Here is a 115343-nt window from a genome sequence, read left to right as displayed (position 1 = left end):
CTGCGCATGATCGCCGGGCTGGAAGACATCTCCGGCGGTAGCCTCTCCATCGGCGGCAAGGTGGTCAACGCCCTGCCGGCGCGCGAGCGCAACGTCGCCATGGTGTTCCAGAATTACGCGCTCTACCCGCACATGACGGTGTACGACAACATCGCCTTCGGTCTGCGCCGGCTCAAGCGCCCCGCCCAGGAGATCGATCGCCGCGTGCGCGAGGTGGCCGCCATGCTCAATCTCGATACCCTGCTGGAACGCAAACCCCGCGCCATGTCCGGCGGGCAGCAGCAGCGCGCCGCCATCGCCCGCGCCATCATCAAGACGCCCTCGGTGTTCCTCTTCGATGAGCCGCTCTCCAACCTGGACGCCAAGCTGCGCGCGCAATTGCGCGGCGACATCAAGCGCCTGCACCAGCGCCTGCGCACCACCACCGTCTATGTCACCCACGACCAGCTCGAAGCCATGACCCTGGCCGACCGCGTGATCCTGATGCATGAAGGCCGCATCGTCCAGGCCGGCAGCCCGGCCGAGCTGTACCGCTATCCGCGCACGCTGTTTGCGGCCGGCTTCATCGGCACGCCGGCCATGAACTTCCTCTCGGGTGTAGTGGAGCGCCACGGCGAGGACACCCTCGTGCGGGCCGCCGGACAACGCTGGCGCCTCTCGGGAACACGGTTTTCGCGCCTGCAACAGGGAATGGCGGTAAAGTTGGCGGTGCGCCCGGACTACGTCCGCCTGCAGGACAGCCCGGGCAGCGCCGACAGCCTGGCCTGCCAGGCCAGCGTGGAACTGGTCGAGATCCTCGGCGCCGATGCGCTGTTGACCACCCGCTGCGGCGAAGAGACGCTGACCGCGCTGGTCCCCGCCAACCGCCTGCCGCCACCCGGCACGCTGCTCACCCTGGCCTTCGATCAGCAAGACCTGCATGTGTTCGATGTACAAAGCGGAGAAAACCTGTCGCTGCCCCCGGGCGCCCTCACCGGCCTGGAACATGACGACGGCCCGCACGGCAAGGAGACAAGACATGAGTCCGGATCTGGAGCTGGTCCATACCCGCCAGGACGAATCGTTCAGGGCCTGGGTGCATGACTACCCGCACACGGTCGCCAAATGGCACTTCCATCCCGAGTACGAGGTCCACGTCATCACCGCCTCGACCGGGAAGTTCTTCGTGGGCGACTTCATCGGCGATTTCGCGCCAGGCAATCTGGTGCTGACCGGACCCAACCTGCCGCACAACTGGGTCAGCAACCTGGGCGCCGGCCACAGCGTGACCTCGCGCGACCTGGTGCTGCCGTTCTCGCGCCCCTTCATCGATCGGCTGCTCGGCGCCATTGCCGAACTGGCGCCGCTGCAGGCACTGCTCGATGGCGCCGCGCGCGGCCTGCAGTTTCCCGATGCGCTGGGCCGGGCCATCACGCCGGCGATGCAGGAGCTGGCCGTCGCCCAGGGCGCCAGGCGGGTGGTGCTGATGCTGACCGTGCTGGAGCAACTGGCCGCCTGCGAGCAACGCCAGCTACTGGCCGGACCGGGCTACGACGTCAATGCGCAGCGCCACATGTCGTCCACCATCAACCAGGTGCTCTCCTACATCCGCCAGAATCTCGGCGGCAACCTGCGCGAGACCGACGTGGCCGAGCTAGCCGGCATGGGCGTGAGCAGCTTCACGCGCTTCTTCAAGCGCCATACCGGCTGCACCTTCATCCAGTACCAGAACGGACTGCGCCTCAACGAAGCCTGCGAGCTGCTCATGTGCACGGAGCTGAGCGTCACCGAGGTGTGCTACCGGGTCGGCTTCAACAATCTCTCCAACTTCAATCGCCAGTTCCTGGCCTGCAAGGGCATGCCGCCCTCGCGCTTTCGTTCGCTGCACCGGCTCAACGACGAGATCCGTGCAGTGGCCTGACCTCACACCGTAAAAAGGAAATGATTTGAGCTATCTGGGCATCGATCTCGGCACCTCCGAAGTCAAGGTCGTCCTGACCGACGACGACTCCACCGTCATCGCCAGCGCCGGCGCCAGGCTGCGCGTGGACAACCCGCATCCGCTGTGGTCCGAGCAGGCCCCGCAGGCGTGGTGGAACGCCACTCTGGACGCCATCGCCACCCTGCGCACCGAGGCCCCGCAGGCCTTCCAGGCGCTGCGCGGCATCGGCATCTCCGGCCAGATGCATGGCGCCACCCTGCTGGACCGCAACGGCAACGTGCTGCGCCCGGCCATCCTGTGGAACGACATGCGCGCCCACGCCGAATGCGTGGAGCTGGAAGCGCTGGTCCCGGACAGCAGCGACATCACCGGCAACCGCGCCATGCCCGGCTTCACGGCGCCCAAGTTGCTGTGGCTGTCGAAGTATGAACCGGCGGTCTACCGCGCCATCGACAAGGTGCTGCTGCCCAAGGATTACCTGGGCTGGAAGCTGACCGGTGAGTTCGTCTCCGACATGTCGGATGCGGCCGGCACGCTCTGGCTGGACGTGGCGCGGCGCGACTGGTCCGAGCGCATGCTGGCCGCCACCGGACTCTCGCGCAGCCACATGCCGCGCCTGGTCGAAGGCAGCGCCGCCGCCGGCCAGCTGCGCGACGACTTGCGGCGCGAATGGGGCGTCAGCGGCCCGGTGGTGGTCGCTGGCGGTGCCGGTGACAACGCCGCCAGCGCGGTGGGCATCGGCGTGATCCAGGCGGGTGACGCCTTCCTCTCCCTGGGCAGTTCCGGCGTACTCTTTGCGGCCACCGCACGCCATGCGCCCAATCCACAACAGGGCGTGCATGCCTTCTGCCACTGCCTGCCTGGGCAATGGCACCAGATGAGCGTGATCCTGTCGGCCGCCGCCAGCCTGCACTGGCTGGCCGGCCTGACACGGCGCGAGGTGGCCGAACTAGTGCAAGGGGCGCAGCAGCTGACCCCGGACGAGCAGGCCCGGGCGCCGCTGTTCCTGCCCTACCTCAATGGCGAGCGCACGCCACACAACAATGCAGCGGCCAAGGGCGTGTTCTTCGGCATGACGCCGACGCACGATGCGGCACACCTGGCCTATGGCGTCATGGAAGGCGTGGCCTTTGCGATGGCCGATGGCTATGCGGCCTTGCAGGCGGCGGGCACGATGCTGGAGAGTGCGGCGTTTGTAGGTGGCGGATCGCGCAGTGCGTTCTGGGGGGAGTTGTGTGCCACGGCCCTGGGCATACCGCTGCGCCGGCATGCGGGGGCGGAAGTGGGCGCGGCCTTGGGCGCGGCACGGCTGGGACGGCTGGCCGTGACCGGTGAGCCGGTGCAGGATGTCTGCGCGGCACCAGCGGTGCTGGAGACCTATGCACCCGATGCTGGGCGCCAGGCGCAGACGCAACGCAGGCTGGGGCAGTATCGGCGCCTGTATGCGGCGCTGGTGGGGGAGTTTTCGGTGTTTGCGGGGAATGGCTGAAAGCGCTCCCTGCCGTTGCATGCCCGAAAGCAAAGATACGCTTCAAATATCGACTGGTAAAAAAAGACGCAACCTCAGAAAAATGTCATTCACAAGGCCATAAAAACGGGGAAAGATGCAGGTTTGAAATTGCACTGGGACTAAGGACACTCCCAGTTGAAGTAAATCATTTCACCTTGCGGGAAAGACCGATGAAAATGAAGAAAGGCCATCACACCAACAAGCTAATGAACCAGGACAGGATCTTTCGTTCGCATGACGGAGATGGACTTGAACGTATCGAGGCATTTTTTCAGGGGCATGGATACGAGCCTCATCGCCACGATACATACGCGATTGGCATAACCCTCTCCGGGGTTCAGGCTTTCAACTATCGAAAGAGCATTCACTACAGCCTGCCCGGACAGACAATGGTGATTCATCCGGATGAACTACATGACGGAGAAGCTGGAACAGAGGATGGCTTTCTATACCGTATAGCGTATATCGAGCCCACATTGTTTCGGCGGCTGCTCGCAGATGGCTCCTTGCCATATGTCAACGTTGGACTTAGCAGCGATCCTCGTCTGTATCGGGCGACATGGCAGCTTCTCTTTGACATCTCGGTGCAGCATGATGCCTTGGAACGTGATGACCATCTGTGGGATCTGGCAGAAGCAATGCAATCTATGTCCAACCACAAACGCAAGCCGCATCGCGGTGATCTCAGGGCGGCCCAGATGGCACGCGAATACATTCACGACAATCTGGACAAAGTCGTCACCTTGGACGAGCTCGCCCATATCAGTGGCCGCGACCGTTGGAATTTGTCTCGGGACTTCAGAGGCTATTTCGCTACCAGCCCCTATCGCTATCTGACCATGAGGCGCCTGGATCTCGTCAGGCGCCTGGCGAGCGCAGGAGAATCTCTGGCAGAAAGTTCGGCAATTGCAGGCTTTGCAGATCAAAGTCATATGACACGCCAGTTTGTCAAAACGTATGGCATGTCGCCCGCCAGATGGTTGAGAACTCAGTCCCCAGCTGATCAGTCAGTGCTTCCCCGGTACCGGCATCAACTCTGCACAGTATGACGTGCAGCGATCGGGGTTATACATGGACTACAAGTTGCGTGACAGCATAGAGGACGGTCCCTATTGCTGTCACCAATATCAACCCGAGTCGAGTCGCCAGCGTAAGAACAGCGGTGGCTGCGATTGCCACTAACGCCGCAACTGGCTCAGTTTGCAATTCCGTCCAGACAATGTAGACAGAGAAGTTGATAAATACGGCCAGTGGCAATTCTCGCTCCAGGATTCCCCGCGCAGTTTTACCGAGGGGAGTTGGAACAAATACCGGAAGAACCCGCACCAATACGCTGGCAATTGACAACGCAATAATTGCAGCTTCATGAGAGCTAATGTTCACGCACCAGCCTCCTTCATCCGCCAAGTGCTGAATGCAATGCTCGGCAGCCAAAACCATACTTTTCCCAAAAATAGAAATAGAACTAGCGCCACCACAATACACATTGCGATCTCGAATATTCGACGCGACCAGGTGGAGCAAATACGAGGAACACGGATTTTGATCTGCCCGAGCGATAACGCAAGCAGCACCAGACTCGCCGGCAAGCCAAGATTGACTCCCGCATTGAACAGTTCAAGCGGTAGCGAGCTGAATAGGAGAGCACCAGCGACGTTGGAGAGAATCCAGACTACATAGATCGTCAATCGTATCGTGATGACGGCTGCGATGGAATCTCGTTCATTCTCCACCGCATAAGCTTCATCACCCAACATGTGCGCGCTAGATGCACGTAGCACTCCAGCCAACGGCAAGCGATTTGCAGTGGAAAACGCAACGGGAATGTATCTGCTATTGATAGATACTGCCATTAGCAGCATAGTCAGAACGCCAATCCCCTGTCCGGCCAATGGCAACAACGCAAGTTGACCACTGCCGGAAAATCCAAACGCGCTAAACAAGAACACATCCACAATTTCCCAGCCATGCTGCGCAGAAAGAACTCCACATAGCATGGCAACTGGGGCGATAGCCAGAGCGGTCGGCAGTGTACGAACGAAGGCATCCCGTACCGTATTTCGGTCCACGGCAACCAGAGAGGTATCATCCCTCACGCTGACACCACCTCCGGCAGCTTTGCCTGACTTGCACGCTGCTCATGAGCAGGACCATAGGCACGGTGATGCCAAGGATTGATCTCTACCACCCAAATATCTCGATACCCGACTTCGCCCTGTGCGGGTTCAATATCTGTCGCATAGTGGATATAGCGTTCATCATCGAGCAAGATCGCTTGATTTTCGCCCAATGTTTGACGATGGATAATCTCGTGCGAGACCGGATCGATCACCTGTTTCTCTCCCATTCAAGTACCTTTGCAAGCATGAATATTCCTTTCAAATAAAAAGTAAAAACTCCGATACAAACACCCGGCTCTGCTACTACCGTGCTTCTCGTCCGATTTCAATTCGAGATCGAATCAGGGACGGCCCATGGGTGGGTGCATTTCAGAGATCAGGATGGCTAGCGAAAGAATTCATGGATCGGACTCTCTGCGCCGACGCCTGGATAAACTGGACCGGCAAAGTACTACTCCCCCACGCCAACGCCACCGGAGTCTGCGGCTCACGAATAGATTTGTCTTGAACGGTTGTGCAGTGATGGAGCAGATGCGCTAGATGGATTCAGCCGGAATGGCGTGTCAGCGTCGCTGGATCGGCAGTGAGGAACGACGGCTGACGCGAGAATGGCAAGCCGCCGCAGACACATGCGACGGAAAAACTCGACTGAGAATGCCGAGATCAATATCAGCGGTGGTGTGATACCAGATCGCCTGGAAACCAGAACGGCGGTGGAGGAATAGTGAAAGCGTAAAGCGCGGAAATGCAAAAAGCCCGCACAAAGCGGGCTTTTCTGAATTCTGGTGGAAAGTGCAAGTTTCGAACTTGCGACCCCTGCAGTGTGAATGCAGTGCTCTACCACTGAGCTAACCTTCCATGTCTTGACTGGCTTTTTGCTGCAGCACCAATCGAGAAGCGAGATTATGACTAGATTTTTCGTCCTGTGCAAGTGCTTTATAAATAATTGCCAATATTTTTATAAAGCTCGCTGCCGGCGCGCCACATCCCGAGCCGAAACACTCAAGCCTGCGCTGCCGGCTCACTCTCCGGTGGCGGCGGTTCGAAGCGCCAGACGCAGCTGCCACGGGCTTCCTTGTCCAGCTGGTTGAGCACGTCTTCGTGCAGGCCCAGTTCTTCCTCGCTGGCGGCCATCACGATCACCTCGGCCAGCGGTGCAAGCTCCAGCTTGCCGTCACCTTCACTGACGTCTTCCTCGGCACCCAGGTCCATGGTCAGCGAATTCTGGCCTCGCGTCATGGAGAGGTAGACCTCGGCCAGCAGTTCCGCATCCAGCAGAGCGCCGTGCAGGACGCGGTGGGCATTGGAGATGCCGTAACGGTCGCACAGCGCATCGAGCGAATTGCGGCGGCCCGGGTGCAGCTCCTTGGCCATCTGCAGCGAGTCCACCACGTCGCTGACGTGTTCCTTGAAGGGCGGGAAACCCAGCAGCGCCAGTTCTGCATCCAGGAATCCAACGTCGAAGGGCGCGTTGTGGATGATGATCTGCGCGCCGCGCACGAAGTCCAGGAACTCGGCGGCAATCTGCTTGAAGACCGGCTTGTCGGCCAGGAACTCGGTAGTCAGCCCGTGCACCCCCAGCGCGCCTTCTTCGGAGTCGCGCTGCGGGTTGATGTAGAAGTGCAGGTTCTTGCCCGACAGCTGCCGGTTGAGGACTTCCACACAACCGATTTCCAGGATGCGGTTGCCATTGCGCGGCGACAGGCCCGTGGTTTCGGTATCGAGGATGATCTGACGCATTCTTGCTCCTGCTTGTTACTGTTGCTATTGCTGTTGCGCTTGCGCGCCTTGATTCACTGCCTTGTCGCGTTCGTGCCGCGTGGCGGCTTTACTTGACGCTGTCCACGCCGCGATTGGCCAGCTGGTCGGCGCGTTCGTTGCCGGCATGGCCGTTGTGCCCGCGCACCCAGCGCCATTCCACCTGGTGTTGCTGCTGGGCGGCGTCCAGCGCCTGCCACAGGTCGGCGTTCTTGACCGGCTCCTTGCTGGCGGTCTTCCAGCCGCGCGCCTTCCAGCCGTGGATCCACTCGCTGATGCCCTTCTGCACATACTGGCTGTCAGTGTGGACGACCACGTCGCAGGGGCGCTTCAGGGCGTTCAGGGCCTGGATCACGGCCAGCAGCTCCATGCGGTTGTTGGTGGTGTTGTGCTCGCCGCCGAAGATTTCCTTCTCCTGGCCACCGGCCACCAGCAAGGCGCCCCAGCCACCCAGGCCAGGATTGCCCTTGCAGGCACCATCCGAATAAATCTCTACTTTGTCCATGTTCTTCAATCTGTTTGCTCAGGTGGGCGGGCCGCGATCATACCTGATCCGGCACCCTGCCCCGGATTTGTTCAGTCCGACTTGTGGATGCGGTTGGTCACCGGCACGCCACGCGGGGCCTTGACCTTCTGCCGTTGCAGGGCCGGGCCGATCAGGCGCATGCCGGGCACACGCTTGATCGCCTGCACGATGTAGACCGCACCGAAATACGGCCACCAGCGGTCGCCAGCCTTTTCCATGAAGCCGAAACGGTCCAGCCATTGCGTCGTCTTGCAGGGTGGCGCGTAGCAGCCGAAGTGACCACGGTTGACTTCCATGTTCAGCAGCTTGAGCCAGTCCTTCAGGCGCGGAAGGCGGATGAATTCGCCATCCTGCGGCAGGAAGTGCGCGCCGGTCAATCGTCCTGCGGCCTGGCGCATGCCCCACAGGCTGCTGGGATTGAAACCGCAGATGATGACTTGGCCTTCCGGAATCAAGACCCGCTCCACCTCGCGCAAGACCTGGTGCGGCTCGGCCGAGAATTCCAGCACATGCGGCAATACCACCAGGTCCAGGCTTTGCGAGGCGAAGGGCAATTCACAGAAATCGTGGGTGACCACCTGCGGGATTTCCAGCTCGGACTGCCCGTCGGCCGGCGCCTCGTTGTCGGTCAGCCAGCGGTAGGGCATGCGGTTGGCCTGCAGGGCGTGGATCTGGGGCGAGCCGATCTGCACCGCGTTGAAACCGAAGATGTCGGCCGTCAACGTATTGAGGTGACGCTGCTCCCACTCGCGCAGGTAACTGCCGGTCGGTGTCTGCAACCAGGCGGCGAGGTCTATAATTTCGGGGATTTTCGAATTGTCCGCAGTTTCAGCCATCTATTCTTTCGCGCCTCATGACCGAGCAGCCAGCCATGCCAGCCAACACCGCTCAGAAAACTTCATTGGACGTCCTGGCCGTTCCGGCTTTCGACGACAACTATCTCTGGGTCATCCATGACGGACGCCATGCCGCCGTGGTCGATCCCGGCGACGCCGTCCCCGTACTGGCCGCATTGCAGGCCGAGGGACTCACTCTGGCCGCTATTCTACTGACTCATCACCACGCTGACCATGTTGGCGGTGTGGTCGAACTGGCAAGACAGGCGGTCAGCGACGAATTCCCGACCGTTCCCGTCTACGGTCCGGCGCGTGAACAATCCCGCATCAAGGGAATGACCACCCCGCTGCAGGGCGATGACCGCATCCGGATCCCGGCGCTGGACCTGGACCTGCAGGTCATCGACATCCCCGGCCATACGCTGGGCCATATCGCCTACTACGCCGCCGGCCACGGCCTGCTGTTCTGCGGCGATACCCTCTTCGCCGGCGGCTGCGGACGGGTCTTCGAAGGCACACCGCAGCAAATGGTGAGCTCATTGGGCAAGCTGGCCAGCCTGCCGGCCGAGACCGAGGTCTATTGCGCCCACGAATATACCTTGTCCAACCTGAAATTCGCGGCCGAGGTCGAGCCCGGCAATCCCAGGCTGCAAGAACGCATCGTCAACGAGCGCGCCCGGCGCGAACGCGGCGAGCCGACCGTCCCCACCTCGATCGCGCTGGAACGCCAGACCAATCCTTTCTTGCGGGCTACCGAAAAAGAAATCCTTGGTTCACTACAGAACGCCGGCCGTTTGACGGAGTTGGACGAAGTTAGTAGCTTCGCAGCGCTGCGCGAATGGAAAAATACCTACAGATAGGCCCAAATTGAGGGAGAAATAGCCCCAAATTCCTGACAAATCAAGGACTTGGCTTTGTAACAGGGGCATTTTTTACTTGACTGGAGAAAAGGGTCTTCCGTACACTCCCTCAATTCCCCAAATCGGGCGCCAGCGGTTTTACGCATTTTTACGACGCGGCGTCCCAGACGCACCACAGCGGGGAAACCCGCCGCTTCCGACCTTGCATTATCGTCAATACTGCGCCGTCCCTATCCACGCGATCCGGAACGAGCCTGCAGGAGATGTCGAGCTTAGAGACAGCTCTGCAACGGAAGCGCCGCAAGCCCACTTTTGCCTCTGGCACAGGATATCGCCCACATGCAGCGTACTTTGAAGAAACTCGCCATTGCCGCCCTGTTCTGCGCTGGTACCCCGCTGTTCTGCTTCGCCAACGACATCTCGATCTACCCCGCCCCCTTCAACGCGATCAATCCCGAACTGGCCGGCAATGCCCTGCCGGGGATGAACGACATCGACATCTGGACGCGTATCCGCAAGGGTTTCGGGATTCCCGACCTGGACAACGCCCTGGTGGAGAACCAGACCCAGTGGTACAGCTCGCGCCCGGACTATATCCAGCGCACCACGGTGCGCGCGTCGCGCTACCTGTTCCATGTGGTCCAGGAGTTGGAGAAGCGCGGCATGCCCACCGAGCTGGCGCTGCTGCCCTTCATCGAGTCGGCCTTCAATCCGGAGGCCCTGTCCACCGCCAAGGCGGCCGGCATGTGGCAGTTCATTCCCTCCACCGGGCGTGACTACAACCTCAAGCAGAACATGTTCACCGACGAGCGCCGCGATGTGCTGGCCTCGACCGATGCGGCGCTGACCTACCTGCAGAAGCTCTACGGCATGTTCGGTGACTGGCAGCTGGCGCTGGCGGCCTACAACTGGGGCGAAGGCTCGGTGCAGCGCGCCGTCAACCGCAACCTCGCAGCCGGCCTGCCGATCGACTTCAATACCCTGTCGGCGCAGATGCCCAACGAGACCCGCAACTACGTCCCCAAGCTACAGGCGGTCAAGAACATCATCGCCAACCCGGCCGCCTTCGACATCGCCCTGCCCAAGGTGGACAACCAGCCCTACTTCGTCACCATCGGCAAGACCCGCAACATCGACGTGAAGGTCGCCGCCCAGCTGGCCGAGCTGTCGCTGGATGAATTCAAGGCCCTGAACCCGCAGTTCAACCGCCCGGTCATCATCGGCGGCGAAGATACCAAGATCCTGCTTCCGGAAAGCAATGCCGAGAAGTTCAAGACCAACATGTCCAAGTGGACCCAGGCCTTCTCGACCTGGACCGCCCACACCGTCTCCAGCGCCCGCGAGCGCATCGAGACCATCGCCAGCAAGTTCGGCACCACCCCTGAAGTGATCCGCAGCGTGAACCAGATCCCGCCGCGCATGGTCCTGAAGGCCGGCTCCACCATCCTGGTGCCCAAGACCGAGGAAACCGCCTCGCTCGACACCGACCTCACCCCTGAAATCGCCGACAACGCCCGCCTGGCCATTGCCCCGGACGCGCCGGAAACCCGCCGCATCTATGTCAAGGCCGGCAAGCGCGATACGCTGGCAGGCATCGCCGGCCGCTATCACGTGAGCGTGGCGCAGATCAAGGAATGGAACAGCCTCAAGCGTGACACCCTGGCCGCTGGCCAGAGCCTGCAACTGCAAGTCCCCAATGTCGTCCACGCCGCGCCGACCCGCGTGGCCGCTGTGCGCCATGCCGCGCCGGCACGTCGCCAGGTGGCCGCCGCCAAGGCACCGGTACGCAAGGCCGCGCCGGCGCGCAAGGTCGCGGCAGCCAAACCGATCACACTGGCCTCCGGCAACGGCGCCCGCAAGCAATAATCCGGAGGAAGCCGGAGGAGACCCAGGCGGCATGACCGCCCACGACAATAACGCGCAGCAGTGCCTCAACCGCAGCAAGCACGAGAGAACAACAAGAATCGCAGCAGGACTGAACCCGAAGCACCGGCAGCAAGCCGGTCTTCGGGTTTTTCTTTTGGGGGAACCGGAACGATCAGTGCGCCGCTTCGGCGTAGGTGGCGGCGGCGACCAGGCGACGGGTGTATTCTTCCCGGGGCTGCTGCAGGACCTGTGCGACAGGACCGCTCTCGACCACCCGCCCATCCTTCATCACGATCACCTCATGCGCCATCGCCTGCACCACCGCCAGGTCGTGGGTGATGAAGAGATAGGCCAGGCCATGGCGTCGCTGCAAGTCTGCCAGCAGTTGCAGCACCTGCTGCTGCACGGTCACGTCCAGTGCCGAGGTCGGCTCATCCAGCAACAGCAGTTCGGGCTGCAGCACCAGGGCACGCGCGATGGCGATGCGCTGGCGCTGGCCACCCGAGAATTCGTGTGGGTAGCGCGCCAGCACCGAGGCCGGCAGGCCCACCTCGTCGAGCGCGGCAACAATGGCTGCGCGTTGCTGCTCGATACTCAACTCGGGATGATGCAGGGCCAGCCCTTCGCCGACGATCTGCTCCACGGTACGGCGCGGCGACAGCGAGGCAAACGGATCCTGGAACACCACCTGCATGCGCGCACGCAGGGGCCGCAGCTCGCGGCTGCTGCGCTCGGAGATGGCGACGTCATCGAAGACGATGCGCCCGCTCACATTGGCCCCTGACAGGCGCAGCAGGGCCATGCCCAGCGTCGACTTGCCCGACCCCGACTCGCCCACGATGCCCAGGGTCTGGCCGCGCCGCAGTTGTACGTCCACGCCATCGACCGCATGGAACTGACGCTTGGAGAACCAGCCCTGCTTGATCTGGTAGCTGCAACGCAAGGCCCCGGCCTGCAATACCACCGGTGCTTGCGCCTCCGCCTCGGCGGCATTGCGCTGGGGCCGACTCTGCAGCAGCTTGCGCGTATAGGGCTGCTGCGGGTTGGCGAACAGCTCGGCCACGCTGGCGGTCTCGACCAGCTTGCCCTTTTCCATCACGCCGACCCGGTCGGCGAAGTGGCGCACCAGGTTCAGGTCGTGCGAGATGATGAGCACGGCCATGTTCTCTTCGCGCTGCAACTGGTTCAGCAAGGCCAGGATCTGCACCTGGATGGTCACGTCCAGGGCGGTCGTGGGTTCGTCGGCGATCAGCAGCTTGGGCTTGCAGGCCAGGGCCATGGCGATCATGGCACGCTGGCGCTGGCCACCCGAGAGTTCGTGCGGATAGGCCAGCGCGCGGCGCGCGGGCTCGGGGATGCCGGTCTTCTCCAGCAGCGCGACGGCGCGGCGGGCGGCTTCGCGGGCGTTGATGCCTTCGTGGTGCATCAGCACCTCGGCGATCTGGTTGCCGATGGTGAAGAGCGGGTTCAGGGCCGTCATCGGCTCCTGGAAGATCATCGCCACATCGTTGCCGCGTACCTGCTGCATCTGGCGCTCGCTCTTCTGCAGCACGTCCTGGCCATCGAGCAGGATGCTGCCCTGGTAACGGGCATCCTGGTTCAGCTGCAGCACCGACAGCGCACTGACCGTCTTGCCGGAACCGGATTCCCCCACCAGGGCGAATTTTTCGCCGGGCGCGATACTGAAGCTGACGCCTTCCACCACCAGGGTGTCGCCGAAGCGCACCGTCAGGTCCTTGACTTCCAACAGGGGTGCGCTCATGCCTTCTTCCTCACATCCAGGGCATTGCGCAGGGCATCGCCGATATTGGTCAACAGCAGCAGCATCACGGTCAGGACCAGGAAGGTCGACAGCGCGATCCACCAGGCATCCAGGTTGTTCTTGCCCTGCGACAGCAGCTCACCCAGGCTGGGCGTGGATGGCGGCACACCCAGACCGAGGAAGTCCAGGCTGGTCAGGGCCAGGATGGAGGCACTCATGCGGAAGGGCAGGAAGGTCACCACCGTCGTCATGCTGTTGGGCAGCACGTGGCGCCAGATGATCTGGCGATTGGACAGCCCCAGCGCACGCGCGGCCTGCACGTATTCAAGATTGCGGTTACGCAGGAAATCGGCGCGCACGTAGTCGGCCAGGCCCATCCAGCCGAAGGCTGCCAGCAGGATCAATAGCACCAGCAGGCTGGGCTGGAAGATGGAAAAGAAGATGATCAGCAGGTACAGCTCCGGCATCGAGCCCCAGATCTCCAGCAGGCGCTGGATCAGCAGGTCGGTACGGCCGGCGAAATAGCCCTGCACCGCCCCGGCCAGCACGCCCAGCACCACGCCGATGATGGTCAGCGCGATGCCGAACAGCACCGACAGGCGGAAACCGTACAACAGGCGCGCGAACACATCACGGCCGCGATCGTCGGTGCCCAGCCAGTTGTCGGCCGAGGGCGGCGCCGGATTGGGCGACTTGGCGAAGTAGTTCAGCGTCTCGTGGTTATAGCGGTTCAGCGGATAGAGGGCCCAGTTGCCGTCCTTGCTGAACTGGGACTGGATGAAGGGATCGAGGTAGTCGGCGGGGGTATCGAAGTCGCCACCGAAGCTCTTGTCGGAATAGTCGCTGAACATCGGGAAGATGAGCTGGCCCTGGTAACGGGCCACCAGCGGCTTGTCATTGGAGATCAGCTCGGCGCCCAGGCTGATGACGAACAGCACGGAAAAGATCAGCAGGCTCCAGTAACCGGTACGGCTGGCGCGAAAACGCAGCCAGATGCGGCGTCCCGGAGAGATCGACGTGGTCGCCGAGGGCGTGGCGGAAGTCGTCATGGCATTCATTTGGCAAGGCTTTCGAATTGCACGCGCGGATCGACCCAAACGTAGCACAGGTCGCCCAGCAGCTTGACCACCAGGCCGATCAGGGTGAACAGGTACAAGGTACCCATGACCACCGGATAGTCGCGGCGGATCACCGACTCATAAGAGAGCAGGCCCAGGCCATCGAGCGAAAACAGGGTCTCGATGAGCAGGCTGCCGGCGAAGAAGGCACCGATGAAGGCCGCCGGGAAGCCCGTCACCAGCGGGATGAGGGCATTGCGAAAGACATGCTTGTACAGCACGCGCCGCTCAGAGAGGCCCTTGGCGCGGGCAGTCAGCACGTATTGCTTGCGGATCTCCTCCAGGAAGGTGTTCTTGGTCAGCATGGTCATGGTGGCGAAGGATCCGGCCACCGAGGCAATGACCGGCAAGGTGATGTGCCACAGGTAATCGGTGAGCTTGCCGAACCAGGACAACTGCTCCCAGTTATCCGAGGTCAGACCGCGCAGCGGGAACCACTGCACGAAGCTGCCGCCGCCGAACACGACCAGCAGGAACACGCCCAAGACGAAACCGGGGATGGAATAACCCACCAGCACCGCCGCACTGGTCACCGAATCGAAGCGGCTCCCCTCGCGCACTGCCTTGGCGATGCCCAGCGGCACCGAGATCAGATAGGTGATGAAGAAGGTCCACAGCCCAATGGTGATCGACACCGGCATCTTGGACTTGACCAGTTCCCAGACGTCGCCGTGATGGTAGAAGCTCTTGCCCAGGTCGAAGGTGGCGAAGCCCTTGAGCATGAGCACGAAGCGTTGCAGCGGCGGCTTGTCGAAGCCATACAAGGCCTTGATCTCGTTGACGCGCTCGGCGTCGATGCCCTGGCGGCCACGGTAGCTGCCACCACCTCCGGCCGACTCGTGCACGCCGGCGCGTCCGCGCAGCTCTTGCACCATCTGCTCCACCGGCCCGCCCGGCACGAACTGGATCACCGCGAAGGTGATCGCGATCACGCCCAGGAGCGTGGGCACCATCAGCAGGATGCGCTTGAGTATGTAGGCCCAGATATTCATTGCGGATGCTTTCTCGTCAGCTTGATCGGTGTGATGCGCCAGTCATGGCCGGCACGTGCATCAGCGCGGCTTCTCTTCCCACCACATGCTGACCACGTAGGGATTGGCTTCGTAGTACAGCGGCAGCGTGGCGGGGATGCCGAAACGGTTGCGATAGGCCATGCGGTGCGTGCCCGAATACCAGTGCGGCACCGTGATGTAGAGGTTCAGCAGGACCCGGTCCAGCGCATGGGTGGCCGTGACCAGCTCGGCGCGCGAACGCGCAGCCACGATCTTGCCCAGCAACTGGTCCACGGCGGCATTCTTCAGGCCCCATACATTGTTGGAGCCGGCTTCGTTGGCCGACCTGGAGCCATAGATATCGAACATCTCGCTGCCCGGACTATTGGAAGCGGGAATAGCCAGGCTGGTCATGTCGAACTCGAAGTTCTCCAGCAGCTTCTGCACCAGCGCATAGTCCACCACGCGCTGGTTGACCTGCACGCCCAGCTTTTCCAGGTTGCGCACATAGATGCCGATGACGCGTGACATCGACGGCTGGTCGTCCAGGATTTCCAGCTGGAAGATCTCGCCCTTGTCATTGCGCAGGGCGCCATCGCGGTAATGCCAGCCGGCATCGGCGAAGAGCTGGCGCGCCTGCAGCAGGTTGGCGCGCAGCGAGCCGGGGGGATTGGTGTTGGGCGGCTTGATCACCGGACCGAATACGGCGGCGGGCAACTGGTCCCTGAACGGCTGGAGCAATTGCAGCTCGGCCTCGGTGGGGCTCCCGGTGGCGGCCAGTTCGGAATTGGCGAAGTAGGAATCCAGGCGGGTGTACTGGTTGTAGAACAGCTGGCGGTTCATCCACTCGAAGTCCAGCGCCAGGCCCAGTGCCTGGCGTACCCGCGCATCCTGGAACTGGGGACGGCGCAGGTTCATCACGAAGCCCTGGGTGTTGGCGCCGTTGTGATGCGGGAAGGCCTTCTTGACGATCTCGCCATTGCTGAACTTGGGGCCGGTGTAGCCACGCGCCCAGTTCTTGGCGCTGTACTCGACCACGACATCGAATTCGCCGGCCTTGAAGGCTTCCAGCCGTGCCAGGTCATCCTTGTAGAAGCGATAGACGATGCGTTCGAAGTTGTACATGCCCTTGCGCGCCGGCACGTCGTTGCCCCAGTAGTCGGCACGGCGCCGGTAGATGATGCTGCGACCCAGGTCATAGCTGTCGATGGCATAGGGGCCGCTGGCAATGGGCGCGGTCAGCTGGATGCGGTCGAAGGGCGTGCCGGCCGCCCACTTGCGCGAGAACACCGGCAGCCCGCCCACGATCAGGGGCAGTTCGCGGTTGTCGCTCTTGAAGTCGAAGCGCACCGTGCTCGGGTCGACCACCACGCAGCGCGCCACATCACCGAAGAGCGACTTGAACTGCGGCGCGCCCTTTTCGACCAGGGTATCGAAGGAATACTTGACGTCGGCCGCCGTGACCGCGTCGCCATTGTTGAAGCGCGCCCTGGGGTTGATATGGAAACGCATGGACCGGCGGTCCGGCGCCAGCGCCATGTCGTCGGCCAGCAGGCCATACATGGAGGCCACCTCGTCGGACGAACCCACGGCCAGCGTCTCGAACATGAACTGGTCTATCCCGGCGGCGGCCACGCCCTTGAGCGAGAAGGGATTGAACTTGTCGAAGCTGGTGCGACGGTCAGGATTGGCCAGGTACAGCGTGCCCCGCTTGGGCGCATCCGGATTGACGTAGTCGAAATGGGTGAAGCCGGCCGGATACTTGGGCGCGTCGTAGAGGGAAAACGCGTGCTCGGCGCTGGCCGGGGCGCCATGGGCGAGGACTGCGGCCAGCAGGCTGGCGGAAAGGAACTTGAAGGGCTTCAGGGTCTTGACCATGCGGTTGTCTGTCTGCGCTCCGGCGGGCGTTGATGTCATGCAGCAGGCAAGTCCCATGCCCGCCAGTGGAAACGATTGCGTTCCGGGGCATTGTAAATAGAGGAACGATTACAGGGAAGCAATTAAAACGACTAAGCTCAGCAGGGTCGCGCCGCCCCGGCTGGCGGGCAGAGGTTGCCGCGCCTGCCGCAAGCCCCTACAATCCGGGTCTGTTCCAGCGCGGCTGCCGCACGATGCGGCCGTCGCCATCACCATCGGCCGCACCGCGCGCCCGCCTGCCAGGCGGCAGTACGCAGGACGCGGCGGACCATACGGAGTCATCATGGCATTTCTGCAAGGCAAAAAAATTCTGATCACCGGCTTGCTGTCCAACCGTTCCATCGCCTACGGCATCGCCCAGGCGTGCAAGCGCGAAGGCGCCGAACTGGCCTTCACCTACGTGGGTGAGCGCTTCAAGGATCGCATCACCAAGTTCGCCGAAGAATTCGACAGCAAGCTGATCTTCGATTGCGACGTCGGCAGCGATGAGCAGATCACGGCCCTGTTCGCCGATCTGGGCAAGTCCTGGAGCCAGCTCGACGGCCTGGTGCACGCCATCGGCTTTGCCCCGGCCGAAGCCATTGCCGGCGATTTCCTGGAAGGCTTCTCGCGTGAAGGCTTCAAGATCGCCCATGACATCTCCGCCTACAGCTTCCCGGCCATGGCCAAGGCCGCCGTGCCGCTGCTCTCGCCCAACGCCGCCCTGCTGACCCTGACCTACCTGGGTTCGGAACGCGTGGTCCCCAATTACAACACCATGGGTCTGGCCAAGGCCTCCCTGGAAGCCTCGGTGCGTTACCTGGCCGAAGCCCTGGGCCCCAAGGGCGTGCGCGTCAACGGCGTCTCCGCCGGCCCCATCAAGACCCTGGCCGCCAGCGGCATCAAGGGCTTCGGCAAGATCCTGGGCGCCGTGGCCGCCACAGCTCCGCTGCGCCGCAACGTGACCATCGAAGACGTCGGCAATGCCTCGGCCTTCCTGCTCTCCGACCTGGCCTCGGGCATCACCGGTGAAATCACCTACGTGGATGGCGGTTTCTCGCGGGTTGTCGGCGGTATCGCCGAGTAAATCCAGCCCAACCGGCAAATAAGCCACAGTCTGGCGAAATCGGCTGGTGCTAATTTCGATGTTTTACTGTATGATTCGCCTTGTGCATCGCAATAACCGATGTACAAGGCGATTCGGGCGTGAAACGTGAAATGTGCATCTTTCCAGCCGATACCGCCCAAGCAGCTTCGCAAGCCTTACCTGTCATTACGACAAGTTCCCCGTAAAAGCCCCCCGCCCCTGGCATCCCTTGATGATGCCGTCCCGGCGCAAAGCTTTTGTGCCGAAATTTCTTTGTATTCTTCATAGTCATTTCGTTGGTTGGCGTTGCTTTTCTTCGTTCAGGCACTCGATGTCCGGCGCGCTTGCGTGCGCCCGTCTCGTGCCTGGCGTTCACATTCACGAAAGAGATTATGACTTTTGAAGCACTTGGCCTGAACCCTTCGATCATCAAAGCACTGACCGAAGCAGGCTACACCACCCCGACCCCGGTTCAGGAAAAGGCCATCCCCGCCGCCATCAGCGGCCAGGATCTGCTGGTGTCCTCGCAGACCGGTTCGGGCAAGACCGCCGCTTTCATGCTGCCTTCGCTGCACCAGCTGGCAGACCTGCCGCAGGCGCCGCAAGCAGCCCGTACCCCCAACCAGGAACGCCAGGCCACCCGTGCCCGTGGCGAGCGTCCGCGTTACCAGCCGGCACAGCCGAAGATGCTGGTGCTGACCCCGACCCGCGAACTGGCCCTGCAAGTGACCACCGCCACCGACAAGTACGGCTCCTACATGCGCCGCGTGCGCGTGGTGTCGATCCTGGGCGGCATGCCTTACCCCAAGCAGATGCAACTGCTGTCGCGCAATCCTGAAATCCTGGTCGCCACCCCGGGTCGTCTGATCGACCACATGGAGTCGGGCAAGATCGATTTCTCGCAGCTGCAGATCCTGGTGCTGGACGAAGCCGACCGCATGCTGGACATGGGTTTCATCGACGACATCGAAAAGATCGTCGCCGCCACCCCGGCCACGCGCCAGACCATGCTGTTCTCGGCCACGCTGGACGGCGTCGTCGGCAACATGGCCAAGCGCATCACCAACAACCCGCTGACCATCCAGATCGCCAGCTCGTCGACCCGTCATGAAAACATCATGCAGCGCGTGCACTTCGTGGACGACCTGTCGCACAAGAACCGCCTGCTGGATCACCTGCTGCGCGATGCCAGCATCGACCAGGCCGTGATCTTCACCGCCACCAAGCGTGACGCCGACACCATCGCCGATCGCCTGAACATCGCCGGTTTCGCCGCTGCCGCACTGCATGGCGACATGCACCAGGGCGCCCGTAACCGTACCCTGAACAGCCTGCGCCGCGGCCAGGTGCGCATGCTGGTGGCCACCGACGTGGCTGCCCGCGGCATCGACGTGCCGGCCATCACCCACGTCTTCAACTACGACCTGCCCAAGTTCGCCGAAGACTACGTGCACCGTATCGGCCGTACCGGCCGTGCTGGTCGCAAGGGCGTGGCGATCTCGCTGGTCAATCATGCCGAAGGCATGCAGGTCAAGCGCATCGAGCGCTTCACCAAGCAGACCATTCCGGTCGACGTGGTGGAAGGTTTCGAACCCAAGAAGTCGGCTGCTCCGCGCAGCCCGCGCAAGCCGGGTGGCTGGCGTCCGGGCGATGGCCGTGGCAACAACGGCCCGCGTTACGGCGCTGGCAACCGTGAAGGCGGCGGTCATCGCGAAGGCGGCTACGGCGGCAATCGCGAAGGTGGTGGCTATGCCGGCAACCGCGAAGGCGGCGGCGGCTACGGTGGCAACCGTGAAGGCGGCTACAACCGCGAAGGCCGCAGCTTCGGTGGCAACAAGCCGAGCAATGGCCCGCGTCGCGAAGGTGGCGGCGGTGGTGGCTACAAGGGCAATGGCGGCGGCTTCCGCGCCGACGGCCCGCGCCGCTCCTACGGCGATCGTTGATCGCTGACGGGCATCAGGATGTAAAAAAGCCGCTTCCTTGGAAGCGGCTTTTTCTTGGGCGACAGCATCGTCACCGGTCACCGTTTCATGCAAGCAGCCACTGGCCATGACGCTTGATCTCGTCATGCATGGCATCCGGCGCCAGATCGAGATCACCCGGCCAGGTCACGACGCCATCGACGATGTGGACCTGCCGGAACTGTTCCTGATCCCGCAGCGGCGCGAAGACGCCGCGGAAGAAACTGGGCAGGAACCTGACCCCACCTGCGACGCCATCGTTGAAGCGAACCTGTAAAGCATATTCGCCAGAAATACTGACTTCAACCACGTCCCATTCCATGTCATCACTCCGATAGAGAACACTGCCCACCCTGCCCCGCCTGCAAGGCACGCACATCTCCGGCAATCGCCTGCACCACCCGCGCCACCACCTTCTGCGTCGCCAGGACCACATCGGCATTGGCCGCCCCCGCGACCGGTTCGGCCACCGTCAGGCGGCAGGCCGTGCTGCGGCGATCATCCGAACGCGTGATCGTCCAGGCAAAGGCGGCCTCCACCTGGCCGCTGCGGGCGGCGTCGTAGGCGCGCAATTCCACGTTGATGCGATAACTGGCCTGATCAGCCGGCCGCCCCGTGCGCGACACGTCGATGGCGCCCAGCTGGCTGGTGACACCGGCGGCCAGTGCATCGCGCAATTCATTGTTGAACGGCGAGGACCAGCGGTCCTGCTCCAGCACTTCCACCCGCGTGGCGTCGCTGCGCACCACCAGCTGCGGTCGCGCCAGCCGGTCAGGGACCGCCACCGGCATCATCTCGATGAAGGTCTGTGCTCCCTGGCTGGCCGTGCGTGAGGACGTGCCGGCCTGCAGCGGTGCGCTCAGGGTATAGAACTGCGTCGGCGGCGAACTGCCGCAGGCAGCCAGCAAGGCCGCCGCCAGGGCGCCAGCGGCAAGGGTCTTCAATGGCAGGTACGGGGACATCATGGCTCCTGTTTGCCCCGGATCAGTGATTCCGGGTGCTGTTGCAGGTAATCGGTGAGCACGCGGATCGACGCGGCTGCCTTGGACAGTTCCTGCATGGTCTGGCGGATGTCCTGCTGCAGCGGCGCGTCGTCGGAGAGCGTGCGCTCGGCCGCGTTCAGGGTCTTGCGCGCATCCTTCATGGCTGCCGTCATCTCCGGGGCGATATCGTTATTGATGCGTGCGGCGGTCTGCTCGGCCGTGCTCAGTGTCTTGTTGAGCGTCTTGATGGTGCCTTGCAGGTCGCGGCCGATCTCGTCGAAGGGGACCTTGGAAAGCTTGCCGGCGATTTCCGAGAGCTGCTCCTGCAACTCGTCGAGGCTGCCCGGAATGGTGGGCAACTCCAGCGGCACCTTGTCCGGATCGATCTGTGCCGGCTTGGCCTTGGGGAAGAAATCGATCGCCACATACAACTGGCCAGTCAGCAGGTTGCCATTACGCAATTGCGCCCGCAGGCCACGCTTGACCAGCAAACGCAGCAGGTGCGCATTGGAGCGACGCTGCTCGCCGGTCTCGTCGCGGAAGCGGTGACCCAGGCGATCCGGATAGATCTGCACCATCACCGGCATGCGGAACTCACCCCGGCTCTTGTCGTATTCGACACCGATGCTCTTGACCTCGCCCAGCACCACGCCACGGAAGTCGACCGTAGCACCCGGCTGCAGGCCGCGCAGGGACTGGTCGAAGTAGAGCAAGGCCGTCTGCGGCGCACCATCAGGCTCCTTCATCGCAGTGCTCTCGTCGTCGACCAGCTGGAACTCCGCACCCTCCTTGGCCGGTGCATTGGTGACCGTGTCATCGCGGTCGCGGAAGGCGATGCCGCCCAGGACCACCGTGGACAGCGCCTGCGTGTGCAGCTTGAAGCCGCTGGCATTGAGTTCCATGTCGAACCCGCTGGCATGCCAGAAGCGCGAGCTCATCGTGATGAACTTGTCGTAGGGCGCATTGATGAACACGCGCAGCGTCACGCCACGGCCATCGGTGTCAAGGTCATAGGCCATCACCTGGCCGACCTTGATGCGGCGATAGAAGATGGGCGAACCGATATCGAGCGAACCCAGGTCGTCGGTATGCAAAACGAACTGGCGGCCGGAGGCATCGCGGGTGACGATGGGCGGCTGTTCCAGGCCGACGAAGTTCTTGCGGGTCTCTTCGGAGGCGCCGGCATCGGCGCCGATGTAGGCGCCCGAGAGCAGCGTCCCCAGGCCGGAGATGCCGGAGGCGGCGATGCGCGGACGCACCACCCAGTAGCGTGTGTCTTCGGTATCGAAACCGGTGGCTTCCTTGTTGAGCTGGATGCCCACCAGCACGTGCGAGCGGTCCGGCGCCAGCTTGAGGGTCTGCACCTGGCCGATATCGACGTCCTTGTACTTGACCTTGGTCTTGCCCGCCTCCAGCCCCTCGGCCGACCGGAAGCTGACGCTGACCATCGGGCCACGGTCGATGAGGATCTTGGCTACCAGCGTCAGGCCGACGGCAGCGGCGATGATGGGAATGAGCCAGACCAGCGAAGGCAGCCAGTTGCGCTGGCGCACGCGGCGAGGATGCGGCGGCGTCGCTTGTTGCTCGGGAGTGTCAGGTGCTGTCATGCGGGTTCCTGTTTTTGCTGTTTTTGCTGCTTTTCCTGGCGCGGCGACGTGTCGCCGGAGGAGGCATTGTGGTCGATATCGTCCCAGATCAGCCGTGGATCAAAGCTCAGCGACGCCAGCATGGTCAACACCACCACCGCGCCGAAGGCGGCAATGCCGATGCCGGCATGGACGTTGGCAAAGCCATGGATCTTGACCAGCCCGGTGAGGACCGAGACCACGAAGACGTCCAGCATCGACCAGCGTCCGATGGTCTCGATCACGCGGAACAGCTTGGCCCGCTGCAGACGCTGCCAGCGGCTGCGGCGACGCGCCGAGAACACCAGGATGGCCAGCGCCACCAGCTTGAACAGCGGCACCAGGAAGCTGGCCACGAACACCACCAGCGCCAGCCCCCATTCACCGGATGTCCAGAAGTAGATCACGCCGGAGAGGATGGTGTCGCTCTGCTCGTCGAAGAGCGTGCGGGTAATCATCACCGGCATCAGGTTGGCCGGGATATACATGATGCTAGCCGCGATCAGCAGCGCCCAGGTGCGGGTGAGGCTGTCGGTCTTGCGCACATGCAGCGGGGCCTGGCAGACGCCGCAGCGCTGGTGCGGCTGCGCACCTTCCCAGACGGTGCCACAGTGATGGCAGCCGATCAGGCCCAGTGCGGTGGCGTCCTGCACCTCAAGCGCCTGGTCGTCGGTTGCGGACGGGATGGCGGGCGATTCGAAGGCACGCGTCATGCGCCCGTCTCCCCGGCGTCGGCGCGGCGCTGCTCGCAGATATGCCAGATGTAGCGCGGATTGAAGGACACCACCACCGTGAGCAACACCGTCAGCCCGCCAAAGGACCACAGCGCCGGACCGGGAATGACTTCGGCCATGTTGGAGAGCTTGATCAGTGCCACCAGGATGCCCAGCATGAACACCTCGATCATGCCCCAGGGGCGCGCGGCCTGCATCATCCGCAGCAGCAGCACGAAGCCCGGCGGGCGGGCCTGGCGCGAGGACGGCAGCAGCAGGTAGAACAGCACCGCCAGCTGGATCAGCGGGAACAGCAGGGTCGTGGCCAGCACCAGCAAGGCCACCTCGGACATGCCATCGCGGGTCAGGGCGATGACCGCGCCAATGAGCGTGGTATCGGCCGACAGGCCCTGCAATTCGATGGTCACGATGGGAAAGGCGTTGGCCAGCACGAACAGGATCAGCGCGCCGATGGTCAGTGGCAGCAGCTGCTCCAGCCGCTTGCCGGTATCGCGGTCGAGCTCGGCATCGCAGCGCAGGCAATGCGCGACCTCGCGCCGCCCCAGACGGGGCCGCTGGTAGACGGCGTCGCATTGTTCGCAGACGATGAGGTCCGGGCGTTTGTGCATGGATGAGGTAGTCGCTGGCGCGGGCATGCCTTTGTTCTTTGGTCCGTCACGTGCGCCGGCTGGTCACTGGCGCCTGGCTTGGAGCACTTTGCACGGACGACGTTCAATGATCACAAAATATGAACGTTCAGGAAACAGAAAATAAATGACCCGCGGGTTAACAAGAAAGCGATTCTAACAATAAACCGTCTCCCTGCTGCCAGACAGGCTGTGCGGTTTTACCTGTGTAAAAAAGATTGCGCTTGACAAGCCAGTGGCCAATCTTCTACATTGCTCGAATGACCTCCGCAGCACAATTCTTCCTACGCCACAACAGCGCCAGCGCCCAGCTAGCGTTGCTACCGGTGTCGCTACTACTAGCCTCGCGCTAAAATCCGTATTTCCGCCGTCCCCGCTGAATTCACGCGATCCGGCAACCCTACAAATCCAGCAGCACCGGCAGTAAAACCAGGTAGTGACGCGCTCGACGAGCCGCCGTCGCCGCCAGATCAGGCGAAGCGATCATGCATCCGAAGACCATGACAACTTGCACGCAGTACAACTGCCACGCGCAGCGGGAGACGCCGCCTCTGGCTCTATGACGGGTTGCCTGGCCACGCGCTCGTGGCAGCCAGGCAACCCGATTCGCCACATCTGACGCATTCCCCGCAATTTGCAGACCAAGACTAGAGGCCCATCATGATGTTGAACAACCCCGCCACCAAGTACCGCGCCTTCCCCGCCATCGACCTGCCTGACCGCACCTGGCCCAGCAAGGTCATCACCACCCCGCCGATCTGGATGAGCACCGACTTGCGCGACGGCAACCAGGCCCTGATCGAACCGATGAATGCCGAGCGCAAGCTGCGCTTCTTCGAACTGTTGCTCAAGACCGGCCTGAAGGAAATCGAAGTCGGCTTCCCCTCGGCCTCGCAGACCGATTTCGATTTCGTGCGCAAGCTGATCGAAGAAAACCGTATCCCCGACGACGTCACCATCATCGTGCTGACCCAGTCGCGTGAAGAGCTGATCCGCCGCACCGTCGAATCCCTGGAAGGCGCCAAGAAAGCTATCGTCCACCTGTACAACTCGGTGGCACCGGCCTTCCGCAAGATCGTCTTCAACATGTCGCGCGACGAGATCAAGAATATCGCCGTCACCGGCACCCAACTGGTCAAGGAACTGACCGATGCGCGTCCGGGTACCGAATGGCGCTTCGAGTATTCGCCGGAATCCTTCAGCACCACCGAACTGGACTTCTCCAAGGAGATCTGCGACGCCGTCTGCGAGACCTGGGGCGCCACGCCCGAGCGCAAGGTCATCCTGAACCTGCCCTCCACCGTCGAATGCGCCACCCCCAACGTCTATGCTGACCAGATCGAGTGGATGTGCCGCAACCTGAAGGATCGCGCCAGCACCATCATCTCGGTGCACCCGCACAATGACCGTGGCACCGCCGTGGCGTCGGCCGAGCTGGCCGTCATGGCCGGCGCCGACCGCGTCGAAGGCTGCCTGTTCGGCAACGGCGAGCGTACCGGCAACGTCGACCTGGTCACGCTGGCACTGAACCTGTACACCCAGGGCGTGAACCCGGGCCTGGACTTCTCCGACATCGACGTGGTGCGCCAGGTGGTGGAAGAGTGCAACCAGATCCCGGTGCACCCGCGTCACCCGTACGTGGGCGACCTGGTCTTCACCGCTTTCTCCGGCTCGCACCAGGATGCGATCAAGAAGGGCTTCGCCAAGCAGCAGGCCGACGCCCTCTGGGAAGTGCCCTACCTGCCGATCGACCCGGCCGACCTGGGCCGCAGCTACGACGCCGTCATCCGCGTCAACAGCCAGTCCGGCAAGGGCGGCATGGCCTACCTGCTGGAACAGGAATACGGCCTGGCCCTGCCGCGCCGCCTGCAGATCGAATTCTCGCGCGCCATCCAGCGCGAGGCCGATGCCACCGGCAAGGAAATCAACGCCGCCGACATCCACGCCATCTTCCAGCGTGAATACCTGCAACGCAGCGAGCCCTATGTCTATCGCGCCCACCGCATGTCGGAAGACACCGCCAAGGCCGAGTCGATCAACATCGAAGTCGATATCGTGCGCAATGGCCAGCCGGTCACCGTGCGCGGCAGCGGCAACGGCCCCATCGATGCGTTCGTGCATGCCCTGGGTCTGGACATCAAGCTGATGGACTTCCATGAACACGCCATCGGCGCCGGCGCCGACGCCAAGGCCGCCAGCTACATCGAGCTGCGCCTGAACGAAGCGCCGACCGGTTTCGGTGTGGGCATCGATGCCAACATCGTCACCGCCTCCTTCAAGGCCGTGCTGTCTGCCGTGAACCGCCAGATCGCCATCAGCGAGAGCGCCAACCCGGCCGGCTCCGCACAAGCCAAGGCTGCTTGATACCGGATGCGCGCCGGTGATCCCGGCGCCCTTCCCTGACTGCAACGCCGACCTACAGGTCGGCGTTGTTGCTTTATGGCGACCCTCGCCATCCCTTGCTTCAGCGCAAAGAGGCCGGCGCAGCATCGTCCTAGAATGTCCCGATCGGACTGGCCGCCTGGCCAGCCGCCAACGCAGGGGCATCGCATGCAGATCCACAACCCATCCACCGCCGCGCGCTTGCCGGCCATCCTGAGCCTGGCCTTCCGGCCCTTCTTCCTGCTGGGCAGCCTCTGGGCCGCGCTAGCCATCCTCTTGTGGATGGGCATGCTGGGCGGCCATGTCACCCTGCCCAGCCGCTTCGATCCACTCTCCTGGCATATCCACGAAATGCTGTTCGGCTGGATCCTGGCTGCCATCGCCGGTTTCCTGCTCACCGCCATCCCCAACTGGACCGGCCGCCCTCCCGTGCGCGGCGCGCTGCTGGCGATACTGGCCGGCCTCTGGCTGGCGGGTCGCCTGGCCTGTGCCGTCTCGGCGCTGCTGCCCTGGTGGCTGGCCATGGCCGCCGACCTGGCCTTCCCGGTCGCGCTGTGCGCGCTGGCCTGGCGTGACATCATCGCCGCCGGCAACCGCCGCAACCTGCCCATGCCGGTGCCGGTGGCGCTGCTGGCCGTGGCCAACCTGGCCATGCACCTGAAGCTGCACGGCGTCGCCATCCCGCAAGGCCTGGACTGGCGCCTGGCGCTGGCGGCTGTCAGCATCCTGATGTCGGTGATCGGTGCACGCATCATCCCGGCCTTTACGCGCAACTGGCTGCTGTCCCAGCGCAGCAAGCTGCAACCCGGCTCCAGCCGCTGGCTCGACATCAGCGCCACCGCCAGCCTGCACAGCGCCCTGCTGGCCTGGGCCATCTTCCCGCAGGTCCACATCATCGGCGTGCTGCTGCTGGTGGCTGCGGCACTGAACCTGGGCCGGGTACTGCGCTGGCGCGGCAATGCCACGCTGGCCGAGCCGCTGCTGTCGGTGCTGCATCTGGGCTATCTGTGGCTGGTCGCAGGCGCGGCCTTGCTGGGCTTGAGCGTGCTGGGGATGGCCATGCTGCAGGTAGGCGCCATCCATGCGCTCACCGCCGGTGCCATGGGCACCATGGTGTTGGCCGTGATGACGCGTGTCTCGCTGGGCCATACCGGCCGTTCCCTGCGGGCGGATCGGCGTACCAGCCTGATCTATCTGGCCATCAGCGCCGCCGCGCTGTGTCGCATCGCGGCCACATTGATGACGGCCATGCCGCTGCTGCTGAGCTTGTCTGCCTTGTTCTGGATGGCTGCCTTCCTGCTCTTCGTCACACGCTATGGCGCCATGCTGCTCAAGCCACGTCTGGCATAGGCGAGTCTCCCGCCCCCTGCACAAGCGCCCCCGCATCGCAAGGTCCGGGGGCTTTTTCCTGCCGGAAAAAACATCGGGGATGATCTATCTCAGCCCTGCTGTCAACCCCCGCTTTTTTACGTAACCTGTCAGCACTGATAGTATGTAACTCGCTTATCATTGTTTTCCTAGTGCGCCACTACTGCACTCACTCGCATACAGATTTTTCGGGGGGAAAATAATGCGCTTCAGCAATCTCAACATCGCCACACGGCTGGCACTCGCCTTCGCCATCCTGATCGTGGTACTCGCCGGCACCGTCGCCCTCGGCCTGACACGGCTCGCCGACATCAATACCTCGCTCGACCTGGTGGTCAATGACCGCTACAAGAAGATCGCCATCATCAACACCATCTCGGGCAAGGTCGATGACGTCGCCATCGCCTTGCGCAACGAATTGCTGATGACCGATCCGGCACAGATCGCCCAGGAGCAGAAGACCATCGAGACGCTCTCTGAAGAGAACAGCAAGCTCTTCGACGAACTGTCCAGGCTCATCGTCAATCCCGCTGCCCGGGCGCTGCTGGACAAGGTGACTGAAACCCGCAAGGGTTATGCCGCCCTGCGCAAGCAGATCGACGAGACCTATACCAGGGGTGACAAGGAAGCGGCCTCCAGGCTCATGCTTGGCCAGATGGTTGCGCTACAGAAAACCTATTTTTCGCAACTCGATGAACTGGCCAACTTCCAGCAGAAGCTGATGGACCAGTCCGTTGCCGAAGCCACCACCGCCTATGAAAACACCCGCCTGATCATGTTCGTGGCCGGCCTGCTCTCGGCCATCTTTGCCGCCGCGATTGCCTGGGCCATCTCGCGCAGCATCACCCATCCGCTGAACCGCGCCGTGCAGGTCGCCGAGACAGTCGCCGCCGGTGACCTCACGGCCGACATCACCGCCACCTCCACCGACGAAACCGGCCGCCTGCTGCAGGCACTGGCGGCCATGAACCAGAAGCTCAAGGCCATCGTCATGGAAGTGCGGCGTGGTACCGACTCCATGGTCACCGCCTCGACCCAGATCGCCACCGGCAACCTGGACCTGTCCTCGCGCACCGAAGAGCAGGCCAGCGCCCTGGAAGAAACCGCCTCCTCGCTGGAACAGCTGACCTCCAGCGTCAAGCAGAACGCCGACCACACCCGCAAGTCCAGCGAACTGGCCGGCAATGCCAGCCAGATCGCCAACCAGGGGGGTGCTGCCGTCAAGCAGGTGGTGCAGACCATGGGCGCGATCAACGAGTCGTCCCGCAAGATCGTCGACATCATCTCCGTCATCGACGGCATCGCTTTCCAGACCAACATCCTGGCACTGAACGCAGCGGTGGAAGCCGCGCGCGCCGGCGAACAGGGACGCGGCTTTGCCGTGGTCGCCTCGGAAGTGCGCGGCCTGGCGCAGCGCTCGGCCACCGCCGCCAAGGAAATCAAGGCACTCATCAATGATTCGGTCAGCCAGGTCAGCTCCGGCACCGAGCTGGTGGCGCAGGCCGGCACGACCATGGACCAGGTGGTCGACAGCATCGGCCAGGTCAGCCATATCGTCGGCGAGATCTCGGCGGCCACGCGTGAACAGAGCGACGGCATCGAGCAGGTCAATCAGGCCATCATCCAGATGGACAACACCACCCAGCAGAATGCCGCGCTGGTCGAGGAAGCCGCTGCTGCCGCACAGGCCCTGCAGGATCAGGCCCAGCGGCTGCTGGAACTGGTCGACGTATTCCGTCTGGACGATAGCCCGCCGCGTTCGACGGCGCGCGCCATGCCGGCAGCCCCGGCCATCCCTCGCGCCACGGCGCCGGCAACCTCAGTTGCGCCGGCCACCAGGGCCCTGCCCAAGCCGGCGACAACGCCACGCGCCTTGCCCTCCCAGAGCCACCCGTCGCAAGGCGACAAGTCCGAGGACTGGGAGACCTTCTGACACGGCCACCTCACTCCGATGAGACTTCCGCCTGGCGCGCCAGGCGGATGCCGCTGACCTGCCAGCGCGCCGTGGCCGGGAAGAAATTGCGATAGCTCAGCCGCGCATGGTTCAACGGCGTGGCCGAGGACGAGCCCCGCAACACGTACTGGTTCACCATGAACTTGCCGTTGTACTCGCCCACCGCGCCTGAAGCGGCGACGAAGCCGGGATAAGGGGCGTAGCTGCTGCTGGTCCACTGCCAGGCCACGCCGAAGAATTCGCGGCCACTGCCCTGCAGGCGACCGGCGGCGTGCTCCCACTCGGCTTCGGTCAACAGGCGCGCGCCAGCCCAGCGGGCATAGGCATCGGCTTCGTAGTACGACAGGTGGACGGCGGCACGATGCGCCTGCAGGGGCTGCAGGCCGTATTCGGTGAATTCGTGCCAGCCTCCGTCGAGGTCGGCACGCCAGTACAGCGGATGCGACAAGGCCTCGCGATTCTTCCAGTCCCATCCTTCGGCCAGCCACAGGGAAGCATCCTCATAGCCGCCCGCTTCGATGAAGGCCAGGTACTCGGCATTGTTGACCAGGCGCGAGGCGCATTGATAGGCCTCCACGAATTGGCGGTGACGCGGCGTCTCGTTGTCGAAGCAGAATCCCGGACCGGCATGACCGATCTCCACCACGCTGGCGTCGATGTGATGCCATTGCAAGGCCAGCTCGGCCGGGTCATCCAGCAGCATGCCCTCAGCCAGGTTCTGATAGGCCGGCTGCAAGGGATTGAGCGAGAGCAGGATCTTGATGTCGGTAAGCATCAGCTCCTGGTGCTGCTGTTCATGCTGCATGCCCAGTTCCAGCAACTCCAGGAAGTCGGCCAAATGGCCCTGCCCGCTGCCGGGCTGGCCGGCATCGAGCGCATCGATGAGCAGGAGCATGCGCCCATCGACATGCTCGCGATAGGCCAGTACCTGCTCCAGCGAAGGCCGCGTGAGCATGCCGCGCTGCGCACGCGGGAACTTCGCACCCACGCCCTCGTAATAGGAATTGAACAGCACCCGGAAATGCGGATGGAAAGGCGCGAAGCCACTCTGGAATCGCTCCAGCAGGAAGGTCTCGAAGAACCAGGTGGTATGCGCCAGGTGCCACTTCACCGGACTGGCATCGGGCATGGCCTGCACGCAGCAATCCTCGGCCGACAGCGGCTCGGCAATGACCAGCGACTGCCGTCGCAGGCGCCGGTAGCGGTCGCCCAGTTTCTGCCGGTTGCGGTGGTTCAGTTGCTGGACGGCGGCATCGATGACGGCATCGATGGTGGCCGCCGTGGCGGCATCGGTGTCAGGTGAGTCATCCTTGGCTTGCGGTGTTGCGGCGACGAGTGGGGACATGCTTCCTCCTGAACGTCAAATGTTGCGCATGGACAAACCAGCTGCATCAACATGCCTGTGCATGGCACACGGCGAACCAGCGGCGTGCATCGAACCACATCCGGCACTGGCCGAAGCCGGCCTCCTGCAGCAAGGCGCCGATGCCCTGCTCGCTGAACTTGTGGCTGTTCTCGGTATGGATGCGCTCGCCCTGCAGGAAGGTGCGGCGCCCGCCGGCCCAGCGCACGATCAGGTCGCGCCGGGCTTCCAGGTGCATCTCCACACGTTGTTCGGTGTCGTCGTAGAAGGCCACATGACGCCAGTCGCGCGCATTGAAATCAGCCTGCAGCAGGCGATTGACGTGATTGAGCACGTTCAGGTTGAAGGCCGCGGTCACCCCCAGTGCATCGTCGTAGGCGGCCTCCAGCACGCTATCGGACTTGACCAGGTCCAGGCCCAGCAGGATGCCACCGCGCTCACCCGCCGGCGGCAGCGCGGCGCGCAGGCGGCGCAGGAAGGCCAGCGCCTGGTGCCGGTCGAAGTTGCCCAGCGAGGAGCCAGGATAGAAGAACAGGCGATGCTGGCGCGGCACGCTGGCCGGCAGTTCCAGGGTCGTCGAGAAATCCATCGCCAGCGGCTGCATGGGGATGCCCGGAAAACGGCGCTGCAAGCCCTGCACCGACTGCTGCAGGAATTCGGCCGAGATATCCACCGGCACGTACTGGCGGGGTTGCAAGACCTCGAACAGGCCAGCCGCCTTGGCACAATTGCCCGCCCCCAGATCGATCAGCACCGCCCCCGGTCCGACTGCCGCCGCCATCTCATCGCGATAGGCGGCGAAGATACAGGCCTCGGTGCGGGTCGGATAGTATTCGTCCAGGCCACAGATGGCCTCGAAGAGCTTGCTGCCCAGGGGGTCGTAAAAGTACTTGGGGGAAATGGAAGCCTGCGGCGCCGTCAGGGCGCTGATGAGCTCGCTGCGGGCAAGCTCGTCGTCAGAGGGGGATTCCCAGCGGGAAGGAAGGGAAAGGGCGAGTGGGACCAAGCGTATCTCCTTGCCGATGCTGCGGTGGATGGATGCGGCTCCTGCTTGCTGACGTCGACTCCCTGCGGTGTTGCCACTGTAGCAGGGTCACCGGCGCAAGCAATAGGCAGGGAGCAACATTGGCCGGCGGCATGTGCGGCGGCGCTCTTGCAGGATGACAAGCAGCCTGTGCGCCATCTGCCTATACTGATGCCTCTTCCGACTCGGACCACATCAGGTGGTTCAACACGGCAACAAGATTTTCCCTGAGGCAGCACCAGCCACCCGATGACAACCCAGCCCAACGCCATGTCTTCCACGCCCAGCTCATCGACTGATACCCGTCACCACAACGATAGTGCCCCGCACGAGCTACCCGCCGCCCGCAAATCGGCGCTAGCGGCGCTGCGCGGCCTCGTCCCTTTCCTCGCCCCCTACAAGAAGCAATTCCTGCTGGCCGGCCTGGCCCTGCTGGTGGCCGCCGGCGCCACGCTGGCCGTGCCCTATGCCTTCAAGCAGATGATCGACCTCGGCTTTGGCGCCACCGGTGCCAGGAGCACGACCCACATCAACCTCTACTTCCTGGCCCTGTTCGGCGTGGCCTGTGTGCTGGGGGTGGCGACCGCCCTGCGCTTCTACATGGTGTCCTGGCTGGGCGAACGCGTCACGGCCGACCTGCGCAGCGCTGTCTATGCGCACGTGGTCACGCAAAGCCCGGAGTTCTTCGAGACCACCAAGACCGGCGAAGTGCTCTCGCGCCTGACCACCGACACCACCCTGATCCAGACCCTGGTGGGCACCAGCATTTCCATGGCGCTGCGCAATGCGCTGCTGTTCCTGGGCGGGCTGTGCATGCTCTTCATCACCAGTGCCCGCCTGACCTCCATCATCATCGTCATGCTGGCGGCGGTGGTGCTGCCCATCGTGTTCTACGGCCGCCGCGTGCGCAAGCTCTCGCGCGCTTCGCAAGACCGCGTGGCCGATGCCTCGGCCATGGCCGGCGAGATCCTCAATGCCATGCCGACCGTGCAAGCCTTCACGCATGAAGAGATCGAGGCCCGGCGCTTCGGCCAGTCGGTCGAACGTGCCTTCGACACCGCCATGGAACGCATCCGCGCGCGCTCGCTGCTCACCGTGGCAGCCATCCTGCTGGTGTTCGGCGCCATCGTGTTCGTGCTGTGGCTGGGTGCGCATGCAGTCATGCAAGGCAGCATGAGCGGCGGCGACCTCGGCCAGTTCATCCTCTATGCTTCGCTGGTGGCCGGTTCCCTGGGCGCACTCTCGGAAGTCATGGGCGACACCCAGCGTGCCGCCGGTGCCACCGAGCGCCTGCTGGACCTGCTGGCCGCGCGCTCGCCGGTGCAATCGGTGCTGCTGCCCGAAGCACTGCCCCCGCGCACCGCCAACGGCGCCGCCCTGGAGATCAACGGCATCGACTTCCACTATCCCTCGCGCCCCGCGCATCCCTCCCTGGCGCAACTGTCGCTGCAGGTCAAGCCGGGCGAGACGGTGGCCGTGGTCGGCCCCTCGGGCGCCGGCAAGACCACATTGTTCCAGCTGCTGCTGCGCTTCTATGATCCCCAACAGGGCAGCATCCGCCTCGATGGCGTCGATATCCGCTACCTGAACCTGCAGGCGCTGCGCAACGCCATCGGCATCGTGCCGCAGGATACGGTGATCTTCTCGGCCAACGCCATGGAGAACATCCGCTTCGGCCGTCCCGGTGCCAGTGACGACGAAGTGATCGCCGCCGCCCGCATGGCCGCGGCCCATGAATTCATCGAGCGCCTGCCCGATGGCTATCGCTGTTTCCTGGGCGAGCGTGGTGTGCGCCTGTCCGGTGGCCAGCGCCAGCGCATCGCGATTGCACGCGCGCTGTTGAAGAACCCGCCGCTGCTGTTGCTGGACGAAGCCACCAGCGCCCTCGATGCCGAATCCGAACGCTTGGTGCAAAGTGCGCTGGAAGCCGCCATGGTGGGCCGCACCACGCTGGTCATCGCCCACCGCCTGGCCACCGTGCAGCGCGCCGATCGCATCATCGTGCTGGAGCACGGCCGCATCGTCGAGACCGGCACCCACGCCGAACTGGTGGCACAAGACGGACTCTATGCCAGCCTGGCAGCGCTGCAGTTCCAGACCGAGTAGACTGCCGTTTCCTTTTTCCGCCATCCCCGTACCTGACCGGAGTCCTCGCATGAGCAGCCTGTTGTTTTCCCCCCTGACGTTGCGCAGCATCACCCTGCCCAACCGCATCGCCGTCTCGCCGATGTGCCAATACTCGGCCGAGGATGGCTTCGCCAATGACTGGCACATGGTCCACCTGGGCAGCCGCGCCGTGGGCGGCGCCGGGCTGGTGCTCGTGGAAGCCTGCGCGGTCGTGCCGGAAGGCCGCATCACCAGCGCCGACCTGGGCATCTGGAAGGACGAACACATCGCCCCGCTGCGCCGGATCAACCGCTTCATCGAACAGCAGGGTGCCGTACCCGGCGTGCAACTGGCCCACGCCGGCCGCAAGGGCAGCGCCCTGCGGCCCTGGGATGGCCCGGCCGGCAGCGTGCCGCTGGCCGATGGCGGCTGGACACCTGCCGCGCCCTCGGCCCTGCCCTTCGACAGCACCTATACCGCGCCGCATGCGCTGTCGGTCGACGAAATCCAGGCACTGGTGCAGGCCTTCGCCGACGCAGCCCGGCGTGCTCACGCGGCCGGCTTCAAGGTGATCGAACTGCACGGCGCGCACGGCTACCTGGGCCACCAGTTCCTCTCGCCGCTGAGCAACCAGCGCAGCGACCAGTATGGCGGCAGCTTCGAAAACCGCATCCGCTTCCTGCTGGACGTCACCCGTGCCACGCGTGCGGTGTGGCCGGAGGAATTGCCGCTGTTCGTGCGCCTGTCGGCCACCGACTGGACCGAGGGTGGCTGGACGCCCGACGAAACCGTCGCCCTGTCGGCGCGCCTGCGCGCGCTGGGCGTGGACCTGGTGGATGTTTCCAGCGGCGGCAACCTGCCCTCGGCGGCGATCCCGGTCGGCCCCGGTTACCAGACCGGCTTTGCCGCGCGCGTGAAGGCCGAGGCCGGCATCGCCAGTGCGACGGTGGGCATGATCACCGATGCCATCCAGGCCGAGCACGTGCTGCGCACCGGCCAGGCCGACCTGGTGCTGCTGGCACGCGAGCTGCTGCGCGATCCATACTGGCCCCTGCACGCCGCCAGCCAGTTGCGCGAAGACGTGGCCTGGCCGCCGCAATACGTGCGGGCGGCATCGAGCCGCACGCCGCTGAGGCCGGAGGTGTACTACGGCATGCAGCAGGACTGAGCAAGACCGGGCAGGCAAAAAAAAACCATCCGCGAGGATGGTTTTTTTTGCCCTGGGCCGGTATCAGCCGGGACGTCGCTTCTGGCGCAGGTACTCGATGATCCCCGGCAGGATGGAGAGGATCACGATGGCCACGATCAGCAGGCTCAGGTTCTGCTTGACGATGGGGAAGTTGCCGAAGAGGTAACCGGCATACGAGAAACTGGCCACCCAGGCGATGCCGCCGATGACGTTGAAGAGGAAGAAGCGCGAATAGCTCATCGCCCCCACTCCCGCCACAAAGGGCGCAAAGGTGCGCACGATGGGGGCGAAGCGGGCAATGATGATGGCCTTGCCGCCGTGCTTCTCGAAGAAGGCATGGGTCTTCTCCAGATACTCCTTCTTGAAGATGCGCGAATTGGGCTTGTCGAAGACCTTGATGCCCAGCATCTTGCCGATCTGGTAATTGGTACTGTCGCCGAGGATGGCGGCCACAATCAGGGTCAGCACCATCAGATGGATATCGTAGGCGCCGGTCGCGGCCAGCGCGCCGGTGACGAAGAGCAGCGAATCGCCTGGCAGGATGGGTGTGACCACCAGGCCAGTCTCGCAGAAGATGATCAGGAACAGGATCAGGAACAGCCAGGGTCCGTAGGAAGCGGCCAGCTCGGCCAGGTGACGATCGATGTGGACGATGAAATCCACCAGGAACAGAAGAATATCCATGAGGCCAGCAAGAAAGGGAAAGCAGGCATTGTACCAATAGCCCGCACCGCCTCCCGCAAAAACCCGCCGGCCTCCTATCGTGCTGCGCAAACCCTTTTCCCGCGCGGGTTTCAGGCTATCGTCAGCCTTGCAAATATCGGTCTCACGCTTTCTTACCTTTCTTTACCGGGCTCCCCCCGCAAGTTGTGGGGCCGCACTCCGATACCTGATACAAGCGATCGCGCTGCGGTCGTGATGACAGGATTGTTCCCGTTGTGCATTTCCCTGGACCCATGGAGCCGATCATGAAAACCAAACTGCTGAGCTTGCTGGACAAGACCCTGGATGCGCTACCCATGACCGGTGCAGCCATCGGCGTGACGCTGCTGGCCTGCATCTTCTCGGGCGCGCTGCGCGATATCCTGCTGCGCGCCGATCTCGACATGCTGGCCGCGGCCGTGGCGATATTGCCGCTGTCGACCGTCTTGCTGGCCTTCGGCTGGAGCATGCGCGACAAGCCCCGCAAGCCGCGCCAGTCACGTCAATCGCGCTGGCTGCGCGCACCACGCCAGCAGGATCTGGAGCGCCGCAAGGCCCTGCTGCGAGCGACCTATGACCTCGATGACCGCGTCTGATCGCGCCGCTCCAGCTGGCGAACGCGCAAGAAAAAAGGCGTGGCCCCGTATGGTGTATGGCGCCACGCCCTCTCCCCTCTCGCCGGCATGAGCCGGCCCTTCAGTCAGGCAAGCCATCCCCCGCCAGGATCATCTCGGCGGCACTGAGCAGATCTCCCCGCAAGCCTTCGCGCGCCTGTTCAGGCGAGGCCTGGCGCAAGCCTTCCAGCAGGATCGCATGATGGATCAAGGCCGGCGCTTCGGCCAGGCGACGCGAGCCGGCGCGCAGGTCCAGGTTGATCACCGGCCCGACCTGCAGCCACAAGCCCGCGATCAGGTCCACCAGGGTCGGCATGCCCGATCCCTGGTAGGCGGCGAAGTGCAATTCCTTGTTGAGGCGGATGATCACATCCACGTTGGGTTTCTTGCGTTTCATCTCCACGCACAACTGCTCGTGCAGGCGCGCCACTTCCGCCAGGCCGTCGGCATCGATATGCACGGCGGCATGCTCCACCGCCAGCCCCTCCAGCGCCAGCCGGATCTTGAGCAGTTCGCGGAACTTGCCCTTGGTCATCAGCGGCACCCGCATGGCGCGGTTGGGCAGGATCTCCAGCGCGCCCTCGGCGGCCAGCTGGCGCACCGCCTCGCGCACCGGCATGGGACTGGTCCCGAGGGCGTCGGACAAGCCCTTCAGGGTCAGCTTCTGGCCCGGCCGCACCTGACCGGCCTGGATCAGTTCGCACAGGTCGTGATAGACACGCTCGGACAGCGTAGCGTGCTCGATCTTGCGCATGGTGGAGAGGTCGGCGATTAGGTTCTGGTCCATGGCGATACGTGAAAATTTTTTGCGGATTATAGCGGAGGCCATCACGGAGGCCGTCGCGGTAGCCATCGCCGAGGCCATATCGACGGCCCGGCAATGCACCCGGCAACGGTCAGGAAAGAGCGGTTGACGCTAGTGATTCTATCGAATACATTTGATCACATGTCAAATAATTGACATCAGCAGAACAAGAAACGGATCGGCGCGGCGCGATGACAGCGATGGCATCGCGCCGCAGCGGTGACGGCCATCAGGAGACCCCAGCCCATCGTGCGCCTGCCCGGCGCACGCCTCCCACTGCCACACCCCGGATGCGTGAGATCGGCCGCGAGGCCGCTGGTCCTGCTGTGACGACAGGCGGGTAAGGGATGGCATGCGCATCATGCTGGCCTATGCGGTCCCCCTCCCGCCGCCCTGCTCGAACAACCACAACGCAGTTCCCAGGAGACACCGGCCCCGCCGGACATTTAGGAGGATCGCACCATGGAGCAAGACCAGAGCCAGTCCAGCAAGATCGCCTCACCCCGCCGCCGCACCGTCCTCAAGGCCGGCGCAGCAGCAGCCAGTAGCGCCGTACTGGGATTTCCGGCCATCGTCCGGGCCCAGTCCGACAAGATCATCATCGGCCACCTGACCCCGCGCACGGGCTTTCTCGGCCCCATGGGCGAATACGCGGTGATGTGCATGAACCTCGCCGTGGAAGAACAGAACAAGGCCGGCGGCCTGCTGGGCCGTCAACTGACGCTGCTGTCGGAAGACTCGGTGAACCCGCCCACCGCCTCCTCCAAGGCCCAGCGCCTGCTGGAGCGTGATGGCGCGGTGCTGCTGCTGGGCGAGATTTCCTCGGCCTCGGCGCTGGGCATCGCCCAGGTGGCCCAGCGCAACAAGAAACTTTTCATGAACACCGGCTGCAACTCCGACGAATTGCGCGGCAAGAGCTGCAACAAATTCATGTTCCATATCGAGGCGGCCAACTCCACCTATGTGAAAGCCTGTGGCCAACAACTACTGCAGAACGGCCTCATCAAGGGCAAGAAACTCTATGCCCTGACCGCCGACTACGCCTTCGGCCACGACCTGCTGCGCACCGGCAAGGTCTTCGTGGCGGCCAATGGCGGCACCATCCCCAACGATGAACTGGTACCCACCGACGCCACCGACTTCAGCCCCTACCTGCTCAAGATCCGCCAGGCCAAGCCCGACCTGGTGATCTCCAACCTGGCCGGCAACCAGATCACCAACTTCATCAAGCAATACGCCGAGTTCGGCCTGCCCTTCCCCATTGCCGGCTTCGGCTTCGACACCGTGGCGGCCTGGGGTGCCGGCGCCGACAACTTCGCCGGCACCTGGCCCACCACCTGGCACCACGATGTCGATGCGCCCTCGGCCAAGGCCTTCGTCGCCGCCTTCACCAAGAAGTACGGCAAGCCGCCCGAGAACCAGGCCTGGGGCGAGTACGTGGCCTTCCGCTCGGTCGTGCAAGCCATCAGCGAAACCAAGTCGCTGGATACCATGAAGCTGATCGAGTACTTCGAGAAGGGTGCGCCCATCGATGCCCTCAAGGCGCGCAAGGGCGTCTATCGCGCCTGGGACCACCAGCTGCTGCAAGAGATGTACACGCTCTCCCCCAAACCCAAGGGACGCGCCAAGGACCAGTGGGACTTCCTGCAACTGGGTGCGGCGGTGCCAGGACCGGAGGGCTCGCTCGAATCGATCGCCCCGACCATGCAGGAAAACGCCTGCAAGTTCAGCTGAGAACGCCGCTGGCCGGACGTGGCCGTGCGCGCCCGCCCCTGGTGGGCAGCACGGCCACCCTCGCGAACCGCTTCTCATCGGAGCTGCAATGCAAATCGTTTTCCTGGTCGAACAAATCCTCAACGGCCTCCTGGTCGGTGGCTACTACCTGCTCATCGCGCTGGGCCTGTCGCTCATCTTCAGCCTGGGCGGCGTGGTCAACCTGGCGCATGGCGCCTTCTACGCCATCGGCGCCTATCTCGCCGTGGAGATCACCAAACACCTCGGCTTTGGCGGCGCGGTGCTGCTCTCGCCGGTGCTGGTGGCGCTCCTGGGCATCCTGTTCGAGCGCTTCCTGCTGCGCCGTTTCTATGCGGCCGATCCCATCCTGGGCCTGTTGCTGACCTTCGGCCTGTCGATGGTGGCCGAACAGCTGATCCGCATCCTCTGGGGCGCCTCGCCCCTGCCGGCCTCGATCCCGGCGGCCTTCAAGGGCCAGATCATGGTGGGCGACTTCATGTACTCGCGCTATCGCCTGCTGATGCTGGCCATCGTGCTGGTGGCGCTGACGCTGATCTGGCTGCTGCTCAACAAGACCGCCTTCGGCCGCGTGGTACGCGCCGGGGTGCAAAAGCCGGACATGGTGGCGGTGCTGGGCATCCGCCTGCAGCCCTACATGACCGCCATCGTGATGCTGGGCGTGGGCCTGGCCGCCCTGGCTGGCGTGCTGTTCGCGCCGATCTCCGGGGTCCAGCCAGCCATGGGCGCGGAGATCATGACGGCCGCCTTCGTGGTGGTGGTCATCGGCGGCCTTGGCAGCTTCTGGGGCGTGGTGCTGGCCGCCGTACTGGTGGGCGTGGTGCGCGGTATCACCATCCAGTTCTATGCCCCCGCAGGCGAGGCCTCGATGTATTTGCTGATGCTGCTGGTGCTGATCTTCCGCCCGCGCGGCCTGCTGGGCGAGCGCATCGAACGATTCGAATGAGGCCTATGCCATCACCATGAACAAGACCCATCATCCCCTCTGGATCGGCGCCGCCGCGCTGCTCATCACGCCCCTGCTGCTGCCGCTGCTGGGCCTGACCACCACCTCGGCCACCGACGTAGTCATCTACGCCATTGCCGCCATGGGCCTGAACCTGCTGGTGGGCTACACCGGCCTGACCTCGTTCGGCCATGGCGCCTGGTTCGGCGTGGGCGCCTATGCGGCCGCACTGGCGCAGAAATACTGGTTCCCCGGCCAGATCGTGCTGCCGCTGCTGTTCTGCATCGCCTTCATTGCGGTCTGTTCGGCGCTGGTGGGCTTTTTGATCCTGCGCCGGCGCGGCGTGTATTTCTCGCTGCTCACGCTGGCCCTGTCGGCGCTGACCTTCGCGGTGGCCTTCCGCTGGACTGACTTCACCGGCGGCGAATCGGGCCTGGGCGGGGTGACACGGCCGGTGCTGGCCGGCATCGACCTGGACCAGTCGATTCCCTACCTGGCCTTCGTCAGCGTGATCGCCTGGTGCGTGCTGTACTGCCTGCACCGGCTGATCCGCTCGCCCTTCGGCCACACCATCGTGGCCATCCGCGAGAACGAGCAGCGCGCCCGTTTCCAGGGCTACGCCACCATCGTCTACAAGCTGCAGATGTTCATCATCTCGGCCACCGTCACGGGCCTGGCCGGTGCACTGCTGGCCTTCCATCACCGCTTCGCCTCGGCCGAGCCGACCTCGGTGGCCTTCTCGGGCGAGTTGCTGGCCATGGTCGTCATCGGTGGCATGCGCAGCTTCCTGGGGCCGGCGCTGGGAGCGCTGTTCTACATCCTGTTCCGCGAATGCCTGTCGATCTGGACCGAGAACTGGCTGCTCTGGTTCGGCCTGGCCTTCGTCGCCTTCATCCTGTTCTCACCCACCGGGCTGGTGGGTATCTGGCGCCAGTTGCAGCGCCGCCTGCGTCCGCCGGCCGAAGTGGGCGCGGCCATGAGCGCGCGCCAGATCGTCGACGGCCTGCCGCTGCCGGCCTTCCTGCAACCGCCCGCACGGCAGGGCGTGGTGCTGGAGGCGCGCGACATCGAGATCCGCTTCGGCGGCATCCAGGCCGTGAAGAATGCGCAGATCGCCCTGCAGGCCGGCCAGATCCACGCCCTGATCGGCCCCAACGGCGCCGGCAAGACCACCACCTTCAACCTGATCTCCGGCATGTTCGCCCCGCATGGCGGCAGCGTGCTGCTCAACGGCGAGCCCATCCACGGCCTGCCGCCCAGCCAGATCTGCCAACGCGGACTGGCGCGCTCGTTCCAGATCACCAATCTCTTCAAGGGCCTGTCAATCTACGAAAACCTGCGCCTGTCGCTGCAGGCGCGCCATGCCTCGCGCTACAACATGTGGCGCGACATCGACAGCTATCCCGAGATCCACGCCGAGACCGAGGAACTGATGCGTTTCCTCGGCCTCAAGGGCATCGACGACATCGAAGGCGGCGCCCTGTCCTATGGCGGACAGCGACTGGTGGACCTGGGCATCGCCCTGGGTTCCAAGCCGCAGGTCCTGTTGATGGACGAGCCCCTGGCCGGCCTGGCCGCCGCCGAGCGCGAGCGCGTCTCGCGACTGGTGCAGATCATCGCCGCCAACATCCCGGTACTGATCGTGGAGCACGACATCGACCGCGTGCTCGGTTTCTCGCACCAGGTCACCGTGATGAACCAGGGCAGCGTCCTGATGGCCGGCACGCCCGAGCAAGCCCGCGCCGACCAGCGCGTGCAAGAGATCTACACCGGCCACGGCACGCCCCCGGTCACCGGCCGCAGCAGCATCGACACGCAGGAGCGGGCGCAATTGCTGGCCTTCGAAGGCGTCAACGCCTACTACGGCAAGAGCCACATCCTCAACGACGCCAGCCTGGAAGTACGCCAGGGCGAGATCGTCGCCCTGCTGGGCCGCAACGGCGCCGGCAAGTCCACGCTGCTGAAAACGCTGACCGGCCTGCTCAAACCGGCCTCCGGCGCGATCCGCTATGACGGCCGCGACATCGCCGGCCTGTCCGCCCCCGACATCGCCCGCCTGGGCATCGGCTACGTCCCGCAAGGACGGGGCCTGTTCGCCGGCATGACGGTAGCCGAGAACCTGGCGCTGGGCCGGCTGGCACGCAAGAACGACAGCAGCGATGGCGTCGCCTGGAGCGAAGAAAAGATCCTGCACTACTTCCCCCGCTTGAAGGAGCGCCTGCACACCCACGCCGACTTCCTCTCCGGCGGCGAGCAACAGATGGTCGCGGTCGCGCGGGCGCTATCGGGCAACGTCAAGCTGCTGTTGCTGGACGAACCCTTCGAAGGCCTGGCCCCGGCCGTGGTGCAGGAGTTGTTCAGCGTCTTCGACCAGTTACGGCGCGAGGTCTCCATCGTCATCGTCGAACACAACCTGGACCTGGTACTGGCCCTGGCCGACCGCGTCTTCGCGCTGGAACGCGGCGCGGTCTTCCACACCGGCCCCGCCGCACCGCTGCTCACCGACCTGAGCTACCGCAAGAAAATTCTCTGGCTCTGAGCCTCCCCACACCGAAAAGGAATCCTCATGGACCTCAATCTGAAAGACAAGAAAGTCATCGTCACCGCCGGCGCGCAAGGCATCGGCCTGGCCATCACCGCCGCCTTCGTCGAGGCCGGCGCCCAGGTCCACATCTGCGACGTCAGCGAAGACTTCCTCGCCAGCGCCCGCGAACAGTTCCGCGCTGCCCCGGTCAGCCTGAGCCGCACCGACGTCACCAGCGAAAGCCAGGTCGACGCCATGTTCGCCGACCTCGCCCGCCGCTGGGAAGGCCGACTGGACGTGCTGGTCAACAATGCCGGCATTGCCGGCCCCACCCTGCCGGTAGAAGACGTCGACCTGGCCGGCTGGGACCAGACCATAGCCGTCAACCTGACCGGCCCCTTCCTCTGTACCCGCCGCGCCGTACCGATGCTGAAGAAAAACGGCGGCGGCTCCATCGTCAACATCTCCTCGGTCGCCGGCCGGCTGGGCTTTGCGCTGCGCACGCCCTACTCCGCCTCCAAATACGGCGTCATCGGCCTCACCGAGACCTGGGCCATCGAACTGGGCCCGGACAACATCCGCGTCAATGCCGTGTTGCCCGGCGTGGTCGAAGGCGCACGGCAAGAGCGCATCGTCGCCGCGAAAGCGGCCGCCTACGGCATCGACCACGAAGAGATGCGCGCGCGCTTGCTCTCCAAGGTCTCTCTGCGCAAGATGGTCACGGCCGAGGACATCGCCAACCAGATCATCTTCATCTGCTCCCCGGCGGGCGCCTCCATCAGCGGACGCAGCCTGTCGGTGTGCGGCAATGTCGAAGTACTGAGCTGAAAGGAACGCGACATGAGTGAAAAGATCGCCGTGATCGGCGCCGGCCTGATCGGCCGCGCCTGGGCCATCGTCTTCGCCCGCGCCGGCTTCGAGGTCGCCCTGTGGGACGCCGTCCCGCAAGCGCTGCAGGGCTGCCGGCAACTGCTGCAGGACAATGTCGGCGACCTGGCCGCGCATGGACTGATCGACGAAGCGGCCGACGTGGTACTGGCCCGCATCCGCACCGCCGACAGCCTGGCCGACGCCTTGCAGGACGCCATCCTGGTCCAGGAGAACGTCAAGGAGACGGTCGAGGTCAAGCGTGAGATCTTTGCCGAGATGGACCGCCTGGCCGACCCGAAGACCATCCTGACCAGCTCCACGTCATGGATCCCCACCTCGGAATTCAGCGAGCACCTGCCGGGACGGGATCGCATCCTGGTAGCCCACCCGGTCAATCCCCCCTACCTGGTCCCGCTGGTAGAACTGGCCCCGGCCCCCTGGACCTCAAAGGCGACCGTAGAACGCGCGCACGACATCTACACGCGGGCAGGCCAATCACCGGTCCTGCTCAACAAGGAGATCACCGGCTTCCTGCTCAACCGCATCCAGGGCGCGGTACTGAATGAAGCGCTCAATCTGTACGAGAATGGCTACGCCTCGGCGGCCGACCTGGACAAGGTCCTCAAGGATGGGCTGGGCTTGCGCTGGTCCTTCATGGGCCCCTTCGAGACGATAGACCTGAATGCACCGGAAGGCGTGCTCGACTACGCCCGCCGCTACGGCCACACCTACCGGGACGTCGCCAAGACGCAGCCACCGAACGAATGGAAGAGCGAGACACTGGAACGATTGGAGCGGGAGAGGCGCGAAGAGCTACCGGCGGAAAAGCTGGGCGAGCGCGCCCGCTGGCGCGACAACAGGTTGATGGGATTGATCGCGCACAAGCGCAAGCAGAAAAAGTAAGACCCAAAGCCGAAGGCGAGTAAGAGAAAGGGCAAAGCCGAAGGCGAGCCGGAGCCCCCGCGAGGCCGAAGGCGAGCCGGACGGGAAGTCCGCTTCTGCCCCGCCGCGTTGGTGCTGCAAAAAATGGATCAGGAAAATAGTTTGAGCGAAGCGAATCTATTTTCCCCATTTTTTGCAGCGCCAACGCGGGGACCCTCCGAAGGAGGGCGGAGGCAGCAGCGGTCGCCTTCTTTTGCTTACTTTTCTTGGCGAGACAAGAAAAGTGAGCGGCTGCCGGGCCGCCCCCGGCGCTCCGTTCCGACCGGAGAAAGATAAGTATTAAGCTAGAGCGCGGGAAGAAATTCCGTGCAGACTACGTTCTAAAAATCACAAAACCCAAGCGACAATCAAGTCACCCCCAAAAAGCAGAACCAACATCAAAGGAGCACACCCCATGGCCACCAAGCCCAAGAAAGTCATCATCACCTGCGCAGTAACAGGCGCAATCCACACCCCCTCGATGTCCCCCTACCTGCCCGTCACCCCCGAGCAGATCAGGGACGAAGCATTGGCCGCAGCCGAAGCCGGCGCCGCCATCGTCCACCTGCACGCCCGCGACCCGCAGAATGGCAAGCCCACGCAAGACCCGGACGAATTCCGCAAATTCCTCCCCCACATCAAGGAGAGGTCCAACGTAGTCATCAACCTCACCACCGGCGGCGCCCCCACCATGGGCGTAGAAGAGCGCCTGCAACCCGCGCTGCAGTTGAAGCCGGAAGTCGCCTCCCTGAACATGGGCTCGATGAACTTCGGCCTGTACGAAATGCTCAACCGCTTCAAGGACTTCAAGTACGACTGGGAGCAGCCCTACCTGGCCGGCTCGGACGACCGCATCTTCCGCAACACCTTCAAGGACATCGCCTACATCCTCGAATCCTGCAGCGCCAACCAGACCCGCTTCGAGATCGAGTGCTACGACATTGGCCACCTCTACACCGCCGCCCACTTCATCGACCGCGGCCTGATCAAGCCGCCCTTCCTGATCCAGTCGGTATTCGGCCTACGCGGCGGCATCGGCAATGATGTGGAAGACGTCATGCACATGAAGCGCACCGCCGACCGGCTCTTCGGCGACGACTACTTCTGGTCGGTGCTAGGCGCCGGCCGCGGCCAGATCCCGATTGCCACCATGTCAGCCGCCATGGGAGGCCACACCCGCGTAGGCCTCGAAGACTCGCTCTGGGACGGCCCCGGCAACCTGGCCAAGAGCAACGCCGACCAGGTCCGCCGCATCCGCACCGTCATCGAAGCACTCTCGCTGGAAGTGGCCAGCCCCGACGACGCCCGCGCCATGCTGAAACTCAAGGGCGGCCAGAACGTCGGCTTCTGAGCCGCGCCTGTCACCCGAAAAACCGGAGCGCGGCCCGCCGCCTCCGGTTTTTTCATGGCCACATTGCAGCAATGGCAAGGTATTGCGCGCCACTCATGGAAGCCCCGCCGATAGGCTACAATCCCCCATCCTCAGACGGCCTGCGCCATCACCAGAAACATTGCAATGAAACAATACCAAGACCTCATCCGGGACGTCCTTGACAACGGCTCCTGGCAAGACAACCGTACCGGCATCCGCACCCTCAGCATCCCCGGCGCCATGATGCGCTTCGACCTGCAAAAGGGTTTCCCCGCGGTGACCACCAAGCGCCTGGCCTTCAAGTCGGTGGTGGGCGAGCTGTGCGGCTTCCTGCGCGCCACGCGCAGCGCCGCCACCTTCCGCGAGCTGGGCTGCAAGGTCTGGGACCAGAACGCCAACGAAAACGCCGACTGGCTGGCCAACCCCTTCCGCACCGGCACCGACGACCTCGGCCCGGTCTACGGCGTGCAATGGCGCCAGTGGCCCGCCTACAAGCTCATCGACGCCGACCAGACCGCGCAGATCGACGCCGCCCGCAGCAAGGGCTTCGCCATCGTCGCGCCCCTGCAGGAAGACGGCCGCGACAAGATCCTCATGTACAAGGCCGTGGACCAGCTGCGCGAATGCCTGGACACCATCGTCAAGAATCCCGGCAGCCGCCGCATCCTCTTCCACGGCTGGAACTGTGCCGTGCTCGATGAAGTCGCCCTGCCCGCCTGTCACCTGCTGTACCAGTTCCTGCCCAACCAGAGCACCGGCGAGATCTCGCTCTGCCTGTACGTGCGCAGCAACGACATCGGCCTGGGCACGCCCTTCAACCTGGCCGAAGGCGCCGCCCTGCTGCACCTGGTGGCCCGCCTGACCGGCTACAAGCCGCGCTGGTTCAGCTACTTCGTGGGCGACGCCCACATCTACGAGAACCACATCGACATGGTCAAGGAACAGCTCCAGCGCGAGCCCTTCCCGCTGCCCCGCCTGCAGATCGCCGACCGCGTGCCGGACTTCGCGGTAACCCGCGACTATGCGCCGCAATGGCTGGAGCAGGTCGAACCCGCCGATTTCTCGCTGCTGGACTACCAGCATCACGCCCCGCTGACTGCCCCCATGGCGGTCTGACCCACGCCGCCGCATGCCGGGCGGCGTGCGGCCAGAGGAGAGACGCATGCACAACGCCCTGCTGCAACGACTGGGCCTGGCCCATCCCATCATCCAGGCGCCCATGGCCGGCAGTTCCACGGTCGCCATGGCAGCCGCCGCCTCCAACGCCGGCGCACTGGGTTCGCTGGCGCTGGGTGCCAGCAATGCCAGCCAGGCGCGCGAGGCGCTGGCGCAATTGAAGGCGCTCACCGACCAGCCCTATAACGTCAATTTCTTCTGCCATCAACCGGCGGTGCTGGATGCCGCCCGCGATGAAGCCTGGCTGCGCCACCTGCGCCCCTTCGTCGACGAATTCGGCGGCACCATCAGCGCGCCCCTGAAAGAGATCTACCAGAGCTTCGTGGTCGATACCAACATGCAGCAACTGATGCTGGAGCAGCCACCGGCGGTGGTGAGCTTCCACTTCGGCCTGCCCGCGCCCGCGGTGATCCAGGCGCTCAAGCAGGCCGGTGTCTTCCTCATGGGCAGCGCCACCAGCCTGGACGAGGCACGCCAGGTGGAAGCGGCCGGACTGGATGCCATCGTCGCGCAAGGCATCGAGGCTGGCGGCCATCGCGGCATCTTCGATGAACAGGTCGATGAGGAAATCGGCACCTTCGCCCTGGTGCGCCTGCTGGCCCGCCATTGCCGGCTGCCGGTGATTGCCGCCGGCGGCATCATGGATGGCCAGGGCATTGCCGCCGCCCTGCAACTGGGCGCGCAGGCGGTGCAGATGGGCACGGCCTTCCTGCTCACGCAGGAATCCAATGCCAATGCCGCCTACCGCGACCTGCTCAAGAGCCCGCGCGCGGCGCACACCCGCGTGACGGCAGCGATCTCGGGCCGGCGTGCACGCGGCATCGTCAACCGCTTCATCAGCGAGATCGACACCGCAAGCAAGCCCCCCATCCCCGCCTATCCGGCCACCTACGACGCCGGCAAGCAGTTGCATGCCATGGCCTCGGCCAAGGGCGACCACGGCTTCGGCGCGCACTGGGCCGGACAGGGCGCGGCCCTGCTGCGCGACGGTCACACGACGGCCGGGCTGATCGACTTGCTGGTACAGGAGTGGCAGGCCGCCCGCTGAGGCGGCCGAAGGCAAAGGCAGATCAGGAAACGGTCGCGGCGTCCCCGGGCGCCTGCTGGTCTTGCCAGCCGCCGCCCAGTGCCTTGTAGAGCGAGACCGTGGCCTGCAGGCGCTGCAGCTTGATCTGGCCCAGCTGGTTCTGGGCTTCGGACAGGGTGCGCTGGGTATCGAGCACCACCAGCAAATCCTCGGCGCCGGCGCGATAGCGGATCTCGGCCAGCTCGAAGGCGAAACGTGCCTGGTCGACTTCGCCGACTTTCAAGCGATAGCGCTCTTCCAGGCTGCGGATCGCCCCCAGCGCCTTTTCCACCTCGGAGAGCGAGGTGATCACCCGTTGCCGGTACACCTGCACCAATTCCTCTTTCTGGGCGATGGCCAGGTCGCGCTGGTTGCGCAGCTTGCCGCCATCGAAGATGGGCGCGATCAATCCCGCCCCCAGGCTGGCAAAGAGATTGGGGCCATCAAACAGCGACAGCAAGGCGCTGCTCTGCGCCCCGGTCGAGCCGGTCAGGGTGATGCTGGGGAACAGCGCCGCGCGCGCCACGGCCACATTGGCATTGGCGGCGGCCAGATTGGCTTCGGCGGTGCGAATGTCGGGACGGCGCATCAGCAGTTCTGATGGCAGGCCGGCCGAGATGCGCGGCATCTGGATCTTCGCCAGGCCAGTTTCCTCGACCTTGAAATTCTGTGGCGGACGGCCCAGCAGGATGGCCAGCGCCGTCTGCGCATCCTGCGCCTGCTGCTGCAGGTCCGGGATCAGCTGGCGCTGGTTGGCCAGGGCCGAGCGCTGGCGCGCCAGGTCCAGCGGCGAGGCCGAGCCTGCGCGGCTTTGCGCCTCCACCAGGCGCAGCACGCGCTCGGCGTTGTTGACGTTCTGGCGGGCGATCTCCAGGCGGTCGCGCAGCGACAGCACCTGCAGGTAGGTGGAGACGATGCCGCTGGTGACCGTCAGCGCCACCGTCTCGCGGTCATAGCGGTTGGCACGCAGGGTGGCTTCGGCGGCATCGAGTCCGGCTCGGTTCTTGCCCCAGAAATCGATCTCGTAGCTCACCTGCAGGCTGGCATTGGCGGTCGTGGTCGGGGTGCCGCCGGAGATAGGCATCTCGCGCGTGGCGCCGGCCGACAGGCCCGCATTGGGCAACAGCGGCGCACCGGCGATGCGCGCTTGCGCCTCGGCCTGCTTGACGCGCGAATAGGCGGCGGCGATCTCGTAGTTGTTGCGCTGGCCCTCCTCCACCAGTTGCGACAACTCGGTGCTGCCGAACTGCTTCCACCAGTCGGTATCGGGCCACAATTGCTCGGCGTTGGCGGCATCGGCCGGAGCAGCGCCGCCCCACTTGTCGGGCACCTGCATCTCCAGGATGGGATCGCCCTGCACCTCGCGCGTGGCGCAGCCACCGATGGCCAGTGCCAGCGTGAGCGCCAGCGCCAGACGGGTCAGGGTCGGGGCCGGAAGAAAAGAAGAAACTCGCGGGTGGGGACTACGCAATGTCATAAGCTTGACCAACAGAAAAAACGGCCGCCCGGCCGGGCCTCTACTCTACACCCTCGCTCAGGGCTGGCGCGCCGGTGCCGACGCCGACGCCGACGCCGCCGATGCCGGATTGGCCGGCAACAGCACCTGCTCGCCTTCCTTCAGGCCCGCCAGCACCTGGGCGCGCTCGCCATCGCGGATGCCGATCTTGACCTTGCGCGCCTCCAGCGTGCCATCGGCCAGCACCACCTTCATGGTCTGGGTGCCATCCATGCCGGGCTTGGCCACCAGCGACAGCGGAATGGTCGGCACATGCTCGGCCCGCGCCAGCACGAAATAGACATCGGCGCTCATGCCGCTCATCAGCTCACGGCTGGGATTGGCCACATCGAAGAACACCGTGTAGAAGGCCTTCTTGCCATGCCGGCCCGAGTCGTCGGTGGGCAGCAGCATGATCTGGCGCAGCTTGCCGCTCCAGCGCTTGCCGGGATAGCCGGGCGTGGTGAAGTAGGCGGTCATGCCTTTTTGCAGGCGGGTCACGTCTTCCTCGGCCACCGGCACCTGCACGGTCATGCGCGAGAGATCGGCGATGCGCAGCAGCGCCTCCTGGTTGGCCGCCACCATCTGGCCGGGACGCGCATTGAGCGTGACCACGGTACCGTTGCTGGGGGCTTCGATGCGGGTCTGCTTCTGCACGGCCTCATCCTCGCGGATGGAGCCCTCGGTCTGCTGGATCTGGGCGTTGGTGGCGTCCACCCGGGCCGCTGCCGCGTACATGTTCATGCGACTGGATTCGTAGGATTCCTCGCGGGTGGCGTTCTCGGCCTTCAACTGGGTCTGGCGCTGGAACTGCAGCTGGGCGAAGTCGAGCTGGGCGTTCTGCCCGGCCAGCTCGGCCTTCAGGCGGGCCAGGGTGGCACGGTTGTTCTCGATGCGGCCGTTCTGCACGGCCGGTGCCACGGTGACCAGCAGGCGTCCGGCCTTGACGGCCTCGCCGATGACCACGTCGACCTCGGCAATCTGGCCGGCCACCTTGGAGCCGACATCCACGTAATCCTGGGCCACCACGTTGCCGGTGGCATTGACCACCTGCTCCAGGTCGCCGCGTGCTACCGCTACCGTCTCCAGCTTGACCGGAATCGGCTTGGGCGCGGGCGGTACCGGTTGCTGGCGCGAATACAGCCAGAACCCGCCGCCCAGCACCACTACCAGCGCGACGCCGCCCCACCAGGCGCCCTTGCGGGCAGGCGTGGTGGCGGTGGCAATGGCATGGGGTAGTGGGTCGTGCGGCTCGGTCATGATCGCTAGCGGTTAAGGCAAAGATGATTTCAGAAAAAGATGACGGCCGGATGTCACCGGCCGCCATCATCGCTATCGTCGCTGTCGCGGCTGCCCCCTCAGGCAGCCAGCGCCTGCGGAACCTGCAGTGCCAGCGCGGCGCGCCAGTCCGGGTGGACTTCCGGCACACCGCTCCAGACCGCCTGGTGCAGCTCGGACAGCAGGCCCGGCTCTTCCAGGATGCTGTTCTTCTGCTTGTCGTTGAGGGCGTCCGGTCCCTCCTTCAAGGCCGTGCGCACCAGCTTCTCGCGCAGGTGCCGGGTCAGCTGCGGCACTTGCGGATGCGCGTGCGCCGTGGCGCAGACCAGGGCATTGAACGAGGGATCGACCACCGCCTCGACGAAACCGGGCAGCGGCGGGGTTTCGTCGTGATGGCGCACGGTCTCGCGCAGCTCGAAGGGAGGCGTGGTCTCTTCCGGGATCTTGAACAGGCCGGCACGGCGGAAGCCGCGACCAAAACTCACCCGCGAGGACAGCACCGATACCGGCACCGACACCGCCAGCGAACCGGCAATGGGGATCAGCCACCAGATGAAGGAAGGATTGAGCCAGTACACCAGCGCGCCCCAGGCCACACCCAGCAACGAATGCCAGCCGTGGCGACGCATCGCCTCGCCCCAGCCGGTTTCATTGTCGGCGCGCGGGGGCGATTTCCAGCCGGCGTTCCAGCCCAGGAAGGCACCCAGCACGAAGCGGGTATGGAAGAGCATGCGCACCGGCGCCAGCGCCATCGAGAACAGCAGTTCGATCAGCATGCTCACCAGCAGGGCCAGCGCGCCGCCAAAGCCGCGCGCGCCCTTGACCGCAAACAGCAGCACCGCCAGCACCTTGGGCAGGAACAGGATGGTGGCCGTGGCCGAAACCAGCGCCAGGGCCTTTTCCGGGTGCCACTCCGGCCAGATCGGGAAGAGCTGGCGCGGCGAGGTGAAATAGGTCGGATCGATCAGCGTATGGGCTGCCAGCAGCACGGTCGAGAGGATCAGGAACAGCCCCCACAGTGGCGCCGAGACATAGGCCATGACACCGGTGACGAACACCGCGCGATGCACCACGTGCATGCCGCGCGCCAGGAACAGGCGGAAGTTCATCAGGTTGCCCTGGCACCAGCGGCGGTCGCGGCTCAACTCGTCGAGCAGGTTGGGCGGCATCTCTTCATAGCTGCCATCGAGGTCGTAGGCGATCCACACCGACCAGCCGGCGCGCCGCATCAGCGATGCTTCGACGAAGTCGTGCGACATGATCGGCCCGGACAGGTTGCCCTTGCCCGGCAACGGCGCCAGCGCGCAGTGCTTCATGAAGGGCTTCAGGCGGATGATGGCGTTGTGCCCCCAGAAGTGCGACTCGCCCAGCTGCCAGTAGTGCAGGCCGGCGGTAAACAGCGGGCCATAGACACGGGTCGAGAATTGCTGGATGCGGGCATACAGCGTATCGCGGCCGGCCGCGCGCGGCGCGGTCTGGATGATGCCCGCGCCCGGATGGGCTTCCATCAGGCGGGTCAGCTTGGTCAGGCATTCGCCGGTCATGACGCTGTCGGCGTCCAGCACCACCATGTAGCGGTAGTCGGCGCCCCAGCGGCGGCAGAAGTCATCCAGGTTGCCGCTCTTGCGCTTGACGCGGCGACGACGATGGCGATAGAAGATGCGACCGAAGCCGCCGGTCTCACGGCACAGGCGGTTCCATGCCGCGGTTTCCGCCGCGCAGATATCGGCCTCGCCACTGTCGGAGAGGATGAAGAAGTCGAAATGCGCGATCTGGCCGGTGCGCTCCAGCGACTCGTAGGTCGCCCGCAAACCCGCGAAGACCCGCGCCACATCCTCGTTGCAGATGGGCATGACGATGGCCGTGCGCGCCTCGGGGGCGATCTCGTTGTGGCCGGCCTTCTCGTGCGAGATCAGGTACTTGTCGTCCCCGCGCATCAACACCAGGAAGCCGGTCATGGCCGTCCAGAAGCCCGCCGACACCCACAGGAACAGCAGGCCGAACAGGAACAGCACCACCATCTCCAGCGGCTTGGTGCCGTGGTAGGGCAGCACGTCGCTCATGAAATAGGTGGCCATGGAGGTCTGCAACACCATCAGCACCAGCAGCGTGATGCGGCGGATGTTGCCGGTATGCTGCCAGTGGCCCTTGGGATCGGGCGCCTCGGACTGGTCCAGGTGGTCTTCGATGTAGCGCGGCTCGTCATCGACCACCGGTGCCGGCTCCACCACCTTGGCGCGGCCCTTGCGGGCGCGGCGCCAGCGGCTGGGACGACGCTCCAGGCGGCGGTTTTCCTCTTCCACCCAGCGCGAGAAGGGATTCAACTCGCCCCAGGGACGGGGCACCATGGACTTGCGGTTCAGCTCCGGACCGAAGGCGATATGCGGCTGGCCGCGCTCCTGGCCGATGGCCGGGGCGCTGGCGCTGTCTGCCGACGACGGATACATCAGGTGCAGGCGCGCATCGACCGAGGCCTGCGCGGCCGCCGGCAAGGCGTCGGTATCGCGTCCTGATTGTTCGGCCAGCACACGGTGCAGGTCGGCCACCGGGTCACCGGAGCCGATCGCCCCCGCCCGTGCGGCCAGGTCCTGGCGTTGCTCGGCCGACAGCGGCAGGCGCGCCAGGTAATCCTCCAGCGCCTGCGAGGCGGCCTGAGTCTGCCTTAGTTGGGGGGTAATATGTAGCTCCACGTTTCTGACAAGGTTGTGCCGCCATTGGCATTGCGCAGGAACCCGCGCAGCTCGATCGGCTTGTTATCTTCCACCCGGCGCAGCTTGACTTCCACGCGCCAGCCGCCGGTCATCTCGTTCTTGCGTGTGGTCACACTGGCCAGCTTGCCATTGGCATCGGCCTCGACCACACCTTCCACCCGCGCATTGGCAGGCAGCTTCTTGAGATTGCCGCCATCGAAATCGATGGCCAGCTGCTGGAAATCATCCTGCTTGCCGTCCTGCCGAGGCCGGTAACCGTGGCCATACAAGGTCTGGGTGACCCAGGCCAGGGGCGGACGCTTTTCATTGTCCTTCTGCCACAGCAGGCGGTATTCGACGTTATACGGCTGGCCCGGCTTGGGCAGCGTATTGGGAATCCAGTAGGCAACGATGTTGTCGTTGGTCTCGTCGGGCGTGGGGATCTGCACCAGCTCCACGCGGCCCGAACCCCACTTGCCCTTGGGTTCGACCCAGGCGCTGGGGCGGGACTGGTAGTTGTAGTCCAGATCCTCGTAGTGCGAGAAGTTGCGGTCGCGCTGCATCAGCCCGAAGCCCATCGGATTGTCGAAGGAGAACGAGGTCACCAGCAGGCGCTTGGGATTGACCAGCGGACGCCACAGCCATTCGCCAGTGCCCGATTGCATGGCCAGGCCATCCGAATCATGCACTTCCGGACGGAAGTCGTCGGCCGGGCCCGGCTGGTTCTCACCGAAGAGGAACATGCTCGTCAGCGGGGCGATGCCCAGCTTGGTCACGTTGCTGCGCAGGTAGAGCTGGGCCTTGACGTCCATGACGGTGTCGGCACCGGGCTTGACCACGAAGCGGTAGGCACCGGTGGCGCGCGGCGAATCCAGCAGCGCATAGACCACCAGCTCCTTGGCATCAGCCGCGGGACGCTCCAGCCAGAACTCGGTGAAACGCGGGAATTCCTCGCCCGAATAGAGCGCGGTATCGATGGCCAGGCCGCGCGCGGACATGCCATAGCTCTGGCCACGCCCCATGGCGCGGAAGTAGCTGGCGCCCTGGAAGGTCAGCACATCATCCTTGACCTTGCCCGAATTGAGGGGGAAACGGATGCGGAAACCCGCAAAGCCGACGTTGCGCAGGCTGCGCGCATCGATATTGCGGGTGGCGCTGTAGTCGAACAGGGCCGGGCTGAAATGGATCTCGCGCACGGCATCGCCGACCACTTCGTTGACCTTGACCGATTCGGTGAAGCTGGCACCGGGATGGATGAAGGACAGCTCGAAGGGCAGCTTCTGCGCGCGCCACCAGGACTTGTCATCACGGAAGTAGATCTGGCTGGCCTGCTCGTAGCTCAGGTCCTTGAGCGCCTTGGGCAGCTCGTCGGCGGGCTTCTTGTAGGATTTGCCGGCCAGCGCCTTGGCGCGGGCGGCGACCGTATTGAAATCGAACGCCAGTGCGGCGTGGGGCAAGGCCAGCGCCAGCAGACCCGCCAGGGTCGCCGGGGCGGCAAGCCTGCGCCACCAGGCCGGACTTGCGGCACTGCGCGGGGACCGGAGTCCCTCGCCAGGCCGGGAGGTGGTGTGGAGCAGCATTATTGTTTTGTCTGACATGCAATTTTCTGGTTGATGGCTTTACGCTGGCGCGAAAGCGGCGGCGCCAACCGGTAAAGCAGGCGCTAGTTTACCCAAATGTTGCGGGGATTGTTCGTATGGATGAGGTAGTTCCGGCATTAAAATGCAGCAAAATGCGGCGCATGCGGAATTGACCACCAGCAACTTTCCAGGGAAAGCGTCAAGCGCAGGCCCTACCTGCCTCCCCGTGTTTCCCCTATAAGGGCAGGCGCGGGCGCAGAAAGTTCCGTGCCGCAGCATGACTGCGGTAACATGTCGGCCCTGCCCCATCGGCAGCAAATCCGTCGCAGCCCCTTGCCGGGCGCGCCCGTCCATCCCGTCCAGCCAGGATCCAGCCCGCATGACCTCCCCTTCCGGCCAGCTCACCATCGTCGTCGCCACCGACCTCAACAACGGCATCGGCATCAACAACACCCTGCCCTGGCACCTGCCGGAAGACCTGGCACACTTCAAGCGCACCACCTCGGGACACGCCATCCTGATGGGCCGCAAGACCTTCGAATCGATCGGCCGGCCGCTGCCCAACCGCCGCAACATCGTCATTACCCGCAATGCCGACTGGCAACACGAAGGGGTGGAGACCGCTGGCTCCCTGCAGCAAGCCGCTGCCCTGGCCGGCGTTGCACCGGCCTTCATCATCGGCGGCGCGCAGATCTATGCCGACGCCCTGCCGCTGGTGGACCGCCTCATCATTACCCGCATCGACCAGCGTTTCGACTGCGATGCCTTCTTCCCAGCCCTGGACACCGCCGTCTGGCAGGAGACCGCGCGCGAGTCGCACCACTCCGAAAAGGCCGGATTGGACTACGCTTTTGTGACATACGAAAGACGTTGAAAGCACGACGGCGGGAGGCTGTTGTTTTTTCCCGTTTTTGCTTAAACTGCGCACCTCTTTAGCGCACATTCCGCGCATATCTGCGACAATCCCGCTTTCATTTTTCCGGCGCGCAAGCCTGCCAGCCCAGGCGCTTTTCCTTTTCACCCTGCGCGCGCAACGCCTACCCGGCGCTGTAGCCCGCAAAGCCTGGAGAATTCCATGAAATTCCGATTCCCCATCGTCATCATCGACGAAGACTTCCGCTCCGAAAACACGTCCGGCCTGGGCATCCGCGCCCTGGCCGACGCCATCCAGGAAGAAGGCATGGAAGTGCTGGGTGTGACCAGCTACGGCGACCTGGCCCAGTTCGCCCAGCAGCAGTCGCGCGCCTCGGCCTTCATCCTGTCCATCGACGACGAGGAAATGGGTGCCGGCTCCGACGAGGAAACCGACTTTGCCCTGAAGGCCCTGCGCGCCTTCGTCCGCGAGATCCGCCACAAGAACGCCGACATCCCCATCTACCTCTACGGTGAAACCCGCACCTCGCGCCACATCCCCAACGATGTGCTGCGCGAACTGCACGGCTTCATCCACATGTTCGAAGACACCCCGGAGTTCGTGGCCCGCCACATCATCCGCGAGGCCAAGTCCTACCTCGACGGCCTGGCGCCGCCGTTCTTCCGCGCGCTGGTGGAATACGCCAACGATGGTTCCTACTCCTGGCACTGCCCCGGCCACTCGGGCGGCGTGGCCTTCCTGAAGTCGCCGGTGGGCCAGATGTTCCACCAGTTCTTCGGCGAGAACATGCTGCGCGCCGACGTCTGCAACGCCGTGGAAGAACTGGGCCAGCTGCTGGACCACACCGGCCCGATCGCCAACTCGGAGCGCAATGCCGCGCGCATCTTCAACGCCGACCATTGCTACTTCGTCACCAACGGTACCTCGACCTCCAACAAGATGGTCTGGCACTCCACCGTGGCGCCGGGCGACATCGTGGTGGTGGACCGCAACTGCCACAAGTCCATCCTGCACTCGATCATCATGACCGGCGCGATCCCCGTGTTCCTGATGCCCACCCGCAACCACCTGGGCATCATCGGCCCGATCCCGCTGGAAGAGTTCACGCTGGAAAGCATCCAGAAAAAGATCGAAGCCAACCCCTTCGCCCGCGAAGCCAAGAACAAGAAGCCGCGCATCCTGACCATCACCCAATCGACCTACGACGGCGTGGTCTACAACGTCGAAACCCTGCGCGAAATGCTCGACGGTGAAATCGACACCCTGCACTTCGACGAAGCCTGGCTGCCGCACGCCACCTTCCACGACTTCTACAAGGACATGCACGCCATCGGCAAGGACCGTCCGCGCGCCAAGAAGTCGATGATCTTCGCCACCCAGTCGACCCACAAGCTGCTGGCCGGCCTGTCGCAAGCCTCGCAGGTGCTGGTGCGCGAATCGGAAACCGTGAAGCTGGACGAGGACGCCTTCAACGAAGCCTTCCTGATGCACACCTCGACCTCGCCGCAATACTCGATCATCGCCTCCTGCGACGTCGCCGCGGCCATGATGGAAGCCCCCGGCGGCACCGCCCTGGTGGAAGAAAGCATCCTGGAAGCGCTGGACTTCCGTCGCGCCATGAAGAAGATCGACCAGGAATTCGACAATGACTGGTGGTTCCAGGTCTGGGGCCCGGACAAGTTTGCCGACGACGGCATCGGCGAGCGCGAAGACTGGGTCATCAAGGCAGAAGACAACTGGCACGGCTTCGGCAACCTGGCACCGGGCTTCAACATGCTGGACCCGATCAAGGCCACCATCGTCAACCCCGGCCTGGCACTGGACGGTCAGTTCGGCGAGACCGGCATCCCGGCCTCGATCGTGACCAAGTACCTGGCCGAGCACGGCGTGATCGTGGAAAAGTGCGGCCTGTACTCCTTCTTCATCATGTTCACCATCGGCATCACCAAGGGCCGCTGGAACACGCTGGTGACGGCGCTGCAGCAGTTCAAGGACGACTACGACAAGAACGCCCCGATCTGGCGCATCCTGCCCGAGTTCGCCCAGCGCAACCCGCGCTACGAGCGCCTGGGCCTGCGCGACCTGTGCCAGCAGATCCACGAGACCTATCGTGCCTACGACGTGGCCCGCCTGACCACCGAGATGTACCTCTCGGACATGCAGCCGGCCATGAAGCCCTCGGACGCCTTCTCCAAGATGGCCCACCGCGAGATCGAGCGCGTCCCCCTGGACGAACTCGAAGGCCGCGTCACCTCGATCCTGCTGACCCCGTACCCGCCGGGCATCCCGCTGCTGATCCCGGGCGAGATCTTCAACAAGACCATCGTCGACTACCTCAAGTTCGCGCGTGATTTCAACGAGAAATTCCCTGGCTTCGAAACCGACGTGCATGGCCTGGTCAAGCGCGAAGTCAACGGCCGCCGCGATTACTTCGTGGATTGCGTCAGGCAGTAAGCGGCAACGCGCCCGCCCCACGCCAGCTCCAGGCAGGACGAGCCAGCCGATACCCGCAAGGGTGTCGGCTTTTTTTCAATCATCGCAAGCGACGCCAATTGAACAAGACCCTGCTACGCCCGACCCTGACCGCACTGATGCTGCTGCATGGCCTCCTGGTGCAGGCCGCCACACCCGGACAGGAGGATGTCCCGCCGGTGCGCGTTTTTGCCGAACAGCCGCGCGCGCAGATGTTCGTGATCTCGCCCGACGGCGCGACCCTGGCCTACCTCCTCAACAAGGATGGCAGCAGCTACCTGAGCACGCTGGTACTGGGCGAACAGACGCCGACCGTCCTGCTCTCCACCGACAACCAGAAATACAGTTTCCGGAGCCTGCGCTGGGCCGGAAACCAGCGGCTGCTGGCCGGCGCGCGCTATCCCGACTACCGCTATGGCGTGGCCGGCTATGAGAGCCGGCTCATCGCCGTCGATGCCAATGGCGGCAATCTCAACGCCAACCTGCTGGATTCGGCCTTCCGCTTCCAGCGTCCGCGCAATGTGCCGCAGTTCCAGGATCGTATCCTGGGCAAGTCCGCCGCCGGCCCTGACAGCGTGCTGCTGGCGCTGGACATGGAGCGTGCCGCCCAGCCCGACGTCTACAGCCTGGACGTGAAGACTGCGCAATTGACCCGGGTCGCCAGCAACACGGGCGGCATCCGCCAATGGATGGCCGACCGCGACGGCGAAGTCAGGCTGGGCTCTGGCTGGCGCGACAAGGAAATGCAGCTATTCGTGCGCGCCCCCGGCGACAAGACCTGGAAGACCCTGAGCACCTGGGTGGCCGACGACTATGCGCAAGTGGCCGCGCGCGCCCTCAAGCCGGTCGGGTTCGACGCCGATGGCCGCTACCTGTACGCCTTCGCCGATCACCAGGGACGCCAGGCGCTATATCGCATCGACACTGCCGATCCGGCATTCACCCGCACGCTGGTTCATGACGACCCGCAATTCGACCTGACGGGGCAACTCATCTGGTCCGACTGGCTCAAGCAATACGTGGGCATCAGCTATGCCGGCCAGTACGGCAGGCGCGTCTACTGGAATGAGCGCGCCCGGGCCTTGCAGGACGAGATTGATCGCGCCCTGCCCGAGAAGACCAATACCGTCTTCAGCAGCAGCGAAGATGGTCTCAGCCTGCTGATCGCCTCCACTGCACCCAATGCCCCCAGCACGATCTACTGGCTGGAACGCAAGAGCGGCAAGATGCGCAAGATCATCGACAGCCACCCGGCACTGGCTGAGCGCCAGATGCCCATGCCACGCCCGGTATCCATCACCAGTCGCGACGGCACCGTCCTGCATGGCTATCTCACCGCCCCCTGGAACCGCGCCGCAACCACCGGTCCCACGCCCCTGATCGTGTTGCCGCATGGCGGGCCGATCAGTCGCGACCGCGGGCAGTTCGACGTCTATGCACAGCTCCTCGCCAGCCGTGGCTGGGCGGTACTGCAAGTCAATTTCCGTGGTTCGTCCGGGTATGGCGCCGAATTCGAGCAAGCCGGCTTCCAGCGCTGGGGCATGGAGATGCAGGACGATCTGACCGACAGCGTGCGCTGGAGTATCGAACAGGGCATCGCCGATCCGCACAAGATCTGCATCATCGGCGGATCCTATGGCGGCTATGCCGCGCTCATGGGCATCATCAAGACGCCCGAGCTGTACCGCTGCGCGGTCAGCCTCAATGGCGTAGCCGACCTGCGTGATCTGCTGGCCAACGCCCAGCATTTCGACGGTTACGAGATTGGTGCAGAACGCATCATCGGCCGCTGGTGGGGAGACCGCGAACGCCTGCGCCAGACCTCGCCGGTGAACCACGCGGCCGATATCCGCACACCGCTGCTGCTCATCCACGGCAAGCAAGACCGCACCATGCCGGTCGCGCAATCACGCGACATGGCCGACGCACTCAAGGCAGCCGGCAAGCGCGACTACCGCTACCTGGAACTGCCACTGGGCGACCATCAACTGTCGCGGGAAGAAGACCGCATCGAAGCCTTCACCGAGATGGAGCGCTTCCTGCACCGCTACCTGGATCAGAGCGAGCCGAACTAGAAGCGCACCACCAGCGGGCCGCCTGAGCACTCAGGCTGCCGTCTTCCAGAAGTCCACAATCAGCACGACCCGCTCGGATTCGCCCTGATTGCCGGCGCTATGCTGGTTGCGATCGTCGAATACGGCGACCTTACCATCCTGCGCCACGTGCCGCTCGCCCAGAACCTCCAGCCAGGCCTCCGGAGGGCAGAGCGACTCTCCTGGCATCTGATGATCCGGGTAGTGAATGCCCAGGACATCCCACAAGCCGTTATGCAAATACGTCTCCGGCCATTCGGTCACCATGTTGGCCGCCGCGAGATATTCGTCGCGGATGATCTGCCAGTTGTCTTCCAGCAGTTTCAGGTGGGGATGGGTCGCTGAGTATTGGAATGCGGTCATTGGGATCGGAGGAATGAGCTATGCGGGGGCGTGTTGTTGTCTGGTCGGGTGGTTGGCAATGCGGGCGTTTGGGGTAAAAGTGGAAACTTTTTATTAGTTTTAGTTTGCCGTACAACTTGAGCAGGTTTTTAGTGGGTCATTCCATCGCTCCACAGATATCCATAGGTCTTTCATCTCGGCTGATCCCAGAAAAATTCAAATCCTCGCTTGTTTCGTACTGCATACACATCTTCATACTGAAATGACAGTACAAACTGCATCGACGAAAGTGAGGTTAATTTTTTCAGAAAGCTATTCATATCCTCAACAAAATCGTCGTAGTAAAAATTATTAATGCGAAAAACAATCGCGTTGTACACACAGAAACTGCACCCATGATTTCCTTCCGCAATCACCGTTTTTCTTTGCGCTTCGCTCCGTTTTGATAGCCAAAAATATCCATCCGATTTTTTAAAAGCGCCTTGAAATACATAGTCGCGGTCGATTTCATAGTTAATTACGCCCACGGATCGAATCGCATTGTCGAGAGCCTCCCAATCCGGAATTTCTCCCTCAATCTCCAAACTCATATCCAACGACACTTTTATTCTCCGACAACCGTTAATTTGCCATCTTTAATTAAGATTAATTGCCTAAATCCATCGACGTCATGGCTTCCTCGCATGGGCAATGACAACGTCTTGAAGATTCTTCTGGTCACATCATTGCGAATGAAGGTGTTGTCGGCCCTCTTGCCGCCGACGCCACTGTTGGCGATCTGCGCGGCCTTGGCGTTGATGTCCCGCGCAGCGGTGGCGGCGGGCGTGCCGACCGCGTTGGCGAGGTGCAGCGCTGCCAAGCGTTCCACGCTGGTGCGAGTGGGCTGGTCGGTCGCACTGTCTCGCGTCGTCGAGACCAGATTCAGATCCCGGCCGCGCTCACGCTCAGCTTGTCGCCGGCGTCGATGGTTCTGTACGAAAACGCCCGATATAACGTATCGAGCGTCAAACCCTATTCAGAAATCAAGATCTCTTCTACAAGGGGAAATAGCTAGATCAATCCTAAGACTGGCTTGATGGTGTTATTCATCTCCACATATGCCTCATAGGTTATCTTCGGATCGTCATTCAAAACCATGTAGACCCCGTCTAACAAAGGAATAGCCATCGGACAGACTCCTTTCAGTCTAGCGATGACTTCTTCCGGCCCATAACCTAAAGCACGGACGCAAAGCTCTGCATCCCAAAATTGGGATGGGTAGAGCGTAAATATGTTATTGCGTCCATCCACATTTAATTCTTTATTTTCTCGCAGCTTGTTGTAGACGATATTTTCGTCATTCGTACCGCCTTGATAATAAAGCGAATAAATATCATAACTAAGTTTGGCTTTATATCCGGCAAATGCCTCAACTAGCTTAGGAAAATCAAGATAGAGTAGACGACGGTAATCAATTTCTTTATTTGTAACCTTGAACTGATAACGTATGTGCTCGTCGTAAGAGGCGCGATCCTCGTACCTATACCCCGCCCCTCTAAACGCGTAGTCTCCTATGAACTTGAGACCCCGCGTTGGTAATTTAGTCGAGTAGACTGCGACCAATCCGTCACCACAATCTGGCGCTTCTGGTAGATCAAGTCCAGAAAATCCAAAAGGCCCATCAATTTTAGCCAGTCGGCTCATAACCTCACCATGACGTTCATCGATTGATCTAGTTCGATCTGGACGCGCATAAAACCATAGTTCTATCTCTGCTGTCACGGTTCTCTTACCCTTGGAGAAATAACACTGCTAAAACCATTCACTACCCGCTTCCAGCAGCCGTTTCATCAGATAACGCGTGGTCAAAGTCTTCTTCGATAACCTGCCGCTGCTGTCGCTGGAGTACTCATCGAGAAAAATAAGAGAGGCTATTTTTAGATGAATTCAGGATCATTTCCCGCCTAAAAACCGGCACCTACCGAATATTTTTCACGACATGAATCCCAAAAAAAGATAGCCAGTAAAATTTTTATAAAAAATATTCAACAGACTCTTTAGTGAAAACAGGAAACATCATGAAGCGACCAACTCCCCGGAGTCTTTTATCCATATTACGCCTGGAATTTCATAAAAATATATAGCCAAATCAAGATCATTTTCTTCTGAAGCGCTGGCGGGCCAACGCTCACGAAGGTAGCCAATAATTTCTTCTACCGGCGCATTCCAATGCGCCTCAATGTCATAAATTGTAAAACGTGGTTTGGGATTATTAGAGGAGGCATAGCAATCTGCTCCTGGAGCAATAAACTTAATTTTTCCATTTTTAAGCATGTATTCAAGAATCCCAAAAAAAGTCTCTTTTTGATCTTCGAAAGTAATTCCTGGATTCACTCCACTTATTGCACTAAACAAGCTTGAAATCCATAATCCAAAAGAGCTAGAGATAATTTCATCTACATGCGCGATCCGCGTCATTGGCTGGTACCTCTTAAAATTTTTATTTCGGGATTCCTTGTTGCTGCTGTGCTGTTCGGTGGTGGTCTGCGCGGCCAGCAATCTAACTTCGTTCTCCGCCTTCAGCGTGGCGTTGACGCCCGCTTTGATGTCACTGTGCCCTGGATGGTGATGTTGCTGCCAGCACCGCCGCCCTGGGCCGTGATATTGACGTTGCCACCGGCTGCCACGGTCGAACTCCTGGCCGTGCTGCCATTGGCTTCGGAATGGCTTTCGTTCTTGCTGGTGCCCAGGCTGATGGCCAGGTTGATGCCGCCCACCTTGTCGGCTGCCGTGGCATCGCGTGTCTCTGGATTGCCGTCGGCGCCTTTCTTGAGCGAGCCGTCTTCGTTTCTTGCGTTGATCAGGATCTGGGGATTGTCTTTTCCTTCCACCGCGAAGCCCTGCCCGGTCTTGACGGCATCGTAGGCGTTCTTGCCGGCAAATCCGATGTTGGCCGCCGCCAATACCTGCATCCGCCCATCCGACGTACTCTCCGCCGCCTTCTTCATCTGCTGCACCGTCTGGATCGCCGACAGTACCGGACTGGCGATCAGTCCTATATCCCCCCAAGATGATCACCAATCCATTCATTCATATTTCATAACGCAGAGAAAAGAGAACATTTTCGATTGGACATTCCGGATAAATCCACTTGGCCCATTCTCTAACTAGCCAGTCCTTCGATATAGCGCGCCCGCCAGCATAATCAGCCTGAAGAGGAAGCTTTACCAAAACCCGGCCAGCTTTCATCCCAGTACTAACTATAATGGCATGACTACTCACATCGCTTGGAAGATATATCAACATAAAATCTACGACGTCCTCATACGACCACTGGGCATGCAGTCTAAAAACTGCCCCTGCCGTTATCGCATCTATTTCCGTTTCAGTTAAATTTATCCACTTCATCATTTCACCTTTAGATCCCGTTTTCTGGATGAGTCCGAAGAGATGTTGGCCTCCCAGGTAAGCGACTGTATGGATTTCTCGGCCAGAGTGGTGCTGCCACCTGCCCCGCTGTTGGCGATCTGCGCAGCCTTGGCGGTGAGCGTACCGCCGGCATTGGCGACGTACAGCGCGGCCACGCGTTCCACGCTGGTGCGGGTGGCCTGGTCGGTGGCGCTGTCGCGCGTCGTCGCACGCCATTGCCCATGCTGGTTTTTTTGAGCGCGCCCACCTTGGTGCCGCTGCCGGCGATGGTGGTGTTTTGCAGGTAGATGGTCGGAGTCAGGCTGATGGCCTGGACCACCGCGCCGGGATAGTAAGCCAGTGCTGGAAACGCCCGCTCGTCGCGGCCTTTTTCCCCGATGTTGTAGAAGTGGAAGGCGGTACCGTTGTCGGTGATGGTGCGCTCGCCCAGCTTCTCCGTGCGCTTCAGGGTTCCGACGGCACCACTCAGATCGCCCCTGCAATGACATACAACTACGATAGAGGGAAAATAACGTGCGCGAAATCTTCAAAATTCAAAAAGCTCGATATCGCGGCCTTGACTCTTCCTTTTGGCAGCACGAACTTCATCACTGACCTACCTTGATCAGGGGAGGCAAGCATGACCTCCTTCTTCCCCTTGGCAAACAGGAAAAATCTCCACCCCTGTTCACACAACCGTGGCCCCATACAGACTTCAAGACTAATTGGAGGATCAGCCCGTCGCTCTCGTATCAAATTGGAAAACAGTTCCAAAAATTCTGTCACTTTTCCGTTGCTGCTATTCCGCCAATGCTCGGGGATGACCGGATCCTCGAAGCTAAGAAACCCATGTTCATGCAGCGAACTTAGAAAAACCTGCTTGGGATTCCGATCTTTTGGAAATTCTCTCAATGCATCAATCCCGCTCAACGTCTTCTTCAAGTCAGATGCGATAGCCATCAGCCCAAAATCAGCATCGACTTCGTCAATCAATAAAGTGCTATTCAGAAAAACATTGAAAGAGCCAAAAATCTCCTTTGGTTCCCTTTTTTCAACGTCGTACCAAAAAGCAAAATATCGAGAATTTCCTGCCAACATTCTGGTCCCTCATTATTCAACACTGAAAAACATTGATACCTGCACAAAATTTCACTCAACCGAAATGACTACACCAACCTTAAGTCGACGAATATTGGCTGGCCTGGTCGGTGGCGCTGTCGCGCGTGGTCGAGACCAGGTTCAGATCCCGGCCGGCACTGACGCTGAGCTTGTCGCCGGCATCGATGGTGCCGCCGATGTTGTTGACGTCCAGCGCCGCCACGACGGTGGCGTCCTTGGCTGTCAGGCGCCCGCCATTGTTGTTGATGGTGGCCGCGTCGATGGTGAGCAGGTTGCGACCGGCGATGGTGCCGCTGTTGTTGACGGCATCGGTGATCTTGAGATTGATGCTGTCGGCGGCCAGCAGCGCGCCGTGGCCGTTGATGTCGCCGTCCTTGAGGCGCACGTATAGCTGCGGCACCAGGGCCTTGGTGGTGCTGCCGTCGGCCAGCACCACGTCCTTTTCCACCAGCAGGACCACGTCGCTGGTCAGTGCGGCGATCTGGGCGGCCGTCAGTTCCACGCCAACCTTGAGATTGTATTGCTTGGCCACTGTCACGCCGGCGTCCAGCAGGGCGCGGTATTGCGCTTCATCAGTGCTGTAGCCGTCGAGGAAGCGGCGGCCGGTCAACTCGGCCACCTGTTCGCGCACCAGCTTCTGTTCGTAGAAGCCATCGCCCAGGCGCTTCTGCGTCAGCGTCGGGTCGACGTTCAATTGCTGCAACATGTAGTCCGAGGACAGCCAGTTGCGATAGTTGGTAAAGCGCGGATCGCTTTGTACCAGGTAGCCCATGGCCGGGTTGGTGTTGACCGAGAACAGGCTGTTGTTGGGCAGGCGGATCGCGGCGCCGCCGCCGATGGCCAGCGCCGCGCCCGGTACCCGCACGCCATTGCTCATGCTGGTGTTGTTGAGCGCACCCACCTGGGTGCCGCTGCCGGCCACGGCGGTGTTCTGCAGGTAGACCGTCGGGGTCAGGCTGATGGCCTGGATCACCGCGCCGGGATAGTAGCCGGTGCTGGAGACGCCCTGCTCGTCGCGGCCTTTTTTCTCGATGTTGTAGAAGTGGAAGGCGGTGCCACTGTCGGTGATGGTGCGCTCGCCCGCGACTTCAGTGTTGTTGAGCACACCGATGGTGCCGCCGAGTGCGCCACCGGACATGATGCGGCTCTTGTCATTGTTGACGACATTGGCATTGATGGTCATCGCGCCACCGGCGGTGATCTTGCCCGGGTCGCTTTCCTTGACGCGTGTTTCGGTGACCACCCGCGTGAAGTCATACCGATTGAAGTCGTTGCCCAGCTTGTTGGCCGGATTGCCGTTGGCGTCCCGCAGCCACATGTCGTCGGCTTCGTCGTTGATGATGGCGACCTGGCTGTCGTCATAGCGCGCGCCGGATCCGGAATACTGGAATTCGCGTTTGCTCTCGCGCGAGACTTCCACGACCTCGGTGCTGAAATGTTCATTGGTATTGTTGACGGTGCGCGCAGACAGCTTCAACGATCCCAGGGCTTCAATGCTGGCGCTGTTGTTGTTGACCGTCCCGGCCTGGCCGGTGGCGCGGTTGTTGCTGTCGAGGGCGCCGCCGATGGCCATGTCGCCGCCCGCGAAGATCAGCGCGTGTTCGCGGTTGTTGAGGGTTTCTGCACCGATGTCCAGACGGTCACGGGCAGCGATCACCGGGGCGGAGGTGACGCCACTGAGCGTTTCGGCTTCGTTGTCGATGCTGGTCGCGGCAATGGCGACATGGTCACCGTAGATACGGCCTGTGCCCAGGTTGTGCAGGGCCTGCGTGGTGATGAAGGTGTCCTGGCCATCGATGAGGCCGCGATTGATCAGGGTATGCGCATCGGTGGCGTTGAGCTGCAGGCGATTGCCGACCAGCCTGCCGGTGGCGCCGTTCATGATGGTGCGCGCCTTGAGCTTGAGCAGGGTGGCGGCTTGCATCAGGCCGTCGTTACGGAGGGTGCCGGCGCTGTCGATATCGACGCTGCCATTGCCGCGCACGGTGCCGGTGTTGTTGAAGTCGCCGGTCAGGCGAATGCTGGTGGACTGCTGGCTCAGCACCTGGCCGTCGCCACTCAGGGCGGCGCTGTCGATGACATTGCTGGTGCCGGCGTCGAGCTTGCCGCCGGTGTTGGTGATGGCCAGGGTCCGGCCGGGATCGCTGGTATCGGCACGGCGATCGGCGATCTTCAGGGCAGCACCGGCGGAGATCGTCCCTGCACTGTTGTCCACGCTGCCGTTGCCGGTCAGGGTAGCGCTGCCCGTGGCGAGCATGGTGCCGCGCGTGTTGTCGATGGTGTCGGCGTCCACCGTGAGGCGGTTGGCTTGCAGGCCCTGATGGCTTGCCGTGGTGTCGGTGTTGGACAGGCGGGCCGCCTTGATGGAGAGTACGGCACTGGTTTCGATCAGGCCACCGTCATTGCTGACAGCCAGGTTACGCGCGGCCACGGCATCGTTGCGGTCGTCGATGGTGACGCCGCCGCTGGCCGAGATGGCGCCCCCACGGTTGTCCACCGTCCCCGCGGCGATGATGCCGATGCTGTCATCGGCGCGCAGCTTGCCACGACGGTTGTCGATGCGGTCGGCGTCGAGACTGACGGTCTTGCCATGCATGCCCTGGGCAGCGGCGAGGGTATCGGTGTTGACGATGCTGGCAGCCTGCACGGTGAGCTTGGCATTGCTGTCGATCTGGCCGCCGGCGTTGCTGATGGCCAGGGCGCTGCCGCTGATCGACAGGATGCCATTGGCGGAGATCACGCCGGCACTGTTGTCCAGGTTGCGTTCGACTTGCAGTGTCTGGGTCGCGCTGGCCAGCAGGGTGCCGCGCTGGTTGTCCACGCTGTCGGCTTGCACGCTGATGTTCTGGCCGTGGATGCCCTGGTTGCTGGCACCGGTGTCCTGGTTGCCAATGCGGCCCGCCTCCAGGGTGAGCCGGGTGCTGGTCTCGATGAGGCCCCGACTGTTCTCCAGCGTGCCGCTGCCCAGCCTGACCTCGATATCGCTGCTCGCTTGCAGCTTGCCGGCGCGGTTGTCCAGCCCGGTCGCGGTGATGCTGGCGCTCTGCTTGGCCTGGATCTTGCCGCTGTTTTCGATGTGCCCCGCGGCATTGATGCGCACTTCGCCCGCTGCCGCGCCGATGTTGCCGGCATTGCGCACACCGACTCCGGCTTCGGTGCCGACCAGGATGATCTTGTTGGCATACATGCCGCCCAGTTGCGCCACGTCGATGGCGAAGGTGGGTGCGCTGTCGTCGCCGTCCTGCTTCTGGATGAGCTGGTTATCGACATCGACGCGGTTGGCGCCGGTGGTCACGCGCAGCTCGCGACTCCAGAGGCCGGCATTGATACGGGTGGCGCGGGCAATGATGTGGGTGTAGTCGGACTGGCTGGCATCCAGGCCATCGCCCCGCACCGTGACCGTACCGCGCCGGACCACGAAGCCCTCCAGGTTGCCGCCATTCATGATGGCCGTGCCGGTGGTCAGCGTGGTGCGGCTGGCATTGATGAAGCCGCAGCCGTCGCAGGTGATGCCGGAAGGATTGGCGATGACGACCTGGGCGCGGTCGCCGGCCACTTCCACGTAACCGCGCAGGAAGCTGGGGTTGCTGGAATTGACTTCATTGAGGATCACGCGCGCCGTGCCGGTGGCCAGATTGGGGTTGCGCTGCACCCAGCCGCCCAGCTGGGTCTGGACATCGTTGCGGGCGTTGTTGAGGATGGCGCCGGGCTTGTTGACGTCGAACTGGGTATAGGTATTGCGCGATACCCCGGCCGCGCTGGGTGTGGTGATGTTGACCTGCGGCAGGCCATTGGCGGTGTTGAGCACCACCGGCTGCTGCGAACGCGGTGCCGAGGGATCGGCGATGATCTGGGCGTGTGCCAGCGGCAGGGTCAGCAGCTGGGCGCCGCTCAGCACCAGTACCGCGAAGGCCAGTGGATGCAGCCGCGCAGCAGCCACGGCGGCAATGCCGGGAGCGCTGCCGTCCAGCATCCCGGCACTGTGGTTGCGGCCCAGTTCGGAGACCGCCATGAGCAGGCCGCGGGCCTTGTTGAAGATGACGCGATAACAGAGTTTGTTCATGGCTCAGGCAGACAATCCGGGCATAACGATGGTGGTGGCGATGGTGGCGTCGATGGCATGCCCGGGGTGGGCGGGAGCGGCAGGTTCACCGATACGCTCTGGCCATGCCGGCGGATGCTGCTCGAACCAGGCGCGGGCTTCGCGCGGGTGTACGGCCATGCCGTGCATCTCCTTGATGCGCAGGCCGCGCCTGTCTCCCTTGTGATAGAGCGCCCGGAAGCTGCGATTGGGCAGCAGGCGGCTGCCGACCAGTTGCCTCATCAACCGGGTGTGGCCGAAGGGGGCGATCCAGTCCAGGATCCACATGCGCTCGCCGCTGTCCCAGTCCGACTGCCGCATCTGCTCGGGCGAGTGGCGCAGGTAGCGGGCCTCGGCCTCTTCATCCAGATCGGCCCAGCTCATGTAGAAGACCGGTTGGCCTTGCTCGGAGACCAGCACGAACTTGCCCTGCTTGATGGCCGGCAGCAGCAGCGTGGACAGCGTATGCATCGGCACATTGCGATGCCGCGCCGAGTGCAGCCATAGCCAGGCGGCCGAGCCGAAGGCGGTGGCTTCGTTGAATTCACTGCCCAGCAGGCGCGGGGCGAGGATCTCGTATCGGGGGGAAGAGGCCATGATGCTGTCCGTTGTCAGTACGACCAGGTGAGAGAAAAGCCGGCCGTGAGTGGCGCCGTCTTGAGGCGTTCCGGCTTGGAGAGTGGCGTGCCGGCGAAGACTTCGTAGGAGACGCTGCCGAGTGCACCGCGCAGGCCCAGCACGGCGCCGGCCAGATGCCGGCCCACCAGGGTGCGTGCCGATGGGCCATCGACCTCGCCGTAGTCGGCGCCGAGGAAGACTTCCTGGCCACTGCCGCCCAATGCTGCCGCCAGCTCGTTGCGCACGAACCAGCCGCGCTCGGCCAGCAGCGTCATCTCGCCGTCGAAGCCGCGCACGGTATAGCGGCCACCGATGGAGAAACGTTCCTGGGGCGTGAGCGCCGTGCCGTTCCATTGGGCACGTCCCGACAGGCTGTAACGCATGGCCTGCTTGCCCCACGGTGCCGTGATGGCGAAGGGCTGGGTCAGTGCCACGTCCAGCGTGGCCAGCGAAAAGCGGGCGGTGCCCTCGCCGTAGATGTCTTCCGGCGCCTGCAAGGCTGACAGGGCGCCGGTACCACGCCGGTAGGCCAGGCCGAGATCAAGCGAGCCATCGGCGATGAACTCCCGGTGCGTCACGCCCAGCTCCCAGCCTGCGGTGCGGCGGCGCTGCACTTCGATCTCGGTATCGTCGACGTAATTGCTGGAGGTCCGCAGGAATACCTTGCCCGACAGCGAGGTCTTGCGCGACGCATCGCGATAGACGATGCGTGAGAGCTTGATCTCGCTGTTATCGCTCTTGCCGCGATAGAGATAGCTCTGGGTCAGGCCGGCGACGGTCTGTTGATAGTCGCTGCTGCTGGTGGTGAGGGCCAGGCTCCAGTATCCGAAGGGCAGCGAGTAGTGAAAGGTGTAGCCGCTGGTACCGTGTACGCCGGGGCTGCCACCGCCGAGGTCGTGGTTGAAGCTGGCGTAGAAGAGGTCATTGAGCGTCCACCAGTTGTCATAGGAGACGGTGATACTGCCCTGGTACTTGCCGGTGGCGTCCGAGCCGCTGTCGTCCAGCGATACGGTCAGGCGGAAAGGAAATGCCTGGCGATAGCTGATGACGAGATCGCTCTCGCCGGGCAGCGCGCCCTCCCCCTGCGCAGGCTCGACCTTGATATCCGCCTCGGCGGTGGGTACGCGCTTGAAGTTTTCCAGGCCTTGCTCGATGTCGCGCAGGTTGAGGATCTCTCCCGGGCGCACCGGGACCGCATTCCACTGCGTGCCGCGTGGATCGGCATCATCGGCGAAGCGCACGCGGCGCACGCGGCCCGCCAGGATGGTGAGGGTCAGCACGCCATGATTGAGGTCCTGCGGTTCGGCCAGTACGCGCGTGGTGACGTAGCCGCGTTCGACGATGGCATTCTGCAGGCGCGCCATCACCGCGTTGATCCCCTGCACACCCAGGCAGCGTCCCGCCACGTCGGCATCAGCGCCGCTGAGCACCCAGGCGAAGCGGTCGGCCTCGTCGCCGCGCAGGACGATGCGCTCGATGGGATAGCACGGAGTCTCGGCCGCGGGAAGCTGACCGGATGGTGCAACCGCTTGCCCCGGCAGCCTGACATCGGGGGCACGCTCCTGCTGGCGCCGCAGCTCACGCTCGCGCTCTTGCTGACGCTGGTACTCCTGCGCGGAGACACCCACCTGCGCCAGGGCAGCGGACACGCAGCCGACCTGGGCAAGACAGAAAACGACAGGTAAAGCAAACCCCTTCCTGCGCAGGCCCCTGAAGCCGCGCAAGATTCCCGGAAGATCTTGATTCATTGTTTTTTGTTGTTTCGTTGCGCTTGCCTGGGTGCGAATCTGTCTATGAAGATGATCCGTCTGCCTGATGCGCGAGAAGATTTCTGTATGGAAATCATGCCAGGCCGCAATTTTACGCAGATTTACATTCTCGCAAAACAAGAATCCTGACGAGTGTTGCAAATCGTGTTCATGTTGAAAGATCGCCAATACACATTTTTATTTTTATAAAATGACAATAAATCTCACATTTAATGATGAATTTACCGTGCAATGGGATAATCAGCAGGATTTGACTTTGTGAGACTACGTGAGAGTTGTGCTCAGTGACGTCACCAGCCCTTTCAGCGCGTCAAGGCCCCCAAGGTGTAAGTCAGCATTTGTCAGCAAAAAGATGGCGCATCTGCTGTGGACGGCCAATAAAAAAGGCTCCCGCAGGAGCCTTGGTCAGACAGGAAGAGCGTTCAGAACGAGCCGAGATAGAAGAACCCGGCCAGCGCACCGCCGAAGAGCAGCCACAGGGGATGGACCTTGGTCTTGAGGCTGATCACCACGGTAACTGCGGTGATGACGGCCAGGAAACCGTGGCTGATCGACGCCTGCCCGATCAGGTAGGCCGAGGCCGCGACCAGTCCCCCGGTGACCGGCAACAGGCCGGCCTGCACATGGGCGCGCCAGGGCTTGTCGCGGAAGCGCTCCCACACGTGCAACATGATGATGGTGATGATGGAGGATGGCCCGAACTTGGCCAGGCTGCTCACCAGCATGCCCCAGAAGCCGGCCACGTGCCAGCCCACCAGGGGCACCACCATCAGGTTGGGGCCGGGGGCGGCCTGGCCCAGCGCGAAGAGCGCGCTGAAATCCTCGGCCGCCATCCAGTGATGGACTTCCACCACCTGGCGCTGCATCTCCGGCAGGATGGTGTTGCCACCACCGAAGGCCAGCACCGACAACTGCGTGAAGATGATGGCCAATGCGATCAGGGTCTGGCTCATTGCGCGCCCTCCTTCTTGCCGGCGTCGGCAGCGGGCGCCGCCTGCGGCTTGGCTGCGAAACGCTGGCCATAACGGGCGGTCAGCAGGACGCTGATGGGCGTCATCACCAGCATCACCCACACCAGCGGAACGCGCAGCAGCGCAATGGCCGCAAAGCACACCACCGCCACCGCCGCCAGCACCAGGTTCTTGCGCAGGGGCAGCGCGATCTTCACGGCCATCTGGATGAGCAGGCCCGCTGCTGCAGCGGCCAGGCCGGCGAAGAGGTGCTTGACGTTGGGATCATGCTGGAAGTGCTGGTAGATCATCCCCAGCAGGATCACCACCATGGAGGGCACGGCGATGAGACCGGTGATGCCGGCCACCGCCCCCTTGATGCCGCGAAACTTCATGCCCAGCGCCACCGACAGGTTGATGATGTTGCCACCGGGCAGGAACTGGCACAGCCCCAGCAGTTCGACGAACTCGGCTTCGGAGAGCCAGCGGCGGCGCTCCACGATCATGCGGTGCGCCAGCGGCAGCGCGCCGCCGAAGGCCGTCATGCCCAGGCCGAGGAAGCCCAGGAAAATATCCCGGGTAGTGGGAACAGGCCGCGCATCGGGGCCAGGGGTGGGAGTGCTCATCATCGTGATCTCTTGGTGCGGATACGGCGTGATTGCCGCATGGATGAAAGGCTACTCTTGGGGAGGGTTTTTGTCTAATATATGTCAGATTGTTTATCCATATTTTATAGATATGTCACCTGCCATCGACCTGCGCCTGTTGCGCTACTTCATCGCCGTGGCCGAAGAGGGCCACCTGACCAAGGCAGCCGAGCGCATCGGCATCCAGCAACCGCCGCTGTCGCAGCAGATCCGGCTGTTGGAGCGCGAGCTGGGCGTGACCCTGTTCAACCGCATGCCGCGCGGCATGGAGCTGACCGACAGTGGTCAGGCACTGTTGATCGACGCACGCGCCATCCTGGCCCAGCTCGACACCACGGTCGCCGGCGTGCGCCGCATTGCCCAGGGCAAGATGGGCCGCATCGCGGTGGGCTTCACCGAATCGGCCTCGCTGCATCCCTTCGTGCATTCGGTGATCCGCGCCTTCCGCGCCGATGCGCCCGACGTGGTCATGACGGTGGAAGAAAGCAATACCAATGAACTGATCGAAGCGCTACGCGGCAAGCGGCTTGACCTGGCCTTCGTGCGCTCGCCGGTGGGCGACGCCAGCGGGCTGACGATAGAGACCATGCTGGTCGAAGACATGGTGGCCGCCCTGCCCATCGACCATCCGCTGGCCGACCACGGCAAGCGCAAGAGCATTGCGCTGCAGGCGCTGGCCGAGGAATCCTTCATCATGACGCGCCGGCCCAACGGACCTGGCCTGTACGACACCATCATCGCCGCCTGCCATGCCGCCGGCTTCTCGCCGCAGGTGATCCAGGAGGCGCGCAAGAACCTTTCCACGCTCTCGCTGGTGGCAGCAGGTGTGGGCGTGGCGGTGATTCCGGCGTCGATGACGCGGGTCAATGCGGAGGGGGTGGTCTATCTCAGGCTGACCAGCGCGCCCGAGCTGAAAGCGCCGCTGCACCTGGCTTACCGGACTAACAGTATCAGCGGGGCGGCCGGGCTGATGCGCAAGGAGGCGCTGAAACTGAGCGCGGGACGCAAGAGGTCCCTATAGCCTCAAATGAACATGACGACGTCATCCTCGCTGGCTGGCGGCGTGTCTTGTCCGGACCAGAAGGCATCGAGATAGGGACGAACGATGTCGAGCCGCGTGCTGACGCCACGCGCGGGCGGGAACTTCAGCCGGTTGGCATACTGCATTTCCACAATGGTCTGATCCTGACGCGCCACCTTCAGCAACATCGGTCTGAGCAGCCAGCGCAACAGGGCTCTTGGCACACGCCGGCCGCGCACCTCCAGCCGCCCCCACAGCCGAGTGCGACCCGCGCTCTCCGGGGTGAAATGCAAGGTGATGTGCACCTCGCTGCCATTGCTGTATCCATACTCGATGCGCGCCGACGCTGGACCACGAAAGACCACGCGCTCCTTGCTGCGTTCCGATTCAAACAGGCGATAGATGAGTCCGCTCTGGCTGGGTTGCCCGCGATAGTCCACCGTGAAGCCATCGGCATCGGCCCGCAGTGCCGCATTGATGGTACTACGCTGCTTGTCCCTACGCACGATCCCTGGATGAATGGTATGGGTATGCAAGGGGTCGAGGAAGTTCTCGATGATATCGATAGCAGGCGCATTCCAACGGTCATCCCAGGTCAGGGCGACGGCATCTCTCATCGCTGATGTCATGGCATCCGGTGGGACCGCAGCGCCCTGTTCTCGCAGCTTGACCCAGATCCAGCCACCGGCTTCCACGCAAGGAACACGGGTAGCACTGACCGCGGGCGGCGTCTCGCCGGAAAGCAGACCGGGCAACTTTTTGCAGCGGCCGTCACTGCCGAAAATCCAGCCATGGTAAGGACACTGCAACCCTTCGTCGATCATGCGGCCGGCCGATAGCGGCACCTGACGGTGCGGACAGCGATCGACCAGAGCGAAAGCCTGCCCCTGGCGATCGCGCGCCAGCACCAGAGGCTGGTCCAGCAGTTCAACGGCGCGGGGAGCGCGGCGCAGATGATCGCTGTGCGCGACCACGAACCAACCTGCGTAAAGGTGCTCGGGCCAGTGAGTCACAATTGATACCTTTTCATCAGTGGGACGCCGACATGCGAGGCAAGATATCGCACCGCCGACAGGGTGCTGCGATGACGCAGCCCGAGGTGACTATCCAGCACCGCGCTGTATTCAATCTCTGCTCGTCCGCCGCGCAAGCGTTTGAACAATGCCGCGCCGGCACTGAAATTGATGTTCCAGCCCCGCTGCATCGCCAGCTCCAGCACCCGGGCCATCAGCAGGCGATACAGGCCAAGCGAGACCGGCAACGCCGTGTTGTAGCCGACGACAGGTGCAGTGACCACGCCGTCCTGCGCGAACATGCCGACCACTGCCTGAAGCACGCCATCGGCATCGCGGAAGCCACTGAATTCCAGCAGGCCTTTGCGATGCCAGTTCCGGAAGAACGATTCGCGGTAGCGCGGATTGAAACGTGAGTACTTGTCCATGTAAAGCATGGCGTAAAGGGTCTCGATGCGTTGATAATCTGCGTCCAGGAAATCCTCCGACGTTACCGCCGACAAGGGAGTCGTCCGCAGCAGACGGAAATCGCGTTGCATGTTGGCATGCGCGCCGCGTCCCGGCGCATCAAAAAGATACACCTGGCGTGAAGGCAGCAGTCGGAAACCGCGCGCCACAAGATGCGCTATCCACTCGCGGTTATGGCACATGTTCAGCGACCGCAGCCAGATCGCGTGCGTTGGCCAGCGCTGGCGTGCCTGTGCTATCCATTCGTCCAGGGCAGCAGGATCCAGGCTGGGAAATAGATTGGTGGCAAGCATCCAGTTGTTGAGCGTGACGCAACGATCCAGCCCGGCACGTTCCAGCATACGCAGAGGCCATGCGCAGAGCATTCTGGCAGGTCGCGCCAACAGACGCGGCAACGAACGATCCACTTCCTCGGCCAGGTATGCCCCATAGGTGACAGAGGGGGAGCACACCCAGGCATCTCCGGGCGGACCATGGTTGATGGTACAGGGGATGACCGCTTGTCCATGCGTCAGTACCGCGACATCGGTATCAAGGTTGGCGATGAAGCCATTCGTCGGCACGCTCCGGTGAATGCTCGCATAGGCCAGGGTGCGCGCAGCAAAGTCGCCGTTGCCGGACATGGAGGCTACAGACATGGAAGCTCCTCGCCGTCCCATTCGATATCGCTGGTGGCAGCTTCTCTCAGCGAGCAGCCGCGCACCAGCGCGTTAGCGGCAAAGCACGCCATATCGACCACACCGCCCGCCAGCGGCGCCAGATCCGGCCATGCGCAAAGGACGTCACGGGCGCGGCGACTGTCATCGCGCCAGGACGCCACTTGTCCACCGGTGACCGCCTTGAACAGGCCCGGGCCATACATGATCGGGGCAAGCATGCACGCCGCTCCCTGGGGCGGGAAGACCATCTCGGCCACATCACCACACAGCGCTGCAGGAACGTCGTCATCGAGTCCGAACAGATGCAGACCACTGGTCGCCCGCGGATTGCACTCCAGCGGATACAGGCGGCCATCCGCTGCTTCGATCCAGTCGAACGAAATCTGCCCGGTGAATTCCAGTTGGGCGACCAGCCTGGTGACGACATCCAGCACCTCCTGGCGCTGCTGTTGCTCGAAGTAGAAACTCGCGCTGCGATTGAGTCTATGCCTCGGGCGATAGAGCGCATGCGCAAGCAGCCGCCCCCGGTCGGCAATGCTGTACGAACAGAGCTCACTGCCTTCGCAGTATTGCTGTACCACCCAGCGCCCAAGCGCAGGCAGCGGTGCCATGTCATCGGCCAAACCCTGCGGGCAGATACGTACGTGGACACCAAACCGGGAAAATTCGGGCTTGAGCACCACCGGCCTTGCCTGCGCCCAGGCATGCGCCTGTGACAGGTCATCGACCAGCCAGCTCTCTGGTGCATGCCCACCGGCTTGCCGGATCAGAGCGAGAAAGTCCCATTTGCTGTGCAGTGTCCGCAGCTTGTCGAACTCGTCACAGACAATTCGACATGACTGCGGCAATGACCGCCGGTAACGCGACAGATAGAACACTTCTTCACATGTCGGCAAAACCATGTCGATTCCGTACCGACGGATCACGCTCCTGATCTCTGCCACGAACAGCTCCGGACTACGCCGGGGTGACGGCAGCCGCACTGCTTCGTGGACCGCACTTGACCAACTGCTGAGCCTGCACGAGACGCTGTCGGCCATGATCACCTGCCAGCCCTGCGCGGCGAAGCGTCGTGCATGATCCAGCGCCACGGGAGCTCGCCCGCCCAGGATGAGGACCTTAGACATGATCGGCCACGCAATCCGGCTTGCTCACATCGGCGCGGCTGACACACACGATGCGCCGCCGCTTGGTGTAAGGCGCCGATGAGACGAATGCGCTCTGAACGCACTCCGGCCTACGCATCCCATGCCGCTTTGCCACCTGCCCCAGCGCAGTAGCGATGCACTCATAGGCAAGCCGGTCATCGCCCTGGGTAGCGATATGCAGCAGCCTGCCACGCTGTTCGATGCGGTAATCCGGTACGGCCTCGGGCAGGATCGCCACTGCATGGCGGATGGCGTCGGGAAAGAGCGGACACAAGGTCTGGCTGTCCGTGGCGACCAGCCAGAGGATATCGTCACTGCGCCCTTCGATGGCCTCCAGAGCCAGCGCGGCATTACCGCAGGGGCAAGGCTGCTGGCGCACGCGCAGGACGTCGTTGAGACGATATCGGATGAAGTGCTGGGTACGACGGGTGAAATCGGTGATGACGGGCATGAAGCGTGTCTTCTGCTCATCCAGCCAGTCTTGCTCGACGCAGAGATACTCTTCGTTCATGTGCAGCACACCATGGGAACAGGTATAAGCCAGGAAGCCCTCCGTACATTGGTACAACTGGTGTACGGACTGACTGAAGGCCTGCTCGGCAAGATGCCGATCTTCCGGCTCAAGCACTTCGGCCACGGCGATCACGCGGACCGGGGCCAGCTTCAGCCGACCATCCAGTTGCGCACCGGCGATCCAGCCCAGCGCCTTCGATGGCGCCACCAGGATATCGGGAGCCTGCTCTTGAAGCTGAGCCAGATGGGGCTCCACGCCCTGCAACAGGTCATAGAAACGGAAATCGATGCGGCGGCTTGCCAGGGTGTCATAAAGATTGCTGTTGGCGCGCATAAAAAAGGCCACCTTCAGAGGCTGTCGGCCCATCAGCAATTGCCGGATCATGGCAGGGGTGAGCACCCGCGCCAGCATGATCCCGGCCCATTTCAGGCGCTCCCGGCGCGACACCATGAATGCGCTGCGCGGCCCCATGGTGCCACTGGACAGACCCACGCTGATACCCTCCAGCTCGGGACGGAAGTCACGCGTGGCTTCGGCCCGCAAGGCGCAGGCCGTGGCATCGGCGAGCGGGATGCCGGCCGTGTTGAACTGCTCGAAATGCGTCAGCATCACCTGCTTGTCGATGATGGGCAGCGCAGCCATGCCTCGCCCCCGCATCTGCGCGTAATAGGGTAGCCCGGGCAGACTACGCCGCAGGAAGCGCCTGAGCTGCATGCCTTGCCAGGCGCGTAGCAGAGCGCGCGAGCGGAACCTGAGCAGCTTTGCCTGCAAAAAATGGAGGAGAACACGCAGTGAATCAGACGTTGCGCTTGTCATGGGAAAGCCAGGAATGCATGCAGTGGGAGGGAATCAGACGGACGTCGCTGGCCGCCAGATGCAGGCGGCGCAGGCGCGCAAACGTCTCCAGATAATGAGTGGCATTGTCGAAGAGCTGGCGGGCCAGCCAGGTGGGACGGAGATCGTCGCGAATCGCCTGCAGGCTCCAGCATGCATCGGCGCACAGGAAGGTGATGCGTCCGGTCTCATCATGCAGCGCCAGACCGATCTGCCCGAGCGTATGCCCCGGAAGATGCACCGCCAGCACACTGCCATCCCCGAACAGATCCATCCCCTCGCCGAAGGCGGACAGCGCGGATGGCAGCTTCACGGTGGGGCAGTCATCGGCAAAGTGCAGCCTGTCTGCAAAGTCGTCCGGCAACAAGGCTGGCAGGACGCCATGGCGCAGGTTGTTCCATGCACAGCGTCGCCGCATGCTGTCCAATTCGGTACGCATGACGAAAAAACGCGCCCGTGGAAAGTCTCTCAGGCCGGCAATATGATCGCCATGCAGATGTGAAATGACGATCCCTGAGATGTCTTCCGGCGCGATACCGCGCCGACGCAACTGCACCGTCAGGCGCTCGTGCTCGGGCAGCAGACTGGGCGTGGTCCAGCGATAAAGCCGTTGCGGAAATGGCTGCGTCGCCGCCATGAAATGCGCACTGTAACCGGTGTCGAACAGCAGCCATCCCCGTTGCGGATGACGCAGCAGTCCGCACAAGGCGGGGAACGGCACGGACGCCCAACGACCACCACGCATGGCCACGCATTCCGGATGCGTACAATGGCCCACCTTGAGCAGTTCGAATTCGAGATGTGGCGTCATGAGCGAGCTTGCGCCTTCCACCAGGCAGCGGTACGGATGATGGCTTCATCCAGTCCAATGCCGGGTTCGTATCCCAGTTCCGCCCTGGCCCTGGTCAGGTCCAGCGTCTGCGAGAATGCAATGGCGCCCAGTGAATAACGGGTAATGACAGGTTCCTTTCTGCTGATGATTCGCGCCCACGCCTCCAGGCCACGCGCCGCCATGTCCGCCATGGTGTAAGAGCGATGGACGGTGCGGATCGGAATCCCGAAGGCTTCACCCAGGCGGACGAAGAGCCTGGCCGCCTCGATGGGTTCGCCATTGCTGATGTTGTAGGTTCCGACCGGCCCGGCATGGCGCAATCCCAGCACCACCGCATCCACCACGTTGTCCACGTAGCTCAGGTCAAGCCATGCATTGCCTCCGCGTAGCAAGGGAACCGGTCCCCGTTGAGCCAGCCGCAACAGACGTGGCAACAGCGTGTTATCCCAGGGACCGAAGATGGCGCGCGGTCGAAGGATGACCCACTGCGACAGACCGGACGCCTGCACCAACTGCTCGGCCTGCCACTTGGTGCGGGCATAGTCGTTGACGGGAGGCGGCAGAGGTTCGTCTTCGCCAATGCCGACGCAATCGGCAAACCGGAAATAGAGACTGGGCGTGGAAATATGGACCAGCTTGCCGATGCCATGGTCGCGACATGCGGACAGCACCTCCATGGTCGAAGCCACATTGGCGGCGTGAAACGCCGACGGACTTCCCCACGGAGCGGCCAGGCCCGCGCAATGCACCATGGCCTGCGCACCGGCCGCATAATGCCGCAACCGCTCTCCGGCACCGGCTCGCCCATGTTCGAGCGCGCAGAAGCGCATCGTGCCGGAGAGTCCCGCCGGGGCGGCGCGCATGACAAGCTGGGCGTGGGCATGGTCGCGACCGGTGAAGGATACATCATGCCCCTGCCCCGCCAGGCGCCAGACCAGATGTCTTCCCAGAAAGCCCGTCCCGCCGGTAACGAGAATCTTCATCGCTTTCTCAATAAGTCATGACGATGCCGCCCATCGTCAGGCCGGCACCAGTACCGATGAGCATCAGGGAGTCTCCCCGCTGAAGGCGACCCTGCCCGACGGCATGGTGCAAAGCGGTCGGCAGTGATGCGCCTACCTGATTGCCATATTCTGAAAATATGTCCACCAGCCGCCCCTCGGGAATACGCAAACGTCTGGAGAGATGATCCAACGCCAACTGACTGGCCTGGTGCGGAACAATGGCCGCCATCTGCGCCATCGTCTTACGCGCCGTGCACAATAGCTGCTCAACGAAGGCGGGCAGCTCGCCCGCCACGCGCCGGAACACCTGTTTTCCTGCCATCTGGAACACCGATAAAGGCGTGATGTCCTGCGCCATCCGACGCGGGTGATGACGCGATCCTCCCGCCGGTATGCGACAGTCGGCCACCCCCTCGGATAAGGTCACCAGCCCGGCACTGAGCAGTGCGCTACGCTCTCCCGGCTGCGAGCGACGGATGACGACGGCCGCCGCACCATCACCAAAGATGCCGCATTCGCGCAAGCGGCTCCAGTCCATGCCGAAGGTGGCGATATCCGCCGAGACCAGCATGACGCAGCGATAGCGTCCAGCCTCCACTAGATAGCTCATCAGATCCAGCGCGGTGAGGAAGGACAGGCAGCTTGCGCCAATGTCAAAGCTGCTGATGCGATGATCCTGCAGGCCGAGCTCCGCATGCACCAACGCGGCGTTGTAGGGCAGCGCCTGGTCCATGGTGGCCGAAGCGGCGACCAGACAATCCACCTCGCTCCATTGCAGACCCGCATCTTCCAGCGCCCGCTCGCAGGCGCGCGCCGCCAGTTGCGCGGCGGTCTCGCTGGTGGAAAGGAATCGGCGCTTCACGCCAGTGATGCCGTAGGTAGTGCCAGGCGCCAGACCAAGTCGCCTGTCAAGATCTGTATCGCTGACCTCCTGGGCCGGCAAGGCCATGCCGGTACCGATGACTCTTATTTTTCTGGGTTCCAATTTCGTTGACTTTCCGGGCAAGCCGTCAGGTTCTCATGATCTGCTAACACGGTCGGCATCATAGACAAAGAATATTAACTTAAGCTACTTCAACAGAGTGATGTATAAATATGCAGGCCATTTAGTATTATTTTGAGATACCTTTATGCTCGACACCTCTGTCACTCAACTGATGACCACCATCAAACGCGGGCTCAAAGCCCGCGGCAAGACCTACCGCGACGTCGCGGCTGCCCTGCGATTGTCCGAGCCCACGGTCAAGCGCATGTTCTCGCAAGGAAATCTCACCGTGGCGCGGTTGGCCGAACTCGCGGGCTTGCTGGATCTGTCCCTGGCCGAGCTGACGCGGCAGGCCGAAGAAAGCCAGCTTCCGCTGGAGCGTCTGACACAGGAACAGGAGCGCGAACTGGTAGGCAACACGTGTCTTTTGCTGGTCGCCATTTGCGCACTGAACCACTGGTCGCTAGCCAACATCCTCGATAAATATCGCCTTGGCGAAGCCGAATGTCTCACGCATCTGCTGGCACTGGAAAAGATGCGGCTGATTTCACTGCTTCCGGGCAACCGCATCCGGCTTCGGGTCGCACGTCATTTCGAGTGGCTGCCCGATGGCCCCATCCGTCGCTATTTCCAGACCCAGGGTCTGGGCGACTTCATGGATAGCCTATTTGACCAATCTGCAGAACAACTGGTCTTCGTGCATGGCATGCTGAGCGAGCAGGCGTATGCGCAGCTTCAAGGAAAACTGGCACGACTGCATCGCGAATTCGCGGAATTACACGAGGAAAGCCTCAAACAGCCCTTCGCACAACGTCGCGGAACGGGGCTGCTATTGGCTTATCGGGACTGGGAACCGCAAGCGTTTGCAAGCTTACGCAAGACGCAACGCTGACAAGGGTGCAGGAGAACTGCCGCGCCGTCCTGAAGCTGTTCATTACATAAAAAATGCCATTCAGCAGATCGCTGAATGGCATTTTACAAATCATTTCCGCCCCGACCAGTTCAGGTCTTGGGCAAGGTCACACCGTGCTGGCCCTGGTACTTGCCGCCACGATCCTTGTAGGAGGTTTCGCAGACCTCGTCGCTCTCGAAGAACAGCACCTGGGCGCAGCCTTCGCCGGCATAGATCTTGGCTGGCAGCGGGGTGGTGTTGGAGAACTCCAGGGTCACGTAGCCCTCCCATTCCGGCTCGAAGGGGGTGACGTTGACGATGATGCCGCAACGCGCATAGGTGGACTTGCCCAGGCAGATGGTCAGCACGCTGCGCGGGATGCGGAAATATTCGACGGTACGGGCCAGCGCGAAGGAGTTCGGCGGGATGATGCAGACATCGCCCTTGAAGTCCACGAAGGACTTCTCATCGAAGTTCTTGGGATCGACGATGGTGGAGTTGATGTTGGTGAAGATCTTGAATTCGTTGGCGCAGCGGATATCGTAGCCATAGGACGAGGTGCCGTAGGAGACGATCTTGCTGCCATCGGCCGTGTGGCGCACCTGGCCCGGCTCGTAGGGTTCGATCATTCCTTCCTGCTCCGCCATGCGGCGGATCCATTTGTCTGACTTGATGGCCATGGTGTTCGACGTATTCGACTGATTCTGAGAATCCGGCATTTTACGCGAAAAATGGCCGATCTTGGCGGATTTAGCGCGTCAAGCCGGCGTCAACCCGGCCCCCTCGCCCGCTCCGGCGAGGGTTTTACCCGGCCCGGGTCGGTCGCCCTAACGCAATACCGATCCGGCCTGCCCCATCTGGAAGATATCGACCGAGTGATTCAGGTCTTCGGCCTGGTGATGCAGGCTGGTGGCCGCGGCCGCCATTTCCTCCACCAGTGCGGCGTTCTGCTGGGTGGTCTGGTCGAGCTGCTCGATGAGTTCGCCGACCTTGTCGACACCCGCGCGCTGGCCGGCGCTCGAATGGCTGATCTCGTTGACGATGGTGGTGACCTGGTTGATGGCCGCGACCACCTCAGTCATGGTATCGCCGGCCTGCCCCGCCAGGGCCGATCCCTGGCCGACCTGCGTCACGCTGGTATCGATGAGTTCCTTGATTTCCTTGGCGGCTGCCGCGCAGCGTTGCGCCAGGGTACGGACCTCGCCGGCCACGACCGCAAAGCCGCGCCCCTGCTCACCGGCGCGCGCCGCCTCGACGGCCGCATTGAGGGCCAGGATATTGGTCTGGAAGGCGATGCCATCGATGAGGCCATTGATATCGGCAATGCGCTTGCTGCTCTCGCTGATGGCCCGCATCATTTCCACCACCTGCGTCACCACCGCCCCACCCTGCCCGGCCACATCGGTGGCCTGGTTGGCGAGCTGATTGGCCTGCACGGCGTGGTCGGCGTTGAGCCTGACGGTTTCGCCCAGTTCATTCATGGCGGCGGCCGCCTCGGAGAGTGCCATGGCCTGGCTTTCGGTGCGCGCCGACAGATCCTGGTTGCCATGGGCGATTTCGGCGCTGGCGGTATGGACGCTGTTGCTAGCATCGCTGACCACCTGCACGGCGCCCCGCATGCGATCGAGGGTATTGGTCATCGCCTGGGCGGCGTGGGTGGTGGCCGGCACGCCGGCAACGTCCAGGCAGATGCCGGCGGGACTGTCGACAGCCGAGATGATATCGAGCAACTCGTCTCCCTCGCGGGCGGTACGTTGCATCTTGATCGCCATCAGCACTTCGAGCGCAGTCTGGATGACCACATAGGTTGCGTGCAACAGCACGCGTCCGAAGTCAGGCTGGGTCACGCAGTAGAGGCCGAAACCGGCCGCCTGCAAGCGATCGAAGAGAACGTGATGGACCGCAAACAGCGCCGCCGCCAGCACGATGGGACGCCAGTCGCGATAGACCAGCAGCAAGGCCAGGGTGACGAAGACGCCGAAGTGGTATTCGACCACGCCATGCGAGAGCTGGATCTGCAGGGCTACCAGGCTGACCAGCACAGCGGTCAGGACCAGGCGGGCATACAGCGCACCACGCCCCATCCAGACTACGCCGGCAGCGCAGGCCAGCAGAGGCAAGCTCACCAGGGCCGCCAGCGGGAAGGCACCGTACTGCAAGCCCAGCACCAGGGCGCCGATGCCGGCAGCGACGGCGGCAGCCAGGTTGACCTTGTCGCCCAGCAAGGCTTGCTCGCGCAGGCTGCCACGGGAAGAACCGGCTTGACCGTGATGGGCAAGCGGCGTGATTGTCGTTGCAGCGCCAGCCTGTACCTGGCCTGCCTTGCTCATTGCCAATTCCATAGATTGTCCCCCGCCAATATTGTCGTCACCGGACAGCGGTGCGTTCCTTTTACAAGAATAGCTCCAGGGCAGGAAAAGGAAATCGGGATTTTCCCGAGCTCATCAGTGGGGAGGAGACTTGGCCAGCAAGGGAAGTTTAGCGCTGCATGCTCTCCCACACCTTCTGCAACCGCTTGACCGACACCGGCATGGGCGTCTTCAGTTCCTGCGCATACAGCGACACGCGCAGCTCCTCCAGCATCCAGCGGAATTCGGTCATCTTGGGATCGGCACGGCCGGCGCGTTCCTTCAGGGCGCGCTGGTAAGGCAGGGCCACCTGGTTCCATTCGCCCAAGAGGCGCGTATCGCGGGCCGGATCGGCGCGCAGCTTGTCCAGCCGCACGTTGATGGCCTTCAGATAACGCGGGTAGTGGCTCAGGTTGCCGTAGTCGGTCTCGGCCACGAAACGCTTGCCCACCAGTTGCGAGAGCTGCGTTTGCATGTCGCCTGCCGCCTGGGCATAGGCCTTGAGGCCTTGCAGCTTCTTGGGCAGGGCATGGTACTCGGCCAGGATCTGTCCGCACAGGCGGGCAATCTCGTTGACCAGCAAGCCCAGACGGGCCTTGCCTTCGTCACGGCGACGGTTGAACTCGTCGGCGTTGCGCGGCAGCGGGTCTTGCAGGAAGGCACGCTCCAGGCCGGCATTCAATATCTGCTCACGCAATTCCTCCTGCGAACCCAGGGCCATGAACTGCATGCCCATCTGCTGCAGGCCGGGGATGTTCTTCTCCAGGTACTTCAGCTGCTCCTTCATCTGCAGCGCAAAGAGACGACGCAGGCCGGCATAGTGGAAGCGCGCCGCCTCGGCCGGGTCGTCGAAGACTTCCAGGTCGCAATGCGTCTTGCGGTCCACCAGTGCCGGGAAACCGATCAGCGTCTGCGCCTGCTTGCCGCTGCCTCGGGTGATCTCCAGCAGCTCGGGCAGCTCGCCGAAACTCCAGCCGGTCAGGTTGCTGTACTCGCCCACCGACGCGGGCGCGGCAGCTGCGGACGAGGCCGCTGCAGCGGATGAGGCCGCACCCTTGGCCGCTACCTTCGGGACCGCCGCCGCAGTACCTGCACCGGTACCGGTGCTGTCGCCGTCGTCCTCATCGCGCGGGGCGATGGCGACCTGCTCGGCCAGCTTCTGGAACTGCTGGCGCGCCTGGCCGCCGAACTCGGCCTGCAAGGCGGCGAGGTTGCGGCCCATCTCCAGCTGGCGGCCATGCTCGTCGACGATCTTGAAGTTCATCGCGTGGTGCGCCGACAGCGTCTCCTGCTTGAAGTCGCTGGGCTTGACCAGGATGGTGATCTGCTCGCGGATGTCGGCAATGATGGCGTCGATCAGGTTGCCCCGGCCGAAGATCTTGCGCTCGTCCACGCGCTCGCAGAAGCGCGCTGCGTAGTCGGGCAGCGGCACGCAGTGGCGGCGCAGCTTTTGCGGCAGCGACTTGATCAGCAGGTGCACCTTCTCCTTCAACATGCCCGGCACCAGCCATTCGCAGCGGTCCGCCGAGACCTGGTTCAGCGCATACAGCGGCACGGTCAGGGTGACGCCGTCACGCGCGGCACCCGGTTCGAAGTGATAGGACAGCGCCATGGCGATGCCAGCCACGTTCATCGTCTTGGGGAAGAGCTCGGTGGTGACGCCGGCGGCCTCGTGGCGCATCAGGTCGTCACGGTTCAGGTAGAGCAGCTTGGCGTCGGCGGCCGTGGCCTGCCTGTGCCACTTCTCGAAGTCCACGCCATTGCAGATGTCGTGCGGGATCAGCTTGTCGTAGAAACCGATGATGAGCTCGTCGTCCACCAGCACATCCAGACGGCGCGATTTGTGCTCCAGGTTCTCGATCTCGCGCACCAGTTTCTGGTTGTGCGCGAAGAACGGTGCGCGGGTCTCGAAGTCGCCGCCCACCAGGGCATCGCGGATGAAGATCTCGCGGGCCTCGGCCGGGTTGATGTTGCCGTAGTTGATGCGGCGCTGACTGTAGACCACCAGGCCGTAGAGCGTGGCGCGCTCGGACGCGGTGACCTGGGCGGCGCGCTTCTCCCAACGCGGCTCGCCCCAGGATTTCTTCAGCAGGTGGCCACCCAGCTTTTCCAGCCATTCGGGCTGGATGTTGGCCACGCAGCGGGCATACAGGCGGGCCGTATCGACCAGCTCGGCGGCCATCACCCAGCGGCCTGGCTTCTTGGTGAGGTGGGCGCCGGGCCAGATGTTGAACTTGATGGCGCGTGCGCCCAGGTACTGGGCATCGTCCTCGGCCTTGAAACCGATGTTGCCCAGCAGGCCGGTCAGCAGTGCCAGATGCAGCTGGTCATAGGTGGCCGGGGCTTCGTTGAGGCGCCAGCCCTGTTCCTTGACGATGGTCAGCAGTTGCGAATGGACGTCGCGCCACTCGCGCAGGCGCAGCTGCGAGAGGAAGTTCTCGCGGCAGTGCTCCTGCAGCTGGCGGTTGGATTTCTTGTGGGCGATGGCGTCTTCGAACCACTTCCAGATCTTGAGATAGCTGGCGAACTCGGACTTCTCGTCGGCGAATTTCTTGTGCGCGTTGTCGGCCGCGTTCTGCGCTTCCATGGGCCGGTCACGCGGATCCTGCACCGAGACCGCAGCGGCGATGATGAGCAACTCGGTCAGGCAGGCATTGTCGCGGCCAGCCAGGATCATGCGCGCCACGCGCGGGTCCAGCGGCAGGCGGGCCAGTTGCTGGCCCAGGGGCGTGAGGCGGTTGACGCCGCCCTGCTCTTCCACCGCGCCCAGTTCCTGCAGCAACTGGTAGCCGTCGGCAATGGCACGGCCCAGGGGCGGTTCGATGAAGGGGAAGCTCTCCACGTCCGTCAGGTGCAGCGACTTCATGCGCAGGATGACCGAGGCCAGCGAGGAGCGCAGGATTTCCGGATCGGTGAATTTGGGACGCTGCAGGAAATCCTGCTCGTCGTAGAGGCGGATGCAGACGCCCGCCGCCACCCGGCCGCAACGGCCGGCGCGCTGGTTGGCGGCCGATTGCGCCACCGGCTCGATCTGCAACTGCTCGACCTTGTTGCGGTAGCTGTAGCGCTTCACGCGGGCCAGGCCGGCATCGACCACGTAGCGGATGCCCGGCACTGTCAGCGAGGTTTCGGCGACGTTGGTGGCCAGCACGATGCGGCGCGCATTGCTGATCTTGAAGACGCGTTCCTGCTCCTGGGCGGAGAGGCGCGCAAACAGCGGCAGGATTTCCACATGCGGCGGGTGATGCTTGCGCAGGGCTTCGGCGGCGTCGCGGATCTCGCGCTCGCCCGGCAGGAACACCAGCACGTCGCCAGAACCGATACGGGCCAGCTCATCGACGGCATCGACCACGGCATCCATCAGGTCGCGCTGCTCGCGGTCCTTCTGGGCCTGGCTGGCACGGCCTTCGGCACGGGCGCGGGCCTGCGCCACCTCGGTGGAGACGCCACTGCGGTCGGCATTATCGATGGGACGGTAGCGGATTTCCACCGGATACAGGCGACCCGAGACCTCGATCACCGGGGCTGGCACCAGCTCGCCCTTGACCTCGCGGCCGAAGTGGCGGGCGAAGCGGTCGGCGTCGATGGTGGCCGAGGTGATGATGATCTTCAGGTCGGGGCGCCGGGGCAGCAGCTGCTTGAGGTAGCCCAGCAGGAAATCGATGTTCAGGCTGCGTTCATGCGCCTCGTCGATGATGATGGTGTCGTACTGGCGCAGCAGCGGATCGGTCTGCGTCTCGGCCAGCAGGATGCCGTCGGTCATCAGCTTGATCCAGGCGCCCTTGGACAGGGTGTCGTTGAAGCGCACCTTGTAGCCCACCAGCTCGCCCGGTGGCGAGTTCAGTTCCTGGGCGATGCGCTTGGCGGTGGACGAGGCAGCGATACGGCGCGGCTGGGTGTGGCCGATCAGGCCTTTGGCACCACGGCCCAGCTCCAGGCAGATCTTGGGCAGCTGGGTGGTCTTGCCGGAACCGGTCTCGCCGCTGACGATGATGACCTGGTGGCGACGCAGCGCCTCGGCGATCTCGTGGCGACGGCCGGAGACCGGCAGCTCTTCCGGGAAGGTGACCGGCGGCAGCGCATTGCGTAGCGGTGGCGCAGTGTCGGTGGCGGTCGCGTTGGAGCCGCCGCGCGGACCGCGTCCTTCGCGGCCGCTGCGGTCGTTGCGGTCGTTGCGATCCCTGGCTGGGCGCTCCTGCTGCGGGTTCTTCTGCGGCTGGGCGGCCGGGGGAGTGGTGGGTGCTTTGGTAACGGACATGAGGCCGACATTATACCTGCCATGGCCCGCCCGGTCAGGCTGCAGGCGGCTGCAGGGCCGATGACGCCGCTTTGCCGGGCAGGCCGGCGGGTCCATTGATCCCGCTTTGCAACATCCCGCCAAGAAATCTGGCCGCTGGCGGCGCGCAAGCCTACGCCCAGGGCCGACGCTGGTTATAATGCGCGTCATGGAAAAACAGACCGAATTCGTCAACTGGCTGCGCTCAGTCGCGCCCTATGTGCACGCCTTCCGCGGCAAGACCTTCGTGGTCGCCTTCCCGGGCGAGCTGGTCGCGGCCGGCGACCTGCAGGTCCTGGCCCAGGACCTTTCCCTGCTGCACGCGCTGGGTATCCGCGTGGTGGTGGTGCACGGCTCGCGACCCCAGGTGGCCGAGCAGCTGGCGCTGCGCAATGTGGAAGCACGCTTCCACAACGGCTTGCGCGTGACCGACAGCACCGCGCTGGAATGCGCCAAGGAGGCCGCCGGCGAACTGCGCCTGGACATCGAGGCCGCCTTCAGCCAGGGCTTGCCCAATACCCCGATGGCGCATTCGGCCATCCGCGTCATTTCCGGCAATTTCGTCACGGCCCGTCCGATGGGCGTCTTCGATGGCGTGGACCTGCAACTGACCGGCGTGGTGCGCAAGATCGCCGCCGACGTGATCCAGCCCATCATGAATGCCGGCGGCATCGTGCTGCTCTCGCCCCTGGGTTTCTCACCCACCGGGGAAGCCTTCAACCTGACCATGGAAGACGTGGCCGTCTCGGCGGCCATCGCGTTGCGTGCCGAAAAGCTGATCTTCCTGTCGGAAACACCGATGATGACGGACGCGGCCGGTACCGAGATCCGCGAGCTGTCCTCGCACCAGGCCGAAGCCGTCCTGTCGGCCGGATTCCTCTCGCCGGAAGCGGCCTTCTATCTGGGCAGCGTGGTCAAGGCCTGTAATGCCGGCGTCTCGCGCGCCCACATCGTACCCTTCTCCACCGATGGCTCGGCCCTGCTGGAGCTGTTCACCCACGATGGCGTGGGCACCATGGTCACCTACGAGAACCTGGAAAGCCTGCGCCAGGCCACCATCGAGGACGTCGGCGGCATCCTCAAGCTGATCGAACCGCTGGAAGCCGACGGTACCCTGGTCAAGCGCGGCCGCGAGCTGATCGAACGCGAAATCAATTACTTCTCGGTCATCGAGCACGACAATGTCATCTTCGGCTGTGCCGCCCTCTACCCCTTCCCCAAGGAAAAGATGGGCGAGATGGCCTGCCTGACCGTGAACCCGGAAGTGCAAGGCCAGGGCGACGGCGACCGTATCCTGAAACACATCGAGACGCGCGCCCGCGAGGCCGGCCTGACCAAGCTGTTCGTGCTCACCACACGGACTTCGCACTGGTTCCTCAAGCGCGGCTTCGTGCTGGCGGGGGTCAACGACCTGCCGCAGGATCGCCAGCAGATCTACAACTGGCAGCGCAAGTCGCAGGTCCTGATCAAGAACCTTTACTGATGAATCAACCAGGTTTCACGCTTTCAACTTTTTTGTCAGGACGTGCGCCGGCACCCGCGCCGACACCCATCGCCGGGCCCGCCACGACCGACCTCTTTCAACCTAACGAACCCAAGGAATCGACATGGCACGCATGGTCCATTGCATCAAACTGAACAAGGAAGCCGAAGGCCTGGACTTCCCGCCCTATCCGGGCGAGCTGGGCAAGCGCATCTTCGAGAGCGTCTCCAAGGAAGCCTGGGCCGCCTGGCTCAAGCACCAGACCATGCTGGTCAACGAGAACCGCCTGATGCTGGCCGACGCCCGCGCCCGCAAGTACCTGGCCGTGCAGATGGAAAAGCACTTCTTCGGCGATGGCGCCGATGCCGCCGCCGGCTACGTGCCGCCGAGCGAATAAGCCTTGCCGCCTCAGGGTCGTTGGCCCTGGCTCGCTGATCGACAACGCCGCCCTGGTTCGCCACGGCGGCGTTTGTTTTTGCGTGGGCGTGGAGCAAGCAGGGCAAGGTCTACTACAATGCCCACTCCGTTTGCCATCCTGCAGGAGTTCATCTTGTCCTTGCGTCATTCGCGCCTTGCCATCCTGGTCGTCAGCCTGGGCTTCGTCCTTCCCGTCCCCGCCACGCAGGCCGCCACCAGCCCGGCCCCACAGGCGGCCGTTGCCCTGCCGCCGGGGGTGACACAAGGCCCCAGTGCCGAAGGCATCACCGAGTACCGCTTCGCCAACGGCTTCAAGCTGCTGTTGCTGCCGGACGATTCCAAACCCACCGTCACCGTCAACATCACCTACCTGGTCGGTTCGCGCCACGAGAACTATGGCGAGACCGGCATGGCGCACCTGCTGGAACACCTGATGTTCAAGGGTTCGCCGCGCTATCCGGCCATCCCCCAGGAGTTCAGCAAGCGCGGCATGAACTTCAATGGCACCACCTGGCTGGACCGCACCAACTACTACGAGACCTTCGAGGCCGGCCAGGACAACCTGCGCTGGGCCATCGGCATGGAAGCCGATCGCATGGTCAATTCGAAGATCGCGCGCAAGGATCTCGACAGCGAGATGACGGTGGTGCGCAACGAGTATGAAAGCGGCGAGACCTCGCCGCCGCGCGTGATGTTGAAGCGCATGCAAAGCGTGGCCTATGACTGGCACAGCTATGGCCGCAACACCATCGGCGCGCGCAGCGACATCGAGAATGTGCGCATCGAGAACCTGCAGGCCTTCTACCGCACCTACTACCAGCCCGACAACGCGGTCCTGCTGATCGCCGGCAAGTTCGCGCCGCGCGAGGTCCTGCAATGGGTCAACCAGAGCTTCGGCCGCCTGCCCCGCCCGACGCGCAAGCTGCCCGAGTTCTGGACGGTGGAACCGACCCAGGACGGCGAGCGCCAGTTCGCCATCCGCCGCCGTGGCGACGTGCAACTGGTGGCACTGGGCTACAAGATGCCTTCGGCCCTGCACCCCGACGCCACCGCGCTGGGTTTTGCCAGCGACATCCTGGCCGATACCCCCAATGGCCGCCTGCACAAGTCGCTGGTGGAAACGGGCCTGGCCAGTGCAGTCTATGCCATGTCGCTGTCCGGTTATGCACCGGGACTGCAGATGATCGTGGCGCAGGTCAAGGCGGGGGCCGATATCGAGCCGGTCAAGCAGGCCATGATCGCCGGCGTGGAATCCTTCGCCGCGACACCGCCCACGGCTGAGGAAGTGGCCCGCCTGCATCGCGAGAGCAGCAACAACTTCGAGACCCTGCAAAACAATCCGCAGCAGATGGCCGTGGCCATGTCCAATGCGATTGCGCGCGGCGACTGGCGCCTGGTGTTCATCGAACGTGACCTGGAGCAGCGTCTGGACAGCGCCGAGATTGCCGCTGCCGCCGGCAAGTACTTCCGCCGCGACAATCGCACCGTCGGTCTCTACCTGCCGGAAGATCATCCGCTGCGCGCCGAAGTACCGGCGGCGCCCAGCCTGGCCTCGCTGCTGGCGCAGTACCAGCCGCGCGCGGCCATTGCCTCGGGCGAGGCCTTTGATCCGGCCCCGGGCAATATCGAGCAGCGCACCACCCGCATCGCCCCGGGGCAAGCCCCCCATACGGCCCTGAAGCTGGCGCTGCTGCCCAAGAAATCGCGTGGCGAGACCGTCTCGGTGAGCATGAACCTGGAATTCGGCGATGCCCAGACGCTCTTCGGCCAGCGCGCCGTGGCGCAACTGACGGCGGCCATGCTCATGCGCGGCACCGAGACACTGGACCGTCGCCAGCTGGCCGATGAATTCACCCGCCTGAAGATCAACGGCAATGCCTATCGCTTCGATACCACCCGCGAGAACCTGGTGCCGGCGCTGGCGCTGGTGGGCCAGGTCCTGCGTCACCCGCGCATGGATGCAGCGGAGTTCGAGCAGTTGAAGCGCGAAACCCTGGTCGCCCTGGAAGCCACCCGCAAGGAACCCGATGCCCGCGCCGCTGAAGCACTGGCGCTGCACTTCAATCACTACCCGGCCGGTGACTGGCGCGCCGCGCAGACGCTGGAACAACGTATCGCCGCCGTCAGCGCCGTGACGCTGGAGCAGGTCAAGGACTTCCATCGCCGCTTCTACGGCGCCTCGCATGGCGAACTGGCCGTGGTGGGTGACTTCGATGCCGGCCAGGCCCGTGCCGCCATCGACCAGGCCTTCGGCGGCTGGAACAGCGCCGCCCCCTACGCCCGGGTCCTGCAGGACTGGGCCGAGCCCGCCGCCCAGCGCATCGTCATCGACACCCCGGACAAGGAGAATGGCGTCTACCTGGCCCGCCAGAACATCCGCCTGCTCGATAGCAACCCGAATTATCCGGCGCTGGCCGTGGCCAACTACCTGCTGGGCGGCTCCAGCCTGAAGTCGCGCCTGGCTGATCGCATCCGCCAGAAGGATGGTCTGTCCTATGGCATCTACAGCAGCCTCAGCATCGGCGCCATCAGTGACGCCGGCAGCCTGGCCATCCGCGCCATCGCCGCTCCGCAGAACCTGGACAAGGTCGATGCCGCCGTACGCGAGGAAATCGCCCGCGTGATCAAGGATGGCTTTACCGAGGATGAACTGCAGCGCGCCAAGTCCGGCATCCTGCAGCAACGCAACCAGCAGCGCGCCGCCGACGCCGGCATCGCCGCCAGCTGGGCCTCGCTGATGAACCTGGACCGTTCCTTCCTGTGGCAGCAGCAGCTCGACCTCAAGCTGGCCGACCTGACGCTGGCGCAAGTCAACGCAGCGGTCCGCAAGTACATCGATCCGGCACGCATGACGGTAGTCATCGCGCGCGACGAGGCCAAGGCGAAGCAACCCTGAAGCGCCTCGGGACCGTCGCAAAAAGACAAAAGGCCGTGTCGCGAGACACGGCCTTTTGCATGGATGAGCGCAGAATCGGCTAGCCCGATCAGAACTCCAGCTTCCTGACACCTTCGGCCGTGCCCAGCAGGCAGACATTGGCGCCCTGGCGCGCGAACAGGCCATTGGTGACCACGCCGACGATGTTGTTGATCTTCTCTTCGATATCGGCGGCGTCCGTGATGGACAGGCCGAGCACGTCGATGATGTAGCAACCGTTATCGGTCACCAGCGGCTTGCCGTCCTTCAGGCGCAGGCGCGGCTCACCGCCCAGGGCGGCCAGCTTGCGCGCCACCACGGCGTGCGACATCGGGATCACTTCCACCGGCAGCGGGAACTTGCCCAGCACCTCGACCAGCTTGGAGCCATCGGCGATGCAGACAAACTTCTGCGCCACCGAGGCCACGATCTTCTCGCGCGTAAGTGCCGCACCACCGCCCTTGATCATGGCGCCAGTGCCATTGATCTCGTCGGCGCCGTCGATATAGACCGGCATGGTCTCGACCTCGTTGAGATCGAACACGGTGATGCCGTGCGAGCGCAGGCGCTCGGCGGTGGCTTCGGAGGACGCCACGGCGCCCTTGATGCGATGCTTGATCTTGCCCAGTTCATCGATGAAGAAATTGGCGGTGGAGCCGGTGCCCACACCGATGATCTCGCCATCCACCACGTAGTCGATGGCCGCTTTGGCGACGGCCTGCTTCAATTCGTCTTGAGTCATGATTGTCTTAGTCCAACGTAAATAAAACCTGATAAATCCTGATAAACCATTTAAATCTTATAAATCCTTTGCAGCCACCCCGGCCTCATGCCCGGTGGCCTGCGCTCAATGCACATCGTCGGGCTGCTCGTCGAGCGTCTCGAAGAGGGCGATCTGCAGGCGCGAATGCAGCTTGACCAGCTTGCTCCAGAGCAACCACAGCAGCCCGGCCGACACCGCCAGCACGAAGGCCAGCAGGTTCAGCGGCGGCAGGATGCTGGCGCTGAGCACGAAGATCAGCAGCATGATGCCGACGATGGACATGATGGGCAAGACCTCCGAAATGATCTTGCGCACCCCCGAAGTATACGCTCCCGCGAACTCGGGCTTCACGCCGACCTCGGCCAGCAGCATCGACAGCGCCTGCAGCTTGCGATATGTCGCGATCAGGAAGGGCAAGGACAGCAACAAGGCACACCCCCAGATGATGGCCTTTTGCACGTCCTCGTCCGGGGTCCAGGCCGACAGCTGGCGGGAGAGGCCATCCACGAAGAAAGCCCCGGACAGGAACACCGCGATCACCAGCGCCAGGTTGACCATCACCTGCATGAGGATGCGGCGGATGATGCGCGTCAGTTCGGCGCGGTCGCCCGTGGGCTGCAGGCTTTCCAGCCAGCGCGAGTACATGCCCAGCAAACCCGAGACGCGCGCCGGCACCAGCGTGACCGCCTTGGCCGAGAGCGGGTCGGCGGCCTTGATGAGATAAGGCGTCAGCAAGGCCGTGATCGCCGAGACCGCCACCACGATGGGATAGAGGAATTCGCTGGTGACCTTGAGGCTCTGGCCGAGCGCGGCGATGATGAAGGAGAACTCGCCGATCTGCGCCAGGCCCATGCCCACGCGCATGGGCGTGCGCCCGCCCTGCCCGGCCACGAAGGTGCCCAGGCCGCAGCTGATGAGCTTGCCGAACACCACCGCCAGGGTGATGACGGTGATGGGCAGCCAGTACTTGACCAGCACAGTGGGATCGAACAGCAGGCCGATGGCCACGAAGAAGATGGCCGAGAACATGTCGCGGATCGGCTCGACCAGGCGTTCGATGCGATGCAGCTGGCGCGACTCGGCCATCACCGCGCCCACCAGGAAGGCGCCCAGCGCCACGCTGTACTGCAGCTTCATCACCAGCAGGCAGAAGCCAAACAGGATACCCAGCACCGCCACCAGCAGCATCTCGTGGCTCTTGAAGCGGGAGATGAAACTGAGCAGGCGCGGCACCGCCAGGATGCCCACCACCAGCGAGACCGTCATGAACAGCACCAGCTTGCCCACGGTGGTAAAGACCTCGCCGGAATTGACCGACCCGCTGGTGGCCACGCCCGAGAGCAGCGCGATCATGCCGATGGCCAGGATGTCTTCCACGATCAGGATGCCGAAGATGATCTGGGCGAACTTCTCGTTCTTCATGCCCAGCTCGTTCAGGGCCTTGACGATAATGGTGGTAGACGACACCGCCAGCATGGCACCCAGGAAGATGGCATCCATCCGTTGCCAGCCGAAGTACAGGCCGATCTCGTAGCCGATCCAGATCATCAGCAGGATCTCGGCGGCGGCGGCGATGAAGGCGGTGGCGCCGACCTTGGCCAGCTTCTTGAGGCTGAACTCCAGCCCCAGCGAGAACAGCAGGAAGATCACGCCCAGCTCCGAGAGGATGTGCACGGTCTTCTCATCCTGGATCAGGTCGTAAGGCGGGGTATGCGGGCCGATGATGACGCCCGCGACGATGTAGCCCAGCACCACCGGCTGCTTCAACTTGTTGAAGACCACGGTGACGATACCGGCGATGAGCATGATGACCGCCATGTCCTGGATGAATAACTCGACTTCGTGCATCGTGCGGGGTTTCCTTTCTGGCTGGTGGTGCGGAATGAAAATTGAAAAATGAAAATTGAAGATGGATGGCTGGCGCCGTGCGCCATTTTGCAGCGCCCTTGCACCATGGCATGCCTCGCGAACGAGTCAGCATGGCGGCGCCCGGCGGCTGGCATGCCGCAAGGCGGTGGATGATTGGAAGTTTCTGGTTGCCACTGGCGGGACGGCCGGCTTGCCGGCGTCGGGTGCTGATCTGTGTCCGCTCTTGGTGCGTCGTGGTGCGTGCTGGTTCGACCGGCTGCCCTGGATGGACCGCCCCAGGCCGATCGTCACCGGATGACCCCGAAAATAACACAGGAGGCAAGCCGGCTGCAACGCCAATGCTGTGCCTGGCGCGCGGCGCCCTCTCGGTAAGCGCGTTCCGGGGCGCGCCGGCAGCCTGCGCGGGGCTGTGCCGATTAGTTAGTTTCCAGTGGTCACACCACTGAAATACCCACTCCAGTTGCAGGCACGAAACCTGCTAACCGGAAACACGCACGTATCGGGAGGATGTTGCCGGGGCCACGACCCGGACTCAGCCCGGTACGCGCACCTGGACTTCGGGGGCTTTTTCGTCGAAGGCGATGCGCGTGGTGAACTTGGCGCGCTTCATCGGGAAGCGCGACTGGAAATGGCGCACATTGCCCGAACCCGAGATGACCCGCCGCACGAACTGGTAATAGGCATCCATATCGATGACATGGACCGCGAGGAAGTAGTCGTATTCGCCGGAGACGAAGTAGCACTGCATCACCTCGGCCTCCTTGGCCATGCGCTGCTCGAAGTCTTGCATGTGCTGGTCGGACTGGTTGTTGAGCGAGATTTCCAGGAAGGCCAGCATGCCGTAGCCGAGTGCGAAGGGATCGACCATGGCCACCTCGGCGCTGATGATGCCGGCCTCGCGCAGGTCGCGGATGCGGCGCAGGCAGGTGGGCTGGGAGATATGCAGTTTCTCGGCCAGCACGCGGGTGGATATCTGGTTGTCCTTCTGCAGCATGTTGAGCAGTTTGCGGTCCACCTTGTCGAGCGTGTGAAGTTTGGCAGGCATGGGACAAATGTCAGGGAAATTTTTAGGCAGGCCGCTTAAAAAAAACTTGGCGAAGCCGATTCTTATGTTGTACCGTCTGCATTATTCAGAAAGTCGGGGATGAAAGCAAAGCGGGACGCCCAGCCCCCGCAACAGGGATCTGAATAAAGCTTGAGTAGTGAGACAAACATTAAAAGTGGTCAATTCAATCTACAGAGGATTTCTATGAAACTCAAGAGCGCCATTATTCCATTAACCGCTGCAATCGGCCTGGCCTTCGCCGGCACCGCATACTCCCAGGAAGTCGTCAAGATCGCCCACGTCGGCCCGCTGTCCGGTCCCAACGCCCACATGGGCAAGGACAACGAGAACGGCGCGCGCATGGCCGTGGACGAACTCAACGCCAAGGGTTTCATGATCGGTGGCAAGAAGGTCAAGTTCGAGCTGGTTGGCGAAGATGACGCCTCCGATCCGAAGCAGGCCACTGCCGTGGCGACCAAGCTGGTCGACCAGAAGGTTGCCGCCGTGATCGGCCACCTGAACTCCGGCACCACCATCCCTGCCTCGAAGATCTACAGCGACGCTGGCATCCCGCAAGTCTCGCCGTCGGCCACCAACCCCAAGTACACGCAGCAAGGCTTCAAGACCGCCTTCCGCGTGGTCGCCAACGATGCGCAGCTGGGCGCCGCGCTGGGCAAGTATGCCGTGCAGAAGCTGGGCACCAAGCAGATCGCCGTGATCGATGACCGTACCGCATACGGCCAGGGCGTGGCGGAAGAATTCGCCAAGGGCGCCAAGGCTGCTGGCGGCACCATCGTCGGCACCCAGTTCACCAACGACAAGGCGACCGACTTCAACGCCATCCTGACCTCGCTCAAGGGCAAGAAGCCGGACGTGGTCTTCTTCGGCGGCATGGACGCCGTGGGCGGCCCGATGCTGCGCCAGATGAAGCAACTGGGCATCACCGCCAAGTTCATGGGTGGTGACGGCATCTGTACCGGCTCGCTGCCGGGCCTGGCTGGCGACGGCCTGGGCGACGACCAGGTGGTCTGCGCCGAAGCCGGTGGTGTGGATGAATCCGGCAAGAAGGGCATGGACGATTTCCGCGCTGCCTACAAGAAGAAGTTTGGCATCGACGTCGTCTATAACGCCGCCTACGCCTATGACGCCACCCTGACCGTGGCCGACGCCATGGCCAAGGCCGGCTCCGCCGATCCCAAGAAGTACCTGCCTGAACTGGCCAAGATCAGCCACAAGGGCGTGACCGGCGTGATCGCCTTCGACGCCAAGGGCGACATCAAGGACGGTTCGCTGACCCTGTACACCTACAAGGGTGGTCAACGTACCCTGCTGGCCGTGACCAAGTAATACCTGCCTGCGCCGGCCGGCAACGGCCGAACGCAAGTACAGACGCCCCCGGTGCAAGCCGGGGGCGTTTTTGTTTATATGATTTGGATTAATACAGCTTGATCCTGACCAGGCGACGTTGACCTGGCACAGCTGGCAGGGCGCACCTGGCCGGCAGTCAGAAGCGCCGGCGGGGGTACTCGACCTCGAAATCGCGCTCCATGGAATCGAGCACTTCGCGATAGGCCTGATGGAAGACGATACCCGCCCAGGCGATACCGAGGATGCTATCGCCCTCGGCACCGGGTGGATGCGGCAGGAACTCCATGCCACCGATGTAATCGGGATGCTCGCGAAGACGCCTGTTCATCTCGCGCAGGTATTGTTCCTCGGTGATGATTTTCTTGTTCATGTCGCGGCTCCAGCCGAATGAGATAGACAGACTAACAGACTACCGTGTGGGCTGCCGGGCGACGGCCCGGCGTTCCCTGTCGCGTTTTTTGGGGATGATCGTCGCCCTGGACATTGAAGGACGGGTAGTGGCCCTCCCGGGATCACAGGAGCCGCCCTACGTACTGAGCCAGGCCCCGCCCCCTTTGCTTGCGGCCTGGTGCCGCGTCACCGCCTGTCACCGCGTCGCTGAAGAGCTTGGCTTGGGCAGGATGCCCTGACAGCCGCCAAACGGGAGGATTGCAAACCGGATTAACGTCCCCCTGTCGTTGCTATTACAAGGCATCCCCTGCCCTTTCGGGCTGAATTTGAGGGATTTTCGGGTGGGGAGTGGATGAAGAGGAAAGAAACCGCTATAATCGCGGACTTTTGCTGATGTAGCTCAGTTGGTAGAGCAACTGATTCGTAATCAGTAGGTCGACGGTTCGATTCCGCCCATCAGCACCAGAACAGAAGCGGCTTGCAGCGATGCAGGCCGCTTTTTTTTGCTCCGCAATTCTGGCTTTGCTCCGCAATTTTTTGACTTACGCCTGAATATGACAAAACAGCTCGCTTTCGCTTCCAACAATCGAAGATACAGAAAATAGCGGAAAACCGGCTTATCCCTGGGACATTTTCTGAATAGCCGAAATGAAATGCGGCGGCCACGGTGGCAGATTCTCGGCCAAATATGCTTTGTCAGGACAAGCGAATTCCTTAAGTCCCAGATCATCAGAGAAATTCGCAACCAACGCTTCTCGCAGCGCATCCAAGCAATCGACGAATTGTCGCTCGTCGGTCTCTAAGTGATGGACTAGGTCAACAATCAGATTGGTCGTGTCATTGAGAATTGAACTGCTGGGCGACTTTTTTTCTTTCTCTTCCAGATCTCGAAACTCAATGAGGTCTTTATTTAGTTCATCGTGAATATCAACCAAATTCATATAGATCCTGATAACAGCTTGAATCTTTGCGAACGCCTGGCGACCGGTTTCTTCTGACAAAAGAAAGCGCAATGACGGAAGATCGGGATAGTCCACTTTCCCAAACGTAAAGCGATGCGGTTGGAAATAGCTAGCCACATGGTGGCGTCCATCAAAGCCCAAAGATTTGAATCGCAGATCGACTATTCTTCGCAAGCTGTACCGCACAGTCATAAAATCGCCGTACAGTCGAGCCAACGCGAATGCTGCCCCGGAAGCCGCTCTCTTCTCGTCTTCACGCTTTCTATCTCTATGCACTCTATCGTTCACATAGAAGGCGATACCTGCGCCAAATAATGGTCCACCTACAAACTTAGAAAAATCCCAAACTTTTTCAAACGGCACAGATGCCCGTCCAAATACGGCCCAAGATATGCCGAAAGCGACTGCAGATAGTATTGTCGTGCCGATAAAAATCATGCACAGTAGCTCAAAAAAAATTCCCCACCGCTTCTTCATACCCCTCTCCTTTTTTTATGCAGTTGTTCGAGTTCAACAATTCTAGCGGGACAACCGCAACAAAAAATACCGCCAAAGGTAACTCCCTCACTTCGTAGGCGTCACCTTCTGGCCGCGCCGCTTTCGGACATAGATTTCCGTCGTCGTCACGCTCTTGTGGCCGAGCTGCCCTTGCGCTGCCCTCACCCCTTCGGAATCGGTCTTGTCCGTTCCGGCCTTGGCTCGCAGGTCTCGGAACTGGAATTCGGCGAACGGAACGCCGGCATCTTCCCGCGCCTTGTCGAACCTGCTCCGCAAGGTTTCATAGGTGAGCGGCTGGCCCTCTTCGTTCACCAGCAGGCGCGTTGTAGTTACCTTTCCGACAATATTTCTCTTCCTAGCCAGAATTTTGTCGACGAGGACCTTCAGCTCCCCCGTAATCTCGATGCGCATCTTGCTGTTGGTCTTGTTCTGCGTCACTTCGATGGCGCCCTCGCGGATGTGCTTCTCGTCCACCTTAAGCACGTCAGCCACCCGGCCACCGAGCAGGTATGCCAGATCCATAGCGTCGCGCAACACCTGACCGCTCTTCTCCCATACCTGGGAGTACATGTCGTCGTAAACATAGACGTCCCGCCCCTCCTCGCGGAATGACTTGATACCGGCACAGGGATTGGGCAAATCGGTCAGCCCCTCGGCTCGCGCGGCGTTCCAGACGTGCGAGATCAGCGCTTTGTCACGATTTGCCGCCACGCGCCCTTCGTCGCCCTTGACCTCAAGCCCCTTTTCGCGCAGAGAGTCCTGGCGCTTCTTGCTTCGCCAGGCCATGTACTGGCGGACGTGGATCGGCTTGATTTCTTCAAGCGGCGCCGGCGGATTGTCGAAAAACTCGAAGAGGAACGGGAACTGCCGCAGCTTCTCGCGCCTGGTCTTGGGGCTGTTATCCAGCATGTATTTCTGCTGGTACACCTCGCAGGCATAGCGGAAGGTCACTACCTTAGAGACAGTGGACGGCGGCATCGCCTCCAGCTCGGCCCACTTCCGCACGGCCTCGACATAGTTCGAGCCGAGCGGAATCTCACGGCGCGGAGTGCCGCCGGCATCGTAGTAGTAATAAACCACCGGCCTGTGTGGATCGGTTATGACCCATCGCTAACCGGGGACAGCGCCGGCTGTTCGGTGATTGCGCCGCCGCTGGTCCCGGGCGGGAATTTCCGCATCTTGGAGCGTCACCAGTGGCGCGGTAAGGACTTTGCCGAGCAGGCCGCGCTCATCAAGGAAATGACCGGCCGCTACAACGTCCAGTACATCGGCATCGACACCACCGGCATGGGCGTGGGCGTCTATCCCCTGGTGAAACAGTTCTTCCCTGGCGCCACGGCCATCAGCTACTCGCCGGAAGTCAAAACGCGGATGGTGCTCAAGGCACAAAACATCATCCGCAGTGGCCGCCTGCAGTTCGATGCGGGCTGGACTGATATCGCGCAGTCCTTCATGGCCATTCGCAAGATCCTCACGCCCAGCGGGCGCGCCGTCACCTATGACGCCGGCCGCTCGGAAGAAACCGGCCACGCCGACTTGGCCTGGTCGGTCATGCACGCCCTCGACTACGAGCCCTTCGAAGGCACCACCGCTAACAACACCTCATCCATGGAGTTCTTCTGATGAAACACAGAGCACGCCGCCGCGCGGCTGCATCCGACAACACACTGCTGGCCAAGGCCGAGGCACCGCCGGTACCGACCGTCGAAGCATTTTCTTTCGGCGATCCGTCGCCGGTACTGGAAGGCCGGGACATGCTGGCCGATGTCGAGTGCTACCGCAATGGCGATTGGTACGAGCCCCCCTTGAGCATGGCCGGCCTGGCCAAGTCCTTGAATGCCAGCGTCCATCATGCCAGTGCCATCTGGTGCAAGGTCAATATCCTGGCCTCGACCTTCCAGCCGTCCGCCGTTCTGTCGCGTGCGGATTTTACGCGCCTGGCGCTGGACTTCCTGCTGTTCGGTAACTGCTACGCCGAGCTGCGCGAGAGCATGACGGGCAAGCTCTTGAACCTCAAGCCCGCGTTGGCCAAATACACGCGCGTGGGCGTGGAGCCCGGGCGCTATTTCTTCGTCAATGGCTGGCGAGATTCCCACGAATTCGAGCGGGACGCTGTCTGGCACTTGCAGGCCCCGGACATCAACCAGGAAGTCTATGGCGTGCCGCAGTATGTGAGCGCGCTGCAATCGGCCTGGCTCAATGAGTCGGCCACGCTGTTCCGCCGGCGCTACTACCTCAACGGCTCACATGCCGGCTTCATCCTCTACATGACCGACACTGCCAGCAACGTCAATGACGTGGACAAGCTGCGCGAGGCGATGCGCAACAGCAAGGGGCCGGGCAATTTCCGCAACCTGTTTGTGTATGCACCGGGCGGCAAGAAAGACGGCCTGCAGATCCTGCCGGTCTCCGAGATCGCGGCCAAGGATGAGTTCTTCAACATCAAGAACTGCACGCGTGACGACGTATTGGCCGCTCATCGCGTGCCGCCGCAATTGCTCGGGACCATGCCCAACAACACCGGCGGATTCGGCGATGTGACGAAGGCCGCCGCCGTCTTCGGCTGCAACGAGATTGAGCCGTTGCAGGCGCAGTTTCTTTCCTTGAACGAGTGGGCCGGCCAAGAGGTGGTCCGCTTCCGTTCCTATCAACTTCCGACCAATGAGGGGAAATCACAATGAGCGATCACGCTGATAACGCAGACAGCCGTATCTATCGAACTATCGCGGCCGGCCTAGCTGCTGCGCGACGGACACCTGCGCTGCAGCCAGATTGTCGCTGCCATTTCTGCGACGAGGTGGTGGCGGTCAAGATGTTGTTCTGCAACGTGGATTGCCGAGATGATTATCAGCGCGAGCGGTCAGCGCGCCGGAGAGATGGCAGTAATTATGGGTGATTTCTCCTTTTCACAGGAAAAGACGATTGATTCAGGGTAAATACAAGGCATCTTCTCGCATATTGGGAAATGCATTGCTCGACTATTCCATCTCACAGTACATAATGTCTTCTGACTAGCAAATGGCTACGGTCCCAATAAATGCATCTGGAGACAACCATGCAGGAAAAACGAGATGGCCGTACTCTTTTGCTAGTCGAGGACAACAAAGAAATCCGAACCATTTTTTCAGACGTATTTCAAGGCGAGGGATACCAAGTCCTTGAGGCGGGAAATGGGGCAGAGGCATATGCCATTCTGGAGCAGGAGAACAATCTTGTTAACGTGGTCCTAACGGATCTACGCATGCCGTCAATGGACGGTATGGAATTCGCTAAAAAGCTCGATAGCGACATACGTTTTTCAAGGATTCCGATCGTTCTTCTAAGCGCGACACCAATGCCGAATTCCTCACACGCTCTACGATTTTTTGACGCACTCTTGATCAAGCCATGTCCGATCAATTTATTGATCTCGACCGTAAATGCCGTTCAGAAATTTTCGCTTCAATGAAAGCCAAATCTTTAGCTGGCTGAAGATTCGGGGAATTCAATCATCATCATGTTGCCCTAATCCGAATTTCGGATCTTAGTTCGTGCCAGAAAGGGCAATCATGTCGAGTAAATCCTGGTGCGCCATCAGCTTGAATTGCTCAACTCGCCAAGATGCATCAGGATATTCCCTATAGTGATTTCCATCGCATGAGACTATTATTTGTATGTCAAATGGAGATTGCCATGACCCCATACGCCGAGAGAATCGCTGGTAGCTATATTCTAATTGTGACCAACATTGGTGAGATGGCTGAAAGTGGTGAGTTCGTTAGCGATCTTCCTTGTTCTGCAGTAACGGCATGTATTTCTGCAATGCAAAAAGCTGGGGCCACACCGAGTGAAATTTTCGATCTTTTCGCTACAGAAATATTAGAAAGGTATGGCCAGGCCTCACCCGAGCGCGCGAAGTATAGGGCTGTTTTAGAGCGCGCCTATACAGAAGCGGCGTCTCTTCTTTTGCCTGACGATAGTCCCGCCTTCTGACGTCTCTCAATGGCTTGCGCTTGCCACAAATTAAGCTGACTCCATAATTTCACTAGTCCACTCCCGCCTCTTTGTCACCAGGGTCGGTTCCCGGTGCCTATTCTAAGATCACAGAGTTTGATTAAATTTCCGAGCTCTGATGCGTCTGGCCTAGCCAACAAGACATTTTTTGCTTCCGAGATCTGCAAACGGCTAGGAATAATTTCTGTAGCACTGTGGCATATCCAATTTTCAACTAAAGACGATACTTCGCCTGAGCACAACAGTGCGACGTCGGTCCGCGTCGGAACTCTCGTGTTAAAAACGTGAAGCTTCCACCGCGCAGCGAATTCCGATGCGGAGTTTCGGTTGGCCAGAGGTACATCGAAATATTCATACGCATTCATCACAGCTCCTATTCGGCTATGCATAGCCGCTTACCCATCATATAGCTATTGCGGTCTCTGGACGATTCCAAGTAATGGTTTCACGTAAATATATTTCGGAACCTTCGCCCTACTCCCTCCAACTGTCTTTCGCCGATACTGCGACGCCGACGACTCGTAGGCCAACCTCAAAAAGCTTCACATTTGCAACATATTTATTGCATTAGCTCCTCTAGCGCGCGGTTGCCCCCACCCCGCGCCTGCCCGCTACATAGGCCGGTTTTGATTCAAATTTGCATCAGGCGCCGAGGCACGCCCGGCCTGGCTTCACGGTCCGGCCGAAGGACATCAAATCTGACGCATTTTGACGCACTATCACGGCGTTTTTAAAGGGCACTACGTCATCGTTTTCAATCAAGCGGTATCAACCATCATTTGTTGCTTCGCCATCATTAGCCGGCTGCTCCACTCTTTTGCCGCTGCACAAGCAGGAAATCCCCGATTTCCACGTTCCAGGAATAGGAACAAAATTTATCATTCTTGCAATAATTTGTATGCATAGGAGAAGTGATGCCCAAATTCCGGGTAGCGTATAAGTCGGTTAACCGGCCTGGTCGGCAGGAGATAGAACTGGAGACGGCGGGACCTAGTTTGAGTTGCGACATCGTGTTGAGGGCGTTAGGGCAACATCTGTTTCCAATGGAGGAATGGCCTTTTTCGGTTGATCCTGCTGATTGCCCGGCCGGTGCCGATGCCAGCGAGCGTGAGCTACGCAAGCGCAGGATGCAGGCCGCGCGCGAGTATCTGGGCGTCATCTATGTCTCGTACCGCCCGGAAGGCGCAGTCATGGAGCACGCCTGCTGATCCGCCCACAGTATTTTCATGCAGCAAAGACTATTGACCAGGCTTCGGCGATTGGAAAATAAGTGGGCGACATATTCGTTTTCGACGTGAATTAAGAGTAAGGTCTGTTCATCCTTCCTCGGATCCTCTCGTAAGCAAGAGCTAGCTTACATGATCCGTTTCCCCATCCCAACATCGATTCCTTTCTCTTTCCTTGAGTCCATCCGTTGAGATGTCGTTAAGTGCTCTTTTTTGGAGAACTGTATGAACATGTTCAGCGGTCGGCACACGTTGTGCCCGACGTTAGGTGGCATGGATTTTCCGCTATCCCGACCTGAGATCTATTCGGGCTACTCTCGACGGCTTGAGGATTTTGAGTGCGTCGAAGAGGTACTTAATCATCTTGCGCGTGGTCGTGGTCAGACAAATGATCTGTGCGATCAATGGCGAATGGTTTCGTCAGAAGATTAGCAATTAAATGGGAAATCATGACGCTCAACAGATCTTTGTTGCCCACATATCCTTTACGGAGAAAAAATGAAGCTGTATTCCAAAAGCCGCTTTAATAACGACGAGGTTGCACAGGCAGTAGAGGAGCACCGGCGACTACACGGTGACGGCTATTTTGAGAATAAGGAGCTAAGCGATCCGTCAGCAATCAATAAAAAAACAGAGAGCTTTCGAGATAAGAGGGTCATGTGGGGAAGAGTCGGCGGTGGCCAGCGGCGTGTCGTGCGCGCTGTTGCTGCAGGAGGCGAAGAGCAATGAGCTACCGTCCAAATAAGCCAGATCTATGACATATCGAAGCGAGAGCTACAGCGGCCGTCTAATAAATGGTCGTCACTCTCAGATGAGCTGCAAAGGGAAACTCACCTCAGCGCGATAAAACCAAGAATGCTGTAAGGGTTCGTTGTAAGCGACTATGGGATGGCAACGACTATCAACCTGAAGAGAAGACTTGCGAAATGATTGGATGAATCTGATTCCTTCGACATCGGTCAAGCCAAACCAACAATTAACTGACCGAGAAATTTCATGTCTAAATATCAAACTGAAGATAGCTCCGGCAACTTTTCATACGAGCTGAAATACACGCAACATGCGGATGGATGGCAACTGAACAGCGTTTCTATATCAGAACGTAACCGCGAAATCTTTTCAAAGAAGAATCTCGCGGGGGTTTACCGCGCAGAGGCAGTTTTACTCGCACAAGGTGTGAATATGTGTGAAGCACTTATCGCATGTCGTAGCGCTCACCCTTCGCTCAATAGAATGAATTGACGCCGTCTTGAAGGACTACAGCGGCCAGGATGAGAAATAGATTTAAGAGCGGAAATCAGAACGGTATTCGGTGCATAAATATTTCGCTATCAGCATTCACGTACGTGGGTATCTATCTCTGTTTTTCGGATGATGCTCGCGATGTGGATGTAGCAGAAATGGACATTGCGGCCTGTCCGTTGACGCTCATATCAGACCGTGACTTAAAGGATCGACAATGTCGAATTTCAGTAAAACTCTAGGTTCCACTCGCGTTGCACAGCCAGGCTTCACACTTCAAAATGAAAAACCGCCGCGCTCTCACGAAGGCGGCTTTACTTCGCACGAACACGAGCAAAAAAAGCAAGAGCAGGCCGATCAGCAAAGTGACGCCGGCCCGCGTCGCTATGATGGTGGCGACATCTATCGAAAGGGTCATCGCGGCGAGAGCGAGAAGAGAGACCAATCTTTGTAATCTTCTACCAAATAGTAATTTACTTTGTTAAGGGGCCGCAGTTGCGGCCCCTTTATTTGAAAGAGTTCCCATGCGATTTTATTTTGAAGATATAGGACACGAGGCCGGTTTTGTATGGCTGAGGATCGGCAAGAAGGAAGTTATCGAAGTTACAAGCGGACTAGGAAGCGGCCGGACCAGGGCCGAGTTCCAAATTAGTGGCTCACCTACCGACTTGGAAGGACAGATGATTGTATGCCGAAAAGCAATAGCGCAATTTATACGTGAAGGCTACGGTACGAAGGAAATTGTATTTTTAGACTTCGATGCTTCAATTGAGCCTTGGAAGGGGAAATTATTTGCAATTGCCCCAATGCCAGCGTGAAGTGAAAGTTGGAGCCGCCTAGAGCGAGGATATGCCACCGGCAGTAACAACACCTCCAATTAGGATGGAGATGATGAATCAAGTCTATAGCGAGCAGACCTATCGAGGCTTCAAGATTATGGTCAGGTGTGGTCGAGAAAAAGAGTTGTGGGTAATTAAGCAGTTATGCATAAACCGCAGCGGGATTCTCTTCTTACCATATAGGTTTGACAAGGCATGGACCTATGACAGTAGCTCGGCCGCGCTAGAAGCTGGCGTGGCGGAGGGACGTAGGATCGTTAATGATCGATACATCAGGAACGGTCCTGCATGCCTTCAGGAGATCGGCCGAATAGCGAGGCAGCATCGTGCGCCCCTGCTCTGACGAGCCTGCATTGAGCCAATCGCCATATTCCGCGCAGGGAATGATGACCAGGCTGCGTTTTTCATCACCAGTTGTGGAAACGCTTCATCAGAGGATTCTCGTCCGCGTTGATGGTGATTTGCGTGAACGAGAAGTGAGGCCGTCTTCCTCTTCTTTCCATCCGCACCACAAGCCGGCCACACAAAATGGCTCACCGTCGGCAATGCCAATGGCCCAGCGCTGCGCCTTCCCTGATACGTAGTTCGGTTCATAGAAGCATTCCATCGGCAACAGACCTCTCTTGGCCTCGCGCCAGGGCTTCGCATACGCCACTTCTCACCGATGGTTTCGACGCGCGCGTTCATGGTGGAAAGGTATGTACCCGGTCGCCTCTTCCGTTTGGGGATCATGCCAAACGTACCGACGATCAATTCTGGTTCGCCTTGTTCAATTCGGGCCGCTAGATTCGCCGCTGCCCCCACCAGGCGGCCTGGGCGATCACGCGCAAGTCGTTGGTCGGCTCAGGCAGCGGCACGGTACGGCCGTTGTTATATTGCGGCTCATCCAGCTTGAAGCGATCGGTTTCGACGAAGGCATGCACGCCGCCCCAGGTTTGCACCTGCTGGCGGATGGCCTGGCCCATGTCGGCCATGGCCGGCCAGGGCGAGGAAACTCTCATCGATGGAATAGACCTCCAGGCGCGGGCTGTACTGGCGCAGCACGTCCGTGACGCGGTTGCTCATGTCGGCGTACAGGGTGTAGTTCGAGGACAGGGCCACAATGCCGTGCTGGCGCGCCAGGTCCTGCATCATGAACCAGGGCGCGGCCATCTTGATGCCCAGCGCCTTGGCCTCGTTGGAGCGTGCCACGGCGCAGCCGTCGTTGTTGGACAGCACCACCACCGGCCGTGCGCGCAGCTTGGGATCGAAGACGCGCTCGCAGGAGACGTAGAAATTATTGACGTCCACCAGGGCGAAGCCGGCCGGGCTGGGCGGCTGGGTGCTCACAGCACCTTCCTGGCCACGCCCACCACCACGCCGAAGACTTCCAGCACTTCGCCATCACTGAGGCGGATCGGGCGGAAATCCGGGTTCTCGGGGTGCAGCTCGTAGGCGCCGTTGACCAGGCGCAGGCGCTTGATGGTGAATTCGGCATTGACGATGGCCACCACGATGTGGCCGGGCTGGGGAGGAATGGAACGGTCCACCACCACCTTGTCGCCCTCGACAATGTGCGCCGCGCTCATGCTCCAGCCGGCCACGTCAAAGAGGAAGGTACGGGCTACGCGATCCACCAGATATTGATTCAGGTCCAGGGGATCGGCGGTGTAGTCCGCTGCCGGGCTGGGGAAGCCCGCGTGCAGCTTGTGCGTGATGTACAGGGCCACTGCGGCCCATCGGCGAACTGGATGGCCGGCACGGGCTGTATGGGGCTCCCTGGCGGGACAGGCGCGGGATAGGTGAGGCGTGACATGTTGATAACGGGCAACTGCGATCAGTCATAAATACTGTACATTTGCACAGCATAAATCACTTTTCCGGCCCTGCGCGCGCGGTTGCCCCCATCCCGCGCCTGCCCGCTACATAGGCCGGTTTTGACTCAAATTTGCGTCAGGCGGCGAAGCCCGCCCAACCTCGTCAGACCCTCTGCCAGATGGGAATCGAATCTAACGCATATTGACGCACGCAGCGCGTAGAAATGAAGACACGTTGAAGCCCCATCTAATATGGACGAGATTCATCAACTTCGCACCTGCAACATTCGGTTACCATAACGCCGATTTTAAGTTAAATTCTTGTTACGTCTATATTTCATATGATCAACAAAATACTAGACTATTAATTACCTTTAAATATATAAAACAGGGAATAAGGTCATGGTGCTCGGTCATCAATTTAGAAGTTGGCCAACTTCAGAAATGTTTGAGCAAGAGGTTAGGCGAGTCGCTAGGGCGCTATATCCAGCGCTGGGCCCCACTGGGGCAAGCCTGCACGAAGGAAGAGAGCGAGATGCAGTCTTTAGTGACGGGGAGACCTTCTACATCATCGAAGCCACTTGTAACCCCTTAAAGCAAAAGGCAATAGACGATCTGGAAAAATCTATATCGCTAAAGCAGCAACTGCAAAAGGAGAATCCTGACTCGAATTTCAAGATCTTCTTTATTACCAGCAAAGACCCAACAGCGGATCAATCAGAGGTGGCCACTGCTGCCAGGAAAAAGGCTCGCTGCCCAGTGCTCGCAATGAGTTTGACCACCTTCGGTCAACGGCTGGTAGACATACCGGCGTATCTAGAGGCGCGGGAAAATCATCCTTTTGGCAGCATTCGAAATCCTGACCCCAAAAATCCCCAAAAAAAGGTAGAGCAAGCTCATTTCGTTCCAATAGATATGTTAGATACTGACTCTCGCGAGTCGATCTCGCCGAGTACGCTTGCGACATCACTATTAGAAGACCCCAAAATCTACACGCTTCTCGGAGACTTCGGCGCGGGGAAGAGTATGACGATGAGATTCATCTATCATTTCATACGGGATGCATTCCGCGCTGGAAGTTCATTTGCATTTCCACTTTACTTAAATTTAAGAGATCACGTCGGACAAGACGAGCCGAGCAGTGCAATCTATGCCCATGGCGAGAAAATTGGATTTCCTCGGCCGGAAAGTTTAGTGCGGGCGTGGAAGGCCGGTTTCGTTCACATATTCCTGGATGGATTCGATGAAATCTCGTCGAGCAGATTCAGAAGTGATGCGAAAGGTCTGAAAGTCGTTCGTCGAAGAGCTATGACGCTGGTAAGAAAATTTGTTACGGAACACCCGATCCACGCTTCGTCACTTTTCATCAGCGGTAGGCAAAACTATTTTGGAACCAACGAAGAGCGTGTTCAAGCATTCTCTATTAACGGTCGAAGTGCTCGCACACTGACTTTAAATGAGTTCACTCTTGAACAGGTGCAGGATTACTTGAAACGGATCGGGATACCGAGCCACTCGGTACCCAATTGGTTGCCCTCCCGACCATTGTTGGTCGGATATTTGGCTGTCCGCAATATTCTCTCGCAAAATATTGGTGACCTTGCGCAAATGTCGCGCTCGGAGGGGTGGGACTATATTCTTGACCGAATTTCCGAGCGCGAAGGCGACCAGATTGAGGACCTAGGTGGTCAAGTTGAAGAAGTCAGACTGTTCATTGACCGACTTGCTACCCGCGCAAGATCATCTCAAACGGGACGAGGTCCCGTGCCGATAAGTCAGATGGTTGATATCTTCCGCCAGTTGGTGCCTAGCAGTCCAGACGAGGCTGCGCAGCAATTGCTTTTGCGCATGGCTGGGCTAACTTCTTCTGCTTCCACCGCTATGGTTGCAACAGCACCTGACCAAGAAGATTCGCGCGAGTTTGTCGATAGCGATTTGGTGGACGCTGCTCGCGCAGGAGACGTTGTAAGGTTTGTCCAACATCCGTTCGATGATGAAATTAGCGAAGAATTTTCAAATCCAGATTGCACCTTCTTGATGGGTGAGCTGGGAGTAGAAGTGGCAGCACAAAAACTTCAAGGCATATCTCCAGGATTAATAAGTACTGCTCTAAAGGTAGCGGCTGAGCGCATAAATTCTCCCGCTCTAGCTTTTGATATTCTGCGCATAATCCAACAGCTAGGAATCGACATAAAGGAAGTAGATCATAGTAGCGGGCAGATCGTTATTTCGAATGGGTATTTTGATGAACTTGAACTGACGCCCGGAGATTCTTTGTCTCTATGTACGCTCAAAGAATGCATGATAGATAACGTCTTTGTAAACCATATAGGTGGTAGAGGCGCTGGACCGAAGTTAGAGTCCTGTGAGATCGAAAATGTCTATGGAGCATCGAGTAGGGATGATCTACCTCAGGGGGTCATAGATAGCAACACGCGAATTTCGCAATTCCATAATGAGATGGAAATCATTGGGGACCTCAGGTTACAGCAACTCCCGCATGCCGTACTTACATTACTTGCTTCATTAAAAAAATTGTTTTTACAAGCTGGACGCGGCAGAAAGGAAACGGCCTTTCCGCGCGGTCTCGATGAAATTGAAAGAGCCTATGTAGCCGATGTATTGTCACTAATTTCGCATCATCAGTTTGCGACACCGCATCGCTTAGGCGGTCCGCTTGTTTGGATCCCGAATCGCGTGAAACTACCCGAAGCGAAGTCAATTTTGCGGGCTCCTCAACAGTCGGATCATCCTCTCATCGTCGATGTGAGAAAGCTTTGACATAAAAAGTGAAGCTCTCAGCTTCCCGTTACGTAGGCTCAATCAACAAGATATGTAGCAAAGGTTGAGCAAAAGGGAAGAGAACAACCGTCTCCTGATTTGCATAGACAAACGCCCGCACAACGTGCGGCGTTTGTTTATTTTTGAGTTATTTGACAAAACACATTCTAATAAACTGAAGCAGTTATCGTTATCCATCCGCACCATCAATAGCCCATCCACCTTCTCTTAACCTACTGATTTATATACATTTTTTACCAGTAGCCAGGCTATTTCGCAATCAGTAGGTCTACAGTTCGATTCCGCCCATCAGCACCAGAATAGAAGCGGCTCATAGCAATGTGAGCCGCTTTCTTTTGCGCCACAAAGTACTCATTTTTACAGAGCCGCTGAAGCCGTCAAAGATAGCCGAGCACAACAGCTTGCTACCCTGCCCAAAGTCCGCTTCTGGCATCAGTCGCAGACAATTTACCTTATCCATCAAAAGAACAAGCAATTCGTCAATCCAATGACGCCGCACCTGCGATCAGCGGAAGCAGCACGCCGACGAGCAGATGCGCCGCCACGACTGCGTACATCCAACGCACCAGCCATGTTCTTAATGAAGTAGAGGACATCATGATTTTTAGTCTCTTATTTCTGTAAAAACAGAAATCAATGGTCAAAAAAATGGCTCTCTATCGCGACTGCACACACCGCTATCGCAAGAGGAGCTAGCGCGATAGCCAAACAGGGCCGATAGCCGATAACGGTTACGTGCGATACCCCGATACAGCCAAGACCACAGCCGGCGCGTTGGCGCGAAACGCAGCGGCCCCACTAACCAGCCGCGTCCGGTCAGCGTGTAGGCCGCCACGATGCTGTCGATGCCGACCAACACGCGGCCGTCACGGGTGCGGCTATGAAGCAGGGCATTGAGCGCTGCCATGTCGACACCCAGCGATGCCGGCTCAAATCCATCCTGCGCAATGTCGACGAATTCAAGCTTGCCGGCTTTGTCCCAGCGGCGCAGTCGTTCCATTTCGCTGATACACAGGCTGCAGCGGCCGTCGAAGTACAGTGTGAGAGCATAGTCCATGCTTACTCCTTGTCGTCACTGCTGAGAAGGCGGGCAACCTTCCCCCCCATTTTGAGGAAGCGCTGCAGGGTTGCGGGTGGTAGGTGCTTGTAGTCATCGTAGGTGGTCGTGAGCATTTCCAGAAACGCTAACACTTGATCCATTTTGACCTTGGTGGCGTTTTCCAGTGCTTTGTCGCCTTCCGCCTCCAGTGCGCATTCACGCAGTACCGACAGTGTGGGATCAATCTCCCGGCGCTTGCGCTGTTCCATGATCACTCGGAAGATTTCCCAGACATCTTGCAGGGCGACGAAGTGGTCGCGACGGTCGCCGGCGACATGGGAAATCCGTACCAGCCCCCAGCTTTGCAATTCCTTCAGGCTATTGCTGACGTTGGAGCGGGCGACATTGAGCGTCTCAGCAATGTCTTCCGCAGGTATCGGCTGGTTGGCAAGAAATAGCAGGGCATGGATCTGCGCGACGGTGCGATTGACTCCCCAGCGAGTACCCATCTCGCCCCAATGGAGGATGTACTTTTGCATGGTTGGAGAGAGATTCATTTTGTTCCATTATTTCTGTCGTTGCAGAAATAATGGAACAAAACAAAACCAAAGTCAAAGACAATTTCGGGTGAGGAGATGGTCACGGGAGTGTGGGTGGAAGTCGGGAACTGGCCGGTTGCGGACTATTGCGGCTGATTTTAAGGCTCGCCGTGGGCGTGCGTAATGTGTGTGCCTTAAAAGCGGAGTGCGGGGACTCCCCGCGAATTTGCGTTTGACGAAATTTTAAGCATCAGCACCCATCAACAAATCGTGCCGATTTGCTTTTTGGGGCCCGGCTGGGAAGTGGGGAATTTGGAGTAAAACAGCATTTTTACCGGATGTACGCGGAAAGAACTTTTTGTGTGTTGATTTGCATTGAAAACTGACCCACTTTCCCAGGAAATTTGCATCCAAAGTTGACCCATGTTTAGACCACAATCCTGCTCATCACAGC

General features: G+C 61.8%; 100 protein-coding genes, 2 tRNA genes and 1 pseudogene (1 of these 103 running past the window's edge). 42 read left to right on the top strand and 61 right to left on the bottom strand.

The window, feature by feature from the left end:
* The 4 genes from ACIPHN_RS20565 to ACIPHN_RS20550 form a co-directional block, all read left to right on the top strand.
* Positions 1 to 1083, top strand: the 3' portion of a protein-coding gene (locus tag ACIPHN_RS20565; protein WP_400439434.1) for an ABC transporter ATP-binding protein. 138 nt of this gene lie to the left of the window's left edge; the window shows 1083 of its 1221 coding nt (coding positions 139-1221); the start codon falls outside the window, past its left edge; it ends in the stop codon at positions 1081 to 1083.
* Positions 1019 to 1900, top strand: a complete 882-nt coding sequence (locus ACIPHN_RS20560; protein ID WP_400439431.1) for an AraC family transcriptional regulator — start codon at positions 1019 to 1021, stop codon at positions 1898 to 1900. Before ACIPHN_RS20565 ends, ACIPHN_RS20560 begins: the two co-directional genes overlap by 65 nt.
* Before the next feature lie 25 nt (positions 1901 to 1925).
* Entirely contained in the window at positions 1926 to 3410 is a 1485-nt protein-coding gene (gene xylB, locus ACIPHN_RS20555) for a xylulokinase (RefSeq protein ID WP_400439429.1), read from the top strand.
* 191 nt (positions 3411 to 3601) lie between these two features.
* A complete protein-coding gene (locus ACIPHN_RS20550) occupies positions 3602 to 4480 on the top strand; it encodes an AraC family transcriptional regulator (protein WP_400439426.1) in 879 nt (292 codons plus the stop codon).
* 16 nt (positions 4481 to 4496) lie between these two features.
* Here ACIPHN_RS20550 and ACIPHN_RS20545 read toward each other — a convergent pair whose 3' ends face one another.
* From ACIPHN_RS20545 to ACIPHN_RS20515, 7 genes are all read right to left on the bottom strand, one after another.
* Positions 4497 to 4814, bottom strand: coding sequence for a hypothetical protein (locus tag ACIPHN_RS20545; protein ID WP_400439424.1), 318 nt, complete (start codon positions 4812 to 4814; stop codon positions 4497 to 4499).
* Positions 4811 to 5527, bottom strand: coding sequence for an AzlC family ABC transporter permease (locus ACIPHN_RS20540; protein ID WP_400439421.1), 717 nt, complete (start codon positions 5525 to 5527; stop codon positions 4811 to 4813). Before ACIPHN_RS20540 ends, ACIPHN_RS20545 begins: the two co-directional genes overlap by 4 nt.
* A complete protein-coding gene (locus ACIPHN_RS20535; protein ID WP_400439418.1) occupies positions 5524 to 5778 on the bottom strand; it encodes a 2OG-Fe dioxygenase family protein in 255 nt (84 codons plus the stop codon). The genes ACIPHN_RS20540 and ACIPHN_RS20535 overlap by 4 nt, the downstream gene beginning before the upstream one ends.
* Positions 5779 to 6334: 556 nt before the next feature.
* Positions 6335 to 6409 (bottom strand) — tRNA-Val (locus tag ACIPHN_RS20530).
* Between the two features lie 144 nt (positions 6410 to 6553).
* Positions 6554 to 7291, bottom strand: a complete 738-nt coding sequence (gene dnaQ, locus ACIPHN_RS20525; RefSeq protein WP_400439415.1) for a DNA polymerase III subunit epsilon — start codon at positions 7289 to 7291, stop codon at positions 6554 to 6556.
* A gap of 88 nt (positions 7292 to 7379) precedes the next feature.
* Positions 7380 to 7814, bottom strand: a complete 435-nt coding sequence (rnhA, locus tag ACIPHN_RS20520) for a ribonuclease HI (RefSeq protein ID WP_400439412.1) — start codon at positions 7812 to 7814, stop codon at positions 7380 to 7382.
* A 71-nt stretch (positions 7815 to 7885) separates the two neighbouring features.
* Positions 7886 to 8671 (bottom strand): class I SAM-dependent methyltransferase, encoded by a 786-nt coding sequence (locus ACIPHN_RS20515; protein WP_400439409.1) that lies wholly within the window; start codon positions 8669 to 8671, stop codon positions 7886 to 7888.
* A gap of 65 nt (positions 8672 to 8736) precedes the next feature.
* Between ACIPHN_RS20515 and gloB the strand changes: the two genes are divergently transcribed.
* Together gloB and ACIPHN_RS20505 are read left to right on the top strand one after the other, a co-directional pair.
* Entirely contained in the window at positions 8737 to 9531 is a 795-nt protein-coding gene (gene gloB / locus ACIPHN_RS20510; RefSeq protein ID WP_400439515.1) for a hydroxyacylglutathione hydrolase, read from the top strand.
* 339 nt (positions 9532 to 9870) lie between these two features.
* Positions 9871 to 11397, top strand: a complete 1527-nt coding sequence (locus ACIPHN_RS20505) for a transglycosylase SLT domain-containing protein (protein WP_400439406.1) — start codon at positions 9871 to 9873, stop codon at positions 11395 to 11397.
* A 172-nt stretch (positions 11398 to 11569) separates the two neighbouring features.
* Here ACIPHN_RS20505 and ACIPHN_RS20500 read toward each other — a convergent pair whose 3' ends face one another.
* The 4 genes from ACIPHN_RS20500 to ACIPHN_RS20485 are packed head-to-tail and all read right to left on the bottom strand — an operon-like array spanning position 11570 to position 17147.
* A complete protein-coding gene (locus tag ACIPHN_RS20500; RefSeq protein ID WP_400439403.1) occupies positions 11570 to 13159 on the bottom strand; it encodes an ABC transporter ATP-binding protein in 1590 nt (529 codons plus the stop codon).
* A complete protein-coding gene (locus tag ACIPHN_RS20495; RefSeq protein WP_400439400.1) occupies positions 13156 to 14217 on the bottom strand; it encodes an ABC transporter permease in 1062 nt (353 codons plus the stop codon). Before ACIPHN_RS20495 ends, ACIPHN_RS20500 begins: the two co-directional genes overlap by 4 nt.
* The gene (locus tag ACIPHN_RS20490; RefSeq protein WP_139971753.1) at positions 14214 to 15269 is read right to left on the bottom strand and encodes a microcin C ABC transporter permease YejB; all 1056 of its coding nucleotides are present in this window, start codon (positions 15267 to 15269) and stop codon (positions 14214 to 14216) included. The genes ACIPHN_RS20495 and ACIPHN_RS20490 overlap by 4 nt, the downstream gene beginning before the upstream one ends.
* A 60-nt stretch (positions 15270 to 15329) precedes the next feature.
* Positions 15330 to 17147: an extracellular solute-binding protein gene (locus tag ACIPHN_RS20485; RefSeq protein WP_400439396.1), complete on the bottom strand. Its 1818-nt coding sequence runs from the start codon at positions 17145 to 17147 to the stop codon at positions 15330 to 15332.
* 322 nt (positions 17148 to 17469) lie between these two features.
* Between ACIPHN_RS20485 and fabI the strand changes: the two genes are divergently transcribed.
* Positions 17470 to 18252 (top strand): enoyl-ACP reductase FabI, encoded by a 783-nt coding sequence (fabI, locus tag ACIPHN_RS20480; protein ID WP_400439393.1) that lies wholly within the window; start codon positions 17470 to 17472, stop codon positions 18250 to 18252.
* A 392-nt stretch (positions 18253 to 18644) separates the two neighbouring features.
* Positions 18645 to 20195 carry a DEAD/DEAH box helicase gene (locus ACIPHN_RS20475; protein ID WP_400439390.1) on the top strand — a complete coding sequence of 517 codons (1551 nt, stop codon included), beginning with the start codon at positions 18645 to 18647 and terminating at the stop codon, positions 20193 to 20195.
* Positions 20196 to 20280: 85 nt separating this feature from the next.
* Here ACIPHN_RS20475 and ACIPHN_RS20470 read toward each other — a convergent pair whose 3' ends face one another.
* From ACIPHN_RS20470 to ACIPHN_RS20450, 5 genes are read right to left on the bottom strand one after another with little or no spacing between them, the layout of a single operon-like run.
* Entirely contained in the window at positions 20281 to 20535 is a 255-nt protein-coding gene (locus ACIPHN_RS20470) for a DUF2442 domain-containing protein (RefSeq protein WP_400439387.1), read from the bottom strand.
* A gap of 4 nt (positions 20536 to 20539) precedes the next feature.
* Complete coding sequence (locus ACIPHN_RS20465; RefSeq protein ID WP_400439384.1) at positions 20540 to 21175, bottom strand: membrane integrity-associated transporter subunit PqiC; 636 nt, start codon at positions 21173 to 21175, stop codon at positions 20540 to 20542.
* Positions 21175 to 22803, bottom strand: coding sequence for an intermembrane transport protein PqiB (locus ACIPHN_RS20460; protein ID WP_400439382.1), 1629 nt, complete (start codon positions 22801 to 22803; stop codon positions 21175 to 21177). The genes ACIPHN_RS20465 and ACIPHN_RS20460 overlap by 1 nt, the downstream gene beginning before the upstream one ends.
* Positions 22800 to 23534, bottom strand: coding sequence for a paraquat-inducible protein A (locus ACIPHN_RS20455; protein WP_400439379.1), 735 nt, complete (start codon positions 23532 to 23534; stop codon positions 22800 to 22802). Before ACIPHN_RS20455 ends, ACIPHN_RS20460 begins: the two co-directional genes overlap by 4 nt.
* Positions 23531 to 24163 (bottom strand): paraquat-inducible protein A, encoded by a 633-nt coding sequence (locus tag ACIPHN_RS20450; RefSeq protein ID WP_400439376.1) that lies wholly within the window; start codon positions 24161 to 24163, stop codon positions 23531 to 23533. Before ACIPHN_RS20450 ends, ACIPHN_RS20455 begins: the two co-directional genes overlap by 4 nt.
* Positions 24164 to 24841: 678 nt before the next feature.
* Here ACIPHN_RS20450 and leuA point away from each other — a divergent pair.
* The 3 genes from leuA to ACIPHN_RS20435 all read left to right on the top strand — a co-directional run bounded on the left by leuA (position 24842) and on the right by ACIPHN_RS20435 (position 29864).
* Entirely contained in the window at positions 24842 to 26545 is a 1704-nt protein-coding gene (leuA, locus tag ACIPHN_RS20445) for a 2-isopropylmalate synthase (RefSeq protein WP_400439374.1), read from the top strand.
* Between the two features lie 186 nt (positions 26546 to 26731).
* Entirely contained in the window at positions 26732 to 27913 is a 1182-nt protein-coding gene (locus ACIPHN_RS20440) for an NnrS family protein (RefSeq protein ID WP_400439371.1), read from the top strand.
* Between the two features lie 220 nt (positions 27914 to 28133).
* Positions 28134 to 29864, top strand: coding sequence for a methyl-accepting chemotaxis protein (locus ACIPHN_RS20435; protein ID WP_400439368.1), 1731 nt, complete (start codon positions 28134 to 28136; stop codon positions 29862 to 29864).
* Positions 29865 to 29874: 10 nt separating this feature from the next.
* On the opposite strand, the gene egtB is transcribed toward ACIPHN_RS20435, so the two are convergent.
* Positions 29875 to 31230, bottom strand: coding sequence for an ergothioneine biosynthesis protein EgtB (gene egtB, locus ACIPHN_RS20430; RefSeq protein WP_400439365.1), 1356 nt, complete (start codon positions 31228 to 31230; stop codon positions 29875 to 29877).
* A 46-nt stretch (positions 31231 to 31276) separates the two neighbouring features.
* Positions 31277 to 32254, bottom strand: a complete 978-nt coding sequence (egtD, locus tag ACIPHN_RS20425) for an L-histidine N(alpha)-methyltransferase (protein WP_400439362.1) — start codon at positions 32252 to 32254, stop codon at positions 31277 to 31279.
* Positions 32255 to 32521: 267 nt separating this feature from the next.
* Here egtD and ACIPHN_RS20420 point away from each other — a divergent pair, with 267 nt between their 5' ends.
* Positions 32522 to 34378 (top strand): ABC transporter transmembrane domain-containing protein, encoded by a 1857-nt coding sequence (locus tag ACIPHN_RS20420; RefSeq protein WP_400439359.1) that lies wholly within the window; start codon positions 32522 to 32524, stop codon positions 34376 to 34378.
* Between the two features lie 49 nt (positions 34379 to 34427).
* On the top strand, positions 34428 to 35546 hold the full coding sequence (locus ACIPHN_RS20415; RefSeq protein ID WP_400439356.1) for an NADH:flavin oxidoreductase/NADH oxidase: 1119 nt from the start codon (positions 34428 to 34430) through the stop codon (positions 35544 to 35546).
* Between the two features lie 63 nt (positions 35547 to 35609).
* Here the strand turns inward: ACIPHN_RS20415 and ACIPHN_RS20410 are convergent, their stop codons facing one another.
* Positions 35610 to 36251 (bottom strand): DedA family protein, encoded by a 642-nt coding sequence (locus ACIPHN_RS20410; RefSeq protein WP_400439353.1) that lies wholly within the window; start codon positions 36249 to 36251, stop codon positions 35610 to 35612.
* A 284-nt stretch (positions 36252 to 36535) separates the two neighbouring features.
* Here ACIPHN_RS20410 and ACIPHN_RS20405 point away from each other — a divergent pair, with 284 nt between their 5' ends.
* Entirely contained in the window at positions 36536 to 36865 is a 330-nt protein-coding gene (locus tag ACIPHN_RS20405) for a hypothetical protein (RefSeq protein ID WP_400439351.1), read from the top strand.
* 100 nt (positions 36866 to 36965) lie between these two features.
* On the opposite strand, the gene ACIPHN_RS20400 is transcribed toward ACIPHN_RS20405, so the two are convergent.
* Positions 36966 to 37670: a GntR family transcriptional regulator gene (locus tag ACIPHN_RS20400; RefSeq protein ID WP_400439348.1), complete on the bottom strand. Its 705-nt coding sequence runs from the start codon at positions 37668 to 37670 to the stop codon at positions 36966 to 36968.
* A 480-nt stretch (positions 37671 to 38150) separates the two neighbouring features.
* Between ACIPHN_RS20400 and ACIPHN_RS20395 the strand changes: the two genes are divergently transcribed.
* From ACIPHN_RS20395 to ACIPHN_RS20360, 8 genes are all read left to right on the top strand, one after another.
* Positions 38151 to 39422 carry an ABC transporter substrate-binding protein gene (locus tag ACIPHN_RS20395; protein WP_400439345.1) on the top strand — a complete coding sequence of 424 codons (1272 nt, stop codon included), beginning with the start codon at positions 38151 to 38153 and terminating at the stop codon, positions 39420 to 39422.
* 88 nt (positions 39423 to 39510) lie between these two features.
* Entirely contained in the window at positions 39511 to 40386 is an 876-nt protein-coding gene (locus tag ACIPHN_RS20390; RefSeq protein WP_400439343.1) for a branched-chain amino acid ABC transporter permease, read from the top strand.
* Positions 40387 to 40402: 16 nt separating this feature from the next.
* Entirely contained in the window at positions 40403 to 42925 is a 2523-nt protein-coding gene (locus ACIPHN_RS20385; RefSeq protein ID WP_400439340.1) for an ATP-binding cassette domain-containing protein, read from the top strand.
* A 27-nt stretch (positions 42926 to 42952) separates the two neighbouring features.
* Positions 42953 to 43738, top strand: coding sequence for an SDR family oxidoreductase (locus ACIPHN_RS20380; RefSeq protein WP_400439337.1), 786 nt, complete (start codon positions 42953 to 42955; stop codon positions 43736 to 43738).
* Between the two features lie 12 nt (positions 43739 to 43750).
* Entirely contained in the window at positions 43751 to 44683 is a 933-nt protein-coding gene (locus ACIPHN_RS20375; protein WP_400439335.1) for a 3-hydroxyacyl-CoA dehydrogenase, read from the top strand.
* Between the two features lie 433 nt (positions 44684 to 45116).
* Positions 45117 to 46052: a 3-keto-5-aminohexanoate cleavage protein gene (locus tag ACIPHN_RS20370; RefSeq protein ID WP_400439332.1), complete on the top strand. Its 936-nt coding sequence runs from the start codon at positions 45117 to 45119 to the stop codon at positions 46050 to 46052.
* Between the two features lie 165 nt (positions 46053 to 46217).
* Positions 46218 to 47189 (top strand): thymidylate synthase, encoded by a 972-nt coding sequence (locus ACIPHN_RS20365; RefSeq protein ID WP_400439329.1) that lies wholly within the window; start codon positions 46218 to 46220, stop codon positions 47187 to 47189.
* 46 nt (positions 47190 to 47235) lie between these two features.
* The gene (locus ACIPHN_RS20360) at positions 47236 to 48297 is read left to right on the top strand and encodes an NAD(P)H-dependent flavin oxidoreductase (protein ID WP_400439326.1); all 1062 of its coding nucleotides are present in this window, start codon (positions 47236 to 47238) and stop codon (positions 48295 to 48297) included.
* Between the two features lie 22 nt (positions 48298 to 48319).
* On the opposite strand, the gene ACIPHN_RS20355 is transcribed toward ACIPHN_RS20360, so the two are convergent.
* The 4 genes from ACIPHN_RS20355 to ACIPHN_RS20340 form a co-directional block, all read right to left on the bottom strand.
* The gene (locus ACIPHN_RS20355; protein WP_400439323.1) at positions 48320 to 49792 is read right to left on the bottom strand and encodes an efflux transporter outer membrane subunit; all 1473 of its coding nucleotides are present in this window, start codon (positions 49790 to 49792) and stop codon (positions 48320 to 48322) included.
* Between the two features lie 57 nt (positions 49793 to 49849).
* Positions 49850 to 51070 (bottom strand): efflux RND transporter periplasmic adaptor subunit, encoded by a 1221-nt coding sequence (locus tag ACIPHN_RS20350; RefSeq protein ID WP_400439320.1) that lies wholly within the window; start codon positions 51068 to 51070, stop codon positions 49850 to 49852.
* A gap of 98 nt (positions 51071 to 51168) precedes the next feature.
* On the bottom strand, positions 51169 to 53778 hold the full coding sequence (mdoH, locus tag ACIPHN_RS20345) for a glucans biosynthesis glucosyltransferase MdoH (protein WP_400439317.1): 2610 nt from the start codon (positions 53776 to 53778) through the stop codon (positions 51169 to 51171).
* Positions 53751 to 55376 carry a glucan biosynthesis protein G gene (locus tag ACIPHN_RS20340; RefSeq protein WP_400439314.1) on the bottom strand — a complete coding sequence of 542 codons (1626 nt, stop codon included), beginning with the start codon at positions 55374 to 55376 and terminating at the stop codon, positions 53751 to 53753. The genes mdoH and ACIPHN_RS20340 overlap by 28 nt, the downstream gene beginning before the upstream one ends.
* A 361-nt stretch (positions 55377 to 55737) precedes the next feature.
* Here ACIPHN_RS20340 and ACIPHN_RS20335 point away from each other — a divergent pair, with 361 nt between their 5' ends.
* From ACIPHN_RS20335 to ACIPHN_RS20325, 3 genes are all read left to right on the top strand, one after another.
* Positions 55738 to 56232: a dihydrofolate reductase gene (locus ACIPHN_RS20335; protein ID WP_400439312.1), complete on the top strand. Its 495-nt coding sequence runs from the start codon at positions 55738 to 55740 to the stop codon at positions 56230 to 56232.
* 201 nt (positions 56233 to 56433) lie between these two features.
* A complete protein-coding gene (locus ACIPHN_RS20330) occupies positions 56434 to 58686 on the top strand; it encodes an Orn/Lys/Arg decarboxylase N-terminal domain-containing protein (RefSeq protein ID WP_400439309.1) in 2253 nt (750 codons plus the stop codon).
* A gap of 98 nt (positions 58687 to 58784) precedes the next feature.
* A complete protein-coding gene (locus ACIPHN_RS20325; RefSeq protein WP_400439306.1) occupies positions 58785 to 60779 on the top strand; it encodes a prolyl oligopeptidase family serine peptidase in 1995 nt (664 codons plus the stop codon).
* A 30-nt stretch (positions 60780 to 60809) separates the two neighbouring features.
* Here the strand turns inward: ACIPHN_RS20325 and ACIPHN_RS20320 are convergent, their stop codons facing one another.
* The 14 genes from ACIPHN_RS20320 to ACIPHN_RS20255 form a co-directional block, all read right to left on the bottom strand.
* Positions 60810 to 61160 (bottom strand): aspartyl/asparaginyl beta-hydroxylase domain-containing protein, encoded by a 351-nt coding sequence (locus ACIPHN_RS20320; protein WP_400439303.1) that lies wholly within the window; start codon positions 61158 to 61160, stop codon positions 60810 to 60812.
* A gap of 170 nt (positions 61161 to 61330) precedes the next feature.
* Complete coding sequence (locus ACIPHN_RS20315; RefSeq protein WP_400439300.1) at positions 61331 to 61741, bottom strand: hypothetical protein; 411 nt, start codon at positions 61739 to 61741, stop codon at positions 61331 to 61333.
* A gap of 2 nt (positions 61742 to 61743) precedes the next feature.
* Positions 61744 to 61998, bottom strand: a complete 255-nt coding sequence (locus tag ACIPHN_RS20310; RefSeq protein ID WP_400439298.1) for a hypothetical protein — start codon at positions 61996 to 61998, stop codon at positions 61744 to 61746.
* Positions 61999 to 62189: 191 nt separating this feature from the next.
* Positions 62190 to 62900, bottom strand: coding sequence for a hypothetical protein (locus ACIPHN_RS20305; protein WP_400439295.1), 711 nt, complete (start codon positions 62898 to 62900; stop codon positions 62190 to 62192).
* 294 nt (positions 62901 to 63194) lie between these two features.
* On the bottom strand, positions 63195 to 63677 hold the full coding sequence (locus ACIPHN_RS20300; RefSeq protein WP_400439292.1) for a hypothetical protein: 483 nt from the start codon (positions 63675 to 63677) through the stop codon (positions 63195 to 63197).
* Between the two features lie 20 nt (positions 63678 to 63697).
* Positions 63698 to 64126 carry a hemagglutinin repeat-containing protein gene (locus ACIPHN_RS20295; protein WP_400439289.1) on the bottom strand — a complete coding sequence of 143 codons (429 nt, stop codon included), beginning with the start codon at positions 64124 to 64126 and terminating at the stop codon, positions 63698 to 63700.
* Positions 64127 to 64208: 82 nt separating this feature from the next.
* On the bottom strand, positions 64209 to 64526 hold the full coding sequence (gene imm45, locus ACIPHN_RS20290; protein ID WP_400439287.1) for an Imm45 family immunity protein: 318 nt from the start codon (positions 64524 to 64526) through the stop codon (positions 64209 to 64211).
* Complete coding sequence (locus ACIPHN_RS20285; protein WP_400439284.1) at positions 64526 to 64702, bottom strand: hypothetical protein; 177 nt, start codon at positions 64700 to 64702, stop codon at positions 64526 to 64528. Before ACIPHN_RS20285 ends, imm45 begins: the two co-directional genes overlap by 1 nt.
* A 337-nt stretch (positions 64703 to 65039) precedes the next feature.
* Positions 65040 to 65624, bottom strand: coding sequence for a hypothetical protein (locus ACIPHN_RS20280; RefSeq protein ID WP_400439281.1), 585 nt, complete (start codon positions 65622 to 65624; stop codon positions 65040 to 65042).
* Positions 65625 to 65703: 79 nt separating this feature from the next.
* Positions 65704 to 69708 (bottom strand): filamentous hemagglutinin N-terminal domain-containing protein, encoded by a 4005-nt coding sequence (locus tag ACIPHN_RS20275; RefSeq protein WP_400439278.1) that lies wholly within the window; start codon positions 69706 to 69708, stop codon positions 65704 to 65706.
* Positions 69709 to 69711: 3 nt separating this feature from the next.
* On the bottom strand, positions 69712 to 70323 hold the full coding sequence (locus ACIPHN_RS20270) for a toxin-activating lysine-acyltransferase (RefSeq protein WP_400439275.1): 612 nt from the start codon (positions 70321 to 70323) through the stop codon (positions 69712 to 69714).
* 14 nt (positions 70324 to 70337) lie between these two features.
* The gene (locus tag ACIPHN_RS20265; protein WP_400439272.1) at positions 70338 to 71993 is read right to left on the bottom strand and encodes a ShlB/FhaC/HecB family hemolysin secretion/activation protein; all 1656 of its coding nucleotides are present in this window, start codon (positions 71991 to 71993) and stop codon (positions 70338 to 70340) included.
* A gap of 542 nt (positions 71994 to 72535) precedes the next feature.
* The gene (locus ACIPHN_RS20260; RefSeq protein WP_400439269.1) at positions 72536 to 73066 is read right to left on the bottom strand and encodes a chromate transporter; all 531 of its coding nucleotides are present in this window, start codon (positions 73064 to 73066) and stop codon (positions 72536 to 72538) included.
* Positions 73063 to 73692: a chromate transporter gene (locus ACIPHN_RS20255; RefSeq protein WP_400439266.1), complete on the bottom strand. Its 630-nt coding sequence runs from the start codon at positions 73690 to 73692 to the stop codon at positions 73063 to 73065. The genes ACIPHN_RS20260 and ACIPHN_RS20255 overlap by 4 nt, the downstream gene beginning before the upstream one ends.
* 109 nt (positions 73693 to 73801) lie before the next feature.
* Here ACIPHN_RS20255 and ACIPHN_RS20250 point away from each other — a divergent pair, with 109 nt between their 5' ends.
* A complete protein-coding gene (locus ACIPHN_RS20250; protein WP_400439263.1) occupies positions 73802 to 74731 on the top strand; it encodes a LysR family transcriptional regulator in 930 nt (309 codons plus the stop codon).
* A 2-nt stretch (positions 74732 to 74733) separates the two neighbouring features.
* On the opposite strand, the gene ACIPHN_RS20245 is transcribed toward ACIPHN_RS20250, so the two are convergent.
* From ACIPHN_RS20245 to ACIPHN_RS20215, 7 genes are read right to left on the bottom strand one after another with little or no spacing between them, the layout of a single operon-like run.
* Positions 74734 to 75705 carry a Rieske 2Fe-2S domain-containing protein gene (locus ACIPHN_RS20245; RefSeq protein WP_400439261.1) on the bottom strand — a complete coding sequence of 324 codons (972 nt, stop codon included), beginning with the start codon at positions 75703 to 75705 and terminating at the stop codon, positions 74734 to 74736.
* A gap of 35 nt (positions 75706 to 75740) precedes the next feature.
* A complete protein-coding gene (locus ACIPHN_RS20240) occupies positions 75741 to 76850 on the bottom strand; it encodes a hypothetical protein (protein WP_400439258.1) in 1110 nt (369 codons plus the stop codon).
* On the bottom strand, positions 76841 to 77998 hold the full coding sequence (locus ACIPHN_RS20235) for an ATP-grasp domain-containing protein (RefSeq protein WP_400439255.1): 1158 nt from the start codon (positions 77996 to 77998) through the stop codon (positions 76841 to 76843). Before ACIPHN_RS20235 ends, ACIPHN_RS20240 begins: the two co-directional genes overlap by 10 nt.
* Positions 77991 to 79349, bottom strand: coding sequence for a F390 synthetase-related protein (locus tag ACIPHN_RS20230; protein ID WP_400439253.1), 1359 nt, complete (start codon positions 79347 to 79349; stop codon positions 77991 to 77993). The genes ACIPHN_RS20235 and ACIPHN_RS20230 overlap by 8 nt, the downstream gene beginning before the upstream one ends.
* Positions 79330 to 80178 (bottom strand): MBL fold metallo-hydrolase, encoded by an 849-nt coding sequence (locus ACIPHN_RS20225; RefSeq protein WP_400439250.1) that lies wholly within the window; start codon positions 80176 to 80178, stop codon positions 79330 to 79332. Before ACIPHN_RS20225 ends, ACIPHN_RS20230 begins: the two co-directional genes overlap by 20 nt.
* A complete protein-coding gene (locus ACIPHN_RS20220) occupies positions 80175 to 81182 on the bottom strand; it encodes an NAD-dependent epimerase/dehydratase family protein (RefSeq protein ID WP_400439247.1) in 1008 nt (335 codons plus the stop codon). Before ACIPHN_RS20220 ends, ACIPHN_RS20225 begins: the two co-directional genes overlap by 4 nt.
* Positions 81183 to 81189: 7 nt before the next feature.
* The gene (locus ACIPHN_RS20215; RefSeq protein WP_400439245.1) at positions 81190 to 82188 is read right to left on the bottom strand and encodes a 3-oxoacyl-[acyl-carrier-protein] synthase III C-terminal domain-containing protein; all 999 of its coding nucleotides are present in this window, start codon (positions 82186 to 82188) and stop codon (positions 81190 to 81192) included.
* Positions 82189 to 82333: 145 nt separating this feature from the next.
* Between ACIPHN_RS20215 and ACIPHN_RS20210 the strand changes: the two genes are divergently transcribed.
* Positions 82334 to 83080, top strand: a complete 747-nt coding sequence (locus tag ACIPHN_RS20210) for a helix-turn-helix domain-containing protein (RefSeq protein ID WP_400439242.1) — start codon at positions 82334 to 82336, stop codon at positions 83078 to 83080.
* Positions 83081 to 83190: 110 nt separating this feature from the next.
* Here the strand turns inward: ACIPHN_RS20210 and dcd are convergent, their stop codons facing one another.
* The 3 genes from dcd to hrpA form a co-directional block, all read right to left on the bottom strand.
* Positions 83191 to 83760, bottom strand: coding sequence for a dCTP deaminase (gene dcd, locus ACIPHN_RS20205; RefSeq protein WP_400439239.1), 570 nt, complete (start codon positions 83758 to 83760; stop codon positions 83191 to 83193).
* Between the two features lie 147 nt (positions 83761 to 83907).
* Entirely contained in the window at positions 83908 to 85410 is a 1503-nt protein-coding gene (locus ACIPHN_RS20200; RefSeq protein WP_400439236.1) for a methyl-accepting chemotaxis protein, read from the bottom strand.
* Positions 85411 to 85558: 148 nt separating this feature from the next.
* Positions 85559 to 89686, bottom strand: a complete 4128-nt coding sequence (hrpA, locus tag ACIPHN_RS20195) for an ATP-dependent RNA helicase HrpA (protein WP_400439233.1) — start codon at positions 89684 to 89686, stop codon at positions 85559 to 85561.
* A gap of 187 nt (positions 89687 to 89873) precedes the next feature.
* Here hrpA and argA point away from each other — a divergent pair, with 187 nt between their 5' ends.
* The 3 genes from argA (at position 89874) to ACIPHN_RS20180 (ending at position 94500) form a co-directional block, all read left to right on the top strand.
* On the top strand, positions 89874 to 91187 hold the full coding sequence (gene argA / locus ACIPHN_RS20190; RefSeq protein WP_400439230.1) for an amino-acid N-acetyltransferase: 1314 nt from the start codon (positions 89874 to 89876) through the stop codon (positions 91185 to 91187).
* A gap of 124 nt (positions 91188 to 91311) precedes the next feature.
* Positions 91312 to 91584 (top strand): oxidative damage protection protein, encoded by a 273-nt coding sequence (locus ACIPHN_RS20185; protein WP_400439227.1) that lies wholly within the window; start codon positions 91312 to 91314, stop codon positions 91582 to 91584.
* Between the two features lie 117 nt (positions 91585 to 91701).
* Positions 91702 to 94500 carry a M16 family metallopeptidase gene (locus ACIPHN_RS20180; RefSeq protein WP_400439224.1) on the top strand — a complete coding sequence of 933 codons (2799 nt, stop codon included), beginning with the start codon at positions 91702 to 91704 and terminating at the stop codon, positions 94498 to 94500.
* 88 nt (positions 94501 to 94588) lie between these two features.
* Here the strand turns inward: ACIPHN_RS20180 and rpiA are convergent, their stop codons facing one another.
* The 3 genes from rpiA to ACIPHN_RS20165 all read right to left on the bottom strand — a co-directional run bounded on the left by rpiA (position 94589) and on the right by ACIPHN_RS20165 (position 98195).
* Positions 94589 to 95260 (bottom strand): ribose-5-phosphate isomerase RpiA, encoded by a 672-nt coding sequence (gene rpiA / locus ACIPHN_RS20175; protein WP_400439222.1) that lies wholly within the window; start codon positions 95258 to 95260, stop codon positions 94589 to 94591.
* Between the two features lie 105 nt (positions 95261 to 95365).
* Positions 95366 to 97129 carry a cation:proton antiporter gene (locus ACIPHN_RS20170; RefSeq protein WP_400439220.1) on the bottom strand — a complete coding sequence of 588 codons (1764 nt, stop codon included), beginning with the start codon at positions 97127 to 97129 and terminating at the stop codon, positions 95366 to 95368.
* A gap of 553 nt (positions 97130 to 97682) precedes the next feature.
* Positions 97683 to 98195, bottom strand: coding sequence for an Lrp/AsnC family transcriptional regulator (locus ACIPHN_RS20165; RefSeq protein WP_400439218.1), 513 nt, complete (start codon positions 98193 to 98195; stop codon positions 97683 to 97685).
* Between the two features lie 204 nt (positions 98196 to 98399).
* Between ACIPHN_RS20165 and ACIPHN_RS20160 the strand changes: the two genes are divergently transcribed.
* Complete coding sequence (locus ACIPHN_RS20160; protein ID WP_400439215.1) at positions 98400 to 99542, top strand: branched-chain amino acid ABC transporter substrate-binding protein; 1143 nt, start codon at positions 98400 to 98402, stop codon at positions 99540 to 99542.
* Positions 99543 to 99699: 157 nt separating this feature from the next.
* On the opposite strand, the gene ACIPHN_RS20155 is transcribed toward ACIPHN_RS20160, so the two are convergent.
* On the bottom strand, positions 99700 to 99933 hold the full coding sequence (locus ACIPHN_RS20155) for a hypothetical protein (RefSeq protein WP_400439212.1): 234 nt from the start codon (positions 99931 to 99933) through the stop codon (positions 99700 to 99702).
* Positions 99934 to 100342: 409 nt separating this feature from the next.
* Here ACIPHN_RS20155 and ACIPHN_RS20150 point away from each other — a divergent pair.
* A tRNA-Thr gene (locus ACIPHN_RS20150) sits at positions 100343 to 100418 on the top strand.
* 152 nt (positions 100419 to 100570) lie between these two features.
* Here ACIPHN_RS20150 and ACIPHN_RS20145 read toward each other — a convergent pair.
* Both ACIPHN_RS20145 and ACIPHN_RS20140 read right to left on the bottom strand, forming a co-directional pair.
* Positions 100571 to 101392, bottom strand: coding sequence for a hypothetical protein (locus ACIPHN_RS20145; protein WP_400439209.1), 822 nt, complete (start codon positions 101390 to 101392; stop codon positions 100571 to 100573).
* A gap of 87 nt (positions 101393 to 101479) precedes the next feature.
* Positions 101480 to 102493, bottom strand: coding sequence for a tyrosine-type recombinase/integrase (locus ACIPHN_RS20140; RefSeq protein WP_400439207.1), 1014 nt, complete (start codon positions 102491 to 102493; stop codon positions 101480 to 101482).
* Here ACIPHN_RS20140 and ACIPHN_RS20135 point away from each other — a divergent pair.
* The 9 genes and pseudogenes from ACIPHN_RS20135 to ACIPHN_RS20095 form a co-directional block, all read left to right on the top strand.
* Positions 102491 to 103036, top strand: a pseudogene (locus tag ACIPHN_RS20135) (terminase); the annotation flags it as partial. The gene ACIPHN_RS20140 and the pseudogene ACIPHN_RS20135 sit on opposite strands and share 3 nt — an antisense overlap.
* The gene (locus tag ACIPHN_RS20130) at positions 103036 to 104094 is read left to right on the top strand and encodes a phage portal protein (RefSeq protein WP_400439204.1); all 1059 of its coding nucleotides are present in this window, start codon (positions 103036 to 103038) and stop codon (positions 104092 to 104094) included. The pseudogene ACIPHN_RS20135 and the gene ACIPHN_RS20130, both read left to right, overlap by 1 nt.
* Positions 104095 to 104468: 374 nt before the next feature.
* Positions 104469 to 104861, top strand: a complete 393-nt coding sequence (locus ACIPHN_RS20125; RefSeq protein ID WP_400439201.1) for a response regulator — start codon at positions 104469 to 104471, stop codon at positions 104859 to 104861.
* Positions 104862 to 105085: 224 nt separating this feature from the next.
* Entirely contained in the window at positions 105086 to 105385 is a 300-nt protein-coding gene (locus ACIPHN_RS20120; RefSeq protein ID WP_400439199.1) for a hypothetical protein, read from the top strand.
* A 935-nt stretch (positions 105386 to 106320) separates the two neighbouring features.
* Positions 106321 to 106614, top strand: coding sequence for a hypothetical protein (locus ACIPHN_RS20115; protein WP_400439197.1), 294 nt, complete (start codon positions 106321 to 106323; stop codon positions 106612 to 106614).
* A gap of 516 nt (positions 106615 to 107130) precedes the next feature.
* Positions 107131 to 107361: a hypothetical protein gene (locus tag ACIPHN_RS20110; protein WP_400439195.1), complete on the top strand. Its 231-nt coding sequence runs from the start codon at positions 107131 to 107133 to the stop codon at positions 107359 to 107361.
* Positions 107362 to 107628: 267 nt separating this feature from the next.
* Positions 107629 to 107874, top strand: a complete 246-nt coding sequence (locus tag ACIPHN_RS20105; protein ID WP_400439193.1) for a hypothetical protein — start codon at positions 107629 to 107631, stop codon at positions 107872 to 107874.
* Between the two features lie 217 nt (positions 107875 to 108091).
* A complete protein-coding gene (locus tag ACIPHN_RS20100) occupies positions 108092 to 108328 on the top strand; it encodes a hypothetical protein (protein ID WP_198981144.1) in 237 nt (78 codons plus the stop codon).
* A 70-nt stretch (positions 108329 to 108398) separates the two neighbouring features.
* A complete protein-coding gene (locus tag ACIPHN_RS20095) occupies positions 108399 to 108692 on the top strand; it encodes a hypothetical protein (RefSeq protein WP_400439190.1) in 294 nt (97 codons plus the stop codon).
* Between the two features lie 451 nt (positions 108693 to 109143).
* Here the strand turns inward: ACIPHN_RS20095 and ACIPHN_RS20090 are convergent, their stop codons facing one another.
* From ACIPHN_RS20090 to ACIPHN_RS20075, 4 genes are all read right to left on the bottom strand, one after another.
* Positions 109144 to 109320 (bottom strand): hypothetical protein, encoded by a 177-nt coding sequence (locus tag ACIPHN_RS20090; RefSeq protein ID WP_400439188.1) that lies wholly within the window; start codon positions 109318 to 109320, stop codon positions 109144 to 109146.
* Positions 109321 to 109495: 175 nt separating this feature from the next.
* Positions 109496 to 109678, bottom strand: coding sequence for a hypothetical protein (locus tag ACIPHN_RS20085; RefSeq protein ID WP_400439185.1), 183 nt, complete (start codon positions 109676 to 109678; stop codon positions 109496 to 109498).
* Positions 109596 to 110042, bottom strand: a complete 447-nt coding sequence (locus ACIPHN_RS20080) for an SOS mutagenesis and repair protein (RefSeq protein ID WP_400439182.1) — start codon at positions 110040 to 110042, stop codon at positions 109596 to 109598. The genes ACIPHN_RS20085 and ACIPHN_RS20080 overlap by 83 nt, the downstream gene beginning before the upstream one ends.
* Complete coding sequence (locus ACIPHN_RS20075) at positions 110039 to 110422, bottom strand: LexA family protein (RefSeq protein WP_400439180.1); 384 nt, start codon at positions 110420 to 110422, stop codon at positions 110039 to 110041. The genes ACIPHN_RS20080 and ACIPHN_RS20075 overlap by 4 nt, the downstream gene beginning before the upstream one ends.
* A gap of 489 nt (positions 110423 to 110911) precedes the next feature.
* Between ACIPHN_RS20075 and ACIPHN_RS20070 the strand changes: the two genes are divergently transcribed.
* Positions 110912 to 113290 carry an NACHT domain-containing protein gene (locus ACIPHN_RS20070; RefSeq protein ID WP_400439177.1) on the top strand — a complete coding sequence of 793 codons (2379 nt, stop codon included), beginning with the start codon at positions 110912 to 110914 and terminating at the stop codon, positions 113288 to 113290.
* A 661-nt stretch (positions 113291 to 113951) separates the two neighbouring features.
* On the opposite strand, the gene ACIPHN_RS20065 is transcribed toward ACIPHN_RS20070, so the two are convergent.
* The 3 genes from ACIPHN_RS20065 to ACIPHN_RS20055 all read right to left on the bottom strand — a co-directional run.
* On the bottom strand, positions 113952 to 114368 hold the full coding sequence (locus ACIPHN_RS20065) for a thiol-disulfide oxidoreductase DCC family protein (RefSeq protein ID WP_400439175.1): 417 nt from the start codon (positions 114366 to 114368) through the stop codon (positions 113952 to 113954).
* A 2-nt stretch (positions 114369 to 114370) separates the two neighbouring features.
* The gene (locus tag ACIPHN_RS20060) at positions 114371 to 114907 is read right to left on the bottom strand and encodes a GbsR/MarR family transcriptional regulator (RefSeq protein ID WP_400439172.1); all 537 of its coding nucleotides are present in this window, start codon (positions 114905 to 114907) and stop codon (positions 114371 to 114373) included.
* Positions 114908 to 115149: 242 nt separating this feature from the next.
* Positions 115150 to 115343 (bottom strand): hypothetical protein (locus ACIPHN_RS20055; RefSeq protein WP_400439170.1); only part of this gene is annotated, 194 nt, incomplete at its 5' end.

This window comes from Herbaspirillum sp. NPDC087042, from assembly GCF_044745245.1.
Taxonomy (GTDB): Bacteria; Pseudomonadota; Gammaproteobacteria; order Burkholderiales; family Burkholderiaceae_D; genus Herbaspirillum.
Note: the sequence above shows the minus strand (reverse complement) of the source record. Positions and strands in the feature narration are given on the sequence as shown.

Coding starts and splice junctions, on each gene's coding strand:
- ACIPHN_RS20560 (WP_400439431.1), top strand. CDS start 1,019: ATGAGTCCGGATCTGGAGCTGGTCCATACCCGCCAGGACGAATCGTTC.
- ACIPHN_RS20550 (WP_400439426.1), top strand. CDS start 3,602: ATGAAAATGAAGAAAGGCCATCACACCAACAAGCTAATGAACCAGGAC.
- ACIPHN_RS20535 (WP_400439418.1), bottom strand. CDS start 5,778: ATGGGAGAGAAACAGGTGATCGATCCGGTCTCGCACGAGATTATCCAT.
- dnaQ (WP_400439415.1), bottom strand. CDS start 7,291: ATGCGTCAGATCATCCTCGATACCGAAACCACGGGCCTGTCGCCGCGC.
- rnhA (WP_400439412.1), bottom strand. CDS start 7,814: ATGGACAAAGTAGAGATTTATTCGGATGGTGCCTGCAAGGGCAATCCT.
- ACIPHN_RS20515 (WP_400439409.1), bottom strand. CDS start 8,671: ATGGCTGAAACTGCGGACAATTCGAAAATCCCCGAAATTATAGACCTC.
- ACIPHN_RS20505 (WP_400439406.1), top strand. CDS start 9,871: ATGCAGCGTACTTTGAAGAAACTCGCCATTGCCGCCCTGTTCTGCGCT.
- ACIPHN_RS20500 (WP_400439403.1), bottom strand. CDS start 13,159: ATGAGCGCACCCCTGTTGGAAGTCAAGGACCTGACGGTGCGCTTCGGC.
- ACIPHN_RS20495 (WP_400439400.1), bottom strand. CDS start 14,217: ATGAATGCCATGACGACTTCCGCCACGCCCTCGGCGACCACGTCGATC.
- ACIPHN_RS20490 (WP_139971753.1), bottom strand. CDS start 15,269: ATGAATATCTGGGCCTACATACTCAAGCGCATCCTGCTGATGGTGCCC.
- ACIPHN_RS20485 (WP_400439396.1), bottom strand. CDS start 17,147: ATGGTCAAGACCCTGAAGCCCTTCAAGTTCCTTTCCGCCAGCCTGCTG.
- fabI (WP_400439393.1), top strand. CDS start 17,470: ATGGCATTTCTGCAAGGCAAAAAAATTCTGATCACCGGCTTGCTGTCC.
- ACIPHN_RS20475 (WP_400439390.1), top strand. CDS start 18,645: ATGACTTTTGAAGCACTTGGCCTGAACCCTTCGATCATCAAAGCACTG.
- ACIPHN_RS20470 (WP_400439387.1), bottom strand. CDS start 20,535: ATGGAATGGGACGTGGTTGAAGTCAGTATTTCTGGCGAATATGCTTTA.
- ACIPHN_RS20465 (WP_400439384.1), bottom strand. CDS start 21,175: ATGTCCCCGTACCTGCCATTGAAGACCCTTGCCGCTGGCGCCCTGGCG.
- ACIPHN_RS20460 (WP_400439382.1), bottom strand. CDS start 22,803: ATGACAGCACCTGACACTCCCGAGCAACAAGCGACGCCGCCGCATCCT.
- ACIPHN_RS20455 (WP_400439379.1), bottom strand. CDS start 23,534: ATGACGCGTGCCTTCGAATCGCCCGCCATCCCGTCCGCAACCGACGAC.
- ACIPHN_RS20450 (WP_400439376.1), bottom strand. CDS start 24,163: ATGCACAAACGCCCGGACCTCATCGTCTGCGAACAATGCGACGCCGTC.
- leuA (WP_400439374.1), top strand. CDS start 24,842: ATGATGTTGAACAACCCCGCCACCAAGTACCGCGCCTTCCCCGCCATC.
- ACIPHN_RS20440 (WP_400439371.1), top strand. CDS start 26,732: ATGCAGATCCACAACCCATCCACCGCCGCGCGCTTGCCGGCCATCCTG.
- ACIPHN_RS20435 (WP_400439368.1), top strand. CDS start 28,134: ATGCGCTTCAGCAATCTCAACATCGCCACACGGCTGGCACTCGCCTTC.
- egtB (WP_400439365.1), bottom strand. CDS start 31,230: ATGTCCCCACTCGTCGCCGCAACACCGCAAGCCAAGGATGACTCACCT.
- ACIPHN_RS20420 (WP_400439359.1), top strand. CDS start 32,522: ATGACAACCCAGCCCAACGCCATGTCTTCCACGCCCAGCTCATCGACT.
- ACIPHN_RS20415 (WP_400439356.1), top strand. CDS start 34,428: ATGAGCAGCCTGTTGTTTTCCCCCCTGACGTTGCGCAGCATCACCCTG.
- ACIPHN_RS20410 (WP_400439353.1), bottom strand. CDS start 36,251: ATGGATATTCTTCTGTTCCTGGTGGATTTCATCGTCCACATCGATCGT.
- ACIPHN_RS20405 (WP_400439351.1), top strand. CDS start 36,536: ATGAAAACCAAACTGCTGAGCTTGCTGGACAAGACCCTGGATGCGCTA.
- ACIPHN_RS20400 (WP_400439348.1), bottom strand. CDS start 37,670: ATGGACCAGAACCTAATCGCCGACCTCTCCACCATGCGCAAGATCGAG.
- ACIPHN_RS20395 (WP_400439345.1), top strand. CDS start 38,151: ATGGAGCAAGACCAGAGCCAGTCCAGCAAGATCGCCTCACCCCGCCGC.
- ACIPHN_RS20390 (WP_400439343.1), top strand. CDS start 39,511: ATGCAAATCGTTTTCCTGGTCGAACAAATCCTCAACGGCCTCCTGGTC.
- ACIPHN_RS20385 (WP_400439340.1), top strand. CDS start 40,403: ATGAACAAGACCCATCATCCCCTCTGGATCGGCGCCGCCGCGCTGCTC.
- ACIPHN_RS20380 (WP_400439337.1), top strand. CDS start 42,953: ATGGACCTCAATCTGAAAGACAAGAAAGTCATCGTCACCGCCGGCGCG.
- ACIPHN_RS20375 (WP_400439335.1), top strand. CDS start 43,751: ATGAGTGAAAAGATCGCCGTGATCGGCGCCGGCCTGATCGGCCGCGCC.
- ACIPHN_RS20370 (WP_400439332.1), top strand. CDS start 45,117: ATGGCCACCAAGCCCAAGAAAGTCATCATCACCTGCGCAGTAACAGGC.
- ACIPHN_RS20365 (WP_400439329.1), top strand. CDS start 46,218: ATGAAACAATACCAAGACCTCATCCGGGACGTCCTTGACAACGGCTCC.
- ACIPHN_RS20360 (WP_400439326.1), top strand. CDS start 47,236: ATGCACAACGCCCTGCTGCAACGACTGGGCCTGGCCCATCCCATCATC.
- ACIPHN_RS20355 (WP_400439323.1), bottom strand. CDS start 49,792: ATGACATTGCGTAGTCCCCACCCGCGAGTTTCTTCTTTTCTTCCGGCC.
- ACIPHN_RS20350 (WP_400439320.1), bottom strand. CDS start 51,070: ATGACCGAGCCGCACGACCCACTACCCCATGCCATTGCCACCGCCACC.
- ACIPHN_RS20340 (WP_400439314.1), bottom strand. CDS start 55,376: ATGTCAGACAAAACAATAATGCTGCTCCACACCACCTCCCGGCCTGGC.
- ACIPHN_RS20335 (WP_400439312.1), top strand. CDS start 55,738: ATGACCTCCCCTTCCGGCCAGCTCACCATCGTCGTCGCCACCGACCTC.
- ACIPHN_RS20330 (WP_400439309.1), top strand. CDS start 56,434: ATGAAATTCCGATTCCCCATCGTCATCATCGACGAAGACTTCCGCTCC.
- ACIPHN_RS20320 (WP_400439303.1), bottom strand. CDS start 61,160: ATGACCGCATTCCAATACTCAGCGACCCATCCCCACCTGAAACTGCTG.
- ACIPHN_RS20295 (WP_400439289.1), bottom strand. CDS start 64,126: ATGAAGAAGGCGGCGGAGAGTACGTCGGATGGGCGGATGCAGGTATTG.
- imm45 (WP_400439287.1), bottom strand. CDS start 64,526: ATGAAGTGGATAAATTTAACTGAAACGGAAATAGATGCGATAACGGCA.
- ACIPHN_RS20280 (WP_400439281.1), bottom strand. CDS start 65,624: ATGTTGGCAGGAAATTCTCGATATTTTGCTTTTTGGTACGACGTTGAA.
- ACIPHN_RS20275 (WP_400439278.1), bottom strand. CDS start 69,708: ATGAACAAACTCTGTTATCGCGTCATCTTCAACAAGGCCCGCGGCCTG.
- ACIPHN_RS20270 (WP_400439275.1), bottom strand. CDS start 70,323: ATGGCCTCTTCCCCCCGATACGAGATCCTCGCCCCGCGCCTGCTGGGC.
- ACIPHN_RS20260 (WP_400439269.1), bottom strand. CDS start 73,066: ATGAGCCAGACCCTGATCGCATTGGCCATCATCTTCACGCAGTTGTCG.
- ACIPHN_RS20255 (WP_400439266.1), bottom strand. CDS start 73,692: ATGATGAGCACTCCCACCCCTGGCCCCGATGCGCGGCCTGTTCCCACT.
- ACIPHN_RS20250 (WP_400439263.1), top strand. CDS start 73,802: ATGTCACCTGCCATCGACCTGCGCCTGTTGCGCTACTTCATCGCCGTG.
- ACIPHN_RS20240 (WP_400439258.1), bottom strand. CDS start 76,850: ATGTCTGTAGCCTCCATGTCCGGCAACGGCGACTTTGCTGCGCGCACC.
- ACIPHN_RS20235 (WP_400439255.1), bottom strand. CDS start 77,998: ATGTCTAAGGTCCTCATCCTGGGCGGGCGAGCTCCCGTGGCGCTGGAT.
- ACIPHN_RS20230 (WP_400439253.1), bottom strand. CDS start 79,349: ATGACAAGCGCAACGTCTGATTCACTGCGTGTTCTCCTCCATTTTTTG.
- ACIPHN_RS20225 (WP_400439250.1), bottom strand. CDS start 80,178: ATGACGCCACATCTCGAATTCGAACTGCTCAAGGTGGGCCATTGTACG.
- ACIPHN_RS20220 (WP_400439247.1), bottom strand. CDS start 81,182: ATGAAGATTCTCGTTACCGGCGGGACGGGCTTTCTGGGAAGACATCTG.
- ACIPHN_RS20210 (WP_400439242.1), top strand. CDS start 82,334: ATGCTCGACACCTCTGTCACTCAACTGATGACCACCATCAAACGCGGG.
- dcd (WP_400439239.1), bottom strand. CDS start 83,760: ATGGCCATCAAGTCAGACAAATGGATCCGCCGCATGGCGGAGCAGGAA.
- ACIPHN_RS20200 (WP_400439236.1), bottom strand. CDS start 85,410: ATGAGCAAGGCAGGCCAGGTACAGGCTGGCGCTGCAACGACAATCACG.
- hrpA (WP_400439233.1), bottom strand. CDS start 89,686: ATGTCCGTTACCAAAGCACCCACCACTCCCCCGGCCGCCCAGCCGCAG.
- argA (WP_400439230.1), top strand. CDS start 89,874: ATGGAAAAACAGACCGAATTCGTCAACTGGCTGCGCTCAGTCGCGCCC.
- ACIPHN_RS20185 (WP_400439227.1), top strand. CDS start 91,312: ATGGCACGCATGGTCCATTGCATCAAACTGAACAAGGAAGCCGAAGGC.
- ACIPHN_RS20180 (WP_400439224.1), top strand. CDS start 91,702: ATGCCCACTCCGTTTGCCATCCTGCAGGAGTTCATCTTGTCCTTGCGT.
- rpiA (WP_400439222.1), bottom strand. CDS start 95,260: ATGACTCAAGACGAATTGAAGCAGGCCGTCGCCAAAGCGGCCATCGAC.
- ACIPHN_RS20170 (WP_400439220.1), bottom strand. CDS start 97,129: ATGCACGAAGTCGAGTTATTCATCCAGGACATGGCGGTCATCATGCTC.
- ACIPHN_RS20165 (WP_400439218.1), bottom strand. CDS start 98,195: ATGCCTGCCAAACTTCACACGCTCGACAAGGTGGACCGCAAACTGCTC.
- ACIPHN_RS20160 (WP_400439215.1), top strand. CDS start 98,400: ATGAAACTCAAGAGCGCCATTATTCCATTAACCGCTGCAATCGGCCTG.
- ACIPHN_RS20155 (WP_400439212.1), bottom strand. CDS start 99,933: ATGAACAAGAAAATCATCACCGAGGAACAATACCTGCGCGAGATGAAC.
- ACIPHN_RS20145 (WP_400439209.1), bottom strand. CDS start 101,392: ATGAAGAAGCGGTGGGGAATTTTTTTTGAGCTACTGTGCATGATTTTT.
- ACIPHN_RS20130 (WP_400439204.1), top strand. CDS start 103,036: ATGAAACACAGAGCACGCCGCCGCGCGGCTGCATCCGACAACACACTG.
- ACIPHN_RS20125 (WP_400439201.1), top strand. CDS start 104,469: ATGCAGGAAAAACGAGATGGCCGTACTCTTTTGCTAGTCGAGGACAAC.
- ACIPHN_RS20120 (WP_400439199.1), top strand. CDS start 105,086: ATGACCCCATACGCCGAGAGAATCGCTGGTAGCTATATTCTAATTGTG.
- ACIPHN_RS20115 (WP_400439197.1), top strand. CDS start 106,321: ATGCCCAAATTCCGGGTAGCGTATAAGTCGGTTAACCGGCCTGGTCGG.
- ACIPHN_RS20110 (WP_400439195.1), top strand. CDS start 107,131: ATGAAGCTGTATTCCAAAAGCCGCTTTAATAACGACGAGGTTGCACAG.
- ACIPHN_RS20105 (WP_400439193.1), top strand. CDS start 107,629: ATGTCTAAATATCAAACTGAAGATAGCTCCGGCAACTTTTCATACGAG.
- ACIPHN_RS20100 (WP_198981144.1), top strand. CDS start 108,092: ATGTCGAATTTCAGTAAAACTCTAGGTTCCACTCGCGTTGCACAGCCA.
- ACIPHN_RS20095 (WP_400439190.1), top strand. CDS start 108,399: ATGCGATTTTATTTTGAAGATATAGGACACGAGGCCGGTTTTGTATGG.
- ACIPHN_RS20090 (WP_400439188.1), bottom strand. CDS start 109,320: ATGGAATGCTTCTATGAACCGAACTACGTATCAGGGAAGGCGCAGCGC.
- ACIPHN_RS20085 (WP_400439185.1), bottom strand. CDS start 109,678: ATGGGCCAGGCCATCCGCCAGCAGGTGCAAACCTGGGGCGGCGTGCAT.
- ACIPHN_RS20070 (WP_400439177.1), top strand. CDS start 110,912: ATGGTGCTCGGTCATCAATTTAGAAGTTGGCCAACTTCAGAAATGTTT.
- ACIPHN_RS20065 (WP_400439175.1), bottom strand. CDS start 114,368: ATGGACTATGCTCTCACACTGTACTTCGACGGCCGCTGCAGCCTGTGT.
- ACIPHN_RS20060 (WP_400439172.1), bottom strand. CDS start 114,907: ATGAATCTCTCTCCAACCATGCAAAAGTACATCCTCCATTGGGGCGAG.